Here is a 114,909-nt window from a genome sequence, read left to right on the forward strand (position 1 = left end):
GGGTTGATTCTTTCGTCTCAACCGAGGCGCGCATTCTACGCTAGCCTCACATCCTGTCAAGCGTTTATTTCGAAGTATTTGGCCAGAAACCTGAACAACTTCAAATACTTGACTCGCTTCGATCACTCGTCAGCGGGAGGCGAATTCTACAGCGTTTCAAACCGCTGTCAACTGCCTTTTTCACCGCTTCCGACCTTGAAGATCGAAACCCCTCCGAGCTCTCTGAAACGGCCAACTCATTGATTAACAAAGAGTTTATCGTTTCGGCTGCGCCGGAAGTGGGGCGAATTATAGACACTTGGAGTTCGCCGTCAAGCCCTTGTTTCGGATTATTCGTTTTTTAGCGTAATGCGGGCAAAAGCTTTCTTGCCGGCCTGCACTACATGGGTCGCACCCACTGTAAAGACGAATGCCCGGTCTACCACGACGCCATCGACACGGACACTTCCGGCGTTGAGCAGATCGCGAGCGCCAGCGGCGTTCTTGACCATCCCTGCCTTATTAAGGATGGCGGCAATCGGCATATCTTCCGCGCCTGCTACCTCCATCTCCGGCAGATCCTCAGGCAGCTCGCCTTCCTTCATGCGATTGCCCGCGGCTTTATGCGCGCTCTGAGCCGCTTCCTCGCCATGGAAACGGGCGACGATCTCTTCGGCGAGCTTGATCTTGATGTCACGTGGATTGGCGCCGGCCTCCACGTCAGCCTTGAACGCTTCGATCTCATCCATGCTGCGGAAGCTGAGCAGCTCGAAGTATCGCCACATCAGTGCATCGGGAATGGAGACCAGCTTGCTGTACATGATGCCAGGCGCTTCCTGGATACCCACGTAGTTGCCCAGCGACTTGGACATCTTCTTGACGCCGTCCAGACCTTCCAGCAACGGTAGGGTGACGATGCATTGAGCATCCTGACCATAGGCGCGCTGCAGCTCACGCCCCATCAACAAGTTGAATTTCTGGTCGGTGCCGCCCAGCTCGACGTCGGCGCGCAGGGCAACGGAGTCATAACCCTGGACCAGCGGATAGAGGAACTCGTGGATGGCGATTGGCTGGTTGCTGGTGTAGCGCTTGTCGAAATCATCACGCTCGAGCATGCGCGCCACGGTGTACTGCGACGCCAGACGAATGAAGTCCGCCGGACTGAGGACATCCATCCAGGTCGAATTGAACGCAACTTCAGTTTTGGCCGGGTCGAGGATCTTGAACACCTGAGCCTTGTAGGTCTCGGCATTCTCAAGCACCTGCTCACGAGTCAAGGGCGGACGCGTGGCGCTCTTGCCGCTGGGATCACCGATGGAGCCGGTGAAGTCACCTATAAGGAAGATGACCTGATGACCCAGCTCTTGGAACTGCCGAAGCTTGTTGATCAGCACCGTGTGACCCAGGTGCAGATCCGGAGCGGTGGGATCGAAGCCTGCCTTGATACGCAGCGGCTGACCGCGCTTGAGCTTCTCGACCAGTTCGGATTCGACCAGCACCTCTTCCGTGCCGCGCTTGATCAGCGCCAGCTGCTCTTCAACAGACTTCATATAGGTCCTACAACGCTCGGATTCAAAGGGCTCAACGATACAAGATCACGGGTCAAATACAAGGCGCGAGCGCAGATGTGACTCATTGGCGCCAAGCAAACGTCTGCGAGCTTGCTTTAGAGGGCTTTTGGTTATATTTTATACAGTTATTTCATCTTCATCATGTCATTCATCTCATCTTTCCATCTTCAAAAGTCAAAAAATCACCTATGACCAAGCAACCGCCTAAAGCGCCGCCGCTTTATCCGAAGAGCCACCTCGTGGCTGCCAGCGGCATAGCCGCCCTCCTCAGCCTTGCCTTGCTGGTGTTCCCCTCCAGCGACGTAGAAGCAAAACGCACCACCATGAGCCTGGAAATGCCGGCTCCCGCAGAACAACTCAGGGACGCCGAACAAGACACTCCGGTGGCCCCGATCGCCGAGCAGGCTGCTCCCGCCCCATTCGCCCAGATCGAACCCTCTGCCACGACAGACACCGAGCAGGCCGCGCAACCGGCCGCGCCGTCGGCACCCCAGATAACCGCGACCAAGGAAGCGACCACTGTCAAGGAAGTCGCTGCGGTCAAGAAAGAGCCTTCGCACCGTCAAGTCGTTGTGGCCAAGGGCGACACGCTCTCCACGCTGTTCGAAAAGGTTGGCCTGCCAGCTTCCACCGCCGCCCAGGTAGTAGGCAGCGACAAGAAGGCCAAGCAGTTCACCCAGCTCAAGCGTGGGCAACTGCTGGAGTTCGAGCTGTCGCCGGAAGGCGATCTGCTGGGCCTGCACAGCAAAGTCAGCGAGCTGGATACCATCCGCCTGACCAAGGCCGGCAACGGTTTCGCGTTCGAGCGTGAAACCAGCAAGCCAGTGACGCGCGAAGCCTATGCGCATGGGGTCATCAAGAACTCCCTGTCGCAATCTGCGGCGCGCGCGGGTCTGTCCCACAGCCAGACCATGGACATGGCCAGTATCTTCGGCTACGACGTGGACTTCGCCCAGGATATTCGCCAGGGCGATGAGTTCGATATCGTCTACGAGCAGCGTGTGCTCAACGGCAAGGTGATCGGCACTGGCGGCATCCTGGCTGCCCGCTTTACCAACCGCGGCAAGACCTATACCGCAGTCAGGTACACCAACAAGCAAGGCAACAGCAACTACTACACCGCCGATGGCAACAGCATGCGCAAGGCGTTCATCCGTACACCGGTGGACTTTGCCCGCATCAGCTCGCGCTTCTCGATGGGCCGCAAGCATCCGATCCTGAACAAGATCCGCGCGCACAAGGGTGTCGACTACGCAGCGCCGCGGGGCACGCCGATCAAGGCTGCTGGCGACGGCAAGGTGACACTGGCCGGTCGTCGCGGTGGCTACGGCAATACCGTGATCATCCAGCACGGCAACAGCTACACCACGCTGTACGGGCACATGCAGGGCTTTGCCAAGGGCATCAAGACCGGCGGCAGCGTCAAGCAGGGCCAGGTGATCGGCTACATCGGCACCACCGGTTTGTCCACGGGCCCGCACCTGCACTACGAGTTCCAGGTCAATGGTGTCCACGTAGACCCACTGGGCCAGAAGCTGCCGATGGCCGACCCGATTGCCAAGGCCGAAAAACAGCGTTTCAACCAGCTGAGCCAGCCGTTGATGGCGAAGATTGACGCCGAGCGGACGACGCTGTTGGCGAGCAAGCGCTGAGTCATGACTTACTACCTGGGGGTAATGTCCGGCACCAGCCTGGACGGGCTGGACATTGCCCTGATCGAGCAGGACCGCTCGACCCGGCTGGTCGCGACACACTACGTGCCTATGCCCGAAGCGCTGCGCCAGCAACTGCTGGAACTGTGCGCCAGCGGGCCGGATGAGATTGCCCGGGCCGCGCTGGCGGAAAACCAGTGGGTAGCGTTGGCGGCTGATGGCATATCGGCCTTGCTGACCGCAGAGCAGCTTGCCCCTGCCGACATCCGTGCCATCGGCAGCCACGGACAGACCGTTCGCCACGAACCTGCCCGCGGCTTCACCGTGCAGATTGGCAACCCTGCCCTGCTGGCAGAACTGACCCAGATCACCGTGGTGGGCGATTTTCGCCGCCGCGATGTCGCGGCCGGCGGTCAAGGTGCTCCGCTGGTGCCGGCCTTCCACGAGGCTCTGTTCGGGGCCGAGGGCGAGGCGCGCGCAGTGCTCAACGTGGGTGGTTTCAGCAACCTCAGCCTGATTGGCGGGAATACGCCGGTCAGCGGTTTCGATTGCGGACCTGGCAACGTGCTGATGGATGCCTGGATTCACCTCAAGCGCGGCCTGGACTATGACCAAGGTGGTGGTTGGGCGGCAACCGGTACGCGACAGCCGCACTTGCTCGGCGCGTTGCTGGGTGACCCGTTCTTCGCTGGCAGCGGTCCGAAGAGCACGGGGCGCGAGGTGTTCAATCTGGGCTGGCTGCAGCGACACTTGGAGACGCTGCCAGCGCTCGCAGACGCCGACGTTCAGGCGACGCTTCTCGAGCTGACCGCGCAGAGCATCGTGCAGTCGCTGCGTGTCGCCCAGCCGACCACCCATGCGCTGCTGGTCTGCGGGGGCGGCGCGCACAACCAGACGTTGATGGCGCGCCTACAGGCCTTGTTGCCGGACACTCAGGTAGCCAGCACGGCGAAAGCCGGTGTCGACCCGGACTGGGTCGAGGCGATGGCATTCGCCTGGCTGGCAGATTGCTGCCTGCAAGGCATCGCTGCCAATCGGCCGAGTGTGACGGGTGCACGGGGTCTGCGAGTGCTGGGCGCTATATACCCGGCCTGAAACCTGAAGCCTTAAACGAAAACGCCGTGCAGATGCACGGCGTTTTGCGTTGGCGCCGGATCAGATCGAGAAGGACTGACCGCAACCGCACGTGGTGCTGGCGTTCGGGTTGTTGATGACGAACCGCGAACCTTCCAGCCCTTCCTGATAATCCACCTGCGCGCCGGCCAGGTACTGGAAGCTCATGGGATCGACCACCAGGCTGACGCCTTCGCGCTCGACGATGGTGTCGTCTTCGGCAACGTCTTCATCGAAGGTAAAGCCATACTGGAAGCCCGAGCAGCCGCCGCCGGTGACGAAGACGCGCAGCTTGAGGCGATCATTACCCTCTTCATCGACCAGGTTCTTGACCTTGATGGCGGCCCCTTGGGTGAATTGCAAAGCCATGGGGGTAAAGGATTCGACGCTCATGTAGAAGTTCTCCCGGCGTACGCCGTCATAATGCTCAATGGCGGCATTATCCGCTTCTCCTACGAAAATGGTCAAGAATTAGCCAGTGGCAAACGCAAAGAGGCCCGCAAGCGGGCCTCTGGAAAGCGCTGCGCCGCGTGTCAGGGCAGCATGCCAGCGTGAGACAGACCGAAGCGCTCGTCCAGACCGAACAGGATGTTCATGTTCTGAACTGCTTGGCCCGACGCCCCCTTGACCAGATTATCGATGACCGAAAGCACGACGACCAGATCACCGTCCTGAGGGCGATGCACGGCGATCCGGCAGACATTGGCGCCACGTACGCTGCGGGTTTCGGGGTGGCTGCCGGCCGGCATGACATCGACGAACGGCTCATCGGCATAACGTGCTTCGTACAACGCCTGCAGGTCGACCGATCTGTCGACCACGGTGGCGTACAGCGTGGAGTGAATGCCACGGATCATGGGCGTGAGGTGAGGAACGAAGGTCAGGCCCACTTCGCCGCCCGCCGCGCGACGCAGGCCCTGGGTGATTTCAGGCAGGTGACGGTGCCCCTTGACCGCGTAGGCCTTCATGCTTTCACCCGCTTCGCAGAACAAGGAGCCCACGCTGGCGCCACGACCCGCGCCGCTGACACCCGACTTGCAGTCGGCGATCAGGCGCGTGTTGTCGGCCAGACCGGCTTCGAGCAGCGGCAGGAAGCCCAGCTGGGTGGCGGTGGGATAGCAGCCCGGCACGGCAATCAGACGCGCCTGGCGGATCTGCTCGCGGTTGACCTCGGGCAAGCCGTAGACGGCGTCGGCCAGCAGCTCGGGTGCACCATGAGGGTGGCCGTACCATTTGGCCCATTCATCGGCATCCTGCAGACGGAAGTCGGCGGACAGGTCGATGATCCTGGTTCCCGCCGCAAGCAGCTCACCGGCCAGGGCATGGGCGACGCCATGAGGCGTGGCGAAGAACACCACGTCGCAAGCACCCAACGTCTTGATGTCGGGGACGCTGAACGCCAGGCCGTCGTAGTGGCCTCGCAGGTTGGGGTACAGGTCGGCAACGGGCAGGCCAGCCTCGGATCGGGAGGTGATGACCTCTACCTGCGCCTGCGGATGCTGCGCCAGCAGACGCAGCAGTTCGACCCCGGTGTAACCCGTGCCGCCGACGATACCGACCTTGACCATAAACTGCCCTCTTCACGATGCGACTGGAAAGCCTTCGATGATAGGGGCCCAGCGCCTGTGTAACAACCGTTGAGATGACGCGGGCGTTGGCAGACTCTACTATCGACGCTACCGTGAACCTGGGAATAACTGGAAATGCTTTATCTATGGATCAAGGCCCTGCATATCGTCAGCGTCGTCTGCTGGTTTGCCGGGTTGTTCTACCTGCCGCGCCTGTTCGTCTACCACGCCCAGAGCGAGGACACCGTCAGCCGCGAACGCTTTGCCGTCATGGAGCGCAAGCTGTACCGCGGGATCATGACGCCGGCGATGCTCGCCACATTCATCTTCGGCATCTGGCTGATTGCGCTGTCGCCGGGCTGGATGAGCCAGGGGTGGATGCATGCCAAGCTGACCTTGGTCATCTTGCTGACCGGCTATCACCACGTATGCGGCGCGCAGATGAAGCGTTTCGCGCGGGGCGAAAACAAGCGCAGCCATGTGTTTTTCCGCTGGTTCAATGAAGTCCCGGTGCTGGTGCTGCTGGCCGTGGTGATTCTGGTGGTGGTCAAGCCATTCTGAGCCCATGCACAAGCAACGCGCTCAAAGCCGGTGCGCCCTGTAGACTGTCCATATGAAATCGCGCCGGCTTGCCCGGCGCGGGTATGGAGAATTCGATGACCCGTTATGCCATGATCACAGGCGCGTCGGCAGGCCTGGGCCTGGCCATGGCCGAAGCCTTGGCCAGGCGCGGACGCAGCCTGCTGCTGGTGGCGCGCCACCGTGACCCGCTGGAAATCATTGCCGCTGAATTGACCCAGCGCTTTGGTGTGGAAGTACTGTTTCGTGCCTGCGACCTCGGCGAGCCGTTGCGGCTATCCGGCTTCCTGCTGGAACTGGAAGAAAGCGAACGTCAGATCGACCTGTTGGTGAATTGCGCCGCCGTGCGCTCCCATGGGCATTTTCTCGCCCAGGACTGGAGCCAGGAACAGGACCTGATCGAACTGAACATTCTTGCCCTGACCCGCCTCTGTCATGCCTTGGGCAACGCCATGGCCGTGCAGGGCGGTGGGCAGATCCTCAATGTGGCCTCGCTGGCCGCGTTTCAACCCGGCCCATGGATGAGCAGCTATGCGGCCAGCAAGGCCTATGTCCTGCATTTTTCCGAAGGGCTGCGCGAGGAGCTCAAGCAGACCGGGGTAAAGGTCTCGGTACTGTGTCCGGGGCCGGTACGCGCGAGCCAGCGGCGAATTCCACGGCTGGCGGGCAGCTCGCTGGTGCTGGACGCCGAGCAGGTTGCCTTGCAGACCGTGCGTGCGCTCGACCGCGATCGCGCGGTGATCGTGCCTGGACGGCGCAATGGCTGGCTGGCAAGGGCTTCGCGCCTGGTCCCGCGCTGGCTGATGCGGATCCTGGCCGGATGGGTCAACAAGGCCTATGCCCCGCATTGAAGCAGGCAAGACTGGGCGCTGGACGCAAGCCTCAGTACACTGACCCTTCGACTGCCATGGAGATGCATTGTGGATACTTTGTTTACCAAGATCATCAACCGGGAGATTCCGGCCAGGATCATCTACGAGGACGACCAGGTGCTGGCCTTCCACGATATCGCGCCCCAGGCTCCGGTGCATTTCCTGGTCATCCCGAAAAAAGCCATTCGCACGCTCAATGACTTGACCGAGGACGACAAGGGCCTGGCAGGGCACATTCTGTTCACCGCCCAGCGCCTGGCCAAGGAGCTGGGCTGCGACGAGGGTTTCCGGGTAGTGATGAACTGCAACGAACTGGGCGGTCAGACCGTCTACCACATACACATGCATGTGCTGGGTCAGCGCCAGATGAACTGGCCGCCCGGTTGATCGGCATTCATGCGAGCCGCAGCCCAGCGCTGCGCGCTCGTGCGCCAACATGCAGGCAAGATTTCAACGGAGGTGCCCATGGCTACCCAGCGTCACTACTCGCCGATTGACCGATTGTTGCTGCAGGCCGACACGGCCATGCGCACCCTGCTGCCGTTCAGCGGCCATCCGTCGCGACCGTCGCCGGCCGTCGTCCAGCCGGAGGTGACGATGGACAAGCAACAGAGCCGGCACGTGGCCGGGCTGATGCGCATCAATCACACCGGTGAAGTCTGCGCGCAGGCGCTGTACCAAGGTCAGGCACTGACTGCGAAGCTGCCCCAGGTGCGCAAGGCCATGGAACATGCCGCAGAAGAGGAAGTGGATCACCTGGCCTGGTGCGAGCAGCGCATTCGTCAACTGGGCAGCCACACCAGCGTGCTCAATCCGCTGTTCTACGGGATGTCGTTCGGTATCGGTGCAGCGGCAGGCATCATCAGCGACCGGGTGAGCCTGGGTTTCGTGGCGGCCACCGAGCACCAGGTGGTCAAGCACCTCGACGAGCATCTGCTGCAGCTGCCTGCCGAAGACGTGAAATCGCGGGCGATCCTGGCGCAGATGCGCAGTGACGAGCAGGCCCACGCCGAGTCGGCGCTCGACGCCGGCGGAGCCAGGTTCCCGGCACCGATACGCTTTGGCATGAGCTTGCTGGCCAAGGTCATGACCAAAAGCACCTACCGCATCTGAGTGCGCGTGGGGCATACAGAAAGGGCGCTCGGTGAGCGCCCTTTTTCATTCATCCCAGTTCGACGATCTCGTAGTCATGGGTGATGTCGACGCCGGCGCGACCCAGCATGATGGATGCCGAGCAGTACTTCTCTGCCGAGAGTTCCACCGCACGCTTGACCTGGGCTTCTTTCAAGCCGCGGCCCTTGACCACGAAATGCAGGTGGATCTTGGTGAAGACCTTGGGGTCTTCGGTGGCGCGTTCGGCTTCCAGAAAGGCCTCGCAGCTTTCGATGGGTTGCCGCGATTTCTTGAGGATGCTGACCACGTCATAGTTGCTGCAGCCGCCCAGGCCCAGCAGCAACATTTCCATGGGGCGCACGCCCAGATTGCGCCCGCCGCTTTCGGGGGGGCCGTCCATGACCACGACATGGCCGCTGCCCGACTCGCCCAGAAACATGGCCTCGCCAGCCCATTGAATACGCGCCTTCATCTTTCCGGACTCCCGTGTTCATAAAGCGGACGAGCTTACCACAGCGCACTTGTAACGATTGGTGAGGGAGGATCGGCCAAACCGCATGTCTCGCCGTCTAAATGGCGTGTGACTCTAGAGTGCGTCTGATAAGCTGACGCCAATGTACTGGCGTATCGCCGTGATTCATGCAAGATAGATTGCCCATTCCGGAACCAAGTCATGACCGCTGCCGCGCACAAGATCAAGAACCTCGAGAAGCTGCTCGCACATGGTCAGCGCTATCGGTTCGCCGCCAAGACCACCTTGATCGCCGCGGGTGCGCGTGATGACTCGCTTTCGCTGATTCTCAAAGGCTCGGCGACGGTGGTGATCGAGGCCGAAGAAGGCCGCGAGTTGGTGATCGCCTACCTCAACGCCGGGGATTTCTTTGGCGAACTGGGCTTGTTTCAGACTGCGAGCGGCACGCAGGCACACAACGCGTGGGTACGCGCCAAGACTGAATGCGAAGTGGTGCAGATCAGTTATGCCGCGTTTCGCGAACTGGCCCAGCAGGAGCCGGAGATGCTCTACGCGGTGGGTGGGCAGATGGCGCAACGTCTGCGCGACACGACCCGCAAGGTCGGCGACCTGGCGTTCTTCGATGTCACCGGACGTGTTGCCCGATGCTTGCTCGACCTGTGCAAGCAGCCCGACGCCATGACCCACCCCGATGGCATGCAGATCAAGATCACCCGGCAGGAAATCGGGCGCATCGTGGGTTGTTCACGGGAGATGGTCGGTCGCGTGCTCAAGGACCTGGAAGAGCGCAGCGTGGTCCACGTCAAAGGCAAGACCATGGTGGTGTTCGGCACGCGCTGAACGCCAGGGAGCATCCACGCTCAGGCAGCGTTCAAGCCAACGCCGACAGCATCCGCGTATAGACGGCGTGCAGCTCGTCGATCAGGTCAGGGGCGGGATGACGCTCATGCAGCGCGACATGGCTGGCGGCCTTGACCCGTTGCTGCAGACCACACTGCCGATTGAACAGATTGACCGCTGCTGCCATGGATTCACGCTCGTCATCCATCAGCATCGCCCCGTGCACCAACACCACCGGGCGTGTGCCACTCAAGCCCTGGCGCCAACGCTGCGCCGTGCCGACCCATTTGCGGCCGTCGAGATTGACGTTGAAACGGCCATCGCAAAAAGCCCCTTCTATTTCACCCAACGACGCACTGCCACCCAGCCGTTCGAGGGCATCGAGCAAAGGCTGGCACAGGCGGCGGTAAGCCGTCTCGATACGATGCTGGTCGCCCTCATGCTGCGGAGCCACATACACCAACGCGACGTTGATGGTGGATGGCGACTGCGGCACCGGTTCGCCGCCGGTTTCGCGCAGCAACACCGGCCAGCCGCTGGCAGCCGAGGCGAGGCTGGCCTCCTGGAACCCATCGAGGCGGCTCATGCGTCGCGGCATTACCAGCGTGCGATCCGTGGGGCACCAGAACAGCAACCCCCAGGCTTGCTCGCCTTTGCAGACAGCGCCGAGCAGATCCTGCTCGGCGCGCAAACCCCGTTCGGTAGGCAAATGCTGAAGCATTGGCTGAGACTCATGAAGTGAAGGCGAAGGCGGCCGTTGGATCAGGGGAAGAACAGCCGCTGCAGCTCCAGGCCTGGATCTTCGACGCGCATGAATGCTTCGCCGACCAGGAAGGAATAGACCCCGTTGATTTCCATCAACTGGACATCGGCGCGGTTGAAGATCCCGCTCTCGGTGATCACCAGGCGATCACGCGGGATGCGTGGAAGCAGATCCAGGGTGGTTTCCAGGTTGACGTCGAAGGTGTGCAGGTTGCGGTTGTTGACCCCGACCAGCGGTGTGTCCAGGGTGTTCAGCGCGCGCTCCAGTTCAGCGCCGTCGTGCACTTCGACCAGCACGTCGAGGCCGACGCCCTTGGCCACTGCGGCGAGTTCAGCCATTTGCGCATCCTGCAGTGCCGAGACGATCAGCAGGATACAGTCGGCACCCAGCGCCCGTGCCTCGATCACCTGATAGGGGTCGATCATGAAGTCCTTGCGGATCACCGGCAGCTGGCAGGCTCCGCGTGCCTGTTGCAAGTACAGGTCGGCGCCCTGGAAAAAGTCGATGTCGGTCAGCACCGACAGGCAGGTAGCCCCGCCCTTCTCATAGCTGCGGGCGATGTCGGCGGGAACGAAATGTTCGCGTATGACACCCTTGCTTGGCGAAGCTTTCTTGACCTCGGCAATCACGGCTGGCTGCTTCGAAGCAGCCTGGGTGATCAAAGCCTGGGCAAAACCGCGCGGTGCGTCGGCTGCTGCGGCAAGACGTTCAAGCTCGGCGAGGCTGACTCGCGCGCGCCGTTCGGCCACTTCCTGCGCCTTGCGCGCCAGTATGTTTTCCAGCACGGTGGGCACGCTCATGCTTCGTTCTCCTGCTTGAATACCGCGGTAAAGGCGCCCAGTTCTTCGAGCTTTTCACGGGCCAGCCCGGTGTGCAACGCATCGTGAGCCATGGCCACGCCCTCTTTCAGGCTGCTCGCCACGTCGGCCGCGTACAACGCGGCGCCGGCGTTGAGCACGATCATTTCGGCCGCTTTCTCGCCCTGCTCGGTCTTGCGCCGACCCAAGGCGTCGCGGATCAATTCCAGCGAAGCTGCCGGGCTGTCGACCACCAGGCCATGCAAACTCTGGCTCTTGATGCCGAGGTCTTCGGGCTCGACCCAGTATTCGCTGACTTCGCCATTCCTGAGCTCGGCAACGAAGGTCGGCGCGGCAAGGCTGAATTCGTCCAAGCCATCGCGCGAATGCACCACCAGTACATGCTTGCTGCCCAGCCGCGCGAGCACTTCGGCCAGCGGTCGGCACAAGGCCTGGGTGAACACACCCACCACCTGGTGCTTGACGCCTGCCGGGTTGGTCAGCGGGCCGAGCATGTTGAACAGGGTTCGCAGGCCCAGGTCGCGGCGCGGAATGGCCGCGTGCTTCATGGCACTGTGATGGGCCTGGGCGAACATGAAGCCGATGCCGACGCTGTCGATGCAGCGGGCAACCTGCTGTGCGTCCAGGTTGAGGTAAACGCCGGCGGCTTCGAGCAGGTCGGCACTGCCGCTCTTGCCCGACACCGCGCGATTGCCATGCTTGGCCACCGTGCAGCCGGCTGCCGCGACGACCAATGCCGAGGCGGTGGACACGTTGAAGATGTTGGCGCCGTCGCCACCGGTGCCGACGATGTCGACCACTTTGTCCAGGGTCCGCAGTTCGACCTTACTGGCCAGCTCGCGCATCGCCGTCACGGCGCCGACGATCTCGTCGATGGTCTCGCTTTTCATGCGCATGCCCATCATGAAGGCGCCGATCTGCGCTTCGCTGCACTGGCCGGTCATGATGTCGAGCATCACCGCGCGCATTTCCTCGGTGGTGAGGTCCAGCTGGCTGACGATACGGGTCAGCGCGCTTTTGATATCCATGGGTATTCCTTAGCCCTGGCGGCTGCCGCCGGTCTGCTTGAGAAAGTTGGCGAACAGCTCGTGGCCTTGCTCGGTCAGGATCGATTCGGGATGAAACTGCACGCCCTCGACATTCAGGGTCTTGTGCCGCAGGCCCATGATTTCGTCGACCGTGCCGTCTTCGTTGGTCGTCCAGGCCGTCAGCTCCAGGCACTCGGGCAAGGTCTGGGCCTTCACCACCAACGAGTGATAGCGGGTGACGGTCAGCGGATGGTTGAGGCCTTCGAACACACCAAGGTCGGTGTGGGTGATCGGGCTGGTCTTGCCATGCATGACCTGACGGGCGCGGACTACGTCGCCGCCGAAGGCCTGGCCGATGGACTGGTGGCCCAGACAGACGCCGAGGATGGGCAGCTTGCCGGCAAAATGCCGGATCACGTCAAGGGAGACACCGGCTTCGTTGGGGGTGCAGGGGCCGGGCGACACGACGATGCGCTCAGGCGCCAAGGCTTCGATCTGGGCAATGCTGAGTTCATCGTTGCGGATGACTTTGACGTCGGCGCCCAGTTCGCCCAGGTACTGCACGACGTTGTAGGTAAAGGAGTCGTAATTGTCGATCATGAGCAACATGGTGCTTAACCTCTCGAATCTGCTGACGGACCACCGGCTCGTTGGAACCGGTGGACACTGGCTTGCCGGGTCCGGAATCAGTCTGGCGATTGCTCGGCCAGGGCCACGGCCTTGAACATGGCGCGACGCTTGTTCAGCGTCTCTTCCCATTCCAGCGCAGGCACCGAGTCGGCGACGATGCCGCCGCCGGCCTGCACGTGCAGCTCGCCGTTCTTGATGACCGCGGTACGGATAGCGATCGCGGTGTCCATGTTGCCGTTCCAGGCGAAGTAGCCGACCGCGCCGCCGTAGACACCGCGCTTGACCGGCTCCAGCTCGTCGATGATTTCCATGGCACGGATCTTCGGCGCACCCGACAAGGTGCCTGCGGGGAGAATGGCGCGCAGGGCGTCCATGGCGGTCAGGCCCTGCTTGAGGTGGCCGGTCACGTTGGACACGATGTGCATCACGTTGGAGTAACGCTCGATGACCATCTTCTCTGTCAGCTTCACCGAGCCGACCTCCGATACCCGGCCCACGTCGTTGCGGCCCAGGTCGATCAACATCAAGTGCTCGGCGATCTCCTTGTCGTCGGACAGCAGGTCCACCTCAAGCGCATGGTCGGCTTCTTCGGTAGCACCGCGCGGGCGCGTGCCGGCAATCGGGCGTACGGTGATCAGGTCGTCCTCGACGCGCACCAGCACTTCGGGCGAGCTGCCGACCACATGGAAATCGCCGAAATTGAAGAAGTACATGTAGGGCGTCGGATTGAAGCAACGCAGGGCGCGGTACAGGTCGATCGGCGCGGCCTTGAAGTCGATGGACATGCGCTGCGACGGCACCACCTGCATGACGTCGCCCGCCAGGATGTACTCCTTGATGGTGTCGACGGCGCCTTCGTAGTCGGACTGGGTGAAGCTTGAACGAAACACCGGATCGCTGGCCTGCGGACGGTTGAAATCCAGCCCGCGACGCGGAGCGATGGGCTGGCGCAGTCGGTCCATCAAGGTTTCCAGCTGGCTGCGGGCCTGTTCGTAGGCGTCGGCCTGGGCCGGATCCGCCAAGACGATGGCGTGCATCTTGCCCGCCAGGTTGTCGAACACCACCACCGCGTCGGACACCATCAGCAGGATGTCTGGAACCCCCAGCGGATCGGGATTGGGGCACTGGCCCAGGCGTTTTTCGACGTAGCGCACGCAGTCGTAGCCGAAATAACCGACCAGGCCACCGTTGAAGCGTGGCAGACCGGCAATGGTCGGCACGTTGTAGCGGGCCTTGAAAGCTTCGACGAAGGCCAGTGGGTCTTCGACCTCACACGCTTCGATTTCGACACCGTCGCAGGTCACGCTGGCATGGTAGCCATGCACACGCAGTACGGTGCGGCACGGCAGGCCGATAATCGAGTAACGCCCCCATTTCTCGCCGCCCTGCACCGATTCCAACAGATAGGAATTGGGCTGGTCGGCCAGCTTCAGGTAGATGGACAGGGGCGTGTCGAAGTCGGCCAGGGTTTCGTGGGCCATCGGAATGCGGTTGTAGCCTTCGGCAGCCAGGCGCAGGAAGTCTTCGCGGGTCATGATTCAGCCTCGTGATGGAGGGGTCGAACGGTCTGTGGGCAAACGTTGGAACGGAAAAGTCAGGCGCGCCAACGCCAGCGGGCCAGGGCCTTGATGACTTTCATCCAGAGTTTGCGAGTGACCACCACGATGGAATCTCTATGAGCGGGGGATTTGCCGTTGGCCAACGTTATCCCAGTGGCCGGATCGAAGCAACCGGGCATCAGCGCACGCAGATCGTCGATCACCAGCGCCGGTGATTCCTCGGCGATCGGCCGCCCGTGATTGTAGCCGTAGCTAAGCGCGATACAGGCCACGCCGGCAGCCTTGGCCGCCTGCACGTCGCTGCGTGAATCGCCGACGAACAAGGAATGCTGCGCCTTGACCTTGGCCATTTTCATGACGAAAAACAGGGCAGCTGGATCGGGCTTCTGCTGGGGCAGCGTATCGCCACCAATGATCCACTTGAAATAGCGCCCCAGGCCCATCTGGTCCAGCAAGGGGGCGACGAAGCGCTCCGGCTTGTTGGTGATCAGGGCCATCTTCACGCGTTTCTTGTGCAGCCATTTGAGTGTTTCGTGCACGCCTGGGTAGACCTGGGTCAAGGCATGGCTGGACGCATAGGCCGCCGAGAAAAGCTCGAGGGCGTGCGCGGTTTCCGCCTCGCCCACGTGCTGGTGCTCGAGGCCACCGGCGAGCGCGCGGCGAACCAGCACGCGGGCACCGTTGCCGACCCATTCGCGGACAGCTTCGAGCCCCGCCGGCGCGCGCCCTAGCTGGGCCAGCATGGTGTCGACGGCGGCGGCCAGATCGGGTACGGAATCCACCAGCGTGCCGTCCAGGTCGAACATCACCAGCCGTGGCAGGCCGCCGGGAAACAGCCGCTCCATGGCACTCATGACCGGGCCAGCGTCAATTCCGTGCGCATTTGCTCGATCACATGGCGGTAGTCCGGCGCGTTGAAGATGGCCGAGCCAGCAACGAAAGTATCGGCTCCGGCTGCGGCGATCTCGCGGATGTTGCCGACGTTGACGCCACCGTCGATTTCCAGGCGGATGTCGCGGCCGCTGGCGTCGATCAGGGCGCGGGCTTCGCGCAGCTTGTTCAGGGTGCCGGGAATGAACTTCTGGCCGCCGAAGCCGGGGTTGACGCTCATCAGGAGGATCATGTCGACCTTGTCCATGACGTATTCGAGCAGGTTCAGTGGTGTGGCCGGGTTGAATACCAGACCGGCCTTGCAGCCGCCCTCGCGTATCAATTGCAGCGAGCGGTCGATGTGCTGGGTCGCCTCGGGGTGGAAGGTGATGTAGCTGGCACCTGCCTCGATGAAGTCGCCGATGATGCGGTCGACCGGGCTGACCATCAGATGGACATCGATGGGTGCGCTGACGCCGTATTTGCGCAGCGCCGCACATACCATCGGGCCGATGGTGAGGTTGGGGACATAGTGGTTGTCCATCACATCGAAGTGAACGATATCGGCGCCTGCGGCGAGCACGTTATCGACTTCCTCGCCCAGGCGGGCGAAGTCCGCGGAGAGGATGGACGGGGCAATTGCGAAGGGCTGCATGGCGCACCTATTCAGGCTGGAATCACGGTGGCGCGCATTGTAGCTCAGGTGGCATGGGCGGGCGAATTGCGCTGGAGCAGATGACCGCGGCGGGCGCCGCGGCATGAGCGCTTTGGGCTAAACCGGCGCGGTGCGCAGCTTTTCGCCGCGGCCGCGCAGCCATTCCAGTACCAGCAGCAGCAACACCGAGAAGACGATCAACAGGGTGGCCGCGGCGGCGATGGTCGGGCTGAGGTTCTCGCGGATGCCGCTGAACATCTGCCGGGGCAAGGTGGCCTGCTCCGGCCCGGCCAGGAACAGGGTCACCACCACTTCATCGAACGAGGTGGCAAAGGCGAACAGTGCGCCGGAAATCACCCCCGGTGCAATCAACGGCAGGGTCACCCGACGGAACGTGGTCAATGGCGAAGCGCCAAGGCTGGCCGCCGCCCGCACCAGGTTGTGGTTGAAACCCTGCAACGTCGCCGACACCGTGATGATCACGAACGGTACACCCAGCACCGCGTGCACCACGATCAGCGAGAGAAAGCTGTTGCCCATGCCCAGCGGCGCGAAGAACAGGTAACTGGCCACGCCGATGATCACCACCGGTACCACCATCGGCGAAATGACCAGGGCCATCACCAGGGACTTGCCGGGAAAGTCGCCACGGGTCAGACCGATTGCTGCCAGGGTACCGAAGATCATCGCGACGACCGTGGCGGCCGGAGCGATGATCACGCTGTTGCGCAACGCGCGCATCCACTCTGCCGAACCGAAGAAATCCTGATACCAGTGCAGCGAAAAGCCCTGCAGGGGATACACCAGAAAGCTGCCCGAGTTGAACGACAGCGGAATGATCACCAGTACCGGCAGGATCAGGAACAGCAGAATCAAACCGCACAGGATGCGCAGGGTATAGAACCACAGGCGTTCGATGGGCGACAGGTAAGGGCTCGTCATGACAGGTTCCTCAGCTCAGGCGCAGGCGGCTGGCGCCGACCAGCCAGCTATAGATCAAGTACAACACCACGGTGGCCAGAAGCAGCAGGCCGCCCAGCGCGGTCGCCATTCCCCAGTTGATGCTGGTGTTGGTGTAGAAAGCCACGAAGTAGCTGACCATCTGGTCGTTGGGGCTGCCCAGCAGCGCCGGCGTGATGTAGTAGCCGATTGCCAGGATGAACACCAGCAGGCAGCCTGCGCCAACCCCGGCGTAGGTCTGCGGGAAGTACACCCGCCAGAAGCTGGCGAACGGATGACAACCCAGGGAAATGGCCGCACGCATGTAGGTGGGCGAAATGCCTTTCATCACGCTGTAGATGGGCAGGATCATGAACGGCAGGAGGATGTGCACCATGGAGATGTAGACCCCGGCGCGGTTGAACACCAGCTCCAGCGGTTTATCGATGATGCCCATGGCCATCAGCGCGCTGTTGATCAGGCCGCCCGATTGCAGCAGCACGATCCACGCGGCGACACGCACCAGGATGGACGTCCAGAACGGCAGCAGCACCAGAATCATCAGCAGGTTGCTCTGCCGGGTTGGCAGGTTGGCCAGCAGATAGGCCAGGGGATAGGCCAGCGCCAGGCAGATGGCGGTGATCACCAGCCCCATCCAGAACGTGCGGGCGAAGATGTCCAGGTAGATCGCCTGGTCCGGCGTGGCAGGGGCCACTTCGCCGAGATCGTCGATGCGGTGATCGACCGCCGCCAGCAGGTAGAACGGCGTGATGGCGCTGGTGTTGCGGCGGATCGCCTGCCAGTAGGCCGGGTCACCCCAGCGCTCGTCGAGTGCCTGCAGCGCCTCTTTGTAGGAGGCCGGTTCGGTCTTGAACGGCAGGGCACGAGCGGTTTTCGCCAGCAGGCTGCGGTAGCCGGCCAGCTCCATGTTCAGACGCTTGGACAGATCGCCCAGGCTTTGATTCTTGCGCGATTCGGCGAGGTCCTCGGCCAGTGACCGGTACACCGGTTCGTCGGGCAGGCCCTTGCCGTCCCACGCGGTCACGGCCGCCACGGTGCGCGGCATGCCTTCGACCACTTCGGGGTTGCCGACGCTTTTGTACAAGAGCGCGGCGATGGGCACCAGAAACACCAGCAGCAGGAACAGCACCAGCGGCGCAATCAATGCCTGGGCTTTCCAGCGGTTGAGTCGTTCGGCCCGGGACAGGCGCTGTTTCAAGGTGAGGCTGGCGTCCTGTTTGAGAGGCACTGCGACGGCCATGGTCAACTCCGCGAATCATTCAGGTCTAAAAAGGCGCGCCCGGCAGGCGCGCCCATGACAGCGTTGCCGCGACGCGTGTTACTTGGCAGCCCAGGCATTGAAGCGCTGTTCCAGTTGCTCGCCGTTGTCGGCCCAGAAGCTCACGTCGATCTGCACCTGATTGACGATGTTTTCCGGCGTGGTCGGCATGTCCTTGAGAATGTCCTTGTTCAGCAGTGGCACGGCCTGGGTATTGGCAGGGCCGTAGGCGATGTTTTCCGAGTAGGTTTTCTGCTGCTGCGGCGCGACCGACCAGGCGATGAATTTCTTGGCGGCCTCGACATTCTTCGCACCCTTGGGAATGGCCCAGGCGTCGAAGTCATAGATGCCACCGTTCCAGACCACTTTCAGGTTGCTCTCCTTCTGCACGGCAGCGATGCGCCCGTTGTAGGCCGAGCTCATGACCACATCGCCGGAGGCCAGGTACTGCGGCGGCTGGGCACCGGCTTCCCACCACTGGATGCTGGGCTTGAGTTCATCGAGTTTCTTGAAGGCGCGGTCCTGGCCGGCCTTGGTGGCGAGCACCGAATACACGTCCTTGGGCGCCACGCCGTCAGCCATCAGGGCGAATTCCAGGGTGTACTTGGCACCCTTGCGCAAGCCACGCTTGCCGGGAAATTCCTTGGTGTTCCAAAAGTCGACCCAGCCAGTGGGCGCGGTCTTGAGCTTGTCGGCGTTGTAGGCCAATACCGTGGACCAGACGAAGAAACCAACGCCGCAGGTCTGGACGGCACCCTTGACGAAGTCTTCCGGCTTGCCGAACATTGCCGGGTCGAGTTCTTCGAACATGCCTTCGTCACAGCCGCGGGACAGCTCGGGCGACTCCACTTCCACCAGGTCCCAGGACACGCTCTTGGTATCGACCATGGCCTTGACCTTGGCCATCTCGCCGTTGTACTCACCGGCGATGATCTTGCCGGAGCCGGCTTTTTCCCACGGTTCGTAGAACGCCTTGACCTGCGCGGCCTTGTTGGCCCCGCCGAAAGACACCACGGTCAGGTCGGTAGCGGCCAACGCCTGGCCGGCCCAGAACAGGCCGAGCGTCAGCCCGGTCAATTTCAAGTGCTTGAGCATTTAATCGTCTCTCCAAGTGCAGGTGGGTCAAGCGCGGGGCGATGGTTCGCCTCTGATCGTTTTGGTACGGTTGCAGCGATTTCAGCGGTGAAACCCTCACTGATCCAACAGCGGGTCCAGCGCGCGGGCGTGTTCCAATGGCCAGCCCAAGGGCACCACGTCGCCCACGGCCAATGCCGGGTCGAGCTGGGCGATGGGCTGCTTGACGAAAAAATCGGTCTTGCCGCACACCTCCAGGCGCACACGTACGTGGTCGCCCAGGTAGATGAATTCGGCGACTCGCCCCGAGAAGCGGTTGATGCACTCGCCGCTGTGGCCATTCAGGCGAACCCGTTCGGGACGAATCGACAGGGTCACCGGCGCCCCTATCTGGCCGACATTGATCGCCAGCGCCTCGATTTTTTCACCCCGCGGCAGCTCGACGACGCAGCGCTCGCCCTCGCGGCTGAGCAGACGCCCGTTGATGCGGTTGTTTTCGCCGATGAAGTTGGCGACGAAGGTGTTCTTGGGTTCCTCGTAGAGGGCACGGGGTGGTGCGATCTGCTGGATCTCACCCTGATGGAACACGGCCACGCGGTCGGACATGGTCAGCGCCTCGCCCTGATCGTGGGTGACGTACACCACGGTGACGCCCAGGCGCTGGTGCAGGTGCTTGATCTCCATCTGCATGTGTTCGCGCAGCTGTTTGTCCAGGGCACCCAACGGTTCGTCCATGAGCACCAGCTGCGGCTCGAAGACCAGGGCGCGGGCCAGGGCCACACGCTGTTGCTGCCCACCGGACAGTTGCGCCGGATAGCGGTGGGCAAAGGCGTCGAGCTGGACCATGCCGAGCACCCGCTTGACCCGCTCGCTGATGTCGGTCTTGCTCAGGCCGCGCACGGACAGAGGGAAAGCCAGGTTTTCCGCCACGGTCATGTGCGGAAACAGGGCGTAGTTCTGGAACACCATGCCGATGTCACGCTTGTGCGGCGGCACGTGGTTGATCGAGCGTCCGGACAGCTGGATTTCCCCCGCCGTGGGGGTTTCGAAGCCTGCCAGCATCATCAGGCTGGTGGTCTTGCCAGAGCCGGAGGGGCCGAGCAGCGTGAGAAACTCGCCCTTGCGGATGTCCAGATTGAGGTCCTTGACGATGAGGTTTTCACCGTCATAGCTTTTCTGCACGCCACGGAAGCTGACCAGTATCTCGTCCGTACTTGCGCTTGCCTCGCTCATACCCACACCTTTGTTGAATGACTGCTGTGGGATCAAGCCTAGAGAAGGCCGCAACCCTTGCAAATCGGGGGCTGGGAGAGATTGCCATGGGGTAGTTGGAAGATTCGGGGTAGGGATTGCCCTACAGGCATGTCGCCCCTGGGCATGGGCAAGAAGTGCCAGAGCGACTGCGTGGCAGAACCCCGTGTGCCACTGTCGTTTTCAGACCAGTTTGTGCTCCATCGCGTACTTCACCAGGTCAGCCAGCGACGCCACATTGAGCTTGTGCATCAGGCGCGCCTTGTGGGTGCTGATGGTTTTGCTGCTCAGGGCCAACTGCTGGGCGATGTCATTGACATTGGCGCCGCGAGCCAGGCGTTCGAATACCGAGAACTCGCGCTCCGACAGCAGGGCATGCCGCGGCCGGGCATCGGTGAGCCCGACCTCGAAGACCATGCGGTCGGCCAGGGCCGGGTCGATGTAGCGCCCGCCCGCGGCGACTCGGCGGATAGCGGTCAGCAGGAGCGCTGGGTCGCTGTCCTTGGTGGCATAACCGGCCGCGCCGACTTTCAATGCACGCGCGGCCATCTGCGCCTCGTCGTGCATGGACAACACCAGAATGGCCGGCGGGTGGGGTAGCGCGCGGATCCGCGGAATGGCCTCCAGGCCATTGACGCCCGGCATGGAGATGTCCAGCAGGACTACGTCGCAAGGGGTGATGCGCAAGATCTCGAGCAACTGCTCGCCATTGCCCGCCTCCCCTGCCACCACCAGGTCCTTGGCCAGGGCAATCAATTGCTTGATGCCTTCACGCACGATGGTGTGGTCTTCGGCCACCAGCACTCGGATCAACGGGTCACCCTCCAGCAATCAATTCAACGGTGCGCTCAGTTCAACGGCACGGTGACGGTCAGGGCAGTGCCCTCCCCCAGCTGGCTGCTCAGTTCGAGCCGGCCACCGAGCATCAGTACGCGCTCGCGCATGCCTACCAGGCCGAACGACAGCGAGCTTACTTCGGCAGGTTCGAAGCCGCAGCCATCGTCGGTGATCGACAGACGCAGGTCGTTGCCTTCCTGGCTGAGCTCGATTTGCACAGTATGCGCCTGGGCGTGGCGAATGACATTGGTCAGCGCCTCTTGCAGAAGGCGGAAAAGGCCCACCGCCTTGGCGTCGTCCAGGGGCGGCAACTGTTCCGGAACGCTGACCAGGCAGGGAATCTGGGTGCGCTCCTCGAAGCGGTGCGCCTGCCACTCGATTGCCGAGGCAATACCGGCATCCAGTATCGGCGGGCGCAAGGCGGTGGCCACGTCGCGCACCTGCTGGAACAACTGGGCGATCAAGCGTTTCATGCTGTTGAGGCGTTCCTGGAGCCCGCTATCGAGGTCGGCGTAGGCCAGCTCGCACATCGAGGTTTCCAGTTTCAGTACCGTGAGGATCTGCCCCAGTTCGTCGTGCACTTCTCGGGCAATGCGCGCCTTTTCTTCCTCGCGCACGGTTTCCAGGTGCGCCGACAGCTCGCGCAGTTGCGCCTCGCTGTGTTGCAGGGCAGCCAGCGCCCGACGCCGCTCGGTCACATCGGTGAGGTAGACCACCAGGTACTCGGCTTCGCGAAAGCGCAGGAAGCTCAGCGAGACATCGGTGGGCAGGATGCTGCCGTCGGCGCGCACGCAGTGGGTCTCGAAGGTTTGCGCTGTGTGTTCGCTGGCCCGGGCCAGCCGCCACAGGTTCAGCCAGCGGTCCATGCTCAGGCCCGGCTCGAAGTCGGCCAAGGGCTTGTCCACCACCGCGCCGGTGCCGTAGCCGAGCATGCGCTCGGCAGCGCGGTTGGCGTAGCGCACATGGCTGTCCCAGTTCACCCACAGTATGCCGACCGTGCTTTGTTCGATGGAGAACTGGTTGACCCGCAGGGCTTCCTCGCTCGCCGCGCGCAGGGCAATGTCTTCCCGAGCCGCCAGTAGTTGCCGTTCCAGCGCGTGGACCTGGCGGCGCTGCCAGACCAGCAGTGCGATGACGGCCACGGCGATCAGCATCAGCAGCAGGCACAGGTTCTGCCAGAACCCTCGGGATTCGCTCAGGCGCGGGTACTGTGGCTGCAACCACCGCTCGTGCAGCCGCTCCAGGTCCCTGGCGGGCAGGGACTCCAAGGCCACGGTGACGATGTGCGCCAACTGCGGCCAGTCGCGCCGCGTCGCCACCCGCAGCAACTGTGGATAACCTATGTCGCCGACCACCACCAGTTCGTCGAACTCGGCCTCGCGCGACAGCCGGCCCAACTGCGCCTCGTCCACCACTGCATAGCGTGCCTGCTGGCTGAGCAGCAATTGCAGGGCCTGCCGTTCCAGCGGTACACCTTGCAGATTGAGGTGGCTGTAGGTGTTGCGCAAATAGTCGGCCACTGCGCCCGGCATGCGCACGGCGACGCGGTCGCTGGGGGAAAGCTTCTCGAGATCGATGGCGACTTCGCCATTGCGCTCGCCCACCAGCAACTGCGGCACGCGCAGGTAGGGATCGGAGAACTGCCACAGTTTCAACCCGGCAGGGGTTTGCGCAAGACCGGGCGCCAGGTCCACCTCGCCTGCTCGCAGGCCCTGCTCCAAGGCCGGCTGGTCGGTGTAGTTGCGCCAGATCAGCTCCACCTGCATGGCCTTGGCCAGCCAGTTCATCAGGTCGACGTTGACCCCGGACAACTGGCCCAGGCGACGGTCCAGTTGCGCATAGGGTTGCTGCAGTACCAGCCCGACGCGCAAGGTGCGATGCTCATCCAGCCACTGGTTCTGCGCTGCGTCGAGCGGCAGCTTCACTGCGGGCACGGCCGCGGCGCCATGGACGAGCAACGGCAGGCACAACCCGCCCAGCAGTGAAAGGCGACGCAGCAGTGGGTACATATCGGTATGAACGACCTTTGCGTGGATGGCACTAAGCTATAGGCTTTGAATATCGACCGGTGTCGGGATTATCCGCGAGAAAAGGAGCGCCTGTCAGATTGCATTGATGGCAGCGTGCACTCGGCCCGGTATCGAACAAGCGAGTCATTCATTTGGGCGGGAAGTACCGATGAAAGTTGTTCATTTGAGAGCCGTCTGCCTGGCATTGCTGGTGCCCCTGCACGGTGTTGCTGCGGGCGAAGAAGTCGCGCCAGCCAAGGAGGCGACCGAAGTCCGCCAGCCCCTGGCGGAGCGCAGTGTCGAGGATGCTCAGGCTTTGGAACGTCAGTTGCCGGCCAGCGAGCAGCAACAATTGCAGGCCGGCAGCGACGAGTTCCTGTCGTTGTGGCGTCCGGCCAATAGCGCCGATGCGCAGGGTACGGTGATCATCGTGCCAGGGGCCGGGGAAACCGCGGACTGGCCTCAGGGCGTGGGGCCGTTGCGGCGCAAGTTGCCGGACGCGGCGTTCAACACCCTGAGCCTGAGCCTGCCGGACCTGGTCAGCCAGATGCCTTCGGCCAGGCCAAACGAGAAACCGCCATTGCCGGTGACCACCGACACCCAGGCGACGCCGCCGGACGCTGGCGCCGGGGTGGAAAAAGCCACGGCTCAGGACGCCGACACCGCCAGCACCGAGGTGCAGCTGCAAGACCCGATGCAGGTAGATGCCGAGCGGATCTTTGCCCGCATCGAAGCCGGCATCGCTTTCGCCCAGCAACACAACTCACGCAGGATCGTGCTGTTGGGGCATGGCAGCGGCGCTTACTGGGCGACCCGCTACATGGCCGAACGGCAGCCGGCGCACGTGCAGAAGCTGGTGTTGGTGGATACCCGCACACCGGACACTGCGCCGCAGCAGATCGACGAACTGGCCGCGCTGCTCAAGGTGGCCACCACGGATGTCTTCTACAGCGATCGTCAAGCAGCGGCTGATGCCGCGCAACGGCGTTTGCAGGCCAGCAAGCGGCAGAAAGGTGCGGTGTACTCGCAGGTTTCGCTCAAGTCGCTGCCGGACAAGGCCGCGCAGGCCGAGCAGTTGTTCCGAAGGGTCAAGGGTGCCTTGAATGCGCAGTAAGCAACTGCGCGGGTTGATGCCGGGCCTGCGCATCAGCGCAGGTCCAGGCGCTCGCGGATCAGGCTGTAGGCGTTGTGCAGTTCGCGCGTACGATCGGTCGCCTCGCGAATCTGCGCCGGTGTGGCACCACCGCCCACCAGCTTGTCGGGATGGTGGCGGCTGAGCAGACGCCGATACGCACGCTTGATCTGGTCGGGCTCGGTGGTCGAGGAAACCCCCAACAGCCGCAGCGCTTCCTCGAAGGCCCCGCCTCGCTTGGTCACCGGCCTGTGGCGCGGCTCGTAATCCTGCCCCAGCCCCTGCACCCGTGCCGAGGACCAGCCTAGCCACTTGCCCCAGGTGACCACCAGTTCGCGCTCGGCGGTACCGGCTTGGCCATCGGCCCAGACCATCCGCCAACAGGCACGCAGCATGCCTTCGGCGGAGTTGGGTTGGTGCTTGAGAAGCAGCAGGTGACTGCGCAGCTGATCGCCTCCCGTCTTGCCGCGATTGAACGCAACGATGGCCCGTTTTCGCGCCTGCTCGTTGAGGTTCAATGAGCGCATTTCCCGCCGCGCCTGCTGGATATGCACCGCCAGCACCTGGCCTTCGGCCTTGGCCACCCGGCCCAGCAGGACGAACAGCAACTGCTCGTCACGCAGCACCGATTTGCCCTTGAGCCGATCCATCAACTCACCCCAGGTCTGCAACCTGAGGTGTCGATCCAGCGCCTGACCGAGCACTACGCCCAGCAGCGCCCCTGGAATGCTGGCGAGGGCATAACCTGCCGCCGCGCCGACTACCGTTCCGGGCCACAACATATCAACCTCGCTCGGCCAGCAGGCGGTCGAGTTCGGTCAGGCGTTGCGCAGTGCCGACGTCGATCCACTGGCCCTGATAGTGCTCGCCGGTGACCTGCCCAACGTCCATCGCGCGGCGCAACAGCGGCGCAAGCTTGAAGGCAGGCTCGCCATGGCCGTCGAACAGATCGGGATGGAGCACGGCAATACCGCTGTAGGTCAGGCCAGGCTGGTCGCGCACCTGGCCTTCGACCAGGCTGAAGTCGCCTTCGGGGTGATGAGCCGGATTGTCGACCAGCACCAGATGCGCGTGGCCAGCCAACGGACCGCGCAATCGACTGAAGTCGTAGTCGGTCCAGATGTCGCCGTTGACCACCACGAACGGTGCATCGCCGAGCAATGGCAACGCATGGCGAATGCCACCGCCGGTTTCCAGTGGCTCGGTTTCGCGGGAGTACTCGATGGCCACCCCGTAGCGAGCACCGTCGCCCAGGTAGTCTTCGATCTGCTGGCCCAGCCAGGCGTGATTGATCACGACCTCGGCGAAGCCGGCCCGGGCCAGGGCCAGCAGGTGATACTCGATCAACCGCTTGCCGCCGGCGGCCAGCAACGGCTTGGGCGTGGTCAGGGTCAGCGGGCGCATGCGCTCGCCTTTGCCTGCCGCCAGGATCATGGCTTTCATGAGGACACTCCAAGGCTCTTGAACAATTGACCCAGTTCAGCCAGCTCGGGGCGCCGCGCCAGTACCGTCTCTATATAAGAGAAGAAACGGGGTGCGTCGGCCAGGTAACGGGGTTTGCCATCACGATGGCAGATACGGGCAAAAATGCCGATCACTTTCAGATGACGCTGCACGCCCATCAGATCGCTGGCACGGCAGAACTCGGCGAAGTCCAGTTGCACCGGCACGCCCTGCTCGCCCGCCTGCTCCCAGTAGCGCTGCAGCCACCCCTGCACGCGCGCTTCGGGCCAACTGAGGAAGGCGTCCTTGAACAGGCAGGTGATGTCGTAGGTGACCGGGCCGTAGACCGCGTCCTGAAAGTCCAGCACACCTGGATTGGGCTCGCTGCGCATGAGGTTGCGCGGCATGTAGTCGCGATGCACCAGCACCTTGGGCTGCGCCAGGGCGCTGTCGATCAGCCGCGTACACACCCGTTGCCAGGCTGCCGATTGCTCGGCGTCGAACTGCTTGCCCAAAGCCTTGCCAACGTACCATTGCGGAAACAGCTCGAGCTCGCGCTGCAACAGCGCCACGTCGTAGCTGGGCAGGTCACCGCTGGCCGGTAGTTTCTGCAGTGCCAGCAGCGCGTCGATGGCATCGGCAAACAGCGCGTCGGCGTTGTCCGCATCGATCATGTCCAGGTAGGTCTGATGGCCCAGATCGCTCAACAACAGGAAGCCGCGTTCGAGGTCCTGGGCATGAATCTGCGGCACATTGAGGCCGGCGCTCGCCAGCAGTTCGTCGATTTTCACGAACGGCGCGCAGTTTTCCTGCGGCGGCGGTGCATCCATGACGATAAAACTGCGACCCTCGCCCTGCCAGCGAAAGTATCGGCGAAAACTTGCATCGCTACTGGCCGCGGTCAACGTGGCCGGGGGTACGGCGCCCCATTGGCGAGCCTGGAAGAGCTTCTCCAGCTGCTCGTCGAGCCATGTTTTGAGGTGTTGCAGGCGTACATCTTGATCAGGCATTGCAAGGGTCTCCGACGGCGCTAGCCGTCAAGCGGGTCATGCTTTATTATCCAGCATCTTTTTCAGACCATCGAGAGGCGTGCGGCCCCCCCGCGGGCAAGATGGCACGCAGGAAGCCCGGACTAATAAGATGGCATTGAAATCCCCCGCGTTTCGTAAAAAATTTCCGTTGCTGGTCACTGGCGGTTTGCTGGTGATGCAACCCATGGCCACCCCGTTCGTTTTTGCTGCAGAGCAATTCGACTGCCAAGTCTCCGCTGCTGGTGCCTGGGACTGCAACCCCAAGGCCAACGCCGCGCAGTTGCCGCCGCGCCCCGTGCACGACGGCGCGGCAGTGGCGAGCGGCGGCAGCGGTGCCTCTTCACGCGAAGAGAAAACCGTCGGGCCGGTCGCGGTCACGCAGAGCAAGGGCCGCGGCCTGAGCTCGCGCAGCCCCGACTACAGCCATCTCGACTGGGTGCCGCGCAGCAAGCTGACCGCCGCCCAACTGGCCGAGACCGGGCCGTACTGCTCCGGTGCGTACATCGAGCCGGTGCGTCCGGGCATGAACGACAACACGCCGAAGAGCGAGGCACCGACTTTCATCGGCGCCAAGGCTTCGCGCTACCAGACCGAGGAGCAGATCGCCTCGCTGGCCGGTGACGTCGTGATGCGCCAGGGCAGCATGCAGATCGAGGCCGACGAGGCCAGCCTGCACCAGGCCGAGAACCGCGGCGAGCTCAACGGCAACGTCAAGCTGCGCGACAACGGCGCGCTGGTCGTGGGCGACCACGCCCAGATCCAGCTCGACACCGGTGAAGCGCAGGTCGACAACGCCGAATACGTGCTGCACAAGTCGCGCATCCGCGGCAATGCGCTGTACGCCAAGCGCGCCGAGAACGCCATCATCCGCCTCAAGGACGGTACCTATACCACCTGCGAGCCGGACAGCAACGCCTGGCAACTCAAGGGCAACAACATCACGCTGAACCCGGCCACCGGCTTCGGCACCGCGACCAACGTCACCCTTCGCGTGAAGGATATTCCGGTGCTCTACACGCCGTATATCTACTTCCCGATCGACGACCGTCGCCAGTCCGGCTTCCTGCCACCGTCCTTCGCCAGCGACAGCGACAGCGGCTTCACCCTGGTTGCCCCGTACTACTTCAACCTGGCGCCGAACTACGACGCCACGTTGTACCCGCGCTACATGGCCAAGCGTGGCTTGATGATGGAAGGCGAATTCCGCTACCTGACCAAGACCAGCGAAGGCCAGTTCGGCGGCGCGTACCTGAACGACGAAAACGACGATCGCAGCCAGCAGTCCGACTACGACAAGACGCGCTGGATGGTCAACTGGCAGCACAAGGGCGGCCTGGATTCGCGCCTGACCACTGAAGTCGACTACACCGACATCAGCGATCCGTACTACTTCCAGGACCTGCAGTCGGACCAGATCGGCGTCGAGCGCACCGACTGGATCAACCAGCAGGGTGCCCTGACCTATCGCGGTGACAACTACACTGCGCGCTTGAACGCACAGGCGTACAAGCTGGCGACCGTGGCCGACATCACCCCGTACAACCGCATGCCGCAGATCACCTTCAATGGTGCGCTGCCTTACCATCCGGGCGGTCTGGACTTCACCTACAACAGTGAGATCGTGCGTTTCGAGCGTGATCTGCGCACTGGCACCTTCATCAACGAAGACGGTTTCGGCGAGCGCCGCATCGACAACAACGTTCAAGGCCTGGCGCGTGCCAACGGCAACCGCCTGAACCTGGAACCGGGCGTGTCGCTGCCGCTGAACTGGAACTGGGGCTTCGTGCGTCCGTCGCTCAAGTACATGTACACCCAGTACGATCTGGACCTGGACAGCCAGGGCAAGAACAGCCTGCTGGCCGACGAGCGTTTCAGCAGCTCGCAGAACCGTGGCGTACCGATCGCCAGCATCGACAGCGGCCTGTATTTCGACCGCGACACCCAGATGTTCGGCACCAACTTCCGCCAGACTCTGGAACCGCGCCTGTTCTACCTCTACGTTCCCGAGGAAGACCAGACCGACATTCCGGTGTTCGACACGTCGGAAACCACTTTCAGCTACGGCTCGCTGTTCCGTGAAAACCGCTTCACCGGTTCCGACCGCGTGGGCGACGAGAACAAGCTGTCGCTGGGCGTGACCAGCCGCTGGATCGAGGAGAACGGTTTCGAGCGTCAGCGCGTGGCCGTCGGCCAGGCCGTGTACTTCAAGGACCGTGAAGTGCAACTGCCGGGCGTCGATTTCAAGACGCGCGACGATGCCCAGGCCAACGTTTCGCCGTACGCCCTGGAATACGAATATCGCTTCAACCGCGACTGGCGCTTCAGCTCGGACTTCAACTGGGATCCGGACAGCCGCAGCACCCGTTCGGGCAGCGCGATGTTCCACTACCAGCCTGAAGACAACCCGAACAAGGTGGTCAACCTGGGCTATCGCTACCGCGACGACACCGTGCACTACGATTCGGCGACTGGTCGCTGGACCTTCGGTGGCGACTACGGTCAGCCGGGCGATCCGAACTACGTGAAGGACTACTACAAGATCCAGCAGCATGACTTCTCGGTCATGTGGCCGATCGTGCCGCAGTGGAGCGTCATCAGCCGCTGGCAGTTCGACTACAACCGCAATCGCACGCTGGAAGCCTTTGGTGGTTTCGAATACGACAACTGCTGCTGGAAGATGCGTCTGATCAACCGCTATTGGGTTGACTACGACGAATACAGCCAGGCCGCCCCGCAGAACGAAAAAGGCGACCACGGCATCTTCCTGCAAATCGTGCTGAAGGGCCTCGGTGGCGTGGTAGGCAATAAGGTCGAGGGTTTCCTCGACAAGGGCATTCAAGGTTATCGTGAACGTGAAGACCAAGCTATGTGATCTGCTGCGCCCAGTCGTGCTGGGCGCCATGCTGCTGGGCACCACGGCGCACGCCGCGGTGCAACAGCTGGACCGCGTCGTGGCCATCGTCGACAACGACGTGGTCATGCAAAGCCAGCTCGACCAGCGCGTCAAGGAAGTGCAGCAAACCATCGCCAAGCGTGGCGGTGGCGTACCTGCGGCGAGCGTCCTGCAACAGCAGGTACTGGAACGCCTGATCGTCGAGAATCTGCAGCTGCAGATCGGCGAGCGTTCCGGCATTCGCATCACCGACGAAGAACTCAACGGCGCCATCGCCACCATCGCCCAGCGCAACAACATGTCGACCGAGCAGTTCCGTGCCGCACTGGCGCATGACGGCCTGTCGTATGACGATGCGCGCGAGCAGGTGAAGCGCGAGATGATCATCAGCCGCGTACGTCAGCGTCGCGTGGCCGAGCGAATCCAGGTATCCGAGCAGGAAGTGAAGAACTTCCTCGCCTCGGACCTGGGCAAGATGCAGCTGTCCGAAGAACTGCACCTGGCCAACATCCAGATCCAGGTCCCGGAAAGCGCCAGCTCGGCGGCTATCCAGGCAGCGGCGAGCAAGGCCGAGGACATCTATCGCCAGCTCAAGCAGGGCGCCGACTTCAACAAGTTGGCAATTGCCAGCTCGTCGAGCGAGAACGCCCTGGAAGGCGGCGACATGGGCTGGCGCAAGCCCGCTCAGCTGCCGGCACCGTTCGACCGCATGCTCAGCAGCATGCCGGTCGGCGATGTCACCCAGCCGGTGCGCACGCCCGTGGGTTTCATCATCCTCAAGGTGCTGGACAAGCGCGGTGGCGCCACCCAGACCGTGGACGAAGTGCACGTACGCCACATCCTGTTGAAGCCGAGCGAGATTCGCAGCCCGGCCCAGACCGAAGAACTGGCACGCAAGCTGTACGAGCGCATCGAAAACGGCGAGGACTTCGCCACCCTGGCGAAGAATTTCTCGGAAGATCCGGGTTCGGCGCTCAACGGCGGCGACCTGAACTGGGTCAACCCTCAGTCGCTGGTGCCCGAGTTCCGCGAAACCATGGCGTCGACGCCGGTGGAAACGGTTTCGCGTCCGTTCCAGACCCAGTTCGGCTGGCACGTGCTGCAGGTGCTGGGGCGCCGTGCGACCGACAACACCGAACAGGCCCGCGACCAGCAGGCAATGACCGTGTTGCGCAATCGCAAGTATGACGAAGAGCTGCAGACCTGGATGCGCCAGATCCGTGACGAAGCCTACGTCGAAATCAAGCTGCCTGGCGCCGACCAGGCTGCGCAGTGACCCCCAAGCGTTTCGCGTTGACGCCCGGCGAGCCGGCGGGCATAGGTCCAGACCTGTGCCTGCTGCTGGCCGCGCAACCCCAGCCTCACCCCCTGATCGCCATCACCAGCCGTGACCTGCTCGCCGAGCGGGCCGCGCAGCTGGGGCTGGCCGTCAGTCTGCTGGAAGTCGATGCCGACGCCCTCCCCGACCAGCCTGCGCCAGCAGGCAGCCTGTACGTTTGGGACACCCCCCTGGGCGCGCCCGTGCTCACCGGCCGGCTGAATACCGCCAACGCCGCGTTCGTGCTGCAGACCTTGACGCGTGCGGCGCAGGGCTGCCTCGACGGACTGTTCGCGGGCATGATCACCGCGCCGGTACACAAGGGCGTCATCAACGACGGTGGCATCGCGTTCTCCGGACACACTGAATTCCTCGCCGACCTCACCGCTACCGAACAGGTGGTGATGATGCTCGCAACCGGCGATCTGCGCGTGGCACTGGTGACCACTCACCTGCCCCTGCGCGAGGTCGCCGATGCGATCACCGCCGAGCGGCTGGAGCGGGTCACGCGCATTCTGCACGCCGACCTGCAGGGCAAGTTCGGCCTCGCCCGGCCGCGCATCCTGGTCTGCGGTCTGAACCCGCATGCCGGCGAGAGCGGCCACTTGGGCCGCGAGGAAATCGACATCATCGAGCCTACCCTGGAGCGTCTGCGCGCCGAAGGCATGGACCTGCGCGGGCCGCTGCCCGCCGATACGCTTTTCACTCCCAAATACCTGCAGCATTGCGATGCGGTGCTGGCGATGTATCACGACCAGGGCCTGCCCGTACTCAAGTACAAAGGCTTTGGCGCCGCGGTCAACGTGACCCTGGGGTTGCCGATCATCCGCACCTCCGTGGACCACGGCACCGCCCTGGACCTGGCCGGAACCGGCCAGGTCGATACCGGCAGCCTGCGCGTCGCCCTCGACACCGCCTATCGAATGGCCGAGACAATTTAATGACCGAGCAATACCAACACCGGGCGCGCAAGCGCTTTGGCCAGAACTTTCTCCACGATGCCGGCGTGATCGACCGTATCCTGCGCTCCATCCACGCCAAGCCCGGTGAGCACCTGCTGGAAATCGGCCCGGGCCAGGGTGCCCTGACCGAAGGCCTGCTGGGCAGCGGCGCGCAACTGGACGTGGTGGAACTGGACAAGGACCTGGTGCCGATCCTCAATCAGCAGTTCGCCGGCAAAGGCAATTTCCGCCTGCACCAGGGCGACGCATTGAAGTTCGACTTCACCAGCCTGGGCGCCGAGCCTGGCACCCTGCGCGTGGTCGGTAACCTGCCGTACAACATCTCCACGCCGCTGATCTTCCATCTGCTGCACAACGCCCACCTGATTCGCGACATGCATTTCATGCTGCAGAAGGAAGTGGTCGAACGCATGGCTGCAGGCCCTGGCGGCGGCGACTGGGGACGGCTGTCGATCATGGTCCAGTACCACTGCCGCGTCGAGCACCTGTTCAATGTCGGGCCGGGCGCGTTCAATCCGCCACCCAAGGTCGATTCGGCCATAGTGCGGTTGGTACCCCACACCACCTTGCCCCACCCGGCGAAGGATCACCGCCTGCTCGAGCGCGTGGTGCGCGAAGCCTTCAACCAGCGGCGCAAGACCCTGCGCAATACGCTCAAGGCGCTGCTGCCCGTCGAGGCGATCGAAGCGGCCGGCGTCGACGGCAGCCTGCGGCCCGAACAGCTCGACCTGGCGGCTTTCGTGCGCCTGGCTGATCAACTCGCCGAACGAAGCGACCCGCTCTGACCTCTAACGTGGACCAAGCGATTGGTCCACAGGCCACCGCGTTGCCCCGGACCGACTCTGAACCGGCCAACGCCGGCTACATTAGCTCTCGTTTTCAAGGCCCTTTGCATGTCCGATCCCCGTTATCAGATCGACGTCAGCGTCGTGACCCGTTTCCTGGCAGAACAATCGCAGCCTGAACAGCAGCGTTTTGCCTTTGCCTATACCGTCACCGTGCGCAACAACGGCCAGATTCCCGCTCGCCTGCTGTCTCGCCACTGGGTGATCACCGATGGCGATGGCAAGGTCGAGGAAGTCCGGGGTGCCGGCGTCATTGGCCAGCAACCGCTGATCGCCGCCGGTGAAAGCCACACCTATTCCAGCGGCACGGTAATGGCCACCACGGTGGGCAACATGCAGGGCAGCTATCAGATGCAGGCCGAAGACGGCAAGCAGTTCGAAGCCGTGATCGCTCCGTTTCGCCTCGCCGTACCAGGCGCCTTGCACTGATGGCTGTGTACGCAGTCGGTGACTTGCAAGGCTGCCTGCAGCCACTCAAGTGCCTGCTGCAACGGGTCGCTTTCGACCCCACGAAGGACACGCTGTGGCTGGTGGGCGATCTGGTCAACCGCGGGCCGAGTTCGCTGGAAACCTTGCGCTACCTGTATGGCATGCGTGAGGCGCTGGTGTGTGTGCTGGGCAATCACGACCTGCACCTGTTGGCGGTGGCCAACGACGCCGAACGGCTCAAGCGCGGTGATACCTTGCGCGAAATTCTCGACGCACCCGACGGCCCGCAATTGCTCGACTGGCTCCGCCGACAGAAGCTGCTGTACCACGACGAACAGCGCAATGCCGTGCTGGTGCATGCCGGGATTCCGCCACAATGGTCGCTGCGCAAGGCCCTGCGTCTGGCCGCCGAGGTCGAGACCGCACTGCGTGACGACCATCTGTTCCAACCGTTTCTGGACGGCATGTACGGCAACGAGCCGAACAAGTGGGACAAGGCGCTGCAGGGCGTGGCTCGCTTGCGGGTGATCACCAATTACTTCACCCGCATGCGTTTCTGCACCGCCGACGGCAAGCTCGACCTCAAGGGCAAGGAAGGCGCCGACACTGCGTTGCCTGGCTACGCGCCCTGGTTCGCGCACAAGGAACGCAAGACGCGTGACCTGAAGATCATCTTCGGGCATTGGGCGGCGCTGGAAGGGCGTTGCGAGGAGCCGGGCGTGTTCGCGCTCGATACCGGATGCGTGTGGGGCGGTGCGATGACGCTGCTGAACGTCGACAGCGGCGAGCGCCTGTCCTGCAAATGCACCGACGAGGGCGATGTGCACGTGCCTGCAACGACCCCTGCGGCGGATTTCCCTCCCCCGAGTGACAAACGCTAGAATGGGCGCCCAGCCCAGGAGCCTGCCCATGACCGAATTCAAACGCATCCCTCCGCAAGACGTCCAGAGCCTGCGCGAACAGGGCGCCGTGGTGGTGGACATCCGCGACCCGCAAACCTTCGCGGCCGGCCATATCACCGACTCCACCCACCTGGATAACCACTCGCTGCACGGTTTCATTACGGCGGCCGACCTGGACAAGCCGCTGGTCGTGGTCTGCTACCACGGGAATTCCAGCCAGAGCGCCGCCGCCTACCTGGTAAGCCAGGGCTTTTCGGATGTGTACAGCATGGACGGCGGCTTCGAGCTGTGGCGCAGTACCTTTCCGGGCGAAACCAGCCAGGCCGAGTGATCCACCGCAAGCCCCGTGCGACGAATTTTTTTTCGTCGCCGACGCCGCGCCCCACGGGCCTTCGCAGCATTGACGCAAAGCCCTGTCGCCAGTTAATTGCGCATCCGCCCTTGAAGTCCTCGATAACCAACTATCCTTAAGCTCAGGCCATCCAATACAGGGGAGAGCCGGTACACCGGCGCGCGGGTCAATCGGTCAAGACTACAAGGGTGTTCTGGGGGGTATACGGCCACCACGGGGTTTGGGTGACCGCCAGCATCAACTGAGTGATCCGACGTCGGCTCCACGTATCGAGCGAGGTGACGTCATGAGTATCTTTAGCCACTTCCAACAACGCTTCGAATCCACACGCCAGGAAGAGCTCTCGTTACAGGAGTACCTCGATCTGTGCAAAAAGGACCGTAGAACCTACGCCTCTGCCGCCGAGCGGATCCTGATGGCGATAGGCGAGCCCGAATTGCTCGACACGTCGGCCAATTCCCGGCTGTCGCGCATCTTCTCCAACAAGGTGATTCGTCGCTACCCAGCGTTCGAAGACTTCCACGGCATGGAGGAATGCATCGACCAGATCGTGTCGTACTTCCGCCATGCGGCGCAGGGCCTGGAAGAAAAGAAACAGATCCTGTACCTGCTGGGCCCGGTAGGCGGCGGCAAGTCGTCGCTGGCCGAGAAGCTCAAGCAGCTGATCGAGAAGGTGCCGTTCTACGCGATCAAGGGTTCACCGGTGTTCGAGTCGCCCCTGGGCCTGTTCAATGCCACCGAGGACGGCGCGATTCTCGAAGAAGACTTCGGCATTCCGCAACGCTACCTGAGCACCATCATGTCGCCCTGGGCCACCAAGCGCCTGGCCGAATTCGGCGGCGACATCAGCCAGTTCCGCGTGGTCAAGCTCTACCCTTCCATTCTCAACCAGATCGCCGTGGCCAAGACCGAGCCGGGCGACGAGAACAACCAGGACATTTCCGCGCTGGTGGGCAAGGTCGACATCCGCAAGCTGGAGGAATACCCGCAGAACGATGCCGATGCCTACAGCTACTCGGGTGCCCTGTGCCGCGCCAACCAGGGCTTGATGGAATTCGTCGAGATGTTCAAGGCACCGATCAAGGTGCTCCATCCGCTGCTGACCGCCACCCAGGAGGGTAACTACAACAGTACCGAAGGCCTGGGCGCGATTCCCTATTCCGGCATTCTGCTGGCGCACTCCAACGAATCGGAGTGGCACAGCTTCCGCAACAACAAGAACAACGAGGCGTTCATCGACAGGATCTACATCGTCAAGGTGCCGTACTGCCTGCGTGTCAGCGACGAGATCAAGATCTACGACAAGCTGCTGTTCAACAGCTCGCTGTCCAAGGCCCATTGCGCGCCCGACACCCTGAAGATGCTGGCCCAGTTCACCGTGCTGTCGCGGCTCAAGGAGCCGGACAACTCCAACATCTATTCGAAGATGCGCGTGTACGACGGCGAGAACCTCAAGGACACCGACCCCAAGGCCAAGTCGATTCAGGAGTACCGCGACACCGCGGGCGTGGATGAAGGCATGAATGGCCTGTCGACGCGGTTCGCCTTCAAGATCCTCTCCAAGGTGTTCAACTTCGACCCCCACGAGATCGCCGCCAACCCGGTGCACTTGCTCTATGTGCTGGAGCAGCAGATCGAACAGGAGCAATTTCCGGCCGAAGTGCGCGAGCGTTACCTGCGCTTCCTCAAGGAATACCTCGCACCGCGCTACATCGAGTTCATCGGCAAGGAGATCCAGACCGCTTACCTGGAGTCATACAGCGAGTACGGGCAGAACATCTTCGACCGCTACGTGCTGTACGCCGATTTCTGGATTCAGGACCAGGAGTACCGCGACCCGGAAACCGGCGAGATTCTCAACCGCGTAGCGCTCAACGAGGAACTGGAGAAGATCGAGAAGCCGGCCGGCATCAGCAATCCGAAGGATTTCCGCAACGAGATCGTCAACTTCGTGCTACGCGCCCGGGCCAACAACAACGGCAAGAATCCGACCTGGCTGAGCTACGAAAAGCTGCGCGTGGTGATCGAGAAGAAAATGTTCTCCAACACCGAAGACCTGTTGCCAGTCATCAGTTTCAACGCCAAGGCCAGCAAGGAGGACCAGCAGAAGCACAACGACTTCGTCACTCGCATGGTCGAGCGCGGCTATACCGACAAGCAGGTCCGTCTGCTGTCCGAGTGGTATCTGCGGGTCAGGAAGTCGCAGTGATCGCGCGGTAGGTTTCAGGCCGCGACGGGCCCAGGCAGGCACCAATGCCCGGGCCTTTCGCCGCTCTCGACTTGTGGCTTGCAGCCCGGCTGCCCGGAGGCCTAATGAGCTATGTGATCGACCGACGCCTCAATGGCAAGAACAAGAGTACGGTGAACCGCCAGCGTTTCCTGCGGCGTTACCGTGACCACATCAAGAAGGCCGTGGAAGATGCCGTCGGCCGTCGCTCAATCACCGACATGGAGCATGGCGAGCAGATCAGCATTCCCGGCCGCGACATCGACGAGCCGGTGTTGCATCACGGCCGCGGCGGCAAGCAGACCGTGGTGCACCCCGGCAACAAGGAGTTCACCGCAGGCGAACACATCGCCCGTCCGCAGGGCGGCGGCGGTGGCAAGGGGCCCGGCAAGGCGGGCAACTCCGGCGAGGGCATGGACGAGTTCGTGTTCCAGATCACCCAGGAGGAATTTCTCGAATTCATGTTCGAGGACCTGGAGCTGCCCAACCTGGTGAAGCGCAACCTCAGTGGTACCGACACCTACAAGACGGTACGCGCCGGTATCAGCAACGAGGGCAACCCTTCGCGGATCAACATCATCCGCACTCTGCGCTCGGCACACGCGCGGCGCATAGCGCTTTCAGGCAGCAGCCGCGCCAAGCTCAAGGCAGCCAAGCTTGAACTCGAGCGCTTGAAGATCGAGGAACCGGACAATTTCGGTGACATTCAGGCGTTGATCGGGGAAATCGAAAAGCTCAGCGCCCGCATCCATCGCGTGCCTTTTCTGGACACCTTCGACCTCAAGTACAACCTGCTGGTCAAGCACCCCAACCCCAGCTCCAAGGCGGTGATGTTCTGCCTGATGGACGTGTCCGGCTCCATGACCCAGGCCACCAAGGACATTGCCAAGCGCTTCTTCATTCTGCTGTATCTGTTTCTCAAGCGTAACTACGACAAGATCGAGGTGGTGTTCATTCGCCACCACACCAGCGCCCGCGAAGTCGACGAGGAGGAGTTCTTCTACTCGCGCGAGACCGGCGGCACCATCGTTTCCAGCGCCCTGAAACTGATGCAGGAGATCATGGCCGCACGCTACCCCACCAACGAATGGAACATCTATGCCGCCCAGGCCTCGGACGGCGACAACTGGAACGACGACTCACCGATTTGCCGGGAAATCCTCACCCAGCAAATCATGCCGTTCGTGCAGTACTACACCTATGTGGAAATCACGCCGCGCGAACATCAGGCCCTGTGGTACGAATACGAGCGCATCAGCGAGTCGTTCGCCGATACGTTCGCCCAGCAGCAGCTGGTATCGGCCGGTGATATCTATCCGGTCTTCCGTGAACTCTTCCAGCGCAGGTTAGCGACATGACCGCCAGAGAGCAGAAGCGCCAACCCATCTCCACGGGCTCGGAATGGACGTTCGAGCTTATCCAGACCTACGACCGGGAAATCAGCCGCATCGCCGAGCGCTATGCGCTGGACACCTACCCCAACCAGATCGAGGTGATCACCGCCGAGCAGATGATGGATGCATACGCCTCGGTGGGCATGCCCCTGGGTTATCACCATTGGTCCTACGGCAAGCATTTTCTCAGCACCGAGAAGTCCTACACCCGCGGCCAGATGGGCCTGGCCTACGAGATCGTGATCAACTCCGATCCGTGCATCGCCTACTTGATGGAGGAGAACACCATCTGCATGCAGGCGCTGGTGGTGGCCCATGCCTGCTATGGGCACAACAGTTTCTTCAAGGGCAACTACCTGTTCCGCACCTGGACCGACGCCAGTTCGATCATTGATTACCTGGTGTTCGCCAAGTCCTACATCATGAAGTGCGAGGAACGCCATGGCATCGACGCCGTGGAGGACCTGCTCGATTCCTGCCATGCCCTGATGAACTACGGCGTCGACCGCTACAAGCGCCCCTATCCGATTTCCGCGGAAGAAGAACGTCGTCGCCAGGCCGATCGCGAGGAGCACCTGCAGCGGCAGATCAACGATCTTTGGCGCACCATTCCCAAGGGCGCCGACAAGAACCGCGAGGAAGACAACGCCCGGTTCCCGGCCGAGCCGCAAGAGAACATCCTGTATTTCATCGAGAAACATGCGCCGCTGCTCGAGCCCTGGCAGCGCGAGATCGTACGAATCGTGCGCAAGATCGCGCAGTACTTCTATCCGCAGCGCCAGACCCAGGTGATGAACGAGGGCTGGGCAACGTTCTGGCACTACACCTTGATGAACGACCTCTACGACGAAGGCCTGGTGACCGATGGCTTCATGATGGAGTTTCTGCAGTCGCACACCAGTGTGGTGTTCCAGCCCGGTTTCGACAGCCCCTACTACAACGGCATCAACCCCTATGCGCTGGGCTTCGCCATGTACCGCGACATACGCCGCATGTGCGAGCACCCGGACGAAGAAGATCGCCACTGGTTTCCCGACATCGCCGGCAGTGACTGGCTGTCGACCATCAAGTTCGCCATGAGCAGCTTCAAGGACGAGAGCTTCATCCTGCAGTACCTGTCGCCCAAGGTCATCCGCGACCTGAAGCTGTTCAGCATCATGGACGACGATCAGCGGGACGAGTTGCTGGTGCCGGCCATCCACGACGAAAACGGCTATCGCACCATTCGCGAAACCCTGGCGGCGCAATACAACCTGGGCAACCGCGAGCCCAACGTGCAGATCTGGAGCATCGATCGACGCGGTGACCGCTCGCTGACCCTGCGTCATCAGCAACATGACCGCAAGCCGCTGGGCGACTCCACCGACGAGGTGCTCAAGCACCTGCACCGCCTGTGGGGGTTCGATATCCATCTGGATACGCTGCAGGGCGATCATCTGGTCAAGACCCATCACGTGCCGCCGCGCAGCGAGCACGCGGACGGCAGCCATGGGCGCATGGACCTCAACGTCGTCCACCTCTGAGACAGGTGCGTGCACAAAACCGCCGATGGCTTGGTGTTATCCTTCCGGGCCATCGGAGGTGTTGCAATGAAGATCTATGAAGTGGGTGGAGCGGTGCGCGACCGCTTGCTGGGTATACCGGTTGTGGACATTGATCGAGTAGTGGTCGGTGCCGACGCCGAACGCATGCTTGCTGACGGCTATCGCCCCGTGGGCAGCGATTTTCCGGTGTTCCTGCACCCGCAGACCGGCGAGGAGTATGCCCTGGCACGTACCGAGCGCAAGAGCGGACGCGGCTATGGCGGCTTCGTCTTCCACGCCAGCCCGGACGTGACCCTCGAGCAGGACCTGTCGCGGCGCGACCTGACCATCAACGCCATGGCCGAGGACGCCGACGGCCATATCATCGACCCGTACGGCGGCCAGCAGGACTTGAGCGACCGCCTGCTCAGGCACGTGTCCCCAGCGTTCATCGAAGACCCCTTGCGCGTGCTGCGGGTCGCACGTTTCGCCGCGCGCTATGCCGGGCTGGGCTTTCGCGTGGCCGAACCGACCTTGCAGCTGATGCGTGAGTTGAGCGAGTCAGGCGAGCTGGAGGCATTGACCGCTGAACGCAGCTGGAAGGAGATTTCCCGAGCATTGATGGAAGCTCATCCCCAGGTGTTCATTCAGGTGCTGCGCGATTGCGGGGCGCTGGAGCACCTGTTGCCTGAGGTCGACGCGTTGTTTGGCGTGCCACAGCCGCCGGCTCATCATCCGGAGATCGACACCGGGGTGCATACCCTGAGCGTGCTGGAGCAGGCCGCGCGCCATGGCCAGCCGCTGAGCGTGCGCTGGGCATGCCTGCTGCACGACCTGGGCAAGGGCACTACGCGCCCCAGTGAGTGGCCGCGGCATATCGCCCACGAGCAGCGCGGCGTGAAGTTGATCAAGGCGGTCAACGAACGCTTCAAGGTGCCCAGGGATTGTCAGGAGCTGGCGGTGTTGGTGGGTGAATATCACACCCATGCTCATCGCGCTCTGGAGCTCAAGCCGTCGACCTTGCTGGAACTGTTGCAGAACTTCGATGTGTACCGGCGCCCCCAGCGCTTCGAGGATTTCATCATTGCCTGTGAGATGGACGCGCGTGGCAGGTTGGGGTTCGAGGCACGGGAATATCCCCAGGCGGATTATCTAAGGGGCGCGGCTGCAGCGGCGCGGGGGGTGGCGGTTCAGCCGCTGGTTGCCGAGGGGTTCAAGGGCCAGGCGTTGGGCGAGGCGTTGAAGCGGGCGCGGTTGGAGGCACTCAAGGCATATAAGGCGGGGGTTTGAGGGCGGCTTTACGGGCCTCTTCGCGGGCAGAGACCCGCTCCCACAGGGGGGCAGGCTCTGCCTGTGGGAGCGGGCTGTACTTGCGAAGAAGACGCAGATGATTCAAAGCGTGGCGGGAGTCAACTGTTGGCCGCGCCATTCGAATGGGACGGGGGCCAACACCTGGTCTATTGTCGACTCGCGCCAAAGCTGGTCAAGGCTCACTCCTGCGCTTGGATGCACCAACTCTGGCGCGATCAGCGCCAATGGCCACAGTACGAATGCATTTTTCAGAATTTCGGCACGGGGTAATACCAGTCCGTCGAAGTTGCCGGCCAGGTCGCCGTACAGCAACACATCGATATCCAATGGCAGGCCTTTGCGGTCCGGGGCGTAGCGGCCATTGTCGGCTTCGATGAACTTCAGCCGACGATCCAGTGCGGTCAACGGCAGATCGGTCAGCGCCGTCACCACGAGGTTGAAGAACGGGCCACTCTTGATCCCCACCGGCTGGCTTTCGAATACCGGCGAACAGCGCATGTCCACGAGCAAGGACGCCAACGCATCGAGCCCCGCACACAGATGGCGTTCACGGTCGGTGTTGCTGCCCAGGCCCAGGTAGATTCGATTCAGCGACATCCGCGCTCGATCTCCACGCCGACACCTTGCGCCGCCGCGACGGCGCCCGGCTTGGTGACCTTGAGCCGCAGCCAGGAAATGCCGAATTCGCTCATCAACAGCTGGGCCAGACGTTCGGCGAACGTCTCGACCAGTTCGAAGCGGGCCTGTGCGGCAAATGCCTGGACGCGCTGCGACACCGTCGCATAGTCGAGGGCCAGGGTAAGGTCGTCGCCGGCCGCAGCCGGGCGGTTGTCCCAGGCGAACACCAGGTCCAGACGCAGACACTGACGAATGTCGCGCTCCCAATCGTAGGCGCCGATCACCGTGTCGACTTCCAGACCTTCGATAAACACTCTGTCCAAGCACTTCACTCCGCAGCACGACAAGGGCGCCAGGCGCCGTTAGAATCAAGGGTTTCCATACCCGGAAATAGTAAGCATGTTCTGGTTGCTGGCGCTTGGCGCCTACCTGCTCGGCTCGCTGTCCTTCGCTATCGTGCTCAGCCGCGCGACGGGCACCCCCGACCCGCGAATGAGCGGTTCGGGCAACGCCGGGGCAACCAACATGCTGCGCCTGGCCGGTAAAAAGCTCGCCATCCTCACTCTGCTGGGCGACTTGTGCAAGGGTTTGCTGCCGGTGCTGGCTGCCGCCTGGGCCGAGATGACACTCGGGCAGCAAGCCTGGATCGGGCTCTGCGCGGTGATCGGCCACCTGTTCCCGCTGTATTTCCGCTTCAAGGGCGGCAAGGGCGTGGCCACCTCGGCCGGCCTGTTGCTGGGGCTGTACCCACCCGCTGCGCTGCTGGCCCTGCTGGCCTGGGCGCTGACCTTTCGGCTCACCCGCACCAGTTCGCTGGCGGCCCTGATCGCCACGCCCCTGACCCTGCCGTTGCTGGCCTGGCAGCGCCCGGAAGCGCTGCTGCCCTTGTGTGTGCTGACGGTGCTGGTCATCTGGCGTCACCGCGGCAACCTGCGCGATCTGTTCGCCGGCCGCGAGCGTCACTTCTGAGCGGGCTGGCCAGAACGTTCACAGCGGTGGCAACTGCTCCATTGGCCAACGGGCCTGGACACTGATCGCCAGGGTTTCCTGCTGCCCGGCCAACAGCCGCTGACAACCAGCATAGGCGATCATTGCGCCGTTATCCGTACAGAACTGCGGACGCGCGTAGTAGACATTGCCACCCAGTTCACCCAGCATTTTTTCCAGGCCCTGGCGCAGCGACTGGTTGGCACTCACCCCGCCGGCGATCACCAGACGCTTGAGACCGGTCTGCTTCAAGGCGCGGCGGCATTTGTAGGTCAGGGTATCGACCACCGCCTGCTCGAAGGCCAGGGAGATGTCGCAGCGGGTCTGCTCGCCGTCGTCCCCGGCGCTGCGGCATTGCTGCCAGGTGTTGAGGGCGAAGGTCTTCAAGCCGCTGAAGCTGAAATCCAGGCCGGGGCGGTCGCACATCGGCCGGGGGAAGGTGAAGCGTCCCGCCACACCCTGCTTGGCCAGGCGGGCAATCTCCGGACCGCCCGGGTAATTGAGGCCGATCAGCTTGGCGGTCTTGTCGAAGGCCTCCCCGGCGGCATCGTCCAGGGTCTCGCCCAGCAACGCATACTGGCCGATACCGTCGACCTGCACCAATTGGGTATGGCCGCCGGACACCAGGAGGGCAACGAACGGGAACTGCGGCGGCTGCTCTTCGAGCATGGGCGCCAACAGATGGCCTTCCATGTGATGCACGCCCAACGCCGGTATGTCCCAGGCGAACGCCAGCGCCTGGGCGCAGGAGGCACCTACCAGCAGCGCCCCCACCAGGCCGGGACCGGCCGTGTAGGCGATGGCGTCGATCTCGGTTGCCGCGCAGTCGGCCTCGGCCAGCACCTGACGGATCAACGGCAGCATGCGTTTGACGTGATCGCGCGAGGCAAGCTCGGGCACGACCCCGCCATAGGCGCGATGCAGGTCGATCTGGCTGAACAGCGCGTCGGCCAGCAGGCCGCGTTCGCTGTCGTATAATGCGACACCGGTTTCGTCGCAGGACGTTTCCAATCCCAGTACTAGCATGGCCCAGGCCTTGTGGAGCTCTATTCGAAGGCGCGCATGATAGTCGTCGAACAAGGCACCGACCAGCGGTTTTCGATCAGAGGCTTTGCATTCCTCTCAGGTAAGGGTTAACATCCGCAACCCTTAAAAACCGACGTACTTATGCGCGATTTTGCCATGAGATGTCGACCCCGGTAATGAATGAAGGTAGCTCTGGATGCCAGCCGTCAAAGTTAAAGAGAACGAACCCTTCGACGTAGCTCTGCGTCGTTTCAAGCGCTCCTGCGAAAAAGCCGGTGTACTGGCTGAAGTTCGTAGCCGCGAATTTTACGAGAAGCCGACTTCGGAGCGTAAGCGCAAGGCAGCAGCCGCTGTCAAACGTCACGCCAAGAAAGTCCAGCGCGAACAGCGCCGCGCCGTTCGTCTGTACTAATACACAGACGTTCGTTGCAAGCTTCTGCCTTGCCCGGCTCACAGCCGGGCTGCCGGCAGTTGCAGCAGTACCCCGCCTCAACCGTCAGAACTGGCTTCATCGCCAGATCGTGCGCGTCATTCTGACGAGCCTTGCAAGGCTGCAGACGAGCACACTTATTCCTTTGGCAACGCCCCGCTTCGACAGCTGCCTCCGGGCGCCGTTGAACGCATAGACGTTTCCGATACAGAAATCTGCGCTGCAACACCTGCCAGACCGATTTCCAATGGGTACACTTCCGCTCCTGGGCTGCTGATAAAGAGAACGCCATGGCCGGGCTGATTCCCCAAGGCTTCATCGACGACCTGCTCAACCGCACCGATATCGTCGATGTCGTGCAGTCTCGCCTGCAAATGAAGAAAGCCGGCAAGAACTACACGGCCTGCTGCCCGTTCCACAAGGAAAAGACCCCTTCCTTCAGTGTCAGCCCCGACAAGCAGTTCTATTACTGCTTCGGCTGCGGCGCAGGCGGCAATGCCCTTGGCTTCATCATGGACCACGACAACCTGGACTTCCCCCAGGCCGTCGAGGAACTGGCCAAGGCCGCCGGCATGGAAGTGCCGCGCGAAGACAGCGGGCGCAACAGCAAGCCTCGCCAGCCCACCGACTCACCGCTGTACCCATTGCTTGAAGCTGCCGCGGAGTTCTACCGCCTGGCGCTCAAGGGGCATGCGCAACGTCGCGCGGCAGTCGACTATCTCAAGGGTCGTGGCCTGTCCGGCGAGATCGCCCGCGACTTCGGCCTGGGCTTCGCACCGCCCGGCTGGGACAACCTGTTCAAACACCTGAGCAGCGACAGCCTGCAACAGAAAGCCATGATCGACGCTGGCCTGCTGGTGGAGAACGCTGACTCGGGCAAGCGCTACGACCGCTTTCGCGACCGCGTGATGTTCCCCATCCGCGACAGCCGCGGACGGGTCATCGCCTTTGGTGGCCGCGTGCTTGGTGACGACAAGCCCAAGTACCTGAACTCGCCGGAAACCCCGGTGTTCCACAAGGGCCAGGAGCTGTACGGCCTGTACGAGGCACGCAAGCACAACCGCAATCTCGACGAGATCATCGTCGTGGAAGGCTACATGGACGTCATTGCCCTGGCCCAGCAAGGCCTGCGCAATGCCGTCGCGACCTTGGGTACGGCCACCAGCGAGGAGCATCTCAAGCGCCTGTTCCGCGTGGTGCCCAGCGTGCTGTTCTGCTTCGACGGCGACCAGGCCGGCCGCAACGCCGCCTGGCGCGCACTGGAGGCCGCACTGCCGAGCCTGCAGGATGGGCGCAAGGCGCGCTTCCTGTTTCTGCCCGAAGGCGAAGACCCGGATACCCTGGTGCGCTCTGAAGGCACCGACGCCTTCCGCGCCCGCATCAACCAGCACGCACAGCCGCTGGCCGACTATTTTTTCCAGCAGTTGACCGAAGAAGCCGATCCGCGCTCGCTAGAGGGCAAGGCGCACATGGCGACTTTGGCCGCGCCGCTGATCGACAAGGTACCGGGCGCCAATCTGCGCACGTTGATGCGCAACCGCCTGAGCCAGATCACCGGCCTGAGTGGCGAGGCCGTCAGCCAACTGGTGCAAAGCGCCCCTGCCGCGCCGATGCCCAGCCATGATCCGTTGGCCGATTACGATTCGATGCCCGGTTATTCGCCCGACTTCAGTGACTTTCACGCGCCGCCGGCCTTCGAACCACAGCAACAATGGACATCGGCCAAGCCGAGCGGGAAGAAATGGGAAGGCAAGCCCTGGAAGGGCAAAGGCAGGCGCGATTTCGAACCGCGCCCGCAGCCGCGCACGCCGGTGACCGTCGAGCCGCCCACTTTGAGCGCGCTGCGAACCTTGCTGCACTACCCGCAACTGGCGGAAAAGGTCGAGGACGTCAGCCATTTTGCCGATGAAGAACAGGTACACGCGCAGTTGCTGGTAGCACTGCTCGAAGCCTTGCAGAAGAATCCTAAGCTACGCTCTCTGCAATTGATCGCGCGCTGGCACGGCACTGAACAGGGCAAGCTGCTGCGAGCACTGGCTGAGAAAGAATGGCTGATCGATGCCGATAACCTTGAACAACAGTTTTTCGACACTATAACTAGCTTGTCCGCTCGCCAACGCGAGCGTTGTCTCGAGCATTTGCTCAGAAAATCAAGACAGAGTGAACTGAGCGCAGAGGAAAAGAATCAACTGCGCGAGCTACTCAGCCGCAATGTTCACGCACAAACCCCGACCTCAACTGGCGCGTGAGGTCCTAGCTCGGGTATAATCCTCGGCTTGTTTTTTGCCCGCCAAGACCTTCAGTGGATAGGGTGTTATGTCCGGAAAAGCGCAACAGCAGTCTCGTATCAAAGAGTTGATCACCCGTGGTCGTGAGCAGGGTTACCTGACTTACGCGGAGGTCAACGATCACCTGCCCGAGGATATTTCAGATCCGGAGCAGGTGGAAGACATCATCCGCATGATCAACGACATGGGGATCAACGTATTCGAGAGTGCTCCGGATGCGGATGCCCTTTTGTTGGCCGAAGCCGATACCGACGAAGCGGCGGCCGAAGAGGCCGCTGCCGCGTTGGCAGCGGTCGAGACCGACATCGGTCGCACGACCGACCCAGTGCGCATGTACATGCGCGAAATGGGTACGGTCGAGCTGCTCACGCGTGAAGGCGAAATCGAAATCGCCAAACGTATCGAAGAGGGCATCCGTGAAGTGATGGGCGCAATCGCGCACTTCCCCGGCACGGTCGAGCACATACTCAGCGAATACGATCGCGTGACCACCGAAGGCGGTCGCCTGTCCGACGTGCTCAGCGGCTACATCGACCCGGACGAAGGCATTGCGCCGCCGGCCGAGGTGCCGCCGCCGGTCGAGAAATCGGCTGACAAGGCCGATGGCAAGGATGACGACGAAGAGGAAGCCGACAGCGACGACGAAGACGAAGTCGAAAGCGGTCCGGATCCCGTCATCGCCCAGCAGCGCTTCGGCGCCGTGTCCGACCAGCTCGCCGTCACCTTGAAGGCGCTGAAGAAGCATGGCCGTCACAGCAAGCAAGGCATTGCCGAGATGTTGCTGCTGGCCGAGCTGTTCATGCCGATCAAGCTGGTACCCAAGCAGTTCGAAGGCCTGGTGGAGCGTGTTCGTGGTGCCCTGGAGCGTCTGCGTCAGCAGGAACGCGCCATCATGCAGCTGTGCGTCCGTGATGCACGCATGCCGCGTGCCGACTTCCTGCGCCAGTTCCCCGGCAACGAAGTCGACCAGACCTGGAGTGATGCCCTGGCCAACGGCAAGGCGAAGTACGCCGAAGCCATCGGTCGGTTGCAGGCCGACATCCAGCGCTGCCAGCAGAAGCTGAGCGCGCTGGAAGCGGAAACCGGTCTGACCATCGCCGAGATCAAGGACATCAACCGTCGCATGTCGATCGGCGAAGCCAAGGCGCGTCGGGCGAAGAAAGAGATGGTCGAGGCCAACCTGCGCCTGGTGATCTCGATTGCCAAGAAGTACACCAACCGTGGCCTGCAATTCCTCGACCTGATCCAGGAAGGCAACATCGGCTTGATGAAGGCGGTGGACAAGTTCGAATACCGTCGCGGGTACAAGTTCTCGACGTACGCCACCTGGTGGATTCGTCAGGCCATCACCCGCTCGATCGCCGACCAGGCACGCACCATCCGTATTCCGGTGCACATGATCGAGACCATCAACAAGCTGAACCGCATCTCGCGGCAGATGCTGCAGGAGATGGGTCGCGAGCCTACGCCTGAAGAGCTGGGCGAGCGCATGGAGATGCCCGAGGACAAGATCCGCAAGGTCTTGAAGATCGCCAAGGAGCCTATCTCCATGGAGACGCCGATTGGTGACGACGAAGACTCCCATCTGGGTGACTTCATCGAAGACTCCACCATGCAGTCGCCGATCGACGTGGCCACCGTGGAAAGCCTCAAGGAAGCCACGCGCGAAGTGCTGGGCGGCCTTACCGCACGGGAAGCCAAGGTGCTGCGCATGCGTTTCGGTATCGACATGAACACCGACCATACCCTCGAGGAAGTCGGCAAGCAGTTCGATGTCACCCGCGAGCGTATCCGCCAGATCGAAGCCAAGGCGCTGCGCAAGCTGCGTCACCCGACCCGAAGCGAGCATCTGCGCTCGTTCCTCGACGAATAAGCTTCTGCGACGAGCACCACCAGAACCCCCGGCCCTGTCGGGGGTTTTGCATCATGGACCGATGGCCTTCAAGTTTGTTATCACCCCCTCTTCCCGCTGGCCGCCGCGCCCGACTACACTGGCCCTTTCTGCGCTGGTCCACCGAGGCTGCCATGCATCGACTGCCGGCTCTTGTGCTGCTGACTTCGCTCGCCGGGCCAGCCATCGCCGACACCCCTCCTCCCGCTGGCTACCCGCCTGGGCAACTTGAACGTCCGTCGTTATACACCGACGGCGCAAACGCTCGCCCTGTGTTCGCAGCGCTGGCGAACGACCGCGCGCCGTCGATGGACGAGGAAACTGTGGCCGATGCCACGCCCGCGCGCGACTGGTACAACACCCTGATCTACGGTCTGCCAGGGCTGGTCATGCTGGTGATTGCCCTGGGCGTGGTGATTCGCATCAACCGTCGCCTGACGTCGGAGATCAGCCAGCGCATTGCCCTGGAGCATGAGCTGCGCAGCAGCGAATACCATTATCGCGGCCTGGTCGAGAGCCTTTCGGCCATTGCCTGGGAAGCCGATACCACCGACTACACCTACAGTTACGTCTCGCCCCATGCCGAGGCCCTGCTGGGCTACCCTCTGCAGAGCTGGCTGGAGCCGGGCTTCTGGCAGCGCATCCTGCACCCGGAGGATGCTCGCCGAGCGCGCGCCTACTGCTCGGAACAGACCGCCGCAGGGGTAGGACACGCCCTTGAATACCGGGTGATCACCGCCGACGGACGCAGCCTGTGGGTGCGTGACATCGTCAGCCTGATCAAGCATGACCTGCGCCCGGTGATGCGCGGCCTGATGATCGACATCAGCGAAACCAAGAAAATCGAGGAGGCCCAGCGCCTGTCCGAGCAGAAATTCGCTTCGGTGTTCCGCCAGTGCCCCGACATTCTGGTCATCGCGCGGCTCAGCGACGGCTGCCTGCTGGAGGTCAACGAGGCCTTCGAAGAGCAGATCGGTCTGAAGGCGCCGCAGGTGGTCGGACGCCGCGCCGCCGAGCTGGACATCTGGGGCGTGGACGGCGTGGCACCGCGCTTGCTCAAGCGCCTGCAAGGCGGCAGCGTACGCAATCTGGAGATGACCTTCCGCCGCGACAACGGGCAGCGCTTCACCGGGCTGCTCTCGGCCGAGCCCTTCGAGCTGCAAACCACCGCCGCCCTGGTCGTGGTGGTGCGCGACATCAGCGAACTCAAGCAGACCCAGCAGCGCCTGCAGATTTCCGAAGAGAAATTCGCCAAGGCGTTCCACGCCTCGCCCGACGGCATGTTGTTGACCCGGCAGAGCGACGGGCTGCTGATCGAGGTCAATGAAGGCTTCAGCATCATGACCGGGCACAAGAGCAAGACCTCGCTGGATCGCTCGACCCTGGAGCTGGGCATCTGGGCCGACCCCAACGAGCGCAAGCGGCTGTTGGAGAAACTGCAGCGGCAAGGCTTCGTCCGCGACTTCGCCTGCCGCATTCGGCGCATCGATGGCCAGGTGCGACTCTGTGAGGTCTCGGTGCGCCCGCTGCCGATCGGTGGCGACGCGTGCATGCTGACGATTGCCCGCGACATCACCGAGCGCCACCAGATGCAGCACAAGCTGGCGCTGGCGGCGACCGTGTTCGAGAGCACCGCCGAGGGCGTGCTGATCACCGACACCCAGCAGCGCATCAGCATGGTCAACCGCGCGTTCACCGAGATCACCGGCTTCAGCGAACAGGAGGTGCTGGGCCAGACCCCTCGCCTGCTCGCCTCGGGCCAGCACGACAGCGCGTTCTACATCGCCATGTGGCATCGCCTGGCGGCCGAGGGGCATTGGCAAGGCGAGATCTGCAACCGGCGCAAGAACGGCGAGCTGTACCCCAGCTGGCTGACCATCAGCTCGGTGCGCAACGGCGACGAAGCGATCACGCATTTCGTGGCAGTGTTCGCCGACATTTCCAGCCTCAAACACGCCCAGGCGCGACTGGACTATCAGGCCCATCACGACCCCCTGACCGGCCTGCCCAACCGCACCCTGTTCGAAAGCCGCCTGGCCGCCGCCCTGGCCAGCCAGACCGAAGCCGGGGGCCAGGGCGCGGTGCTGTTTCTGGACCTCGACCGCTTCAAACACATCAACGACAGCCTCGGCCACCCGGTCGGCGACCTGCTGCTCAAGGGCATCGCTCAGCGCCTCAAGGAGCAAGTACGCGACATCGACACCGTGGCCCGCCTGGGTGGCGACGAGTTCATCATTCTGCTGCCGGGCCTGGCCCACGCCAGCGATGCGGAGCACATCGCCGCCAAGGTCCTGGCCTGCTTCGCCGCCCCCTTCCAGGCCGGCGACCACGAGTTCTTCACCAGCGCCAGCATCGGCACCAGCTTGTATCCGCAGGACGGCAGCGACGTCGCCACGCTGGTCAAGAACGCCGATGCCGCCATGTACCGCTCCAAGGCCAAGGGCCGCAACCGGGTGGAGAGCTACACGCGCGAGCTCACCACCCAGGCCACCACGCGCATCGCGCTGGAGCACGAGCTGCGCCGCGCCATCGAGCGCGACGAACTGAGCCTGAGCTACCAACCCAAGTTCAGCATCGACACCCACAGCCTGGTGGGCGCCGAAGCGCTGATCCGCTGGAAACACCCCAACTTCGGTGACGTGCCGCCCGAGCAATTCATTTCGCTGGCCGAAGAGAACGGGATGATCCTGCAGCTCGGCGATTGGGTGCTGGAACAGGCCTGCCGGCAGATGTGCGAGTGGAAACGGCTGTACCACGAGTTCGGCCCGCTGTCGGTCAACCTCGCCGGCGCCCAGTTGCGCCAACCCAACCTGCTCAAGCGCATCGAAGGACTGCTGGCCGACAGCGGCCTGCGCCCGCAGTCGCTGCAGCTGGAGATCACCGAAAACTTCATCATGAGCCAGGCCGAGGAAGCCCTGGTGGTGCTGCATCAACTCAAGCGCCTGGGCGTGCAACTGGCCATCGACGACTTCGGCACCGGCTACTCGTCGCTGAGCTACCTCAAGCGCCTGCCGCTGGACATCCTCAAGATCGACCAGTCCTTCGTCCGCGGCCTGCCCGACGACCCCCACGATGCCGCCATCGTACGAGCGATCATCGCCCTGGGCCGCAGCATGCAACTGACCGTCATCGCCGAAGGCGTTGAAACCCCGGCGCAACAGGCGTTCCTCGCCCGCGAAGGCTGCGAGCAGATCCAGGGCTACCTGGTCAGCCTGCCCCTGCCCCCCGAGCGCTTCGCCGCGACCTTTCTTCGTATGCGCCTTTCGGATTTTTCGGATAGCACTCCCTTCAATCCATCGCTATAATCGGCGGCCTTCTGGGGCCTATAGCTCAGTTGGTTAGAGCAGGGGACTCATAATCCCTTGGTCCACGGTTCGAGTCCGTGTGGGCCCACCATTAAAATCAAGGGGTTGTGTTCGCAAACCTTTTCTCAAAAACCCAGCTGTCAATCACCGGTCAATCACCTCGACCTTGAGCAGCAGCTGTGCCGCACGTCCTTGCATCCCGATTTCTTTCAAAATGCCGGCTGGCTCCCGATTGGCTCCTGATGAGTCTTCTTTGCTTTTCCAAGAAGGAGCACGTTGGGCAACTGGCCATATGCATATCATTACGGTAACTTTCGTAAAGCTGGGCGCAATTTCATTCATGGACAGTGGCATAAGGCTTTCGCGAAGGATCGACGATGACCACAAGCAGTAACTTTGCCTTTCTCAAAGAACACGACCCAGTATTGTTTCAGCTCGCCAATACGGCCGAGCACGTGTTCTCCAGCGACCCCAACACCACGCTGATAAAGCTCCGGCAACTGGGAGAAGCGTTGGCACAGGATCTGGCCAGTCGCGCCGGCATCGAATTCGACTCCAACACTACGCAGGCTGACTTGCTATACAAGTTTGGCCGCGAAATCCAGCTAGATCGCAACATCGTCAGTCTGTTCCACACTCTGCGCATCGAAGGCAACAAGGCCACCCATGGCTTCCACACACTCCACCGCGATGCTCTGGATGGCCTCAAGGTGGCACGTGAGTTGTGCGTGTGGTTTCATAAGGCGCTAGGCAAAGCAGGCAGCACCTTCAAACCAGGTCCCTTCGCTACACCGGCAGACCCCAGTGTTCCGCTCCGCGACTTGCAAAGCCAGATCGAACTACTCAAAGCCCAACTCAATGAATCAAATCAACAACTGGAATCGAACCAGCAACTCGCCGAGCTGAAAAAACGCGAGGCTGAGGAGTATGCCGTTCTTGCCGAGCAGATGGATGCGGAGTCCCGTGGCCACAAGCAACTCGCCGAGGCACACGAAGCCGAACTAACCAACTTGCGCGATGAGTTTGAGCAGCGCGTCAAAGCCCTACAGCAGGAGCTTGCAGCCAAACCTCAGACCACGCAGTTGGTCAAGCACAAGACTCAGCAGGCCAGCAGCAGCTTTGACCTCAACGAGGACCTAACCCGTATCCTGATCGATCAGCAACTGATTGAAGCCGGATGGGAGGCAGATTCGCTGGATCTCAAGTACAGCAAAGGTGCACGTCCAGAGAAGGGCAAGAATAAGGCCATTGCCGAATGGCCTACCAGTAAGCCGGGAGAGGATGCCGATTATGTGCTGTTCGCCGGGCTCACACCCGTGGCCGTGGTCGAAGCAAAGCGCAAACGCATCAATATTGCCAACCGCATACCCCAGGCAGAGCGCTACTCCCGCCAATTTGTCCTCGCGGACGGACATCAAAAAGGTTGGCAGCTTTCGGGCCTGAGTCAGCCATGGCTCGATGGTCAAGGCGGTAGCTTCCACATTCCCTTTGCCTTCGCTTGCAACGGCCGGCCCTATATCAAACAACTGGCAGAACAGTCAGGCATCTGGTTTCGTGACCTGCGCAGTCCGGCATACCTGCGCCGACCACTGCAGGACTTCCATACTCCGGCAGGACTGCTCGACTTGCTCAAGCGCAGCCGCGAAGAAGCCGAGGCGCAGCTGCAACAGGAAGGTTTCGCCTATCTTAAGCTACGTAACTATCAGGAAAATGCCATCCGTGCAGTAGAGCAGGCGCTAACTAACAACCAGCGCGACTGCCTGCTCGCTATGGCTACGGGCACAGGTAAGACACGCACCATCATCGGTCTGATGTACCGCTTCCTTAAAGCCGAACGCTTCAAACGCATTCTGTTTTTGGTCGACCGGAGCGCTCTTGGCCAGCAGGCTATCGATGCCTTCAACGAAGCACCACTGGAGCAGAACCATACCTTGGCGCAGATCTACGACGTCAAGGAACTCGGCGACATGGCCGCTGAAGCGGAAACCCGCATTCAAGTAGCCACGGTACAGGCCATGGTGCGGCGCATCTTCCAGTCCGAAACTCCTCCACCCATTGATGAGTTCGACTGCATCATCGTCGACGAAGCCCACCGCGGTTACACCCTCGACCAAGAAATGACCGAAGGAGAACTGGCTGTGCGCGATCACGGCCAGTACCTCTCGCAGTACCGCCGCGTGCTCGATTACTTCGACGCCTGCAAGGTCGGCCTCACCGCCACCCCGGCCAAACACACTAGCGAAATCTTCGGCAAACCGGTATTCACCTACAGCTACCGCGAAGCCGTGGCTGAGGACTGGCTGATAGACCACGAACCGCCAATCCGCTATGAAACATTGCTAAGCCAGAACGGCATTCATTTCGCCAAGGGCGATAGTGTCAGCGTGATCAACTCCCAGACCGGGGAAGTCGATGTAGCCGAGCTAGAAGACGAACTCGACTTCAACATCGAATCCTTCAACCGACGGGTCATCACCCCTGGTTTCGATAAGGTGATCTGTGAGCAACTGGCTCAGGAGCTGGACCCGCAGGGCGAAGAGAAGACCATGGTCTTCTGCGTCAACCAGGCACACGCCGAACGAGTCAAAAACCTGTTGGACGACGCCTTCAAGGACCTGCACGGTGATCAATACAACCAAGCTAGCGTGGAGATCATCACCGGCCAGAGCGATAAGGTCGAACAACTTATCCGCCGCTACAAGAACGAGCGCACCCCCAACATAGCCATCACCGTTGACCTCCTTACCACTGGCATCGACGTGCCGGCGATTTGCAATCTAGTGTTCATGCGTCGCGTGCGCTCGCGCATCCTCTACGAGCAGATGAAAGGCCGCGCGACCCGCCGCTGTGACGACATCGGCAAGACCGTATTCCGCATCTACGACCCCGTCGACCTCTACGCCAGCCTGGAAGAAGTCGACACCATGAAGCCACTGGTGAAGAATCCTAACGTAACGCTGGAGCAGTTGGTCAGCGAGCTGACTCAGGGCGGCAGTTTCGACGCCCCCGGCAACGTGGAAGGCAGCAGTCACGCCCATGACGTGCTCGACCAACTGAGCCAACGCGTGATGCGCATCCTGCGCAAGGCCAGCCACAAGGCCGAAACCAAGCCGACGCTGCAGAAGAAGCTCAATGAATTGGAGGACGCCTGGGGCGTGGCGCCGGCGCAATTGCACAGGCACCTGCAGGACCTCGGCCCGCAGCAGGCCGCCAACTTCATGCGCCAACACAACCACCTGCTTGGCCAACTGGCCGAAGTCAGCGCCCTGCTGGGTTCGGAAAACTATCCGGTGATCGCCACCCACAACGACGAGCTGATGTTGCGCGAGCAGAACTACGGCAGTAACCAGAAACCGCAGGATTACCTGGAGAGCTTCCACCAGTTCATCCACAACCAGCTCAATCAGTCCGTCGCGCTCGGCGTTGTAGTCAATCGCCCCAAAGACCTCACTCGTGATCAGCTTCGCGAAGTCCGCCTACTGCTTGACCAGAACGGCTACAGCGAGGCGAACCTGAGTAGCGCCTGGCGTAACCAGACCAACCAGGAAATCGCCGCCAGCATCGTTGGCTACATTCGCCAGGCCGCCATCGGCGAAGCACTCCTACCCTTCGAGCAGCGCGTAAACAATGCCATGCAGAAAATCTACGGGTTGCATTCCTGGACGCCAGTGCAGCGCAAATGGCTGGACCGCCTGGCCAAGCAACTGACTCACGAAGTGATACTCGACCATGAGGTGCTCAACCGAAACTTTGCCCAGGATGGCGGCACCAAGCGGCTGGACAAGCTACTCGCTGGCCACCTCAACGACGTCATAGAAGCACTGAACGACAACCTTTGGCCGCAGACGGGTTGAGCATCCTCGACGACCGCGGCAGTTACTACCACACATCCAGCGCACGTATTTGTACGAACGGATTTATCCTCGATCACCGGCCACATCACGTCGCCCCCATCGCGAGTGAATTCGTTCCTACACCAGATTATTCAATTTCTACGAGAACCCCATGACCAACAGCGATATCGTCCAGAAACTCTGGAACCTTTGCGACGTCCTCCGCGACGATGGCATCAATTACAACGACTACGTCACCGAGCTGGTGCTGCTGCTGTTCATCAAGATGGAATACGAGCAGGTGCAGAACAACGCCGACTTCGCCCACAAGTTGCCCGTTGGTGGCCGCTGGCCTGACCTCGAAGGGAAGTCCGGACTCACTCTGCTCAACCACTACCGACAGATGCTGTTGGATTTGGGTAAGAACAGCGACCCGCTAATCGCCGCCATTTACGCCGACGCCCAGACCCGCCTGAAGGAACCGCGCCACCTTGAGCAACTTATCAAGAGCCTCGATGGCATCGACTGGTTCAGCGCCCGGGAAGATGGCCTCGGTGATCTCTACGAAGGCCTGCTGGAAAAGAACGCCAGCGAAACCAAATCCGGCGCCGGCCAATACTTCACGCCACGCCCCCTGATCGACAGCATCATCCGCTGCATCCGACCGCAGCCCGGCGAAACCATCCAAGACCCGGCCGCCGGTACCGCCGGCTTCTTGATTGCCGCCGACGCCTACATCAAGAGCCACACCGACGAGCTCTACACGCTGGATGAAAAGGCCCGCCGCTTCCAACGCAGCCGCGCCTTTGTCGGCATCGAACTGGTGCCCGGTACCCGCCGTCTGGCGCTGATGAACACCCTACTACACGGCATGGAAGGCGACGACGAGGGCGTCGTCCACCTGGGCAACGCCTTAGGCCAGGTGGGAGCGGGCCTGCCCAGAGTCGATGTGATTCTTTCCAACCCACCGTTTGGCACCGCCAAGGGAGGCGGCGGCCCGACCCGCGACGACCTCACCTACCACACCAGCAACAAGCAGCTGGCCTTCCTCCAGCATATCTATCGGGGCCTCAAACCTGGCGGTCGTGCGGCCGTGGTACTGCCCGACAACGTGCTGTTCGAAGCAGGCGTCGGCACCGACGTGCGCCGCGACCTGTTGAACAAGTGCAACCTGCACACCATCCTTCGCCTGCCCACCGGCATCTTCTACGCCCAGGGTGTGAAGACCAACGTGCTGTTCTTCCAGAAAGGCAGTCCGGACAACCCGCAACAGGATGAAGGCTGCACCAAGCGCGTATGGGTCTACGACCTGCGCAGTAATATGCCCAACTTCGGCAAGCGCACCCCGTTCGGCGCCGCCCATCTCAAGCCATTCGAGGATGCCTACGGGAATGATCCGAATGGGAATAGTCCGCGCGCCGAGAACGTTGAAGGCCTCAGCGAACTCAGCCGCTTCCGAGTATTCACCCGTGATCAGATTCGCGAGCGCGGCGACTCACTGGATATTAGCTGGCTCAAGGACGCCCACAGTCTCGACGCCAACGACCTGCCCGCGCCGGAAATTCTGGCCGGCGAGGCCATGGCCGAACTGACCGAAGCCCTGCATGAGCTAGAAGAGCTGATGAAGGCGCTGGGCGCCAACGATGAAGTGGCGGCGCAAAAGCAACTGATGGCGGAGGTGATGGGTCTGGCGGTGGCTCAGGAGGTTTGCGATGAGTGAGTTGCCAACAAGTTGGGCCTCAGTCCCACTGGAGCTAATTGGCTCATGGGGCAGCGGCGGTACCCCTCCCAAAGGAAATCAGGCGTACTACGATGGCGGAATACCGTGGGCCGTTATAGGTGATCTGCGCGACGGTCCGTTGACATCAACACGTAACTCCCTAAGCGAGTTAGGAGTGGCGAATAGTTCAGCCAAAATTGTCCCAGTGGGGACAATTTTGATTGCCATGTACGGTTCAATCGGGAAGTTAGCTATAACAAAGATTGAGTGCTGCACGAATCAAGCCATCGCTTTTTGTTATGAACATGAAAATATCGCAGACAAAAAATATCTATTTTACGCATTGAAACTAGCAAGACCTGAACTTATTGAATTAGGACAAGGAGCAAGTCAGCAAAACATTAGTCAGACCATTCTTAAGGCTTTTAGAATTCCGTTAGCTCCACGCGCCCAACAAACCTGCATCGCACATAAACTCGATGAGCTACTAGCCCAGGTCGACCCCCTCAAAGCCCGCATCGATGCCATCCCTGCCTTGCTTAAACGCTTTCGCCAATCAGTCCTTGCTGCTGCGGTTTCTGGGCGGTTGACAGAAGACCGGCGTGAGAAAAACACTACATGCCCGGATATCGCCTTAAACCCCAAGGCGAAAGCCCTTGGCATGAAAGAGCTGGCTGGAGCTGAGGAACTCTTGGGAGAACCATTGCCTTCCTTTTGGAGTAAATACGCCTTGGAACAGCTTGTTGAGCCAGAAAGAGGGATTCCTTACGGAATCGTTCAGACGGGTAACGCTGTCAGTAAAGGGGTTCCTACTGTTAGGTGTGGTGATGTAAAGAATCTATTTATTGACACTTCAGGCCTAAAGGTCGTTTCCCCAGATATCGAGCAAGGCTACAAAAGAACTCGACTCAAAGGTGGCGAGGTATTACTGGCGATTCGTGGCTCCGTGGGGAATGTTGGCGTAGCTCCTGAGTCTTTGCGTGACTGCAATATTAGTCGTGAAGTAGCAATGATTCCGACGCTTCCATCAGTTTTGCCATTCTATCTTGCAAGTCTTCTTCAGAGCCCACTTGGGCAGCGTTTACTGGTCGGCAAAGTCCGTGGTGTGGCGCAAAAAGGTATAAATCTGGCCGATGTGAAGAGGCTGCCAGTCGCCTTGCCACCATACGAGGAACAAATCGAAATCCTCCGGCGTGTCGAACAACTCTTAGCCTACGCCGACCAACTCGAAGCCAAAGTCGCCTCAGCCAAGAGCCGTATCGACAGTCTGACCCACAGCATCCTGGTCAAGGCCTTCCGTGGTGAACTGGTACCCCAAGACCCCAACGACGAACCGGCCAGCGTGCTGCTGGCACGCATCCAAGCTCAACGTTCTACCGTGCCTAAGGCAAAGCAAGGAAGAAAAAGCACATGAGGCGGGTATTCATCGCCAATTTCGGTCGTGAAAACTACGAGTGGCCCAACTGCCTTCGTCGCTCTACCGTTGCCACTATGAACGCCGAAAAGACCCATAGCTTCTGGGCTGCAGGCGACCGTGAAGGCTTTATCGAGACCACACTGAAACATGAAAAAACCGCCCGAGGCATGGTTCCTACACTCGGGGTGGCATCACGCTGGTTCAACTTGATGACCATCATTGCGCAAACATCCGGCGATATCTGGATTCACCGCGAGAAGAATGATCTGTGGTGGACAGAGTCGCTACCTGACGCCCCAGCCTTTGAGCTTGACGAAGACCCCAGCGCTAAGCCTCCCAAGACTGTCTACGTGTGCCATAAGCCCTGCAAACCCTGGGCAAAAGTCAGCTTGAGCGGTAGTCGGTTGGAATGGAGTGCATTGCATCCGAAGGCGTGGGACTTCCTTTCAACCGAAGCTACCCTTCAACAGCTATCCCCCGATTATGCAGAGTACGCATTGGCGCTTGTCCATGGGAACGACCTGACCCCATGGCATGAGCGCCGAGAGTGGCGAGAAAAAACGGCCGTGCGTAAAGCTGGACTTGTGAGCTCGTTTAGCAACCTCAAAGTTGCTTCATACCGGATGGCACGCATCGCATGGGAAACAACACAACAGTCCAACGGCCAAGAAGTAGTCCGCTGGGCCAAGAACAAAGATTTCGGCTTCCCAGACGAAGAGGAACTACAACTCTACATTGAAGAGCTGTACCACATGCAGGAAGGCCTGTGCGCGCTCACGGGCATACCGATGCAGCTGGATCGGGCGCAGGACGATGACGAACAGATGTGCTCGCTCGACCGAATCGACAGCGATGGCCACTATGCCCCCGGCAACCTGCAGATCGTCTGCCGCTTTGCCAACCGCTGGAAAAGCCATAACAACAACGCTGACTTCATGCGCTTGATCAACCTGATCAGAAGTACCACCAACCTTTAGGCGTTATCCCGCAAAGATTGCTATAGACACTCCAATCATTCTGCAACCCATTCTTGGCGCCCTGAAATGGCTGCTGCTGGCCATTCTGCCCGTATGCCTGCTCAAATTGTCCTGCGCCAAGGGCCATATTGGCGAACTGCTAGTACGCCTATTCGCCCATTGGCAGCTGGACAACCACACCTACCGCCGTCTGCACTATCTCGCCCTGACCTCGGCAACTTGGTAGTGAGTTGTCCCACCAGCAACTTCGGTAAGATGCCTTACTGTCAGGAGAGGTTAGACCTCAGCGAGCACCCTTGCGATCGCCGAGGGATGGCCTAGAGCGGCACTTGAGCAGATGAATCAATCCGACAAGCTATTACGCCATTCGTCCTGCTCTCGCAGCTCTTCGGCCAGTTCTCGCAGTAGCGGCCTCATCCCGCCTGTCCAGGCATTGCGCGATGCAACGGCCTTACCCTCAGCGCTTCGCGGTCCGGTGCTTCGCTCCCATGGTCGCCATTGCCGGATCAGCTCCGCCTGCCGTGCCCGTCGCTCGGGTGTCCAGCCGTTCGCCATGCTCAACCTCCAATAGTTCGTTCTGCGCTTTTTTGGTTTTCCGCGTGCGCGCGGGCTTCTCTTGAATGCCGTTGTTGACCTGAACCTGATGGCCGATGTTCGCCTGCTTCACGAAAGCGACCTGCTTGGGGGTTTTAAGCTCGCCCAAGGTCTGCAAGGTAGCCCTGGCCTGGTTTTGGGCCTTGAGTGCGAGACGCATGTAGGACTCCAGTCCACCCATGTTCTTAGATGACAGTGCCCGGCTCGCAAGATGCACGAATAAAGCATCCAGAGAGTGCGCTTGCGACACCAACATGTCTTCTGCTCGTCTCATGTCGCCGCGGTTAATTGCAGTCGTCTGCCGACCCAGTTCGAGGACAGCCTCGGGGAACGGCGTCTTGCCGAGCAGGTTACTGCTGACAAGCAATGCGGCGCTCAGGCACTCCGGAGTCAGGTGATTGCGGGCATTAGCCTTTTCGTCATTCTCCTCAATGGCAAACTCCACTGCCGGGGCATCGTTCACTCGCTCGTCTCCATTTGGGTGTTGTTATAACTCTGGCGCAGATCAACGCCAGCCGCACAGTAACGGCCGGTTTCCGCATGGCAGGCGCGGCAGGCCATCAGGTGGTTGGTGTATGCCGCAGCGGCCACTCGCCATGCCTGTGACGCTGTAGCGGCGGTGTGGACGGTGTGCTGCGGCTTAACTTTCTCCACGGTGTGGACCTCGGCCGATTGCTCGACCTGCTGCGGCCGGTTGATCCACGTCGGGCTAGCGCGAATGATGTCGGCCACCAGCACGACATCCGCACCGGCCAGTTCGACAAGGTCGTGCGACTCCAAATGCCCCTCCTCCAGCAGTACAGCAGGACGGGGGCCAAGCAGGCGCGCGACACCGGCCAGCCAGGCGCTCGACAGCATCGGGTCATTGGCGGCGCTCAGTATGGCAATGATCTCGACTTTGTGAGCGACCAGTTCGGCCAGTAGTTTGGCGGACGGTTCGAAGTCAGCGCGCAGTCGCAGGCCGCCCTCTTGACTGACTACCATCTCGACGCCTGCCGCGCTCGCACGGCGGATCAGCTCGACGGCACTCACAGCTCCCGCTCCCATAGCTGTTCGCTACGCGTATCTGCGAACGCAGGGGGCTGCGGATTCTGCGGATTCTGCGGAAGGCCTTGAAATTTCTGGGTTTCAGCTTGCGAAAGCTTTGCGGAAGTTTGCGGAAGCGCTGTGGATGCCGGATGTTTTTCGCGGGGGAACTGTGCAATTTCCGCAACTTTCCGCAAATCATCCGCAACAACAAAGCCACGCGATGGCTGGGTTGCCGCAGAATCCGCAATTTCCGCAAGGGGGTTGATCTTGAATTGCTTACCGTCGCTGCTCAGCAGGTGGTGATACTTCAACAAAACAGCCAGCACCGGGTCACGCTTCTTGGCCGAACGAACCGCAGCCGGCCCCGACTTGCCCAAATCATTGGCATGAAACTCTTGCCACTTTGCCGCGCGCTTGGGATCGCGTAACCAGCTCATCAGTTCGGCGGCGAGTTTCAGCTCGGGATCAACTGTGCCTGCGCCGGTGTAGCGCAGCCATTCATCGAGGGAATAGCGCGCCAGCATGCAAGCGCGGCGCATGCAGTCGGCATCGATCCGCTCGACATCCTCAAAAAAGCCGAGCACGGCAGACAGACGCAACGCCTGCTCGGCGCCCCGGGCGGCGAACGGCTTCAGGCCAGCAAACTTCCCGAGCGCCCCACGTTCGCATTCAATCTCGTTGCGAAAGTCCACCCATACCTGTTTAGCGGCTGCATTAAGCACCAGAACGGGCGGTGCGACCTCGCCGGTTTCCGGGTCGATGTACTCCGGGCTGGCGGCAATCTCTTTGCAGCGCGACCAGTACGCCTGAAGACGCAGGTCTGCGTAGGCGCTGCGTTCTAATGACTTGACGGTGATGAAGCAGGTGCCAGCCAGACTAACCGGCGCAGCGAGTAGGAAGCGTGGAAGGAAGCCCTGCCCGACCAACAACGGATCGCTCAGCGCCGCCGCCACGGCCACCGGTTGAGCCATCAAGTGAATGCTCAGGCGGCGGTTGTAAGCGACGCCGGAACCTTCCAGGTTGCCACGCGAGCGGGTGCGTTCGAACTTCCCCGAGCTGAAGGCGGTAGTCAGGCCGCCGAGTGTCGCGACGTTGGTGTCAGCCTTGAACGCGTGACCGCCGAGCATTTGCCCGCCTTCGTCCGTGTCCCAGCTTGCAGCCGACTTGCCCCGAATGAAGCCACCAACGATCGGCTCAAAAGTCGCATCACTGTATTGGGTCTTCGGGTCGGGCGGCAATGGGTGAGCAGCCAGAAATTCTTCACGCGCCTTGCCCTTTAGGTCGGCAGCCATGGCCTCAATCTCATCGAAGGCTTGGCGGTGGCGGAAGCGCGCCTCTTTCTCCGCTTCGTCAATCGTCCTGAAGGCCAGTTCGCGCGCGCTCGACTTGCCTTCCCCTGAGTCGAACAGCGACAGCATGAACAGCGAGCAGAGCGCGCCTTCAGGGTTACCTCTGGGGTGCCAAGCGTTGACACGCGTCTGCGCCAGATGGGTGTTTGCGCCGACAACGCACTGCCCGGCGATGGCGGCAGGCACCATCGCATGCTCGACAATCGCCTCGACTGCGCCGCGCATTTTGCCGGGCAGGGCGTCCAAGGGGTAGGGAGTCGGCGGCGTGATATCCGGTAGCAGCGGCTTAGGTGCCGGCCCTGCTGGGGTTTGAATTTCGGTCATCAGGGACGCATTCATACCCAACCCTCCCGCCAGACGGCCAAATCGTTAAAGTCGGACAGATGCAGCGGCGCATCCTTCGGCCACGCCGGCAGGACGTAGCCGCAGTTGAGCATCGCAGCCGCATGGATGGCCGCCAGCTTACCCGCGTTGGGCTTGTCCTCAGCTTCCTTGGCACGGTCATCATCGCCGCCGACGATCAGCATGGCATTGGGATAGCGGTGCTTCAGCTCCAAGCCTGCCGGCAGCAGGTTGCCGACGCTCATTGCAGCGGCGACCGACTTGCCGATCTGCTCGTAAAGCGTCGCAGCCGTGGCGATGCCCTCGACGATGAACAGCTCGACGCCGTCCTCTATACGCCCGAACGAGCAATAGCAGCCTTTGATCCGACCTCCGCGGAGGAACCACTTGCTGCCATCGGCCGCGATGCGCTGAAGGTTCACCACTTCGCCGCGCCAGCAGATGGGAACAAGTAACTCGCTGCCGAGCTGACGCAGATGGTGGGGTTTAATGCGCTTGTGGACCAGGTACGGATGGTTAGGATCAGCCTGGCCCGCGAGCGCCCAGTCGCGACGTGCACGAGCGGCGGCCTGCTCCCACTTGGCCCGCGTTTTTTCATCGTCTTGCTGCTGGCGCTGTTCACGCTGGCGAGTGATACGCTGGCGCTCGACTTCCACGGTGACCAAGTTACGCTTGTGGTCACCACCGAACGGCAGCCCCAATTGCCCGGCAAGGATGCGGGCAGCATCGATCTGCGAGCAGCCGTGCAGGTAGGCCAGCAGCGACACAAGGTCGCCGCCTTTGTCGGCGCTGGCGAAGTCGTTCCATTTGCCGGTGTGCAAATTAATGCTGAACGACCCGGGCTTACGGTCACCGCGTACCGGGTTGGTCGGCCAGTATTCTTTACCCTTGCTAATGCCATCCGGCAGCCAGTCGGCCAGCAGATTGTTGGCAGTGAGCAGAGCCGCACCGGCGATGCGCTGAATTTCAACATGGATAGGCGCCAGTGCAAGCTTGCCAGCACTGACTTTCTTGCGGCCGAACGTTGCCGACCCGCGTGGATTCGTGGGTTGTTGGATGCGCATGAGTTACGCCTCCTGCGGGGTCAGAAAGCCCCCGAACACTATGGATTCGGACGGAATGCTGCTGGCATAGCCATCAAGCAGCAAGAAGGCCTCGTCGAAGATGAAGTGATCATCCTCCTCGATACGGCAGTCGGGGCTGGTCATCATCGCCCCCAGGAGCAGCCAATACAGGGCGAACTGCGCCGTTGTAATCAGAAGGCTGGAGAGGGAACCACAAAAGAGCAGGCAATTGAGCGAGAGGTTAAAATGTCCTTGCGACAGGCTGTTCCGCTGGTATTGGGGGGCGGCCTTTTTCATGCTTGCTCCTCGCCGGTATGGTTGACCGTGCGGCTAGCCAGGAAAATGGCGAGGTCGCTTACGCGGTAGCGCACCAGACGACCTACCTTGAGGAATGGCAGGTTGTAGCGACCAGTCGAGCGCCAGACAGCCAGGGTGTTTTCCTTAACTGTAAGCACCTCAGCGGCTTGCATGTCGTCTACATGTACTGGCGGTTTTTTGGGGTCGTAGCCAAGCTGGGCGGCGATCTCAGCCTTGATGGCCTCAATGTTCACGCCATGTGTGGTGGTCATATGGATAGCTCCGCATTAGTTGGTAATGACGGAGCAAGGATCGCTAGCTGTACTGGGTAAGACCGAGGCACCCAACCCACTACCCAAATGGCCGCCCTACTTTTTCAGTTTGGGTTTACCGGGAGCAAGCCCTCTCAATATGGGTGAATTAGGAAATTTTCGGCGGATAGTCTCCTCCGAGACATCCAGATTGAGGGCCTTCTTCACTAGTTCGGCGAGCTGTCGATCCGAAGCGGGGCGATCCCTTGAGCGTTGTATCTCAATGGCCGTGTCGATCCATAGCTGATGCGCAGCTTTCAAGTCCTCGCTCCCATCCCTTGGGCGGCTGGCAAATTCCTGATTTCGTTGTTGAATCGCTTTGCCCAAACTCAGCAGATATTCGTCTTGGGCGCAGTTTGAGCTGTTATCAATCCTATTTCCCTGCTGCATTTTTATGGCGATAACTTGCTCAAATGCCTCATTGCTGAGAGGAACGTCGAGCCCTTCTTCATTCGTAAAAACTAAGAAATTTTCAAGGTCGCGAACGGAGAAAGGGAATTTGAGGGCTGGCTCAGCGAGGTTGCCAGTCGGATGAGGACAAAGGCTTGCAGCCTCTTCTGGTGTCAGATCAACTTCATTTTCATGAGCGGTATTGACGTAAATGCCATCAAGGCCGATCCGGAATACGCAGCCGAAGTTTTTTATATCTAGCTCGCCGCCATTGGCAGGCAGAGCCATGCGCATGAAGTCGGCTCGACCTAGCTTAATGTCGTTGTCGATGCCCTCGAAATTAATGATCGTATCTTCATCAGGATTTTTCACGGTGCCTCCTCAGGCGACCTACTTGAGCAGGCGACCAGTCAGGCGGGACAGGAAACCCCACTTCTTCCTCCGCCAGGCTTGGCTGGCCGTCACTCGGTTAACCATTGGTGGTGCCACCCATCGCTGCAGTGATCTTCTCCAAAGCCTCACGTACCGGATCGGTAGCCAAGTGTGCATAGCGGGCAGTCGTACTGGTGGTGGTATGCCCCAATAACTTGCCGACCATAGGAAGGCTCACCCCTTGGCCGACCAGCCAGCTTGCCGTCGTATGACGAAGGTCGTGTATGTGAAGATCTGGGATCTCATCCAGTTCCAGCTCAGCAGCAAAGGCCTTGAGCATTGCATGCCACGTTTTGCGAATTTCACCCATATGGCCCGCTTTAGTCGGTGCGGGAAAAACCCAATCCCGGCTCACACCGACACGCTGACGCAGAATCTCCAGAGCCGGTGGCGGCACCGGTATCGTATGGATCAGCTTGTTTTTGTGATGGCTGCTGGGAATCGTCCAGATAGCAGTATCCAGGTCCAACTGGTCCCAGCGCATCGCCTTGACGTTTCCCGAGCGCGCCCCCGTGAACAGACACAGCCTGACCATCTCTGCTACGTCCTGATTGCCCACGGAGTCGATGGCCTTGAACAAGGCTGGCATTTGCGAGGGTTTGATCCACTCTTCTCGCCGAGCTTCGTGGTTATCCTTGAGCGTTGACCAAGGATTGCGGACGTCTAGCCCGTGATGTTTGATGGCATGGTTCCACATGGCACGGGCAAGCCGTTTCACATGGTTCGCCTCTACCGGCCCGCTCACAACTGTCACATCGCGGAAAACCTTCCCAGCCAAGGTGGAGGTGATCTCACTTACTCGACGCTTGGCGCGATCTTTTAGATGGCAGTCATACAGCCGCTGATCCTTTCTCCAACTGCGCTTGATCGGCTTGTCAGGGGTCGGCCCGACTGCGCGCTCGTCTCTCCAGACACCCCATAAGTCACCAACGGTCAGTTCTTCCTTTCTGGCAGTGGCAGCGGCACGAACGCTCTCGCCGGCATTCAGGCTCTTGAGCTTCAGTCGAGCTCCAACGCGGGCCTGTTCGACGGTCATGTCAGGAAACACCCCCAAGCGTATGAACTCGTTATTGCCCTTGCGTCCCATGCCCGCGACGCGACGAATGACATAGAAGGTCTTGGAGCCCGCCGGAGTAACGCAAATGGAAAGCCCTAGAGTTTTGGAGTCTCGATACCAAGCGCGTTTATCGGTCGGTTTGATACCGTCCAAGGCTGTTTTGGTAAAACTGAAGGCGGTTTCTGTCGTGTTCACTGCTTGCTTTCCCGAGCTGGTCTGTCAATCACCGGTCAATCACCAAAGGTCGAAAACCGTTAAACTTCGTAAAGCGAGAATATGACTGAAACCCAATAAATACAAGGCTCTATAGATTTTGGTAAAACCGGGTAAAACGTAAGAAAAGAGACTCATAATCCCTTGGTCGCAGGTTCGAGTCCTGCTGGGCCCACCAAGATTTGAGAGCCGCGCTTTGCGCGGCTTTTTTGTTTTTGAAAGGGTTCATCACGGACTCCGCCCGGTGGTCCAGAGGCACGCATTTTCGGGACCCATCAACTCCCTCAATCACCCCATCAAAACAGCCGATTGGCCATTTCCCGCCCCGCTCCGTAACGTACCTGCCCGGTGCGACAGATGCGCGCACCGCCTGAGCTTATCCGCATGCTCAGTCAACGATCACGCACGAGCCCCTAATGTCTTTGAATACCCCGCAGCAAATAGCCGAAATTGCCGTCGAAAGCGGTGTCAAGAAGGCCCACCTGAACACCTCATCGCTGATGATCCTAGGATTTCTGGCAGGCGCGTTCATCGCTTTCGGATTTCTTCTCGACATTCATGTCAGCGCCATGATCCCCAAGGATTGGGCTTCACTGGGCAACCTGCTGGGCGCCGTGGTGTTTCCCATCGGGCTGATTCTGGTGGTGCTGGCCGGCGGGGAGTTGCTGACCGGCAACATGATGAGCTTGCCCATGGCGCTGTTCGCTGGACGTATTGGTCTGGGTCAACTGGTGCGCAACTGGCTGTTGGTGACCGTGGCCAACCTGATCGGCGCGCTGTTTGTCGCCTATTTCTTTGGGCATCTGGTGGGTTTGACTGAAGGTGCGTTCATGGCCAAGACCGTGGCCATCGCCAATGCCAAGGTGTCGGCCAGTTTCGAGCAAGCATTCATTTCCGGCATTGGCTGCAATTGGTTGGTGTGTCTGGCGGTGTGGCTCAGCTACGCGAGCAAGGATGTGGTCGGCAAGGTAGTTGGCATGTGGTTTCCGGTGATGGCCTTCGTGGCGATCGGCTTCCAGCACGTGGTCGCCAATATGTTCGTCATACCGGCGGCGATCTTTGCCGGGGCCTTGAGCTGGGCGCAGTTCGGCGATAATTTTGTTCCGGTATTCTTGGGTAACGCCGTGGGAGGCGCGGTCTTCGTCGGGCTGGCCTATCATGTGGCGTACTTCAAGACGGCAACCGGCTCCGAAGCGTCGGCCACGGCCAGTGGTGCGCGAACGCAGAAATAATCCAGCTATGCTGGCGTCAGTACTGTCATCAAGGTTGAGAAATGGACTTCACACCTGTCATCGCCCAGCTCTGGGGCATGCTGAGCTGGGCGCTTTCGCTCCTGCTCCTCATCACGTTGTTCAAGTCGCCGTGGGTCAAGGGTTATATCGGTGAGTTACTGGTGCGTGTATTTGCACACTGGCAACTGGACCAACACACCTATCGCCGCCTGCACAACGTCACCCTGAATACGCCTGACGGCACCACGCAGATCGATCACGTGTTTCTCTCGGTCCATGGCATTTTCGTGCTGGAAACGAAGAACATGAGCGCCTGGATTTTCGGCACCGAACACCAGGCGCAGTGGACGCAGAAATTCCCCAGGCGCAGCTTCAAATTCCAGAACCCTCTTCGGCAGAACTACAAACACCTGAAAGCGCTGGAAGCCACTTTAGGTGTCAGCCCTGCGCACCTGCATTCGGTCATCACGTTCGTTGGGGGCAGTACGTTCAAGAACGAGATGCCGGCCAATGTGACGCGGGGCATCGGCTTCATCCGCTATATCAAGTCGTTTCGGCAGGTGGTGTTCAGCGAGGCGGAAGTCGACGACATGTTGCAAGCACTGAAGGCCGGTCGTCTGGCACCGAGTATTGCGACTCATCGCGAACACGTGCAACAACTCAAGCGTCGCAGTGATCCAAGCGCTGAACGTTGTTGCCCGAAGTGTGGCAATGCGCTGGTCATCCGCACGCGGAAAACGGGAGCCAATGCCGGGCAGCAATTTTGGGGGTGTTCAGCTTTTCCCAAGTGTCGGATTGTTCAGAGCTTGTAGTGAGCTGATCCACCTTGAGCAGCCACAACCTGCGGCATGCTCAGTATCCTTCAAATACCTCATGTATTTCGTCCAGCGTGGGCAGCACGGCAGGTATGACCTTCATCTCGCAATTCAGCGCAGCGAGCACGCGTGCGTAGGCTGCCATGCCAACTGAAAGATCACCCTTCTCGATGGCAATGACCTTCTGCCGCGTGACACGAGCCAACTCGGCGAGCCTGGATTGTGTCATCCCACGATTGAGACGCCGTTGCCTGATCTGGTTGCCCAGGCGAGTCGTGATGAGCTCGTAGTCCATGTTCTGTATACGCAACAAAGTGATAGAAATGTAACGTATACCTAACCTTCACGAAAATAAAGCTGTGCTTTGCGCAAAGTGCAGCGCTTCAAGTTTTTCAGAAACCCTCACTTGGCCTGCAAACGAAACCCCAGCAAATTTTCCTGCAATGTGAACTGCTCGCCAATATTGCCGCAGAAGCTGGTGCGCGGCAGGAAGGCGCCGGCGCCGTTCAGGTAAGGCGGGATGTTGGTGCTCTGTTCGCAGCCTTGGAGGATCCGGCCGCGCAGCGCGCCGTTGGCCTGGGCGGAGCGCAGGGCGCCCAGCGGGGTGGTGTCGGCGGCGACCAGGGCGCCGGGCGGCACCAGGGTTTCGTAGGCGCGGGCGAACTGGTGCGCGGAGCGGTCTTGCAGGTAGGGCACCAGGTAGTAGCGGATGTCGTTGCGAAACGGCAGGGCTTCGGTGTGGGTCGGCAGCTTGACCCAGCCGTTGGCGTACAGCCCCCACATCGACAGCATGGCCACCGGCCCCGCTAAGACCGACAGGTAGACGACGGCAGTGCCGATTCGGCTGCCAGGCAGGTATCTGGCCAGGTGGACCACGCCGAGGATGCTGGCCAGGGCAATGCCCGGCAGGAACAGGGTGAAGCGGTCGAATACGCCGTAGGACACGGCGAACAGGAAGTTGAGCAGCAGCGCTGCCCAGAGCACCTGCAGCGCGCGGGTTTTCGGCCACAGGATGAGGCCAAGAATCTGCGGGCCGATCAGCGACAACGCCAGCAGCACCACGGCGTTTTTCTCGTGCCACATGTCGTCGAAACGCCAGAGCGTGTCGTTGCGGCCGCCGGCGATGATCGCCAGTTGGCCGGGGCCTGCCAGATAACGGCGGGAGATGTCGAACAGGCTCATGCCAGTGCTCAGGTCGTTGATCACGGCAGGCCAGGCCGGTGCAAAACCCAGGGCGATGCCGGGCAGCACCAGCAGCAGGCGCAGCCTGTGGTGCACGGCCAGTTGCACATACAACGGCAGCAGCACCACCAGTGTTAGCGGATGAATCGCCAAGGCCAGGCCGCTGAGCGCGCCGATGGCCAGCAGGCGGCCGGTGGCACCGAGTCGCGCCGGTGCAGCGAAGCACAGCCAGTAGGCGCCGATGATCAGCACGGCATGCAGCACGTAGGGTTCGGCCTTGGTGGAAGCCCAGAACACGGCGTGGGCCAGCACGGTGGCGGTTGCCGCCAGCAGCGCCAGGTGACGTGGGGTGCCGACACTGACCGCCAGGCCGTGGACGACCACGGCCAGTGGCAGCAACAGGATGGCGTTAAGCAGGCTGAGCAGGTGCATGCCCAGCAGCGCATGAACGACACGAGCGATGAGCGCGTAGAGCGGATGGCTGACCGGCCCCAGAGAGGAGCTGAAGAACGGGCCCTGCGCGGCATCCGCCAGCATCAGGCCGTTGTCCATCCACTGCACCGGACCGCTGGCGGCCAGGAAGCTGGCGATCACGGCGCACGCCAGCATCAAGCCGGCCACGACGGTCGGCATGTGCGTGCCACGGGTTGAACTCATGTTCCTTGTTCTCCTGTTCCTTGCTCTGTGGGGGCCGCGAGCAGCAGGTCGTTCGGTAAGGGTATGAATGAAAATAGGATTGATGCGTGAACTATCGCGAGGCGAACTATAGAGGGATTAATAGTTTTGCCACTTCAATTTAATCAATCCACCGCACTCGGCCTGCCGTTCGCCTGACGCCAGAAACAACAAGTTTGCGTGCACTTTCGACAAGTCGCGTCAAACTTTCCGTTCAACTGCAGAGTGCGGAACAAAAGGCTCTGAATGATCTGAAAAAGCGTCCTTGGCAACATTGCTTTGAGCACGGCGCCGATCAATGGCCTAATCGACGCCTGCCCACTCGCTGATGGAGCCTGTTTTGTCCGACCGCCACTCGTTTTCCCTGGATGCCATAGACCGCCAACTGATCGCCGCCCTGCAGATCAATGCCCGCGAAAGCGTGGCGATGCTCGCTCGCGGCCTGGGCATCGCACGTACCACGGTCACCGCTCGGCTGGCGCGGCTGGAAAGCTGCGGGGTGATCAGCGGCTACGGGGTACGGCTGGGCCAGCACGCACTGGATGGCGGCTTGCAGGCCTACGTCGGCATCACCGTGCAGCCGCGCTCCGGCAAGGAGGTGGTACGGCGCCTGAGTGGCATGGCGCAGGTGCAGCAACTGTGCGCCGTCAGTGGCGAGTTCGATTACGTGGCCTGGCTGCGCACCGATTCGCCGGAACAGCTGGATGAGTTGCTGGACCAGATCGGCAGCGTCGACGGAGTGGAGAAAACCACGACCTCGATCATCCTCAGCAACAAGGTAGACCGCCGGGGTTGAGCGAAAGCAGGCACAATGCAGCGTAGACACATCCATTCGACCGATTAAACGTCATATCGACGACACTTTGCGTCTTATTTACCGCAGCGCCCTTGCCTAGAATGAACGTGCCTTTTCTTCGTTCAGCCTCAGCCAAGGTCCCTCCATGAGCCCAACATCACGTCACCCCGCCGACGGCAAGAAGCCCGTCACCGTTTTCGGCCCGGACTTTCCCTTCGCTTTCGACGACTGGATCGAGCATCCGGCCGGGCTGGGCGTGATTCCCGAGCATCATCATGGGGCCGAGGTGGCCATCGTCGGCGCCGGTATCGCCGGGCTGGTGGCGGCCTACGAGCTGATGAAGCTGGGCCTGCGGCCGGTGGTCTATGAAGCCTCGAAAATGGGCGGGCGCCTGCGCTCGCAGAAGTTCGAGGGCACCGAGGAGATCGTTGCCGAGCTGGGCGGGATGCGCTTTCCGGTTTCGTCCACGGCGTTCTACCACTACGTCGACAAGCTCGGCCTGAAAACCAAGCCCTTTCCCAACCCGCTGACGCCGGCTTCGGGCAGCACCGTGATCGATCTGGAAGGCGAGACCTACTACGCCCAGACCCTGGCCGACCTGCCGGCGCTGTTTCAGGAAGTGGCTGACGCCTGGGCCGATGCGCTGGAGGAAGGCGCACGCTTCGGTGATATCCAGCAGGCGATACGCGATCGTGACGTGCCGCGCCTCAAGGAACTGTGGAACACCCTGGTGCCGTTGTGGGACGACCGCACCTTCTATGATTTCGTGGCCACGTCCAAGGCCTTTGCGCAGTTGTCATTCCACCATCGCGAGGTGTTTGGCCAGGTCGGTTTCGGCACCGGCGGCTGGGATTCGGACTTCCCCAATTCGATGCTGGAAATCTTCCGTGTGGTGATGACCAACTGCGACGATCACCAGCATCTGGTGATCGGCGGCGTGGAGCAGGTGCCGCTGGGCTTGTGGAAGCATGCGCCCGAACGCTGCGCCCACTGGCCGGCCGGCACCAGCCTGGCGTCACTGCACCGGGGCGCGCCGCGCGGCGGGGTGAAGAAGATCGCCCGCGCCGCCGATGGCCGCTTTGCGGTGACCGATCACTGGGACGACACCCGCCACTACGCCGCCGTGCTGACCACCTGCCAGAGCTGGCTGCTGACCACCCAGATCGAATGCGAGGAGACGCTGTTCTCGCAGAAGATGTGGATGGCGCTGGACCGTACCCGCTACATGCAGTCTTCGAAGACCTTCGTCATGGTCGACCGGCCCTTCTGGAAAGACAAGGACCCGGAGACCGGCCGCGACCTGATGAGCATGACCCTCACCGACCGGCTGACCCGCGGCACCTACCTGTTCGACCATGGCGACGACAAGCCAGGGGTGATCTGCCTGTCGTATGCGTGGATGAGCGATGCCTTGAAGATGCTGCCCCACCCCGTGGAGAAGCGCGTCAAGCTGGCGCTGGATGCCTTGAAGAAGATCTATCCGAAGGTGGATATCGCCGCGCGCATCATCGGCGATCCGATCACCGTGTCGTGGGAAGCGGACCCTTACTTCCTTGGCGCGTTCAAGGGCGCGCTGCCGGGTCACTATCGTTACAACCAGCGCATGTATGCGCACTTTATGCAAAGCGCGCTGCCAGATGCACAACGCGGTATCTTCATCGCCGGTGACGACGTTTCGTGGACGCCTGCCTGGGTCGAAGGCGCGGTTCAGACGTCACTGAATGCGGTGTGGGGCATCATGACCCACTTCGATGGCTACACTCACCCGGAGAACCCTGGGCCGGGGGATGTTTTCGACGAACTGGGGCCCATTGCCCTGTCGGATTGACCGTGCCCTTGATTGCCACACTTGATCAGCAGACTTGATCACAAAAGGAGCCCGCATGCGCATAGCCTTGTACCAATGCCAGTCCCAACCGCTCGACGTCGAGGGCAACCTCGAGCGCCTGAAGGCACGCGCCCGCGAGGCCGCACAGTGGGAAGTCGAACTGCTGGTACTGCCGGAGATGTTCCTGAGCGGCTACAACATCGGCGCGGAGGCGGCGCGCACCCTGGCGCAGGCCAGTGACGGCGCCAACGCCGAGCAGGTCGCGCAGATCGCCCGGCAATTCGGCCTGGCCATTTTGTACGGCTACCCCGAACTGGATGAACAGGGCAACGTATACAACGCGGTGCAGTTGATTGACCGCACCGGTGCGCGCCTGGGCAACTACCGCAAGACACACCTGTTCGGCGACGCCGATCGCGCCATGTTCAGCGCAGGCACACAGGCGCCCGCGCTGCTCGAGTTCAATGGCTGGAAGCTGGGCCTGTTGATCTGCTACGACCTGGAGTTTCCGGAAAACGCTCGCCGGCTGGCGGCCGCGGGGGCCGAACTGATTCTGGTGCCCACGGCCAACATGGTGCCCTACGGTTTCATTGCCGAGGTGACCGTGCGCAGCCGGGCTTTCGAGAACCAGTGCTACGTGGCGTATGCCAACTACTGCGGCAAAGAGGAGGAATTCGAGTACTGCGGTTTGAGCAGCATTGCCGGGGCAGATGGGCAGCAGATTGCCAAGGCCAGCCGTGACGAAGCGTTGATCGTGGGTACCTTGGACAAAGCCTCGCTGGCATCGGCGCGCACTGCCTTCACCTATTTGAACGACAGGCGGCCGGAGCTTTACTGAAGCAGCCTTGGGAGTGGTCATTGGTCGCGAGAGGCATCCTGAAGCGTATCTGATACACCGCGGGGGTTTTTTCGCGGCCGCTGACCGCTCCTACGGAGTTCCAGGTGTTTGTGCGGCAGAAATGGCGCTTGGCCAGTGATGTCAATAAACCATCATAGGGATGCTCCTACCCCCATGATGGTTTTTTTTTGACGACATTAAATAGTCGGCGTCTGTAGGGATTTCGAGGTTCCGCCGCGCTTGCGGAACGGCTGAGCCCAGGCGCTGTGCGGGTTTGCGAGCCGTGCAGCGGATTGACGGGAGGAAAACGTCGGAAACCCACAATTAAGCAGCAATATGCCAGCGCCAGAAATAAATTATGATGTAAATCATATAGTTAAGTCGTTTTGATGAACGCATTCTAGCCAGCGCACTATTTTTGACGAAAGCGATTGACAGTCCCCCTGCCAAAGCCGATATATCACCCATCTGCCGCCAACACAGCAGTTGCAGTGGTGCCAAAGAGCGCTGCGCACATTCGACCCACTACCCCGTATTGCCTTGCAGGCGCTGACTTTGATGACCGGTCCGCGCTATGTGTTCTGGCGTGTGCGCACAGCCTGTTCATTGCAGTACGCAGTCGTGGTGTGCACACGAAGTTGCAAGTAGCAAGTTGAAGGGATCGTCGAGTACGAACCGGGCGGTAGCTTTGCCCAAACATATAGAACGTTAGTTATGGCGTTCAATCAATCGCGTGTCCAAGGAGGGTTCTTCCTCATGCCACATTTGTTCAACCTGGATGAAAGCACGTCGCGCCGCCTGGCGGCCGATATGAACGAACAGGGCTATGCCGTACTGGAAAACGCTTTGGCGCCCTACGTGCTGGAAGAACTTCGTGCCTATGTGGATGACCAGGCTGCGCGCCATAACAACCAATATTTCGCGTATCATGGCAATGCGCCACTCGTGGGCAGCCGATTGGCTGCCACGGCGGTATCGAGCGAATTCCGCCAGCACCTGGCGCGCCTTCACGAGCAGGGCCAGGGCCATGCGGCCCCCAGCGACCAGGTGTTCCCGGTGCTGCGGTGCGTGCAGGGCCACAGTGGCTTGAAAGAATCCAACGCGTTTCACTTCGACGCCACCCTGCTGACCATGCTGGTGCCGATTTTCATTCCCGACCAGGGCAAGGACCGCGGCGATCTGGTGCTGTTTCCCAACCTGCGCCGCGTGCGTGGCAGCGTGCTGTTCAACGCCGTCGAGAAGGTCGTGTATCAGAACCCGCTGTGCCGCCGCCTGATGGGCTGGTGCATCGAACGCGGCTGGCTCAAGCCGCTGTTGCTGCGCATGAAGCCTGGCAATGTGTATTTCTTCTGGGGCTATCGCTCGCTGCATGCCAACCAGCCATGCGATCCGGCGCACCGTCGCGCCACCGCGCTGTTCCACTACGGTGACCCGCATGCCGGCAGTCTGACCACGCGGATGATCCTGCGGCTCAACCAGCACCGCGCTCGCCGCGCAGTCGCTCGCAGCAAAAGTCAGGCGTCCTGAGCGGACAACACCGTGTTGGACACTTCGGGGAATGGCGAGCAGCCAGGGAGCAGCAAATGATCAACGTAACCAAGTCCTATCTGGGCGACATCGACAAGTTCAAGGCCTATGTGGACCGTATCTACGAGTCCCACTGGCTGACCAACCACGGTCCGCTGTGCTGCGAGCTGGAGGAGCGCCTCAAGGATTACCTGGGCGTGCGCCACCTGATCCTGACCAACAACGGCACCCTGGCACTGCAAGTCGCCTACCGCGCCCTGGGCCTGTCCGGCAGCGCCGTGACCACGCCGTTCAGCTTCGTGGCTACCAGCAGCTCGCTGCACTGGGAAGGCATTCGCCCGGTGTTCGCCGACATCGACCCGCACACCTGGAACATCGACCCCGAGCAGATTCCAGCCAGCCTGCAGCCCGACACCAGCGCCATCGTTGCCACCCACGTGTTCGGCAACCCTTGCGCGGTGGAACGCATCGAAGCGATTGCCCGCCAGTACCGCCTCAAGGTGGTGTACGACGGCGCGCACGCTTTCGCCGTGAAACAGGCCGGCCAGTCGGTCTTCAACTGGGGCGATGCCAGCACCTTGAGCTTTCATGCGACCAAGCTGTTCCACACCATCGAGGGTGGCGCGATCGTCACCAACGACGACGATGTGGCTGCCCGTGTGCGCAAGCTGTGCAACTTCGGCATCACCGACGTCGACAAGATCGAAGGCCTGGGCACCAACGCCAAGCTCAACGAGTTCTGCGCCGCCATGGGCCTGAGCGTGCTCGACGACATCGACAACATCCTCGTGCGCCGCGCCGAGATGGGTCATTACTACACCCAGCGCCTGGGTGGCTACCTGGACCTGCAACGTCAGGCCGACGACAGCCAGATCAACTACAGCTACTTCCCGGTGGCGTTGCAGAACGAAGCCCAGGTGCTGGCCATGCGCACTGCGCTGCAGGCCGACGGCATCAACCCACGACGTTATTTTTACCCCTCGCTCGATACCCTGGACTATCTGCAACCGCAAGCGGTCCAGTACCAGTCGCGCAGCTTGAGCGACCGTGTGCTGTGCCTGCCCATCTACCCTGGGCTGGCGCGCGCCACTCAGGATCAGGTCATCGATACCCTGCTGCGCGGCCACGAGCTGCATTACCCACAACCCGTTGCATGGGCCGCCGCCGTATGAACCGCCGTAACCAAAGCCTGAAAGCGTGCAACCAGGGCAATCGTCGATGAAGAAGCTTTCGGTCATCCACAACACCGCCCTCAGCTACCTGGGCCAGGCCTATGCGCTGGTGATCGGCATCTTGATCATGCCGTTCTACCTCAGCCATCTGGGCGCCGAGGCGTACGGCCTGATCGGTTTCTACGCGGTGATGCAGGCCTGGCTGCTGCTGCTCGACGCCGGCGTCTCGCCGTCGCTGGTGCGCCAGATCGCGCATCACCAGGGCAGCAGCGACAGCGCCGCAGCCAAGCGCATCGGCGGCTGGTTGATGCGCTCCTTCGAGCTGGTGTTCCTGCCCATGGCCGTGGTGTGTGCGCTGGCCGTCTACCTGGCCAGCGACTGGATGGCCACGCACTGGCTGCAGGCCCAGGCCCTGGACCCGCGCACCATCGTCAACTGCGTGATCCTGATGGGCGTGATGGTGGGCCTGCGCCTGTTCGCCACCCTGTACAAGAGCGGCCTGCAAGGCCTGGAAATGCACGCCTGGTTGAACAACGCCAACGTGGTGATCGCCACCCTGCGCTACTTCGGCGGCCTGGTGCTGGTGACCTGGGTGTCGCAGGACGCGCAGGTGTTCTTCGAATTCCAACTGTTCGTGGCGCTGGTGGAGACGTTGATCTTCGCCGCCAAGGCCTACCGCCATCTGCCCGCACCGACCCCCTTGAGCGGGTTCAACTGGGCGCTGGTGAAACCGATCCTGCCGTTCGCTGCCAGTGTCTCGCTGACCGCGGTGGTGTGGATCGTTCTGACCCAGCTGGACAAGGTGCTGCTGTCCAAGGTACTGCCGCTGGCCGAATACGGGTATTTCTCGCTGGTCGCGTTGCTGACCACCGGCATCATGATGATGATCAACCCGCTGGTGCAGACCCTGCTGCCACGCATGACGGTACAGGTCGCCGAAGGCCGTGAAAGCGACATGCATGCCCTGTACCTGGGTGCCAGCCGCTTCGTCAGCACCTTTCTGTTTCCCCTGGCGGCGATCATCGCGTTCTATGCCGAACCCTTGCTGTTCGCCTGGAGCGGTGACACGCAGGCTGCCCAGTGGGGCGCACCGATCCTGTTCTGGTACGCCCTTGGCAGCGCCATCCTGGCGGTCAGCGCGTTCCAGTACCACTTGCAATACGCCTACGGCGAAATGCGCCTGCACATCTGGTACAGCGTGATTTCGGCCGCGATCAGTGTGCCGGCGATGATCATCGCGGTGTACGGCTTTGGCGCCCTGGGCGCGGCCGTGACCTGGTTCCTGCTGCGCCTGGTGTCGTTCGCACTGTGGCCGCAAGTGGTGCATCGGCGCCTGGCGCCAGGCCTGCACCGGCCCTGGCTGCACGACATTCTGCGCATCAGCCTGAGCACCGTGCTCGGCGTGCTGCTGACCCATCCGCTGTTCACGGCCATCGCCGGCGGGTCCAACAACCGCCTGGTGATCTTCGCCGCCCTGGCCGTGTGCGGCGTGTTGACGCTGACCCTGGTGGCGGCGACCTACAAACCACTGGCCCAGCGGGTTTTCCTGAAGTTGAGCAGAGCGAGCGTCGAACGATGAACCGGACCGAACAACAGATCATGCACACCTGGCCCGAGGGCCAGGAACCGCTGCTGTCGATCACGTGCCCGGCCTACAACCAGGTCGAGTACATCGAGCAGACCTTGAACAGTTTCCTGGCGCAACGCACCACGTTCGCCTTCGAGATTCTGATCAACGACGACGCTTCAACCGATGGCACCACGCAGGTGATCAGCCGCTACGCCGAACAGTACCCGAACATCATCAAGCCGGTGTTCCACGAGCACAACCAGTACCAACTGGGCCGCTGGTGCTTCCCGGCCCTGTTCAACCGGGCGCAGGGCAAGTACATCGCCTACTGCGAGGGCGACGACTACTGGATCGATCCGCTCAAGCTGCAGAAGCAGGTGAATTTCCTCGAAGCCAACCGCGACTACGTGCTGACCTACCACGACGCCATGGCCTTCGACAGCGAGGGTGACAAGGGGATCCAGCTGACCGGCAAGTACCAGGCCGATGCCACCGCCATGGACCTGCTCAAGACCCGGCCGATCTCGACGCTCACCACCTGCTTTCGCAACGTGCTGCACGAGCTGCCCCGTGAGCTGGAACAGGCACCGGTGCTGGACCTGTGCTGGTGGTCGATGCTCGGTGCCCACGGCAAGGGCAAGTACCTGGCCGACATCGCACCGGCGCGCTACCGCCTGCACCCTGGTGGGATCTTTTCCCAGCGCCCGAACCAGAGCAAATTGCAGATGACCCTGCACACCTATGCGTGCCTGGCCAACTACTACTTCCGCCAGGGCGACCGGGTGCTCTACGAGCACTTTCTGGTCCAGGTGTCGGGCATGTGCATCGCCGCTATCAGACCGGTGCAGAAGCTCAAGGCCGTACTGCACGTGTCGGGCAACGTTAGCCGCAACCTGCTGCGACGCCTGACGCCCGCTGCGGCGAGGGGCTGAAGACGACATGATCAACAAGGTTCTGGTGATCTGCATCGGCAACATCTGCCGCAGCCCCATGGCAGTGGCCCTGTTGCGCAAGCACGCGCCGCACCTGCAGGTCGAGTCGGCCGGATTGGCCGCGTGCGTGGGCAACGACATGGACAGTCTTACCGCGCAGGTATTGGCCGATAACCAGGTGCCACGGCCGGCGCACGCTGCCACCCAGCTCACCGACGAGCTGGTGCGCTGGGCCGATCTGATCCTGGTCATGGACCAGCGCCAGTTGCGCAGCATCACCAGCAAGGCCCCGCACACGCGAGGCAAGACGTTCCTGATCGGCAAGTGGCGCGACGACTTCGAAATCGACGATCCCTATCGCCGCCCCATTGCCGCCTTTCAACGGACCTACACCGAATTGACTCGGTGTATCGAAGGCTGGTTGCCCTACCTGAGATCTGAGGATCGACAAAGATGACCGCGATGAACCGTACAAACCTGGAGTATTACAAGGACACCCAGATCGATCTCGCGACGATTCTACGGACCTTGTTCGATCACAAGAAACTGATTGTCGTGGTGGTGGCCCTGTTCACCCTGCTCGGCGGTTTCTACGCCGTGATTGCCACGCCGGTGTACCAGGCCAATGCCATGATCCAGATCGAGCCGAAGAAGGTCGGTCTGGATGCCACCCCGCAGCTCAATACCAAGCCGGCCTCGGTATCGGAAGCGGTGACCGAGATCGAACTGATCAAGTCGCGCACCGTGCTCGGCCAGGTGGTCAGCGACCTCAAGCTGGACGTGGTGGCCACGCCGCGCTACTTCCCGGCGATCGGCCGCTACATGGCCCGCGAATTCACTCCCACCGGCAGCCAGAAACTGGCCGCCCCGCTGTTCGGTCTGGATGCGTTCGCCTGGGGCGGCGAGAAGATCGACGTGTTCAACCTGGACGTGCCGGCCAACCTGCTGGGCGAGCGCATGACGTTGGTCGCCGGGCCCAATGCGACGTATCGACTGGTGGACGCCGCTGGTGCGCCGCTGCTCAGCGGTCGTGTCGGCGAGATCAGCCAGGGCAACGGCATCACCCTGCAATTGGCTGAACTGACCGCCCGCCCCGGCACTGAATTCCGCCTGGTGAAGAATCGCCTGCTCAACACTTCGCTGGACTACCAGCAGCGTCTGCGCGTGGCCGAATCGGGCAAGGACTCGGGCATCGTCTACCTGAGCATCAACGACACCGACCCGGTACAGGCCAACCGCGTGCTGGATGAAGTGAGCCGCCTGTACGTACGCCAGAACGTGGAACGCAGTTCGGCCGAAGCCGCCCAGCGCCTGGACTTCCTGCGCTCGCAATTGCCGGTGGTACGCAAGGAACTGGAGAAATCCGAAGAAGCCCTGCACGCCTTCCAGATGCGCACCAAGTCGGTGGACATCACTCTGGAGACCAAGGCACTGCTCGACCAGATGGTGGCCTACGATGCGCAACTGTCCGAGCTGCGCCTCAAGCGCACCGACCTTGATCGCCTGTACACCCGTCAGCACCCTGCATCAGCCGCACTTAGCCAGCAGATCAGCCAGATCGAGTCGCAGAAGACCTCCCTGCAGGCACAGATCAAAGGCCTGCCCGAGACCCAGCAGGAACTGCTGCGCCTGACCCGTGACATGCAGGTGACCACCCAGACCTACACCCTGGTGCTGAACAAGAGCCAGGAACAGGACATCATCCGCGCCGGCAACATCGGCAACGTCCGGATCATCGACAAGGCCGACAGCAACATCGAAGAACCGGTCAAGCCCATGCGCGCCGTCATCGTGCTGGTGGCGATGCTGCTGGGTGCCCTGGTCGCCGTGGCGATCATCTTCATCCGCCAGGCGTTCTACCGCGGCGTGGAAAACCCGGAAGTGATCGAGAACCTGGGCATGCCGGTGTACGCCTCGCTGCCGCTGTCGCGTCAGCAGGAACGCCTGCAGAAAAAACGCGACAAGGGCGTGACCAATCGCGAATCGCGCCTGCTCAGCGTGGCCGCACCCAGCGAGCTGGCCATCGAGTCGCTGCGCAGCCTGCGCACCAGCCTGCACTTCGCGATGATGGAAGCGCGCAACAACGTGCTGATGATCACCAGCCCCATGCCGGGCGTGGGCAAGTCGTTCGTCAGCGCCAACCTGGCGGTGATCATTGCCCAGGCCGGCAAGCGCGTATTGCTGATCGACGGCGACATGCGCAAGGGCTACCTGCACCGATCGTTCGGCCTGCAGCCCAAGCACGGCCTGTCCGATGCCCTGGCTGCACGCCTGGGCAACACCGAGGTGATCAACGCCACCGAGGTGGACAACCTGCACCTGATCGCCTGCGGTTTCGCTGCACCCAACCCTTCGGAGCTGTTGATGCATGACAACTTCAGCAAGCTGCTGCGCGAGCTGTCGCCGCATTACGACCTGGTGATCATCGACACCCCGCCAGTGATCGCCGTGACCGATGCCAGCCTGATCGGCCGCCAGGCCGGGACCACCCTGCTGGTGGCCCGCTTTGGCCAAAGCTCGGTCAAGGAAATCGAGGTCAGCAAACGGCGCCTCGCGCAGAACGGCGTGCTGGTCAAGGGCGCGATATTCAACGGCGTGATCCGCAAGGCGTCCACCGCCGAGTACGACTGCGCCGCCTACGGCTACGACTATTCGCCGAGCAAGAAGTAATCGCCTAGCAAGGCAGGAGTCTCCCGATGTCCAGAACCGTAGCAATGATGCAGCCTTACTGGTTTCCCTATTTCGGCTATTTCCAGCTGATCGCCGGCGCCGATGCCTTTGTGCTCGGCGACAGCCTGCAGTACGTACACCCCGGTTGGGTCAACCGCAACAGGCTGCTCAGCTCGGGCGCTGCAACGCTGTTCACCCTGCCGTTGAAAAAGGACCGTTCGGACCTGGCGATCAATCAGCGCGAGCTCAGTGACAACGCTCCGCAGGTGCTGGACAAGCTGCTCAAGAGCATCGCCATGAGTTACTCCCGCGCGCCTTACCGCGACGAGGTGCTGGCGCTGCTCAAGCCGCTGCTGACCTACCCGGAACGCAACCTGGCGCTGTACCTGGAGTACTCGCTGCGCAAGGTCTGCGAGTACCTGCAGATCGACACGCCGATCCACGTCATGTCCACCCTGCCGGTGGACCAGCGTCAGGTGCAGGACAAGCAGGACCGTGTGGTCAAGCTGGCGCGGCACTTCGATGCGCAGCGCTACCTCAACCCCATCGGCGGCACGGCCCTGTACGACGAGGAATATTTCGCTCGTCACGACCTGGAGCTGCGTTTCCACCGCATGGACGAGCTTTGCTACACGCAGTTCAAGGACCCGTTCGTGGCCAACCTGTCGATCATCGACGTGCTGATGTTCAACCCGGTATCACGGATCCGCCAGTGGCTGCCCTGCTACAGCACGCTCAAGCCGAGCGCTGCGCAGGACACCTTCAAGGTGGTCACCAGTCCCTCCGCCCACGCCATCGAGATGCGCTCATGAACGACTTCGACAGCAACGCCAACTGGTACCTGATCCAGACCAAGCCGCGGCAGGAAGCCCGTGCCGAAGAACATCTGCTGCGTCAGCAATACGACTGCTTTCGCCCGTTGCGCGCCGCCCCTGTGCTGACCCGCAGCCGCCGCGTGGCCGATGAGGACTTGTTCCCCGGCTACCTGTTCATTCGCCTGGACTGCAACGACAACTGGTACCCGATCCGCTCGACCCGTGGCGTGTGCCGCATCGTTGCCTTCGGCGGCATGCCGTGCCCGGTGCCGGACAGCCTGATCGCCAGCATCCGCCAGCGCGCGCAGAGCAGTTCGGCGAACGCGGTGCGCTTCACCGAAGGCGAAGCGGTACGTGTGCGCAACGGCGACAGTGACGTACAGGCCATTTTCCTCTGCGAGGACGGCGATGAACGCGCCGTGATCCTGCTCAACATGCTGCAGCGCGAACAGCGCATCAGCCTGCCCCGCAGCAGCCTGCAGCGGCTTACCGCGCACGCCTGCTGAGCGGCGCACAGACATACGATGCTTTAGGAGAGCTGTTCGATGAATGCCAAGACCACGCTGGTGACACTGACGTACGGCGATCGCTTGTGTTACCTGGAAGCGCTGATCGAGCGTTCGCTGGCCTCTGCACACATCGAACGGGTGGTGGTGGTGAGCAACGCGTCGCGCGCCGACCTGAACTCGCTGCGTACGCAGTGGCCAACCCAGATCACCGTGATCGAGTTGCCCAGCAACACCGGCTCGGCCAATGGCTACAAGGTCGGTATCGAAGCGGCGCTGCAACTGGGCGCCGAATACCTCTGGCTGATGGACGACGACAATGCACCCACCCTGGGCGCGGTCGAGACCCTGCACCAGCGGCTGCACGAGTGCGAGCGCATCGTCGGCGTGGACAAGGCCGCCGTGATCGGTTTCCGTCCCAATCATCAGGCCGACATCGCCTCCGGCGTGCCGCATCGCTACGCGATCCAGCTGCGCTCCAGCTGCTTCGGTTTTCATGTCGCGCAGTTGCCCTACAAGCTCTGGCGCCGCACGCCCTGGGGCAAGCCTGCCGGGCGCAAGGCAACCAGCAAGCCGCTGGTGCAATTGCCATTCACCACCTACGGCGGCCTGCTCGCGCACCGCAGCGTGTTCCAGAAGATCGGCCTGCCGCTCGAAGACCTGCTGCTGTATGCCGACGACACCGAGTACACCTGGCGCATCACTGCCAGTGGTGGGCAGATCTTTCTGGTGACCGAAGCGCTGCTCGACGACCTGGAAGAATCGTGGAACGCCAAGGCGCGTACCAACAACATCTTCGAGAGTTTCCTGCTCGGCAACTCGGACCTGCGCGCCTACTACACCGCGCGCAACCAGGCCTGGTTCGACAAGCACGTGTGGGCCGGCTCGACCCTGCTGTACCGGCTCAATCGGTCCGTGTTTCTGCTGTTGCTGCGCTATTTCGCAAAAAGGAGCGGTTCGGACCGACGCCTGGGCTTGCTTCAGCAAGCCATGCGTGACGGGGAATCGGGTCGTCTGGGCATTCACGAATCCTACCCACTATGAAGATACTGTTCCTGAGCAGCCTGTACTCGCCGCACATCGGCGGCGGTGCTGAAATCGTCCTGCAGCGCACGGTCGAGGGCATGCACCAGCGTGGCCACGAAGTGTGCGTGCTGAGCACTGGTCCCGACGCGGGCCTCAAGCATGAATACGTGAAAGGCGTGAAGGTGTATCGCGCCGGGCTGCTCAACACCTACTGGCACTTCAGCGAACAGCGCCCTGGCGCGCTGGCACGCCTGGGCTGGCATCTGCGCGACAAGTACAACATGGGCATGCGCACCTACCTGCGCGACGTGCTGGCAGCCGAGAAGGTCGACCTGGTGGTGTGCCACAACCTCAGTGGCTGGTCGGTGTCGGCATGGGACGAGATCTCCAAGTCCGGACTGCCGCTGGTGCAGGTGCTGCACGACATGTACCTGATGTGCCCGAGCAGCAACATGTTCAAGAAGAACGCCGCCTGCAAGACGCCCTGCACCCTGTGCAAGCATTTCCGTCAGGGCCATGCCGAACGTTCGGCCCAGGTCGACGCGGTGGTTGGGGTCAGCCAGCACCTGCTGGGCAAGCTCACCGATGCACGCTTCTTCCGCAATGCTTCGCAACAGGTGATCTACAACGCCAGCCCGAAAATCGACCACGCGCCGTCGCGTTTCGCCCGCCTGGATCAGGCCGAGCCGCTGCGTTTCGGCTACCTGGGCACGCTGTCCGAACCCAAGGGCCTGCGCTGGCTGATCGACCAGTTCAAGCGGTTGCCCTTCAATGCCACCTTGCAGATCGCCGGGCGCGGGCAACTGGACTACGAGCAACTGCTCAAGCAGGAAGCCGGCGGCGAGAACATCCACTTCGTCGGCTACCAGTCGCCGGAAACCTTCTATCGGCAGATCGACGTGGCCATCGTGCCGTCGATCTGGAACGAGCCGTTCGGCCTGGTGGCGGTAGAAGCCTGCGCCCACTCGGTGCCGGTGATCGCCAGTGCCCGCGGCGGTTTGCCGGAGATCATCCAGGACGGCGTCAACGGCCTGCTGTGCAACCCCGACGAGCCGCAAACCCTGGGCCTGGCGATGCTGCAGCTGTACCGCGACCCCGAACTGCGCGAACGCCTGGCCGCCCAGGCGCGTGACAGCGTCGAGCATCTGCTCGACCAGGAACGGATGCTCGACAGTTACCAACAGCTGTTCCTCGATGTTCTGCAAAGAAGAAATGTCCATCATGAAATCAGCCCTGTCACTCAGTCACTTTGAGGCGCCGGCAGCGCGACTTGCGGTGAACAAGTCGACGCTGGTGGTCTGGACCGCGATCGGCCTGCTGCTGGCCGAAACGTTTTCCGGCGCCTTGCGCTATTACTTCGACCAGGCCGGCATCTCGGCCCTGCTGTACTTGCCCAAAGTGCTGTGTGTGGTGCTGTTCGCGCTGGAACTGACCAGCTTCAAGGCGCACCGCCTGTTCTGGGTACTGCTGCTGGGGCTGGTGCTCTCGGCCGGCCTTGGCCTGCTGCACGGCGCAGCGCTGGCGAACCCGCTGTTCAGCATCTTCGTGTACATCCCGCTGCTGTTCGGCCTGGTCTGCGGCGAGCATCTGGAGCAGCGCCGCGTGCTGCTGGGCTGGGCGGTCGGCCTGTGCCTGGCAGCGACCATCACCGGTGTGTACGTGGACAGCATGTTCTCGGTGCCGTGGAAGGGCTACAGCTACAACCTGGGCGACCAAGAGCTGACCGGCAACATGACCTGGGCGGCGGACGGCGTCGACCGGCCTGCCGGCTTCGCCCGAATGTCGACCACTGCGGCAACGCTGACCGCGATCTTCACCCTGTACCTGAGCGCTTTCATGCGCTCCAAGGTGTTGATGCTGGGCCTGCTCGCGCTGGCCTTCGCGACCATTCTGGTGACCACCAACAAGTCGACCGCCGCGGCGTTCCTGGTGACCCTGCTGGTGATGCCGCTGTACAACCAGCGCCTGCTCTGCCGCGTGTTGTTCGCGGTGCTGGTCGGTGTCGGCGCCGCGCTGCCGCTGATCGGCCTGTGGACACCGCTGGATCCGAGCCTGGCCGCCAGTGGCGCCGAAGGCAGCCTGGTATCGCTGTACGACCGCATGATCAACACCTGGCCGCGCCTGGCCGATGAAGTGCTGCGCCGCGACTGGAACTGGACCGGCGGCGGCTTCGGCATGGTCGGCAGTGCGGTGAACATGTTCCCGGTGGACAACGTCAAGTACCCGGCCGTCGCCGACAGCCTGTTCATGTACCTGTGGGCCTGTTTCGGCCTCATGGGCCCGGTGCTGTATGCGCTGCTGCTGCCGCTGCTGATGACGCTGCGCAGCAAGAACAGCTGGATGGGCCGCGGGCTGCTGAGCATTTCCCTGTGCGTGGTGGTAGTGGGCTGGACGACCGATGTCCTCGAAGTGCCGGTCTGCGGACTTTTCCTGGGCATGGCCGTTGCCCATGCCCTGCGCCGCAAGGCCATGCCCAGCCATTGGCTGATTACCGAACGACGTCGCAGCAACCGTGATGATTACCCAGATGGCCTCCAACTGACATGAACCTTTCTATGCCCAGATTGCTGCAACGTTTGGTTTTGTTACTGCTGGGGTTGTTCACCCACGGGCATGCCAAGGCCGCCGACAATTTCATCGTGGGTGTGGGTACCCATCTGCTCCACTCGACCGGGCCGGTGGCACGGCCGACCTTGCTCATGAAGGAAGCCGGCATCGTATCGGCACGCGATGACCTGTTCTGGTCCACGGTGGAGCTGGAGCCCAAGCGCTTGAATTTCCCACTGGGCTGGCAGCGTTATCTGCAGGCCCTGCGTGACCGGCAGATCGGCAACATGCTGATCCTGGGCTACGGCAATCAGTGGTACGAACGCGATGCCAAGCCACGCAGCCCGTTCGTGCGCGATGCCTTCGCCAACTACGTGAACTTCGTCAGCCGACGCTTGCGTGGCCAGGTGGACTTCTACGAGATCTGGAACGAATGGGACCTGGAAGACCCGACCAGCGACGCCTTCAGCCGTGACTATGCCGCGCTGATCAAGGAGACCAGCGAACTGTTGCGCAGCAACGATCCGAACGTGCGCCTGATAGCCGGTGCAGTCACTACCCAGGGCTTGCAGGAAGGTTTCGCCGACCGCCTGGTCCAGGCCGGGGTCATGGATGATCTGGATGGCTTGTCGCTGCATCCGTACGTGCACTGCCGCAAGGACCATGGCGGCAACACGCCGGAAAGCTGGATCAAATGGCTCAGCGACATCTCCACTCGGCTCGACGCCCTGGCCCAACGCCCGGTGCCGTTGTACCTCACGGAAATGAGCTGGCCCAGCGCCGACGAACCGTGCGGGGTCAGTGAAACCACCCAGGCGGCGTACCTGGCGCGCGGGTTCTTTCTGGCCCGCATCCATCCCGCCATCCAGGGCATGTGGTGGTACGACCTGTACAACGACGGGCGCGACCCCAAGGAGCGCGAGCACAATTTCGGCCTGCTGGACAACGATCTCAACCCCAAGCCGGCGTACACCACGCTCAAGGCCATTGCGCCGTACCTGTCGCAATACAGCTACGACCCCAGGCACAGCGTGATCAGCGAATCCCTGTACCAATTGCGCTTCGCCAAGGGCGACGAGCAGGTGCTGGTGATCTGGGCCGTGGGCCAGTCGCGGCAGGTCAGGATCGAGTCGAGTGCGTTGCTCAAGGGCGGTGCGCGCCTGGTCGACACCCGCCAGGCCGGCGTGGGCATGCGCGAGAGCGAGAACCCGTGGGATTGCGGCGAGCACTACTGCACCACCGTGGTAACCGCCTCCGAGTTTCCCAAGATCATCAGCCTGGGCAAGGCCAACTGGTTGTTCACGCAGTAGAAAACGCGATGCCCGCCGCAGTGGGCTTCAACCGCAGCGCATCGTGCGCCGCCATCGACCGCGCCTGTTGGACGCGGCACTACCTCTAGTAAGCGCGTGAGCCAAGGATGTTTCGATGATTGTCATCAATGCACGTTTTCTGACCCAGGAGCTACGCGGGGTGCAACGGTTCGCCGAGCAGACCTGCCTGGCGCTCAAGCGTCAACGTGACGACCTGGTGTTCGTCACCTCGCCGGGCGTGCGCATGCATGAAACCGCTCGGCTGCTGGATGCTCAGGTCGTGGGCACTCGTACCGGTCACCTGTGGGAACAACTCGACCTGCCGCGCTACCTGCGCAGCCAGGGCAATCCATTGCTGCTGTCGCTGTGCGCCACGGCGCCGCTGTTCTATGGCAACCAGATCGCCACGCACCACGACATCACCTACGTGCGCCATCCACAGAGCTACACCTGGCAGTTCCGCACGGCCTATCGCCTGATGACGCCCCTGCTGCTCAAGCGCTTGAAGACATTGATCACGGTCAGCCAGTTTTCCAAGCGCGAGATCGGCGAGTTCTACAACTTCCCGGCGCAGAAGATTCTCGTGGTGCCGAATGCCGTGGGTGAAGAATTTCAGCCCGGCGAACCGCTGCAAGCCGGTGGCTCGCGCTATCTGTTGGCGGTGTCCTCGCCCAGCGCGCACAAGAATTTCAGCCGCATGATCCAGGCGTTCCTGCAGCTCAAGGGTTTCGATCAGGTGCAGTTGCGTATCGTCGGTGGCGGCGGTGCAGTGTTCTCCGACCCGGACCTGGAAGCCCTGGCCAAGCGCGATTCCCGGGTACGCTTTCTCGGGCGCTTGAGCGACGCCGAGTTGATCGAGCAATACCAGGGCGCGGCGGCCTTCGTGTTTCCGTCGCTGTATGAAGGCTTCGGCATTCCGCCACTCGAAGCGCAGGCCTGTGGCTGCCCGGTGCTGGCGGCCAATGCCGCCTCGATCCCCGAGGTGCTGCAGTCCAGTGCCTTGTACTTCGACCCGCTGGATGTCGAGCACATCAGCCGGGCCATGGCCCTGGCCTTGAACAGCCTGACCATCCGCCAGCATTTGCGCACCCTGGGCCTGCAGAACGTGGCGCGGTTCAGCTGGGATGCGTCGGCACGGCTGATCAGCGATCGCATCGACAATGTCCTGGCACGGCGTCCACGTGGCGCCACCCTGAACCAGCCGTCCAGCGGCAAGGAGCACTCATGACTCGCCTGGGGTATCTGGATGCCTTGCGCGGCATCGCCGCCCTGCTGGTGGTGGTCTGTCACCTGTGGCAACCACTGCTGGGCCCCGGTGCGCTGCCGTACTTCTGGCTGGACATCGGCAAGCTGGGCGTCATCTGGTTCTTCCTGCTCAGCGGCGTGGTGATTCCGTTCAGCCTGCAACCGGGGCCCGGCGGCGCACGGCGCTTCATCGTCTCGCGAGTGCTGCGCCTGTACCCGGCCTACTGGCTGTCGCTGGCGCTGTACATCAGCATGCTGGCGCTGACCGGCGAAACCCTGCCGAGCTGGCAGCAGGTGGTCGCCAACCTGACCATGCTGCAGGCCGCCATGGGCGTCGAAGACGTGATGGGGCTGTACTGGACGCTGTTCATCGAGTGGCTGTTCTACGCCCTCTGCCTGGGTCTGATGCTGATCGGCCGACTGCGCAGCACCGGCTTTCGCGCCGCCTGCTCGCTGGCCCTGCTGGCCGCCGCAGTGGGCATGGGCCTGATGCGCATGCTGCTCGAGCGCAAGCTGCCGGTGGCGTTGCCGCTGGGGCTGTCGCTGATGCTGTTCGGCTCGATCTGGCGCGACTGCCTGCTCGGCCAGGCCGATGCCCAGGTGCGCCGCTGCGTGAAGGGCCTGCTGCTGGCCTATGCCGTGGCCCTGCCACCGACTTTCTTCGCCGCCTACGGCTTCGATGCCGGCAATGGCGAGTACTGGTTCCGCTACTGCTTCACCTATCTGTTGGCCATCAGCAGCTTCATGTTGCTGACCCAGCGCATCCGCCTGCATCAACCCTTGTTGCTGTGGCTGGGCACCATCAGTTATTCGCTGTACCTGCTGCATCCGAGCATGGAGCTGTTGTGCCGTTACCTGCTGGGCGTTCCCGGTCGTTCGTTGTCGGTGACCTTGCTTGCCACCGCGCTGTCGCTGTTGGCTGCGCACGTGAGCTATCGCCTCGTCGAATTGCCTTTTATCCAGTTGAGCAAACGACTCAACGCCCGTGCTCGTCCGAGCGCGCCCCTCATTCCCGAACTGCAGGTGCCCTATGAAAATAGCAATCGTCCATGATTGGCTCGTCACCTATGCCGGTGCCGAAAAGGTGCTGGCTTCGATGCTCAAGATCTGGCCCGACGCGGACCTGTTCTCGGTCATCGACTTTCTCAGTGACGAAGACCGCAAGCACCTGGGGGGCAAGCGCGCCACCACGACCTTCATCCAGCGCCTGCCCAAGGCTCGCACGCGCTACCAGAAATACCTGCCGCTGATGCCCATGGCGATCGAGCAACTGGACCTGTCCGGCTACGACCTAATCCTGTCGAGCAGCCACGCGGTGGCCAAGGGTGTGCTCACCGGGCCCAACCAGTTGCACATCAGCTACGTGCATTCGCCCATTCGCTACGCCTGGGACCTGCAGCACCAGTACCTGCGCGAGGCCAATCTGCTGGCTGGCCTTAAGAGTAAAGTGGCGCGGATGATCCTGCACTACATGCGCATGTGGGACCAACGCACCGCCGCCGGTGTCGACGAGTTCATCAGCAACTCGCAGTTCATTGGTCGACGCATCGACAAGGCCTATCGCCGCCCATCGACGGTGATCTACCCACCGGTGGACACCACGGGCTTCAACCTGCAGACCGAAAAGCAGGACTTCTACCTGACCGCCCAGCGCATGGTGCCGTACAAGAAGGTGCCGATGATGGTGGAGGCGTTCAGCGCCATGCCCGACAAGCGCCTGATCGTCATCGGCGACGGCCCGGAAATGGAAAAATGCCGCGCCGTGTGCGGCCCCAACGTCACGCTGATGGGCTACCAGTCGTTCGAGGTATTGCGCGAGCACATGCAGAACGCCCGAGGCTTCGTCTTTGCCGCCGAAGAGGATTTCGGCATCAGCCCGGTCGAGGCCCAGGCCTGCGGTACGCCGGTGATTGCCTTCGGCCGTGGCGGCACCCTCGAAACCGTACGCGGGCTCAACGACGACAACCCCACCGGTGTGTTCTATTACCAGCAGACGGTGGTTGCCTTGACGGCCGCCATCGAAACGTTCGAAAGCCAGGCGTCGCGCTTCAATGCGCGCACCTGCCGCGAGAATGCCCTGCAGTTCGCGGAAAAGCGTTTCGAACGGGAAATGCGCCAGTTCGTCGAGAAACGCTGGAACGAAGCGCGTCTGGGTGACGCCTTCGACTGCAACCCGGTATTGGGCCTGGCCGACACCGGCCTGCTGCTCGCGGCGGCCCAGAAGCTCTAGGCCGCGCAGGAACATGTTGTAACGCAACACCGCTGTTCTGAACCTCCCAAATACCGTGCGAGAAGTCTGATTCTCCAAGGAAGATTGCAATGAAACGAACTGTATTCGTAGTCGCGTTGTTCGCCGTGCTGCTGCAAGGATGTGTGTTTTCCCCAGGGCAACACATGACGCCCGAGGATGCCGCCGACGACATCGGCACAACCGGACCGGTCACGGTCCTGCCGATCAACGCGCAGACGCTCGCGCAGCATCAGAGCCTGTACCGGCCCGAACCGGTACCGGCAGCGCTGTATGGCTACACGCCGGGCGACTACCGCATCGGCGCCGGCGACGGTCTGCAGATCACGGTCTGGGACCACGTCGAGCTGAATTCGCCGACAAACCAGGAGCCACGCGCGCAGGGCACGCAGATCGTGCGCAACGACGGTACCGTGTACTACCCGTTCATCAACTCCATCCAGGCCGAGGGCAAGACGGTCAGCGAACTGCGCAATGACCTGCAGCGCGCGCTGTCGCGCTTCCTCACCGACACCCAGGTGGACGTCAACGTGCAGAACTACGCCAGCCAGCGCGTGGTGTTTTCCGGTTCGTTCAAGAACGCCGGCCCGCAGGTTCTGAACAACGTGCCGCTGTCGCTGATCGAAGCGGTCAGCCGCGCCGGTGGCGACGATGGCAGCGGCAACCTGGCCGGGCTGATCCTCAAGCGCGATGGCCACGAATACCTGCTGGACATCGACACCCTGAACCGCAAGGACTCCAAGCTCAACGGCATCTACCTGAAGAACGGCGACCAGCTGCACCTGGGCAACAACCGGGCGAACAAGGTCTACGTGCTCGGCGAAGTCAATTCGCCCCAGGTGATGACCTACGGCACCAGCACCTTCACCCTGCTCGAAGCGCTGGGCAATGCCGGTGGCCTGTCCCAGGAAACCGCCAATGCCGAGGCCATCTACGTGATCCGTGGCGCCCAGGACCGCTCCAAGCAACCGGCCACGGTGTTCTACCTCAACGCCAAGAAGCCGACCGCCTTCCTGCTCGCCCGCCAGTTCGACCTGCAGGCCTCGGACGTGGTCTTCGTCGGTCCTTCGGACATCACCCGCTGGAACCGCTTCATCAGCCAGTTGCTGCCGTCGGCCACCGTGGTTGCCACCGGTAATGCACTGGGCCAGTGATCTGACCACCGAAGCGCCACTGAACGCTTTGGCAAGCGCTTGACTCCAAGTCTTGCCCAGGCGCTCAGTGTCAGCGTTTCGCGCCGATGGGTTTTCGCATCATCTGCCCACTTCAGGAATTCCCATGACTGACCCACGCAACGTTGCCCACGACAAGAAAGTCCAGCAGGAAAAGAAGAACAACGGCGAAGAGATCGCACCCAACTCCGAACACGCGCCACAGCCAGGCATGAAGCCGGCGCTCAAGCACGATGACGAGCCGCAGGACGAGCAGGACGACAAGGCCTGAGCCAGGCGCTGACCTGATCTGAAGCCTGCCTCTGGCGGCGCTGACCCACGTCGGTGACCGCCAGATCGCCCGCCAGGATGCGAATTTCTTCGCAATCCGCGCAAAAGCCTGTTTTGTCTGGGCAATCCCCATGCGAACGGCTCCCCCGCCTACCCGCAAATCCGCTACGATGTTTCCCTACAGCCTTACCGCTCAAAGGGAATTGACATGCCTCATCCTTCACTGCCGGCCGCAGAACACGTAGTGCTCGACAACGGCCTGCACGTGCGCCTGCATCATGAGCCGCGTCTCAAGCGTGCCGCCGCCTTCATGCGCGTCGCTGCAGGCAGCCATGACGTACCCGCCGCCTGGCCGGGCCTGGCACATTTCCTTGAACACCTGTTCTTTCTCGGCACCGAACGCCACAGTGGCGACCACGGCCTGATGGCCTTCGTGCAGAACCACGGCGGGCAGATCAACGCCAGCACGCGCGAGCGCTGCACCGACTATTTCTTCGAGGTGCCGGTGAGCGCCTTCGCCGGCGCCCTGGAGCGCCTGTGCGACATGCTCGGCCATCCGCGCATGACCCAGGCAGAGCAATTGCGCGAGCGCGAAGTGCTGCATGCCGAGTTCGTCGCCTGGTCGCGCGACCCCGAGGCACGCCACCAGCAATGGCTGACCAGTGCGCTGGACGCCGAGCATCCGTTGCGCGCGTTCCACGCCGGCAACCGCTACAGCCTGCCGGTGCCGCGCGACTCGTTCCAGCAGGACCTGCGCAGCTTCTACCGGCGCTTCTACCAGACCGGGCAGATGACCTTGTGCCTGGTGGGCCCGCAACCGCTGGAACAACTGCGCGCCATGGCGGAAAAAGTGGCCGGTGCGCTGCGCCCCGGCGATACCGCCGAACAGATCGCCCCGCCGCCGCTGGTGGGCACGCCGGGAGAGGCGGTCGAGCGTGCGGATACCAGCCGTTTCAACCTGCTGTTCGCCTGCGAAAACCTGCCCCGCGGCGCGACCCAGGCACTGGAGTTCCTCGGCACCTGGCTGGGTGCCAGTCAGCACGGCGGGTTGCTCGCCGAGCTGCGCCGCCGGCAACTGGTGCAAAGCCTGGAACTGAGCACCTTCTACAGCTTCGCCGATCAGGCATTGATCAATATCGAATTCAAGCTCACCCCGGCGGGCGAAACGGCCACGGCGCTGATCAGCCAGCTGTGCTTCGACTGGCTGGAGTTCTTCCAGGCCCACGACGACTGGCAGGGCCTGCGTGAAGAATTCCGCCTGCTCAACGAGCGCCGTCTGCAGGTGGCCAGCGCCCTGGAGCTGGCCCGCCATCACAGTGACGAAACCCCGTGCGAGTTGAGCCGACAAGCCGTGCAGGCGCTGCGCGAGGTGCTCGAAAAACTGCGTCCGGAACACCTCCTGCATCCGATGGAAGCCGGTTCGGAGCGCGACCTCGCCGGTCGCTGGCGGCTGCCGCCACGCAACCGCTTCCTGCGCCCCAGCCGGCGCCCGGATCACCCCGTGGCCGACCCACAAGGCCTGGCGTACTGGCACGGCGCTTCGGCGCACAGCCACGAAGCGGCGCTGCACCTGCGCTGGCGGGTCAACGCCTCGCGCCACCAGGGATTGTTCCGCACCTTGCAGGACAGCTTGCGCAAGCTCACCGAAGAAGCCCGCCAGGCCGGTGTGCAAATGGTCTTCAGCAGCCTGGGTGACGACTGGCAACTCAAGCTCAGCGGTGTGCAGGCGCCGATTCCGGCGCTGCTCGAACAGGCCCTGGAACTGCTCGCCATCCCCGCCCCGGAGGTCTGGCATCAAGCCGGGCAGGAACCGACCAGCGCAACCCTGACCCCCATCAAGGAACTGCTCAAGCGGCTACCCGACCACAGCCTGGGTTTTTTCCACAGCCGTACCTCCGATGAAGACCTGCGCCCCCTGGCACTGCAGAAACTGTGGGGTGCGGCGCGCTGGGATGGCCTGGCGGTCGGCATGGACGACGGCGAACGCAGCGCGCTGAACAATGCGTTGCGCAAGATGCCCGGCACTCCCAGCCCGCATCTTGCGCAACCGCATCCGGCCCATTCGGGGCGCAGCTGGAGCCACGTGCCGTGCCAATCGAGCGAACATGCGTTGCTGCTGTTCTGCCCGGTACCCAGCCAGAGCATTGCCGACGAAGCGGCCTGGCGCCTGCTCGCGCAGCTATGCCAGACGCCGTTCTACCAGCGCCTGCGGGGCGAGCTGCAACTGGGCTACGCCGTGTTCAGCGGCCTGCGCCAGGTGGCGGGGCGCACGGGCCTGGTGTTTGGCGTACAGTCGCCTCATGCACCGCTGGCCGATATTCTCGGCCATGTGCAGGCCTTCATCGAAACCCTGCCGACGCTGGTCGAGGCCTGCAAGCCTGCGGCGTTGGAAACCCTGCGCGAAGAATTGGCCAGTCGTCACGAGCGCTCGCAAATGGACCTGCTGCCCCTGGCCGATCTGCTCTGGCAGGCTTGCCAGGCCGGCCATGGCGCCGACTATCTGGCTGCCCTGCAGCGGGCGGTGCGCGAGCTGCGCCCGAGCGATCTGCAACAGGCGGCGCAGCAACTGGCCAGCGGCACCGGTGGCTGGCTGTGCCTGGCCACAGGCCCTGCGGTGGAGCCTGCGTGGCTGCCGGCGCAGCGATCGTTACCGGGCAGGTAACGGACTTTATCGAATAATTAACCGTAGGCGCCTATCTTATTTAGTAACATAGTGGCCCAAGGAGCATTGAACGTCCTACGGTCGGGGCGGACTAATGCTACAAGCCCATCAACCTAGAAGGAGATCTCTTATGTGGACCAAACCTGCTTACACTGATCTGCGCATCGGCTTCGAAGTCACCATGTACTTCGCAAGCCGCTAAGCTTCAGTTGCAACGCAACGCCTCGGCCAGTCACTGACCGGGGCGTTTTCATTTCCAGGCTTGATGCTGCGAGTTCTCCATGTATATCCAGATTCTTGGCTCCGCCGCCGGCGGCGGCTTTCCCCAGTGGAACTGCAATTGCGCCAATTGCAGTGGCTTTCGCGACGGCAGCCTGCGCGCCCATGCGCGCACGCAGTCGTCCATTGCTCTGTCCGACGACGGGGTCAACTGGGTGCTGTGCAATGCCTCGCCGGACATTCGCGCGCAACTGCAGAATTTTGCGCCGATGCAGCCAGGCCGGGCCCTGCGCGACACCGGTATCCAGGCCATCGTGCTGCTCGACAGCCAGATCGACCACACCACCGGGCTGCTCAGCTTGCGCGAAGGTTGTCCGCATCAGGTCTGGTGTACCGATATGGTGCATCAGGACCTGAGCACCGGCTTTCCGCTGTTCACCATGCTCAGCCACTGGAATGGCGGGCTGGACTGGCAGCGCATCGCGCTTGAAGGCAGCTTCGTGATTCCGGCGTGCCCGCACCTGCGTTTCACTCCGCTGCCGCTGCGCAGTGCCGCCCCGCCCTACTCGCCCCACCGCTTCGACCCCCATCCAGGCGACAACCTGGGCTTGATCGTGGAAGACACGCGCACCGGCGGCACGCTGTTCTATGCGCCGGGCCTGGGCCAGGTCGACGATGCGCTGCTCGAACGCATGGCGAGCGCGGATTGTCTGTTGGTAGACGGCACCCTGTGGGACGACGATGAAATGCAGCGACGCGGCGTTGGCACCCGGACCGGACGCGAGATGGGCCACCTGGCGCAGAACGGCCCCGGCGGCATGCTGGAAGTGCTGGAAGGCCTGCCGCGCCAGCGCAAGGTGCTGATCCACATCAACAACACCAACCCGATCCTGGACGAAGATTCGCCACAACGCGCCGAACTGGCCAAGCGCGGTGTCGAAGTGGCGTTCGATGGGATGAGCATCGAGTTGTAGTGGCGCCCCAGTCCCCAGGAGAACCGCAATGTCCGACACCCCCATGACCCCCGCCGAATTCGAGCAGGCCTTGCGTGCCAAAGGTGCGTATTACCACATCCACCACCCCTATCACGTGGCCATGTACGAAGGCCGTGCCAGCCGCGAGCAGATCCAGGGCTGGGTGGCCAACCGTTTCTACTATCAGGTCAACATCCCGCTCAAGGATGCCGCCATCCTGGCCAACTGCCCGGATCGCGAAATCCGTCGCGAGTGGATCCAGCGCCTGCTCGACCACGACGGTGCCCCCGGCGAAGACGGCGGCATCGAAGCCTGGCTGCGCCTGGGCCAGGCCGTGGGCCTGGATCCCGACCAGTTGCGCTCCCAGGAGCTGGTATTGCCCGGCGTACGTTTCGCCGTGGACGCCTACGTCAACTTCGCCCGCCGGGCCAACTGGCAGGAAGCGGCCAGCAGTTCGCTGACCGAGCTGTTCGCGCCGCAGATCCATCAGTCGCGCCTCGACAGCTGGCCAGCCCACTACCCGTGGATCGACCCGGCCGGCTACGAATACTTCCGCACCCGCCTGGGCCAGGCCCGGCGCGATGTGGAACACGGGCTGCACATCACCCTGCAGCACTACACCACGGTTGCGGGCCAGCAGCGTATGCTGGAAATCCTGCAGTTCAAGCTGGACATCCTGTGGAGCATGCTCGACGCCATGAGCATGGCCTACGAGCTGAACCGTCCGCCCTATCACAGCGTTACCGACCAGCGTGTCTGGCACAAGGGGATCGCCCTATGAGCTTCGATCGTCTACAAACCCCGCGCTGGCGCCAGGGCTACCGGTTCCAGTACGAGCCGGCGCAGAAAGGCCACGTGCTGCTGTACCCCGAGGGCATGATCAAGCTCAACGAAAGTGCCAGTGCCATTGGCGGCCTGATCGACGGCCAGCGCAGCGTGGCCGCGATCATCGCCGAGCTCGACGCGCAGTTCCCCGGTGTGCCCGAATTGGCCATCGATATCGAGCAATTCATGGAGGTCGCCCGTGCACAGCACTGGATCGAACTTGCCCAGCCTGCCACCCACGCCTGAAGTCGGACTGCCGCTGTGGCTGCTGGCGGAACTGACCTATCGCTGCCCGCTGCAATGCCCGTACTGCTCCAACCCCCTGGACTTCGCCGCCCAGGGCAAGGAACTGAGCACCGCGCAGTGGTTCAAGGTGATGGCCGAAGCCCGCGAAATGGGCGCCGCGCAGATCGGTTTTTCCGGCGGCGAGCCGCTGGTGCGCCAAGACCTTGCGCAACTGATCGGCGAGGCCCGGCGCCTGGGTTTCTACACCAACCTGATCACCTCTGGCATCGGCCTGACCGAACAGAAGATCGCCGACTTCAAGATCGCCGGCCTGGATCATATCCAGATCAGCTTTCAGGCCAGCGACGAGCAGGTCAACAACCTGCTGGCCGGCTCGAAGAAGGCCTTCGCGCAAAAGCTGGAAATGGCCCGGGCGGTGAAGGCCCACGGCTATCCGATGGTGCTGAACTTCGTCACCCATCGGCACAACATCGACAAGATCGACCGCATCATCGAGCTGTGCGTGGCCCTGGAGGCTGACTTCGTCGAACTCGCCACGTGCCAGTTCTACGGCTGGGCCGAACTCAACCGCGCCGGCCTGTTGCCCACCCGTGAACAACTGGTGCGTGCCGAGCGCATCACCAATGAGTATCGCGCCAAGCTGGAAGCAGCCGGCAGCGCCTGCAAGCTGATTTTCGTCACGCCCGACTACTATGAAGAACGCCCCAAGGGCTGCATGAACGGCTGGGGCAGCATTTTCCTCACCGTAACGCCCGACGGCACCGCGCTGCCGTGCCACGGTGCGCGTCAGCTGCCGGTGGAGTTTCCCAACGTGCGCGATCACAGCCTGCAACACATCTGGTATGACTCGTTCGGTTTCAACCGCTTTCGCGGCTATGCCTGGATGCCCGAGCCATGCCGCTCGTGCGACGAGAAAGAGAAGGACTTCGGTGGCTGTCGCTGCCAGGCTTTCATGCTGACCGGCGATGCTGCCAATGCCGATCCGGTGTGCAGCAAGTCGCCCCACCATGGCGTGATCCTGCAGGCTCGTGAAGAAGCGGAACACGCTACCCAGACGATCGAACAATTGGCCTTTCGCAATGACCGAAACTCACGCCTCATCGCCAAAGCATGACCGCTTCAGCGCCTCCCAGGCTGTCGCTGCCGGGACCGACTTTGCCGAACTTCGGGTCGGCCCCGCTGGCGTGTTCTGGAACGAGTTCCGTCCCCAGGATGGCGCCTGCCGCCTGTGGACCGAGCAGGAAGGTGTGGCGGTTTGCCTGACGCCCGACGGTTACAGCGCGCGCAGCCGGGTCTACGAATACGGCGGGGGTTCGTTCTGCCTGGCGAACGACGAACTGGTGTTCGTCAACGAGGCCGACCAGCAGCTGTATCGGCAGCCGGCCACCGGTGGCCTGCCGCAACCTTTGAGCTTTGGCCAGATGCGCTACGGTGGGCTGGAGCATGCAGCGGGCCAGGTGCTGGCGGTCGAGGAAGACGGCGACATTCATCGCCTGGTGGCCATCGACCTGGCCAGCGAGCGCCACCGCGTGCTGGCCGAAGGCGCCGACTTCTACGCCTCACCGGTGTTGAGCCCGGACGGCACCCGTCTGGCCTGGATCGAGTGGGACCGTCCGCATCAGCCCTGGACCCAGACGCGGCTGATGTGCAGCGAACTGGCGGCCGTGGCCGAATGCGTGGCCAGCGGTTTCAGCCTGCAGCAGCCGCGCTTCGACGAACAGGGTCGGTTGTATTGCCTGTCCGATGCGAACGGCTTCTGGCAGCCGTGGGCAGAGGTCGACGGCAAGTGGGCGCCTCTGCCCGCGGCGCCGGCCGATCATGCCGCAGCGCCTTGGCAACTGGGTGCCTGCACCTGGCTCCCGGCTGGCGATCAGGGCTATCTGGCGAGCTGGTTCGACGACGGTTTTGGCCGCCTGGGCCTGTGCGATGCGCAGGGCCATTGCCTGGACTACAGTGGCGAGTTCACGCGGTTTCGCGCGTTGGCCATGGATGCCGACCACCTCTACGCCATCGCCGGTTCATCCTTGCAGCCTTCGGCCGTGATTGCCGTCGGCCGGCATGATCACAGCCTGCGCATACTGGCGGGCGGTTATTCGCCGCTGCCGGCCGAGCAGGTCAGCCAGCCGCTGCCGCTGAGCTACCCGAGCGGCGGTGAACAGGCTCATGGCTTCTTCTATGCCGCGCAGAGTGACGAGCGCCATCCGCCACTGGTGGTGTTCATCCACGGCGGTCCGACCTCGGCGTGCTACCCGGTCTTCGACCCGCGTATCCAATACTGGACCCAGCGCGGTTTCGCCGTGGCTGACCTCAACTACCGCGGCAGCAGCAACTACGGTCGCACCTATCGCGATGCCCTGCATCTGCGCTGGGGCGTAACCGACGTGCAGGACGCCTGCGCCGTGGTCGACTACCTGGCCAAGCTGGGCCGCATCGATGCGCAACGCGCGTTCGTGCGCGGCGGCAGCGCGGGCGGCTATACGGTGTTGTGCGCACTGGCGTTCGCCAATGTGTTCCGGGCCGGCGCCAGCTTGTACGGCGTGAGCGATCCTGCGGCCTTGGGGCGCGTCACCCACAAGTTCGAAAACGACTACCTGGACTGGCTGATAGGCGACCCGGACAGCGACCGACAGCGCTACGAAGAGCGCACGCCACTGCTGCACGCCCACCGAATCAGCGCGCCGGTGATTTTCTTTCAGGGGGAGTTGGACGTAGTGGTGGTGCCGCAGCAGACCCGTGACATGGTCACCGCATTGCAGGCAGGAGGTGTGCCGGTGGAAGCGCACTATTATGGCGAGGAGCGGCACGGCTTCCGCAATGCCGCCAACCTGGCTCATGCCCTGGAGCATGAATGGCGCTTCTACCTGAAAGTCATGCAGGAGGACGACCGCGGGCTGTCCGATCTGCTTTGAATCTGCCCCGGTGCGGTCGTCAGCGAGACGAGCGCACCGGCAGCGGCATTATCTTCTGCTGGCGATGATGTACACCGCGTGGATGATGCCGGGAATGTAGCCCAGCAGGGTCAGCAGGATGTTCAGCCAGAAAGCGCCGGCAAATCCGACTTGCATGAATACGCCGACTGGCGGCAGAAGAATGGCGAAAATGATACGAATGATGTCCATAGTGCAGCTCCTTGAGGTCGATGCATAACAGACCTCGGGCAATCCCCGGCGTTCCACACGTGCCTGCATCACCGAGGCTCTAGAGCTGGGCGTCGAGGCCATCGAGCAACCGCTTCAATGCACCCTGATTGGCTCGCATCACGTCCAGCCCGGCCTGCCCGCTGCGCACCGCTTCGCGAGGCAGCTCCAGCCACTGCCGCAGCGCCGTTGCCAAGCCTTGCGCGTCGTCGACTTCGACCAACGCCCCGGCCTCGCGCAGCATCGCGCCTATTTCGAGAAAGTTGAACATGTGCGGCCCGCTCAACACTGGCTTGGCCAGTGCTGCCGGTTCCAGCGGGTTGTGCCCACCGTTTTCCACCAGGCTGCCGCCAACGAAGGCAACGTCTGCCAGTGCATAGAGGAACAGCAGCTCGCCCATGGTATCGCCCAGCAACACCTGGGTGGTCGCCGTGACCGGTTGCTCGAGCGAACGCTGCACCGTGCTGAAACCCTGCGCCTGGCACAGCCCGTGGACCGAAGCAAAACGCTCCTGATGCCGTGGAACCAGAATCAGCAAGGCATCGGCATGGCTGGCCAGCAGTTGCCGATGGGCGGCCAATATCACCGCATCCTCACCTTCGTGGGTGCTGGCAGCGATCCACACCGGACGGTCTTGTGCCTGCCACTGCTCGCGCAACCGGGCTGCGCGGAGGGGCACAGCCGGGTCGACGCTGAGGTCGAACTTGATCGAGCCCGTCACCTGCACGCATTCCGGGCGTGCGCCCAAGTTTAGAAAGCGTTGCGCTTCGGTTGCGGTCTGCACCGCCAGCAAGCTCATCTCGGCCAGCATCGGCGCGGTCAGGCTTTTGAAGCGGGCGTAGCCTTTGGCCGAACGCGCGGAAAGCCGACCATTGGCCAACGCCACCGGGATGCCGCGGCGGGCGCACTGGTGAATATGATTGGGCCACAGTTCGGTTTCCATGATCACTGCCAGGCGCGGCCGTACGTGGTCGAGAAAGCGGCCGGACGCCCAGGGCAGATCGTACGGCAGGTAGCAGTGCTGGATGCGGGGCTCGCCGGCGAACAGTGCCTGGATGCGCTCCGACCCGGTCGGGGTCATGCAGGTGACGGTGATCGGCAGCTCGGGGTGGCGCAGCAGCAACTGGCGGATCATCGGCGCTGCGGCAATGCTCTCGCCCACCGACACCGCGTGCACCCAGATGCCGCCCGGCTGCATCGCCGGCAGCCGGTAGGCGGAACGCTCGCCGAGGCGCTGCCCGTAGGCCGGCGCCTTGCGCGCTCGCAACCATAGACGCACGGCCAGCAACGGCAGTCCCAGGTGAAACAGCAAGGTGTAGAGAGTTCTGTTCATGGCGGCGAAGTTTACTCAGGTCGCCGTGCTTGACCAAGCACCGGCAGACACCGCACGAACCGATTGACCGCTGACGGTTCGAAAGGGACCAGCCCCCAGTGGCCGCGCATCGCCTAGAATGCCTGCATCGAAAAGGAGCTCCACCATGAACGCCTATGTTTTTCTTGCCATCGCCATCTGCGCCGAAGTGATCGCCACCGTGTCCATGAAGGCGGTCAAGGGCCTGAGCACGCCGCTGCCGCTGATACTGGTGGTGGTCGGCTATGGCATCGCCTTCTGGATGCTGACGCTGGTAGTGCGCACCGTGCCGGTGGGCATCGCCTACGCCATCTGGGCCGGCATGGGCATCGTGCTGGTCAGCGTCGCTGCGCTGTTCATCTACGGGCAGAAGCTCGACCTGCCGGCCATGCTCGGCATGGCGCTGATCGTGCTGGGCGTGGTGGTGATCCAGCTGTTCTCGAAAACCACCGGGCACTGAGGCTGTATACTCCCCCGCCTGTCCAAGCCTGCGAGGTCTGCAATGCCGTCTGAACTGTCCACTGATATCGTCATCGTCGGCGCCGGTGTCGCCGGGCTCTGGCTCAACGCGCGGCTGCGCGCCCTGGGCTATTCGACGGTGCTGGTGGAGAACGCGCGCCTGGGCGGCGGGCAGACGTTCAAGGCCCAGGGGATCATTCACGGCGGCGCCAAATACGCCCTGCACGGCGCGCTTACCGGGGCGTCCGAAGCGATTGCCGACATGCCGCGGCGCTGGCGCGAAGCGCTGGCCGGTGATGGCGAACTCGACCTTTCCGGTGTGCGGCTGCTGTCCGAGGCGCACTACCTGTGGTCACCGGGCACCCTGGCGGGCAACCTCACCAGCTTTTTCGCCAGCAAGGCCGTGCGCGGTCGGGTCGATCAGGTCAAGGGCGAGCAGTTGCCGCCGGCGTTGCAGGACCGCGCCTTCAAGGGCAAGGTCTACCGCCTGGCCGAACTGGTGGTCGACGTGCCCAGCCTGGTCGCGCGGCTGGCCGAGCTGGCCGGTGATGGGCTGCTGGCCGGCGAGCGCATCGAGCCTTTGTATGACCAGGGCCGCCTGACTGGGCTGATCGTCGATGGCCGGGTGATTCGTGCCCAGCGCGTGGTGCTCAGTGCCGGCGAAGGCACCCAAGCGCTGTTGACCGCGCTGGGCGTCGAACAACCCACCATGCAGCGTCGGCCGCTGCACATGGTGCTGGCCAAGGGCGCCAATCTGAAACCGTTGTATGCCCACTGCCTGGGCGGTGGGCCGAAGCCGCGCATCACCGTCACCACCCATCCGGGGGCCGATGGTCAGTGGGTGTGGTACCTGGGTGGCGAGATCGCCGAGGCCGACGGGGTGGCCCGCGAACCGGCGCAGCAGATCGCCGCGGCGCAGAAGGAAATCGCCCAGCTGTTGCCGTGGGTCGATCAAAGCCAGATGCGCTGGGCCACGTTGCGGGTCAATCGCGCTGAGCCTGCGCAGTCAGGGCTGGTTCGCCCGGACAATGCCTTCCTGGCCGATCAACCCGGTTTGCTGGTGGGCTGGCCGACCAAGCTGGCGCTGGCGCCCGACTTCGCCGACCGGGTCATTGGCGCTTTGCAGCGCGACGGCATTTCACCGCACACGCATGCGCCTCTGCCCGAACTGCCCAAGCCGGCCCTGGCCACACCTGTCTGGGATGAACTGCTGCCATGAGTCTGCCGACCTTGCACGATCTGCACCGCCCGCTGGGCGACACCGGTTTGCGGGTCTCCCCCCTGGGCCTGGGCACGGTGAAGCTGGGCCGCGACAAAGGGGTGAAATACCCCAGCGGCTTCACCATTCCCGACGACAGTGCGGCGCGCATGTTGCTCGACCAGGCGCGCCAGCTGGGCATCAACCTGATCGACACCGCGCCCGCCTATGGCATCAGCGAAGAGCGCCTGGGCCCATTGCTGCGTGGCCAGCGTCAGGAGTGGGTCATCGTCAGCAAGGTCGGTGAAGAGTTCGAGGCCGGCCAGTCACGCTTCGATTTCAGTGCCGAGCACACGCGGTTCTCGGTGGAGCGCAGCCTGAAACGCCTGGAAACAGACTTCATCGACCTGGTGCTGGTGCATTCGGACGGCAACGACCTGGAGATTCTCGAGGGCTGTGAGGTGTACCAGACGTTGGCGGCGCTGAAAGCCGAGGGCAAGATTCGCGGCTTCGGCTTTTCCGGCAAGACCGTTCAGGGCGGGCTGAAAGCCTTGGAAACCGGGGACTGCGCCATGGTCACCTACAACCTGAGCGAGCAGTCCGAGCGCCCGGTGCTCGACTACGCCGCTGACCACGGCAAGGCCATCCTGGTGAAAAAGGCCTTGGCCAGCGGCCATGCCTGCCTGGCACCGGGGGTCGATCCGGTGCGCGCCAGCTTCGAGTTGCTGTTCGCCCACCCCGGGGTCGCCAGTGCTATTGTCGGAACGATAAATCCACTGCACCTGTCCCACAACGTAGCGACAGCCGCTGCCGTGCTACTCAGGAATTGACGCCGCCGACGCGGCCGACCCCGACGCAAGAAGGAGCCGTAATGCCGCGTACCCTGACACGAAAGAACCCTGGCAATTTCAAGACCCTGCCCCTTGTCGTCGACGCCACGCCCGAAGCCCTGAGTTATGAAGCCGTGGGCATGCCCCTGAATTTCGCTCAAACCCTGGAACGGCGCAAACCGGTCGAAGTGAGTGACAGCGAACGTTTTCGCGTGGAACTGGCCAACCTCGGCGTGTCGGTACGCCTGACCTTGAACTGGCGTGGCCGCGACTATTGGGTGCTGGTACGCCAACGCCGCGAAGACCGCGGCGATGTGGTGCTCAAGCTGATCTCCGGCTATGTGCCGGCCCATGAAGTGAACCTGCCGTTGCACACGGCCATTCAGGAAATTGCCGAGGAGTGTCTGCTGGAGACTTCGGAAGGCTGGCTGGGCGGGCGTTTCAACGATACCTGGCTGCCGACGCCGTATGACCAGGTCCTGCGCTATCACGAGCCCCTGCCCTTTCGCTTGAGCACCCGTTCCGGCGCGGCGCGCCCGGTGCGTTGTGGCAGCCTTAACCTGATCGAGCGGCCGCGAGCGTACGTGCATGTGCCGACGGCCTCGTTGCAGTTGGTCTACGACCTGCGTCTGGAGGTACCGCCCCAGGCCAAGGGGCTGAGTCTGTTCCATGTGGAGGAACGCCTGGAAAAAGGTGAGCTGATCACCCGTTTGAGTCGGAGCAAGCCTGACCTGTACCTGATCCCGCTGAAGGACGGTCAGCCGGTCGCCGAGCTGTACACCTTGAAAAAGGACAAGCTGCACGCCGCAGGCACACGCGGCGTCTACCTGGCCGAGAGTTTCGCTGCGCAAGAAGGTTGGCTGGTGCGCGAGGAACGCGTGCGCTGGCGCGACTGGGTAGCCGAAAAAGGCCTGGCCATCCCGAAGAAGCCGCGTACCAGCCTGCAGAAATTCAAGGTCAAGGCGCGGGTATTGGTGCGCAAGGTGCGCAGCGGCTTGCACAAATAACCTCTGCCATTCACCTCTGTGGGCGCGGTCATCGGCCGCGAAAGCCGCGCTGCGGTCCTCCCGACACACCGCGCTGCCCATTCGCGGCCGATGACCGCTCCAACAGGAGGGTTGCGTTCAAACTGTGGGAGCGGTCCGTGGCCGCGAAAGCCACGCTGCGGTTCTCCCGACACACCGCGCTGCCCATTCGCGGCCGATGACCGCTCCCACAGGAGGATTGCGTTCAAACTGTGGGAGCGGTCCGTGGCCGCGAAAGCCGCGCTGCGGTCCTCCCGACACACCGCGCTGCCCATTCGCGGCCGATGACCGCTCCCTCAGGAGGGTTGCGTTCAAACTGTGGGAGCGGTCCGTGGCCGCGAAAGCTGCGCTGCGGTCCTCCCGACACACCGCGCTGCCCATTCGCGGCCGATGAGCGCTCCCACAGGAGGGTTGCGTTCAAACTGCGGGAGCGGTCCGTGGCCGCGAAAGCCGCGCTGCGGTTCTCCCGACACACCGCGCTGCCCATTCGCGGCCGATGACCGCTCCCACAGGAGGGTTGCGTTCAAACTGTGGGAGCGGTCCGTGGCCGCGAAAGCCGCGCTGCGGTTCTCCCGACACACCGCGCTGCCCATTCGCGGCCGATGACCGCTCCCACAGGAGGGTTGCGTTCAAACTGTGGGAGCGGTCCGTGGCCGCGAAAGCCACGCCACGGACCATTGGTTACACACGGATAATCAGCGGCTGCGGATTTTCTCGACGATGGCAGTGGTCGAGCTGTTTTCCACCAGCCCCAGTACCTTTACCGTGCCGCCATAGGCGGCCACGATATCGGCGCCCACCACTTGCTCCACCGAATAATCCCCCCCCTTCACCAGCACGTCCGGGCGTACATGGGTCAGCAGGTTTTCCGGCGTACCTTCGGCGAAGCTGATCACCCAGTCCACCGCCCCCAGCCCGGCCAACACCGCCATGCGCCGGTCGACACTGTTGATGGGTCGCCCAGGCCCTTTCAGACGGCTCACCGAAGCGTCATCGTTGACCGCCACGATCAGCCGGTCACCCTGAGCTCGAGCCTGCTCCAGATACGTTACGTGGCCCGCATGAAGGATATCAAAGCAGCCATTGGTGAACACGATGCGCTCGTTGTGCGCCCGCGCATCGTCGATCGCCAGCAGCAACTGCTCCAGGCTCAACACGCCGCGTTCCGAACCTTCCTCGCGCTGGATGGCGCGGCGCAACTCGGGTGCGCTGATCGCCGCCGTACCCAGCTTGCCGACCACGATGCCCGCCGCCAGATTGGCCAGGGCCACCGCATGGGGCAACTCTTCGCCCGCGGCGATGGCCGCTGCCAGGGTGGAGATTACGGTATCGCCGGCACCAGTCACGTCGAACACTTCACGGGCCCGCGCGGGCAAGTGCAGGGCCGGATGATCAGGGCGCAACAGGGTCATGCCGTGCTCGCCACGGGTCACCAGCAGTGCGCCCAGATCCAGCTCGCTCATCAGCGCGGCGCCTTTGGCCACCAGGTCTGCCTCATCGGCGCAACCGCCAACGATGGCTTCGAATTCGCTGAGGTTGGGCGTGATCAGGCTGGCGCCTCGATAGATCGAGAAATCCTTGCCCTTGGGGTCGGCCAGCACAGGAATATTGCGCGCCCGCGCCGCCTGAATCAGCGCTTGGTGGTTCTTCAGCGCGCCCTTGCCGTAGTCCGACAGTACCAGCACCTTGACCCCGTCGAGCAACGCTTCGACCTCGTTGCCCAGCGCTACCGGGTCAGTGGCAAACGCTTCTTCGAAGTCGATGCGCAACAGTTGTTGATGGCGGCTCATGACCCGCAGCTTGACGATGGTCGGCTGGTGGGCAATGCGCTGGAACACCGCCGTGACGCCAGCAGCCTGCAAGCTGTTACCCAGGCTGTCGGCGGCCTCGTCGGTACCGGTCACGCCCACCAGGGAAGCCGGCGCACCCAGCGCGGCAATGTTCAACGCAACGTTGGCAGCACCACCAGGCCGGTCCTCGATCTGTTCGACCTTGACCACCGGCACCGGTGCTTCCGGAGAGATACGCGAAGTACCGCCATGCCAGTAACGGTCGAGCATGACATCGCCGACCACCAATACAGGGGCCGACTCGAATCGCGGCATGGATAACTTCATGGGCAACCCACATACAAAATGAACAGGGCGGCGATATTAACACGCAAGCACCCGATAGGCCCCCCACCCCACCTTGGGAGCAATGATCCCCTGTAGGAGCGGCCAGTGGCCGCGAAGGGCACGCCGCGGTTCACCCGATACACCGCGCCGCCCATTCGCGGCCGATGACCGCTCCCACAGGGGGCCGGAATTATGGGGCACTCAGGTGATGTCGGTTTTCGCAGGTTCGTCCAGGCCCATCGCGTGCAGCCTGGCGTAATAGCCGTTCTGCGCCAGCAACTGCGCGTGGGTGCCGCGCTCGACGATGCGGCCCTGGTCCATCACCAGAATCTGGTCGGCCTTCTCGATGGTCGACAGTCGGTGGGCGATCACCAAGGTGGTCCGCCCTTTCATCACATGGTCCAATGCCGCCTGGATATGCCGCTCCGACTCGGTATCGAGCGCCGACGTCGCCTCATCCAGAATCAGCACGGGGGCATTCTTGAGCAACGCCCGGGCGATCGCCAGGCGCTGGCGCTGGCCACCGGACAACAGCACGCCGTTCTCGCCCACCTGTGTGTCGAAACCTTCGGGCAGCCGGTCGATGAACTCCTTGGCATAGGCATCGGCCGCCGCCGCCACCACGTCTTCGCGCGGCGCGCCGGCGAGGTCACCGTAGGCAATGTTATTGGCCACACTGTCGTTGAACAGTGTCACGCTCTGAGTCACCAGCGCGATGTGCCGACGCAGGTTGCGCAATTGATAGTCGGCAATCTCCACGCCATCGAGCAACACTTCGCCCTCATTGTGGTGATAGAAGCGCGGAATCAACCCGGCCAGGGTCGACTTGCCGCTGCCCGAGCGCCCTACCAAAGCGATCATCTGCCCAGGCTTGGCGGTGAAGTTGATGTCGCTGAGCACCTGGCGATCGGTGCCGGGGTAGGTGAAGTTCAGGTTGCGCACTTCCAGCGAACCGCCAACGCGCTCGCGCTCCACCGTGCCAGTGTCCAGCTCGGGGGCGACGTCCAGCTGCTCGAAGATGCTTTCGGCGCCGGCCACGCCCTTCTGCACCGTGGAGCTGACTTCCGACAGCTGGCGGATCGGCTTGGGCAGCAAACCGGCTGCGGTGATGTAGGCCACCAGATCGCCGGCCGTGGCATCGCCACGCATGTACAGCACCAGGAACATCAGCACGGCCATGGCGGTGTAGATCACCAGCTGCAACATCGGCGTGTAGATCGCGCCGGTCTTGGTCATGCGCAGTTGCTTGTCGGTGTTGCCCTGGCTGGCCTTGGCGAAACGGGTCTGCTCGTAGCCTTCACCGCCGAAGCTGCGCACCACCCGATAGCCCTGGATGGTCTCGGATGCCACGTGGGTCACGTCGCCCATGGCGACCTGAATCTTCTTGCTCTGCTTGCGAAATTTCTTGCTGGTGCTACCGACCATGACCGCGATCAGCGGCAGAATGGCGAGCATCACCAGGGTCAGTTGCCAGTTCATCCAGATCAGATAGATGAACAGGAACACCACCGTCAGGCCTTCGCGGATCACCACCTTGATGGCATCGGTCGCAGCGCCGGTCACCATGGTCACGTTGAAGGTGATGCGTGAGATCAGGTGGCCGGAGTTGTGCGTGTCGAAGTAGCGGTTGGGCAGCACCAGCAACTTGTTGAACAGCTCCACCCGCAGATCGTGAACCAGGCCCAGCGATACCTTGGCCAGGAAGTAGTTGCCCAGGTAGGAGCCCAGGCCCTGCCAGGCGGCAATCAGCACGATCAGGATCGGCACCGCCTGCAGCAGCTGCAGGTCGCGCAGGTAGGGCACGTTGGGGAACAGCACCGCTTCGGGATTGCTCAGGCCGTCGACGAAATACTTGAGGATGCCGGCCAGCATGGGCTGGGTCGAGGCGAAGATCACGAAACCTATGATACTGATCAGGAACATGCCCACGTAGGGGCGAACGTAGCCGAGCAGTCGCAAATAGATTTTCAGGCTTGAATCCTGTTCCGCTGGGCGCGGTGAATCACTCATCGTCTAACTCACTGTTGGCGTAGAACGGGAATTTTATCACAGGGGGCGGATGGGGGATTGCAGTGCCTCAGCAAGACCCAGTCGCGCCCTTCGCGGGCAGAGCCCGCTCCCACAGGTACACCGTGCCCGCCTGTAGGAGCGGTCCGTGGCCGCGAAGGGCGCACCGCAGTTCGGCCTGGCGGTAGAACATGCCGGCGCTTTTGGGCATCATGCCACCCGCCCTCTTCAATCAAGGCCTCATCACGATGCAATGCACCCGCCTTCCTCTGGCCGCTTTTGACACGCTGATCACCGGCGCCAAGGTGTTGGAGGCCGACAGCCATGGCGCGAAAGTGTACCTGCTCGCAGACGGCAAGATCTTGAAACTCTTCCGCCGCAAACGTCTGTTTTCCTCGGCCCTGCTGCGCCCGTATTCGGCACGTTTCATCGCCAACGCCCAACGCCTGCAGCAACTGGGCGTGCCGACCTTGAAGGTGCTGCAGCATTACCGCTTGGACAAGCCCGGCATGACGGCGGTGTTGTACGAACCGCTGCCAGGCAGGAATCTGCGCCAGTTGATGGACACCGCCGACTTCACCTGGCAACAGAGCCTGGAGCCGCTGATCGCCATGATTCGCCAGTTGCATCGCTCAGGGGTGTATTTCCGCTCGCTGCACCTGGGCAATGTCATCGTCACCCCCGAAGGGGAGCTGGGCCTGATCGACATGGCCGACATGAGCTTCACCCGCGGGCCTTTGTCGAAGCGCTTGATCAAGCGCAACCTGGAGCATTTCTCCCGGTATCTGGAGCGCGAGAAACTGACCGCCTGCTTCCCCTTGGCCGAGCTCAACAAAGCCCTGCTCAAGTAGCACCATGGCCTGCCCCCGTGTAGGAGCGGCCAGTGGCCGCGAAGGGCGCACCGCGGTTCGGCCTGACACACCGCAGCGCCTGGTTCGCGGCCGATGACCGCTCCTACAGTTACACCGCAATCCCCTGTAGGAGCGGCCAGTGGCCGCGAAGGGCGCACCGCGGTTCATCTGATACACCGCAGCGCCTGGTTCGCGGCCGATGACCGCTCCTACAGGTACACCGCAATCCCCTGTAGGAGCGGTCCGTGGCCGCGAAGGGCGCACCGCGGTTCGGCCTGACACACCGCAGCGCCTGTTTCGCGGGCAGAGCCCGCTCCCACAGGATTCGCGCGCACCCCTTTGTGGGAGTGGGCTCTGCCCGCGAAGGGCGCGGCGCGGTTACAAGGGCAGAGCCAACCGCAGGCGCTGCCACACCGTCAATGGTGGATGCGGGCGCAGCGGCGGTTGCATCGCTTGCACGATACGCGCGCCAATCCGGTCGAAACCGTATTCCCCCAGCACCAGCGCCTGCCCCGCCGCCGCGATGCGCTCGGCCAGTGCCGGCTCGCGGCGCAGCTGCGCCAGCTTGGCCTGCAAGCTCGCCACGCTGTCGTACAGCACCACCGTGTGCATGTCCACGAACCCCAGCGCGCGATTTTCCGCCTCGCCCTGATCGTAAGTGAACAGCACACACCCACACGCCATGGCTTCGAAGTTCTTGATCATGTACTCGCCCATGCCCACATCGGCACTGACGAAAAAGCGGATGCGGTTCAGCGTATCGCCATATTCCTGGCCGCTGTTGGTCCGCGTCACCAGCAACGGCTCCACCTGGCCGATCGCATCGAGCATCTGCTTGCGGCCACTGTAGGCCACGCTCTTGGTACTGCCCACGAAGGCCAGCTCGATATCGCGCTCGCGGGTCTGCGGGGTCAGCAGCGCCTGGTCATAGCCCTTGGGCACGAAATGCGCATCGAAGCCCTCGGCGCGCAACCGTTCGCTGACCATGAACCCCGAACTGATCACTCTCACCCACGGCAACTGCTGGTAGTGCGCACTGAACTTGCCGGTGTACTTGCAGGGAATGTAATTCTGGTAGGCGTCATGCTCCAGGATGACGAGATTGGGCACCGAACGAATGAACGCCACCTGGCGAATCTCCTGCTTGAACCGCAGGAAGAACAAAATGCGGTCGTACCGGGCAACGTCCACTTCGCGCTTGAAATACCCTTTCAGATCGCGCTGCTGCGCACCGTCCAGCCAGCGCAGATCGCACTCGCAATGCGCGGCAATGCCTTCATAGAGACGATCGAGAATGGCGCGCTGCTCTTTCTGCACCAGGAACAGAACTTTCATCATTGTGCTAACGGCACCTTATAAGTCTTTGCGCCAGAACAGTTCATGGCGGCGCACCGCCTTGCGGAAAAATTCGTTTTCGCCCGTCGCCGGCCAACGTCGGCCAGCCAGCAACCATTGCAGCCAACGCCGCATACGACGCTTGAACGGCGCCGGCGGTTGCAGATCGTGCATCATGCCCAAGGCCATGGCCTTGTCCATCTGCAGCGCGGCACTGACCGGCAGGCTGCACGGCAGCAGCCGTTCACGGGCATCGAAAAACGGCGGCAAGGCTACACCCTCCCCCGCACTGCCCATGGGCCAACGGTCGTTGTCATGCAAATGATTGGCATAGCCCAGCAAATAGCGTGGCTGATGCGCCAGCCCTTGCAGCGCCTGCAGCACGGCTGCCTGGGCGCAGATGTGGTCCGGGTGCGGGTCGATGCTCGCATGGGGCATCACCAACACATCCGGCCGCGCCCGTTGCAGCAGTTCGCGCAGGTCGGCCAGCAGATTGTTCCAGGTCGGCGCGCCATCGGCATCGGCCGGCAAGGCGAAGGGGTTGAGCTGGCGGAACGGGCGGATGTCAGTCATGTCCGCCTCGCGCGAGCCACACGGCTGCTCGGGCGCCGCCTGCATGGAGGGCAACTGCAGGCAGAAATACCCCAGCTGGACGCACTGCTCGGCCGGCACCCCGGCCCAGCGCGGCACGGCCAGGCTGTCCCAGGCCCGCAGACGCCCCTTCAAGCGCGCGGCGTCGGCCGGCGCCAGGCCCAGCGCCTGATAATGCTCGGCTTCGATCTCGCCTGCCGTCAGGGTCACGATCCAACTGCTCGCCGCGCGGCTGTACAAACCATACGCCGCCAACTCGGCATCGTCGGCATGGGGTGCAATGACCATGACCGTATGCTGGGTGAAATCCGGATGTTGAAAGCGCCACACGCGCGGCTCGCCGACGATGCGGCAGAACCGCCCACGCAAGCGCAAACGCCCCTGATTGAGTTCATCGGCAAAGCCGCTCAGGTTCAGGTAGCGCAGGCCATCGACACCGCGCTCGAACGTCTGCCGGTCGCTCAGCTCACCCCCGAGCACCTGCACATACGGATCGAACAGACGTCCCAGCCAGGACGCCTTCACATCCAGCGCCAGGATCAAGGTATCCGCCGCCTCGACGCGCTCTGCAACCTGCAGCACCTCGCCGTTCAGGCTGACCTTCGCCAGCTCCGCTTCGCTGTCGAAGCTGTAGGCGTAATCATCGCCCGGCGAATAGAACAAATGGTCGGCAAACCATGCCTCATGGGCCACCCAGGCCAGCAACAACAGGGGCAGCGGCAACCACCAGGCGACCAACACACCGGCCAGCAGCATCACCACCAGCCCGGCCAGCAACACGCGACGCTTGTTGCGCCGGTGCCGCGCGAGCAACGCCTGCTTGCGGCTCATGCCTGGAACACCGGGACGGGGTTGCACCAGCGGTCCTTGTATTCGCGGTCGGCACGGCCGAACGAGAAGCGCAGTGGTTTGTTCACCGCGCGGGCCTGCTCCCAGGCGCTCTGGGTATTGAGAAAACTGAGCACACTGCCGGGGCTGAACGCGCGGTTCTCCGGATCCACCCCGCCATTGATGTACTCCACGCTGACCCAGTCCGGGGCCTCGACGCGGTACACCAGTTGAATGGCAACGGGCGCATCGCCCAGCAGCAGCACCGAGCCGATCATCAGCTCGCGCAGCAGCTCGATGACCTCGGCCATGCGCTCGGCGCCGGTCGCGGCAAAGCCCCAGCGCCGCTGGAACAGATCGCAGTAGATCGCCGCCAGCTCGGCGCTGGTGAATTCACTAACAGGCTTGGCCACACCACCGGCTTCTTCCAGCAGACGCAGTTCGCGGCGCTGGTTGTAGCGAAATTTCTTCGACAGGTCTTCGGGCGTACGGGCCATGGCCAGGCTCTCGGCCTGCGCCTTCAAGCCGCTGAAACGCCCCTGGTTCAGCTCCGACAGATAACGCCCATGGTGGCGCAGCGGCGCCTGGGCATCGACGGCTGCCGGCAGGATCAACTCGGCGTTGCCCAGATCGTACAGGTCCTTCTTTCCGGCCTGCTTGAGCACGTCCTTGGACAACGCCAGGTAACGCCCCCAGGTAGGTATCGCCGCCACCAGCTCGCCCGCCTGTTCCCATCCCAGATAGCGCACCGGAATGCCGGCCAGCGCAGCCAACCTCTCGACCACCAGCGGGTGCGTCGCCACACTGCCGCCGAACTGCGTCCAGGCCTGGGCATAGGCGGCGGCATCTAGCGTTTGCCAGCCTCGTTCGCGCACGCTCTGCAATCGGTTGAGCATCATGTGGCCGCCGTCAGTGCAGTGACCATCGGCAGTTGCCAGAAGGCCTTGCGCACCGCGCGGTCGCAGAAACGCGCCTCGAGACGTTCGGCCATGTGCGCTTCGCACTGTGCGCGCTGGTAGCGATCCATCCCGGCCATGTGCTCCAGGCCCTGTGCCAGGCGCTCGGCGTCGCCCAG

Annotated in this window: 102 protein-coding genes, 1 tRNA gene and 1 pseudogene (1 of these 104 only partly in view); 63 read left to right on the plus strand and 41 right to left on the minus strand. The window is 62.3% G+C overall.

What is annotated here, in order from left to right:
* Positions 1–329: 329 nt before the first annotated feature.
* Positions 330–1,529 carry a tyrosine--tRNA ligase gene (gene tyrS / locus IFT98_RS17935; RefSeq protein WP_192050849.1) on the minus strand — a complete coding sequence of 400 codons (1,200 nt, stop codon included), beginning with the start codon at positions 1,527–1,529 and terminating at the stop codon, positions 330–332.
* Positions 1,530–1,738: 209 nt separating this feature from the next.
* On the opposite strand from tyrS, the gene IFT98_RS17940 reads away from it, so the two are divergent.
* Positions 1,739–3,202 carry a peptidoglycan DD-metalloendopeptidase family protein gene (locus IFT98_RS17940; protein WP_192050850.1) on the plus strand — a complete coding sequence of 488 codons (1,464 nt, stop codon included), beginning with the start codon at positions 1,739–1,741 and terminating at the stop codon, positions 3,200–3,202.
* 3 nt (positions 3,203–3,205) lie between these two features.
* Positions 3,206–4,297, plus strand: coding sequence for an anhydro-N-acetylmuramic acid kinase (locus IFT98_RS17945; RefSeq protein ID WP_192050852.1), 1,092 nt, complete (start codon positions 3,206–3,208; stop codon positions 4,295–4,297).
* A gap of 60 nt (positions 4,298–4,357) precedes the next feature.
* On the opposite strand, the gene erpA is transcribed toward IFT98_RS17945, so the two are convergent.
* Together erpA and argC are read right to left on the minus strand one after the other, a co-directional pair.
* Complete coding sequence (gene erpA / locus IFT98_RS17950; protein ID WP_122477191.1) at positions 4,358–4,708, minus strand: iron-sulfur cluster insertion protein ErpA; 351 nt, start codon at positions 4,706–4,708, stop codon at positions 4,358–4,360.
* 140 nt (positions 4,709–4,848) lie between these two features.
* Entirely contained in the window at positions 4,849–5,883 is a 1,035-nt protein-coding gene (gene argC / locus IFT98_RS17955) for an N-acetyl-gamma-glutamyl-phosphate reductase (protein WP_192050853.1), read from the minus strand.
* Positions 5,884–6,018: 135 nt separating this feature from the next.
* On the opposite strand from argC, the gene hemJ reads away from it, so the two are divergent.
* From hemJ to coq7, 4 genes are all read left to right on the plus strand, one after another.
* Positions 6,019–6,444: a protoporphyrinogen oxidase HemJ gene (hemJ, locus tag IFT98_RS17960; RefSeq protein WP_192050855.1), complete on the plus strand. Its 426-nt coding sequence runs from the start codon at positions 6,019–6,021 to the stop codon at positions 6,442–6,444.
* A 95-nt stretch (positions 6,445–6,539) separates the two neighbouring features.
* Complete coding sequence (locus IFT98_RS17965; RefSeq protein ID WP_192050857.1) at positions 6,540–7,313, plus strand: SDR family NAD(P)-dependent oxidoreductase; 774 nt, start codon at positions 6,540–6,542, stop codon at positions 7,311–7,313.
* 69 nt (positions 7,314–7,382) lie between these two features.
* Positions 7,383–7,721 carry an HIT domain-containing protein gene (locus IFT98_RS17970; protein ID WP_192050858.1) on the plus strand — a complete coding sequence of 113 codons (339 nt, stop codon included), beginning with the start codon at positions 7,383–7,385 and terminating at the stop codon, positions 7,719–7,721.
* Between the two features lie 78 nt (positions 7,722–7,799).
* Entirely contained in the window at positions 7,800–8,447 is a 648-nt protein-coding gene (gene coq7 / locus IFT98_RS17975) for a 2-polyprenyl-3-methyl-6-methoxy-1,4-benzoquinone monooxygenase (protein ID WP_122714957.1), read from the plus strand.
* Positions 8,448–8,496: 49 nt separating this feature from the next.
* Here coq7 and IFT98_RS17980 read toward each other — a convergent pair whose 3' ends face one another.
* Positions 8,497–8,919 carry an OsmC family protein gene (locus IFT98_RS17980; RefSeq protein WP_043192495.1) on the minus strand — a complete coding sequence of 141 codons (423 nt, stop codon included), beginning with the start codon at positions 8,917–8,919 and terminating at the stop codon, positions 8,497–8,499.
* A 201-nt stretch (positions 8,920–9,120) separates the two neighbouring features.
* Between IFT98_RS17980 and crp the strand changes: the two genes are divergently transcribed.
* The gene (gene crp / locus IFT98_RS17985; RefSeq protein WP_122795532.1) at positions 9,121–9,759 is read left to right on the plus strand and encodes a cAMP-activated global transcriptional regulator CRP; all 639 of its coding nucleotides are present in this window, start codon (positions 9,121–9,123) and stop codon (positions 9,757–9,759) included.
* Positions 9,760–9,790: 31 nt separating this feature from the next.
* Here crp and IFT98_RS17990 read toward each other — a convergent pair whose 3' ends face one another.
* From IFT98_RS17990 to IFT98_RS18050, 13 genes are all read right to left on the minus strand, one after another.
* Positions 9,791–10,480, minus strand: coding sequence for a lipoate--protein ligase family protein (locus tag IFT98_RS17990; RefSeq protein ID WP_192050860.1), 690 nt, complete (start codon positions 10,478–10,480; stop codon positions 9,791–9,793).
* A 41-nt stretch (positions 10,481–10,521) separates the two neighbouring features.
* Positions 10,522–11,322: an indole-3-glycerol phosphate synthase TrpC gene (gene trpC / locus IFT98_RS17995; RefSeq protein WP_192050862.1), complete on the minus strand. Its 801-nt coding sequence runs from the start codon at positions 11,320–11,322 to the stop codon at positions 10,522–10,524.
* Positions 11,319–12,368, minus strand: coding sequence for an anthranilate phosphoribosyltransferase (gene trpD / locus IFT98_RS18000; RefSeq protein ID WP_192050863.1), 1,050 nt, complete (start codon positions 12,366–12,368; stop codon positions 11,319–11,321). Before trpD ends, trpC begins: the two co-directional genes overlap by 4 nt.
* A gap of 9 nt (positions 12,369–12,377) precedes the next feature.
* On the minus strand, positions 12,378–12,977 hold the full coding sequence (locus tag IFT98_RS18005) for an aminodeoxychorismate/anthranilate synthase component II (RefSeq protein WP_122795536.1): 600 nt from the start codon (positions 12,975–12,977) through the stop codon (positions 12,378–12,380).
* Positions 12,978–13,054: 77 nt separating this feature from the next.
* Positions 13,055–14,533 carry an anthranilate synthase component I gene (gene trpE, locus IFT98_RS18010; RefSeq protein ID WP_192050865.1) on the minus strand — a complete coding sequence of 493 codons (1,479 nt, stop codon included), beginning with the start codon at positions 14,531–14,533 and terminating at the stop codon, positions 13,055–13,057.
* A 59-nt stretch (positions 14,534–14,592) separates the two neighbouring features.
* Positions 14,593–15,411 carry a phosphoglycolate phosphatase gene (locus IFT98_RS18015; protein WP_192050867.1) on the minus strand — a complete coding sequence of 273 codons (819 nt, stop codon included), beginning with the start codon at positions 15,409–15,411 and terminating at the stop codon, positions 14,593–14,595.
* A complete protein-coding gene (rpe, locus tag IFT98_RS18020; protein ID WP_192050868.1) occupies positions 15,408–16,082 on the minus strand; it encodes a ribulose-phosphate 3-epimerase in 675 nt (224 codons plus the stop codon). Before rpe ends, IFT98_RS18015 begins: the two co-directional genes overlap by 4 nt.
* A 117-nt stretch (positions 16,083–16,199) precedes the next feature.
* Positions 16,200–17,024, minus strand: a complete 825-nt coding sequence (locus tag IFT98_RS18025) for an ABC transporter permease (protein WP_192050870.1) — start codon at positions 17,022–17,024, stop codon at positions 16,200–16,202.
* A gap of 10 nt (positions 17,025–17,034) precedes the next feature.
* A complete protein-coding gene (locus tag IFT98_RS18030) occupies positions 17,035–18,282 on the minus strand; it encodes an ABC transporter permease (protein WP_122714948.1) in 1,248 nt (415 codons plus the stop codon).
* 78 nt (positions 18,283–18,360) lie between these two features.
* A complete protein-coding gene (locus tag IFT98_RS18035) occupies positions 18,361–19,395 on the minus strand; it encodes an ABC transporter substrate-binding protein (RefSeq protein WP_192050872.1) in 1,035 nt (344 codons plus the stop codon).
* A gap of 96 nt (positions 19,396–19,491) precedes the next feature.
* Positions 19,492–20,607 (minus strand): ABC transporter ATP-binding protein, encoded by a 1,116-nt coding sequence (locus IFT98_RS18040; RefSeq protein ID WP_192050874.1) that lies wholly within the window; start codon positions 20,605–20,607, stop codon positions 19,492–19,494.
* A 201-nt stretch (positions 20,608–20,808) separates the two neighbouring features.
* On the minus strand, positions 20,809–21,438 hold the full coding sequence (locus IFT98_RS18045) for a response regulator (protein WP_122477164.1): 630 nt from the start codon (positions 21,436–21,438) through the stop codon (positions 20,809–20,811).
* A gap of 35 nt (positions 21,439–21,473) precedes the next feature.
* The gene (locus IFT98_RS18050) at positions 21,474–23,471 is read right to left on the minus strand and encodes a sensor histidine kinase (RefSeq protein ID WP_192050876.1); all 1,998 of its coding nucleotides are present in this window, start codon (positions 23,469–23,471) and stop codon (positions 21,474–21,476) included.
* A gap of 169 nt (positions 23,472–23,640) precedes the next feature.
* Between IFT98_RS18050 and IFT98_RS18055 the strand changes: the two genes are divergently transcribed.
* The gene (locus IFT98_RS18055) at positions 23,641–24,585 is read left to right on the plus strand and encodes an alpha/beta hydrolase family protein (protein WP_192050877.1); all 945 of its coding nucleotides are present in this window, start codon (positions 23,641–23,643) and stop codon (positions 24,583–24,585) included.
* 32 nt (positions 24,586–24,617) lie between these two features.
* Here the strand turns inward: IFT98_RS18055 and IFT98_RS18060 are convergent, their stop codons facing one another.
* The 3 genes from IFT98_RS18060 to IFT98_RS18070 are packed head-to-tail and all read right to left on the minus strand — an operon-like array spanning position 24,618 to position 27,056.
* Positions 24,618–25,385 carry a DnaJ domain-containing protein gene (locus IFT98_RS18060; protein ID WP_192050879.1) on the minus strand — a complete coding sequence of 256 codons (768 nt, stop codon included), beginning with the start codon at positions 25,383–25,385 and terminating at the stop codon, positions 24,618–24,620.
* A 1-nt stretch (position 25,386) separates the two neighbouring features.
* On the minus strand, positions 25,387–26,046 hold the full coding sequence (gene murU, locus IFT98_RS18065) for an N-acetylmuramate alpha-1-phosphate uridylyltransferase MurU (RefSeq protein ID WP_192050881.1): 660 nt from the start codon (positions 26,044–26,046) through the stop codon (positions 25,387–25,389).
* Positions 26,043–27,056 (minus strand): aminoglycoside phosphotransferase family protein, encoded by a 1,014-nt coding sequence (locus IFT98_RS18070; RefSeq protein ID WP_192050882.1) that lies wholly within the window; start codon positions 27,054–27,056, stop codon positions 26,043–26,045. The genes murU and IFT98_RS18070 overlap by 4 nt, the downstream gene beginning before the upstream one ends.
* Before the next feature lie 130 nt (positions 27,057–27,186).
* Between IFT98_RS18070 and IFT98_RS18075 the strand changes: the two genes are divergently transcribed.
* The 11 genes from IFT98_RS18075 (at position 27,187) to IFT98_RS18125 (ending at position 41,212) form a co-directional block, all read left to right on the plus strand.
* Positions 27,187–29,949 carry an LPS-assembly protein LptD gene (locus tag IFT98_RS18075; protein ID WP_192050884.1) on the plus strand — a complete coding sequence of 921 codons (2,763 nt, stop codon included), beginning with the start codon at positions 27,187–27,189 and terminating at the stop codon, positions 29,947–29,949.
* The gene (gene surA / locus IFT98_RS18080; RefSeq protein ID WP_277305014.1) at positions 29,924–31,246 is read left to right on the plus strand and encodes a peptidylprolyl isomerase SurA; all 1,323 of its coding nucleotides are present in this window, start codon (positions 29,924–29,926) and stop codon (positions 31,244–31,246) included. The genes IFT98_RS18075 and surA overlap by 26 nt, the downstream gene beginning before the upstream one ends.
* The gene (gene pdxA, locus IFT98_RS18085; RefSeq protein ID WP_192050886.1) at positions 31,243–32,229 is read left to right on the plus strand and encodes a 4-hydroxythreonine-4-phosphate dehydrogenase PdxA; all 987 of its coding nucleotides are present in this window, start codon (positions 31,243–31,245) and stop codon (positions 32,227–32,229) included. The genes surA and pdxA overlap by 4 nt, the downstream gene beginning before the upstream one ends.
* Positions 32,229–33,035, plus strand: a complete 807-nt coding sequence (gene rsmA, locus IFT98_RS18090) for a 16S rRNA (adenine(1518)-N(6)/adenine(1519)-N(6))-dimethyltransferase RsmA (RefSeq protein WP_122714937.1) — start codon at positions 32,229–32,231, stop codon at positions 33,033–33,035. Before pdxA ends, rsmA begins: the two co-directional genes overlap by 1 nt.
* 108 nt (positions 33,036–33,143) lie before the next feature.
* Positions 33,144–33,524: a Co2+/Mg2+ efflux protein ApaG gene (gene apaG, locus IFT98_RS18095; protein ID WP_192050888.1), complete on the plus strand. Its 381-nt coding sequence runs from the start codon at positions 33,144–33,146 to the stop codon at positions 33,522–33,524.
* Complete coding sequence (locus IFT98_RS18100) at positions 33,524–34,405, plus strand: symmetrical bis(5'-nucleosyl)-tetraphosphatase (protein WP_192050889.1); 882 nt, start codon at positions 33,524–33,526, stop codon at positions 34,403–34,405. Before apaG ends, IFT98_RS18100 begins: the two co-directional genes overlap by 1 nt.
* Positions 34,406–34,433: 28 nt before the next feature.
* Positions 34,434–34,757 (plus strand): thiosulfate sulfurtransferase GlpE, encoded by a 324-nt coding sequence (gene glpE / locus IFT98_RS18105; protein ID WP_122477145.1) that lies wholly within the window; start codon positions 34,434–34,436, stop codon positions 34,755–34,757.
* A gap of 307 nt (positions 34,758–35,064) precedes the next feature.
* Positions 35,065–36,987, plus strand: a complete 1,923-nt coding sequence (locus IFT98_RS18110; protein ID WP_122714934.1) for a PrkA family serine protein kinase — start codon at positions 35,065–35,067, stop codon at positions 36,985–36,987.
* 104 nt (positions 36,988–37,091) lie between these two features.
* Positions 37,092–38,363 (plus strand): YeaH/YhbH family protein, encoded by a 1,272-nt coding sequence (locus IFT98_RS18115; protein ID WP_122714933.1) that lies wholly within the window; start codon positions 37,092–37,094, stop codon positions 38,361–38,363.
* The gene (locus IFT98_RS18120) at positions 38,360–39,922 is read left to right on the plus strand and encodes a SpoVR family protein (RefSeq protein ID WP_192050891.1); all 1,563 of its coding nucleotides are present in this window, start codon (positions 38,360–38,362) and stop codon (positions 39,920–39,922) included. The genes IFT98_RS18115 and IFT98_RS18120 overlap by 4 nt, the downstream gene beginning before the upstream one ends.
* A gap of 66 nt (positions 39,923–39,988) precedes the next feature.
* The gene (locus IFT98_RS18125; protein ID WP_192050892.1) at positions 39,989–41,212 is read left to right on the plus strand and encodes a multifunctional CCA addition/repair protein; all 1,224 of its coding nucleotides are present in this window, start codon (positions 39,989–39,991) and stop codon (positions 41,210–41,212) included.
* Between the two features lie 102 nt (positions 41,213–41,314).
* On the opposite strand, the gene folK is transcribed toward IFT98_RS18125, so the two are convergent.
* Positions 41,315–41,830 carry a 2-amino-4-hydroxy-6-hydroxymethyldihydropteridine diphosphokinase gene (gene folK / locus IFT98_RS18130; protein ID WP_192050894.1) on the minus strand — a complete coding sequence of 172 codons (516 nt, stop codon included), beginning with the start codon at positions 41,828–41,830 and terminating at the stop codon, positions 41,315–41,317.
* Positions 41,821–42,174: a dihydroneopterin aldolase gene (folB, locus tag IFT98_RS18135; RefSeq protein WP_122714929.1), complete on the minus strand. Its 354-nt coding sequence runs from the start codon at positions 42,172–42,174 to the stop codon at positions 41,821–41,823. The genes folK and folB overlap by 10 nt, the downstream gene beginning before the upstream one ends.
* 76 nt (positions 42,175–42,250) lie before the next feature.
* Here folB and plsY point away from each other — a divergent pair, with 76 nt between their 5' ends.
* Positions 42,251–42,820 carry a glycerol-3-phosphate 1-O-acyltransferase PlsY gene (gene plsY / locus IFT98_RS18140; RefSeq protein ID WP_192050896.1) on the plus strand — a complete coding sequence of 190 codons (570 nt, stop codon included), beginning with the start codon at positions 42,251–42,253 and terminating at the stop codon, positions 42,818–42,820.
* An 18-nt stretch (positions 42,821–42,838) separates the two neighbouring features.
* On the opposite strand, the gene tsaD is transcribed toward plsY, so the two are convergent.
* Positions 42,839–43,864 carry a tRNA (adenosine(37)-N6)-threonylcarbamoyltransferase complex transferase subunit TsaD gene (gene tsaD, locus IFT98_RS18145; protein ID WP_122795556.1) on the minus strand — a complete coding sequence of 342 codons (1,026 nt, stop codon included), beginning with the start codon at positions 43,862–43,864 and terminating at the stop codon, positions 42,839–42,841.
* Positions 43,865–44,060: 196 nt separating this feature from the next.
* On the opposite strand from tsaD, the gene rpsU reads away from it, so the two are divergent.
* From rpsU to IFT98_RS18190, 9 genes and pseudogenes are all read left to right on the plus strand, one after another.
* On the plus strand, positions 44,061–44,276 hold the full coding sequence (gene rpsU, locus IFT98_RS18150) for a 30S ribosomal protein S21 (protein WP_002551877.1): 216 nt from the start codon (positions 44,061–44,063) through the stop codon (positions 44,274–44,276).
* Between the two features lie 308 nt (positions 44,277–44,584).
* Positions 44,585–46,543: a DNA primase gene (gene dnaG / locus IFT98_RS18155; RefSeq protein WP_122795557.1), complete on the plus strand. Its 1,959-nt coding sequence runs from the start codon at positions 44,585–44,587 to the stop codon at positions 46,541–46,543.
* Between the two features lie 67 nt (positions 46,544–46,610).
* The gene (gene rpoD, locus IFT98_RS18160) at positions 46,611–48,455 is read left to right on the plus strand and encodes an RNA polymerase sigma factor RpoD (RefSeq protein ID WP_185795335.1); all 1,845 of its coding nucleotides are present in this window, start codon (positions 46,611–46,613) and stop codon (positions 48,453–48,455) included.
* Between the two features lie 374 nt (positions 48,456–48,829).
* Positions 48,830–51,778, plus strand: a pseudogene (locus tag IFT98_RS18165) (sensor domain-containing protein); the annotation flags it as partial.
* Between the two features lie 14 nt (positions 51,779–51,792).
* A tRNA-Ile gene (locus tag IFT98_RS18170) sits at positions 51,793–51,869 on the plus strand.
* A gap of 286 nt (positions 51,870–52,155) precedes the next feature.
* Positions 52,156–55,632 carry a type I restriction-modification system endonuclease gene (gene hsdR, locus IFT98_RS18175; RefSeq protein WP_192050898.1) on the plus strand — a complete coding sequence of 1,159 codons (3,477 nt, stop codon included), beginning with the start codon at positions 52,156–52,158 and terminating at the stop codon, positions 55,630–55,632.
* A 151-nt stretch (positions 55,633–55,783) separates the two neighbouring features.
* A complete protein-coding gene (locus IFT98_RS18180; RefSeq protein WP_192050899.1) occupies positions 55,784–57,331 on the plus strand; it encodes a class I SAM-dependent DNA methyltransferase in 1,548 nt (515 codons plus the stop codon).
* A complete protein-coding gene (locus IFT98_RS18185) occupies positions 57,324–58,745 on the plus strand; it encodes a restriction endonuclease subunit S (protein ID WP_192050901.1) in 1,422 nt (473 codons plus the stop codon). The genes IFT98_RS18180 and IFT98_RS18185 overlap by 8 nt, the downstream gene beginning before the upstream one ends.
* The gene (locus tag IFT98_RS18190; RefSeq protein WP_192050903.1) at positions 58,742–59,725 is read left to right on the plus strand and encodes a hypothetical protein; all 984 of its coding nucleotides are present in this window, start codon (positions 58,742–58,744) and stop codon (positions 59,723–59,725) included. Before IFT98_RS18185 ends, IFT98_RS18190 begins: the two co-directional genes overlap by 4 nt.
* Positions 59,726–60,182: 457 nt before the next feature.
* Here IFT98_RS18190 and IFT98_RS21020 read toward each other — a convergent pair whose 3' ends face one another.
* From IFT98_RS21020 to IFT98_RS21120, 8 genes are all read right to left on the minus strand, one after another.
* Positions 60,183–60,782, minus strand: coding sequence for a hypothetical protein (locus IFT98_RS21020; RefSeq protein WP_244651021.1), 600 nt, complete (start codon positions 60,780–60,782; stop codon positions 60,183–60,185).
* Positions 60,779–61,351, minus strand: a complete 573-nt coding sequence (locus tag IFT98_RS20940) for a hypothetical protein (RefSeq protein ID WP_197976763.1) — start codon at positions 61,349–61,351, stop codon at positions 60,779–60,781. The genes IFT98_RS21020 and IFT98_RS20940 overlap by 4 nt, the downstream gene beginning before the upstream one ends.
* Positions 61,348–63,036: a DUF3987 domain-containing protein gene (locus tag IFT98_RS18205; RefSeq protein ID WP_192050905.1), complete on the minus strand. Its 1,689-nt coding sequence runs from the start codon at positions 63,034–63,036 to the stop codon at positions 61,348–61,350. The genes IFT98_RS20940 and IFT98_RS18205 overlap by 4 nt, the downstream gene beginning before the upstream one ends.
* Positions 63,033–64,103 (minus strand): DNA primase, encoded by a 1,071-nt coding sequence (locus tag IFT98_RS18210; protein WP_192050907.1) that lies wholly within the window; start codon positions 64,101–64,103, stop codon positions 63,033–63,035. The genes IFT98_RS18205 and IFT98_RS18210 overlap by 4 nt, the downstream gene beginning before the upstream one ends.
* Before the next feature lie 3 nt (positions 64,104–64,106).
* Positions 64,107–64,400, minus strand: coding sequence for a hypothetical protein (locus IFT98_RS18215; RefSeq protein WP_192050908.1), 294 nt, complete (start codon positions 64,398–64,400; stop codon positions 64,107–64,109).
* Entirely contained in the window at positions 64,397–64,672 is a 276-nt protein-coding gene (locus tag IFT98_RS18220) for a helix-turn-helix domain-containing protein (RefSeq protein WP_192050910.1), read from the minus strand. The genes IFT98_RS18215 and IFT98_RS18220 overlap by 4 nt, the downstream gene beginning before the upstream one ends.
* A gap of 96 nt (positions 64,673–64,768) precedes the next feature.
* Positions 64,769–65,473 carry a hypothetical protein gene (locus tag IFT98_RS18225; RefSeq protein ID WP_192050911.1) on the minus strand — a complete coding sequence of 235 codons (705 nt, stop codon included), beginning with the start codon at positions 65,471–65,473 and terminating at the stop codon, positions 64,769–64,771.
* A gap of 97 nt (positions 65,474–65,570) precedes the next feature.
* Positions 65,571–66,785: a tyrosine-type recombinase/integrase gene (locus IFT98_RS21120; RefSeq protein WP_192050913.1), complete on the minus strand. Its 1,215-nt coding sequence runs from the start codon at positions 66,783–66,785 to the stop codon at positions 65,571–65,573.
* 434 nt (positions 66,786–67,219) lie between these two features.
* Here IFT98_RS21120 and IFT98_RS18235 point away from each other — a divergent pair, with 434 nt between their 5' ends.
* Both IFT98_RS18235 and IFT98_RS18240 read left to right on the plus strand, forming a co-directional pair.
* A complete protein-coding gene (locus tag IFT98_RS18235) occupies positions 67,220–68,035 on the plus strand; it encodes a formate/nitrite transporter family protein (protein ID WP_192050914.1) in 816 nt (271 codons plus the stop codon).
* A 41-nt stretch (positions 68,036–68,076) separates the two neighbouring features.
* Positions 68,077–68,847, plus strand: a complete 771-nt coding sequence (locus IFT98_RS18240) for a nuclease-related domain-containing protein (protein ID WP_192050916.1) — start codon at positions 68,077–68,079, stop codon at positions 68,845–68,847.
* A gap of 40 nt (positions 68,848–68,887) precedes the next feature.
* On the opposite strand, the gene IFT98_RS18245 is transcribed toward IFT98_RS18240, so the two are convergent.
* Both IFT98_RS18245 and IFT98_RS18250 read right to left on the minus strand, forming a co-directional pair.
* On the minus strand, positions 68,888–69,145 hold the full coding sequence (locus IFT98_RS18245; RefSeq protein WP_192050918.1) for a helix-turn-helix transcriptional regulator: 258 nt from the start codon (positions 69,143–69,145) through the stop codon (positions 68,888–68,890).
* Between the two features lie 107 nt (positions 69,146–69,252).
* Positions 69,253–70,689, minus strand: a complete 1,437-nt coding sequence (locus tag IFT98_RS18250) for a DUF2723 domain-containing protein (protein ID WP_192050919.1) — start codon at positions 70,687–70,689, stop codon at positions 69,253–69,255.
* Positions 70,690–71,035: 346 nt separating this feature from the next.
* Here IFT98_RS18250 and IFT98_RS18255 point away from each other — a divergent pair, with 346 nt between their 5' ends.
* From IFT98_RS18255 to IFT98_RS18385, 27 genes are all read left to right on the plus strand, one after another.
* Positions 71,036–71,503 carry an Lrp/AsnC family transcriptional regulator gene (locus tag IFT98_RS18255; RefSeq protein ID WP_122795568.1) on the plus strand — a complete coding sequence of 156 codons (468 nt, stop codon included), beginning with the start codon at positions 71,036–71,038 and terminating at the stop codon, positions 71,501–71,503.
* A gap of 145 nt (positions 71,504–71,648) precedes the next feature.
* Entirely contained in the window at positions 71,649–73,331 is a 1,683-nt protein-coding gene (locus tag IFT98_RS18260; protein ID WP_122800782.1) for a flavin monoamine oxidase family protein, read from the plus strand.
* Positions 73,332–73,386: 55 nt separating this feature from the next.
* On the plus strand, positions 73,387–74,169 hold the full coding sequence (locus IFT98_RS18265; RefSeq protein WP_192050921.1) for a carbon-nitrogen hydrolase family protein: 783 nt from the start codon (positions 73,387–73,389) through the stop codon (positions 74,167–74,169).
* A 756-nt stretch (positions 74,170–74,925) separates the two neighbouring features.
* Positions 74,926–75,696 (plus strand): hypothetical protein, encoded by a 771-nt coding sequence (locus IFT98_RS18270; RefSeq protein WP_122477118.1) that lies wholly within the window; start codon positions 74,926–74,928, stop codon positions 75,694–75,696.
* 56 nt (positions 75,697–75,752) lie between these two features.
* Positions 75,753–76,868 (plus strand): DegT/DnrJ/EryC1/StrS family aminotransferase, encoded by a 1,116-nt coding sequence (locus tag IFT98_RS18275; RefSeq protein ID WP_192050923.1) that lies wholly within the window; start codon positions 75,753–75,755, stop codon positions 76,866–76,868.
* Positions 76,869–76,914: 46 nt separating this feature from the next.
* The gene (locus IFT98_RS18280) at positions 76,915–78,447 is read left to right on the plus strand and encodes a lipopolysaccharide biosynthesis protein (protein WP_192050925.1); all 1,533 of its coding nucleotides are present in this window, start codon (positions 76,915–76,917) and stop codon (positions 78,445–78,447) included.
* A complete protein-coding gene (locus IFT98_RS18285; RefSeq protein WP_192050926.1) occupies positions 78,444–79,370 on the plus strand; it encodes a glycosyltransferase family 2 protein in 927 nt (308 codons plus the stop codon). Before IFT98_RS18280 ends, IFT98_RS18285 begins: the two co-directional genes overlap by 4 nt.
* A 7-nt stretch (positions 79,371–79,377) precedes the next feature.
* A complete protein-coding gene (locus tag IFT98_RS18290) occupies positions 79,378–79,827 on the plus strand; it encodes a low molecular weight protein-tyrosine-phosphatase (RefSeq protein ID WP_122477112.1) in 450 nt (149 codons plus the stop codon).
* Positions 79,824–82,040: a polysaccharide biosynthesis tyrosine autokinase gene (locus IFT98_RS18295; RefSeq protein WP_192050928.1), complete on the plus strand. Its 2,217-nt coding sequence runs from the start codon at positions 79,824–79,826 to the stop codon at positions 82,038–82,040. The genes IFT98_RS18290 and IFT98_RS18295 overlap by 4 nt, the downstream gene beginning before the upstream one ends.
* Before the next feature lie 26 nt (positions 82,041–82,066).
* Positions 82,067–82,852, plus strand: a complete 786-nt coding sequence (locus IFT98_RS18300) for a WbqC family protein (RefSeq protein ID WP_122795575.1) — start codon at positions 82,067–82,069, stop codon at positions 82,850–82,852.
* Positions 82,849–83,361 carry a transcription/translation regulatory transformer protein RfaH gene (gene rfaH / locus IFT98_RS18305; RefSeq protein ID WP_192050930.1) on the plus strand — a complete coding sequence of 171 codons (513 nt, stop codon included), beginning with the start codon at positions 82,849–82,851 and terminating at the stop codon, positions 83,359–83,361. Before IFT98_RS18300 ends, rfaH begins: the two co-directional genes overlap by 4 nt.
* 39 nt (positions 83,362–83,400) lie before the next feature.
* Positions 83,401–84,405 carry a glycosyltransferase gene (locus IFT98_RS18310; RefSeq protein ID WP_122714911.1) on the plus strand — a complete coding sequence of 335 codons (1,005 nt, stop codon included), beginning with the start codon at positions 83,401–83,403 and terminating at the stop codon, positions 84,403–84,405.
* Entirely contained in the window at positions 84,402–85,640 is a 1,239-nt protein-coding gene (locus IFT98_RS18315; protein ID WP_122795576.1) for a glycosyltransferase family 4 protein, read from the plus strand. Before IFT98_RS18310 ends, IFT98_RS18315 begins: the two co-directional genes overlap by 4 nt.
* Positions 85,609–86,934: a hypothetical protein gene (locus IFT98_RS18320; protein WP_192050932.1), complete on the plus strand. Its 1,326-nt coding sequence runs from the start codon at positions 85,609–85,611 to the stop codon at positions 86,932–86,934. The genes IFT98_RS18315 and IFT98_RS18320 overlap by 32 nt, the downstream gene beginning before the upstream one ends.
* Positions 86,935–86,942: 8 nt before the next feature.
* Positions 86,943–88,244, plus strand: coding sequence for a hypothetical protein (locus IFT98_RS18325; protein ID WP_192050934.1), 1,302 nt, complete (start codon positions 86,943–86,945; stop codon positions 88,242–88,244).
* Positions 88,245–88,359: 115 nt separating this feature from the next.
* Positions 88,360–89,472: a glycosyltransferase family 4 protein gene (locus IFT98_RS18330; RefSeq protein ID WP_192050936.1), complete on the plus strand. Its 1,113-nt coding sequence runs from the start codon at positions 88,360–88,362 to the stop codon at positions 89,470–89,472.
* Positions 89,469–90,542 carry an acyltransferase family protein gene (locus IFT98_RS18335; RefSeq protein ID WP_192050938.1) on the plus strand — a complete coding sequence of 358 codons (1,074 nt, stop codon included), beginning with the start codon at positions 89,469–89,471 and terminating at the stop codon, positions 90,540–90,542. The genes IFT98_RS18330 and IFT98_RS18335 overlap by 4 nt, the downstream gene beginning before the upstream one ends.
* Complete coding sequence (locus IFT98_RS18340) at positions 90,520–91,719, plus strand: glycosyltransferase family 4 protein (protein ID WP_192050940.1); 1,200 nt, start codon at positions 90,520–90,522, stop codon at positions 91,717–91,719. Before IFT98_RS18335 ends, IFT98_RS18340 begins: the two co-directional genes overlap by 23 nt.
* 89 nt (positions 91,720–91,808) lie before the next feature.
* Positions 91,809–92,891 carry a polysaccharide biosynthesis/export family protein gene (locus tag IFT98_RS18345; RefSeq protein WP_192050942.1) on the plus strand — a complete coding sequence of 361 codons (1,083 nt, stop codon included), beginning with the start codon at positions 91,809–91,811 and terminating at the stop codon, positions 92,889–92,891.
* 124 nt (positions 92,892–93,015) lie between these two features.
* Entirely contained in the window at positions 93,016–93,180 is a 165-nt protein-coding gene (locus IFT98_RS18350; protein ID WP_192050943.1) for a hypothetical protein, read from the plus strand.
* Between the two features lie 207 nt (positions 93,181–93,387).
* Positions 93,388–95,841, plus strand: a complete 2,454-nt coding sequence (gene pqqF / locus IFT98_RS18355) for a pyrroloquinoline quinone biosynthesis protein PqqF (RefSeq protein WP_192050945.1) — start codon at positions 93,388–93,390, stop codon at positions 95,839–95,841.
* 130 nt (positions 95,842–95,971) lie between these two features.
* Positions 95,972–96,043 (plus strand): pyrroloquinoline quinone precursor peptide PqqA, encoded by a 72-nt coding sequence (pqqA, locus tag IFT98_RS18360; RefSeq protein ID WP_008365141.1) that lies wholly within the window; start codon positions 95,972–95,974, stop codon positions 96,041–96,043.
* Between the two features lie 79 nt (positions 96,044–96,122).
* Positions 96,123–97,034, plus strand: a complete 912-nt coding sequence (pqqB, locus tag IFT98_RS18365; RefSeq protein ID WP_192050946.1) for a pyrroloquinoline quinone biosynthesis protein PqqB — start codon at positions 96,123–96,125, stop codon at positions 97,032–97,034.
* A gap of 28 nt (positions 97,035–97,062) precedes the next feature.
* Positions 97,063–97,815 (plus strand): pyrroloquinoline-quinone synthase PqqC, encoded by a 753-nt coding sequence (gene pqqC, locus IFT98_RS18370; RefSeq protein ID WP_122477088.1) that lies wholly within the window; start codon positions 97,063–97,065, stop codon positions 97,813–97,815.
* Positions 97,812–98,105 (plus strand): pyrroloquinoline quinone biosynthesis peptide chaperone PqqD, encoded by a 294-nt coding sequence (gene pqqD, locus IFT98_RS18375; protein ID WP_122477086.1) that lies wholly within the window; start codon positions 97,812–97,814, stop codon positions 98,103–98,105. Before pqqC ends, pqqD begins: the two co-directional genes overlap by 4 nt.
* Entirely contained in the window at positions 98,059–99,219 is a 1,161-nt protein-coding gene (gene pqqE / locus IFT98_RS18380; protein ID WP_192050948.1) for a pyrroloquinoline quinone biosynthesis protein PqqE, read from the plus strand. The genes pqqD and pqqE overlap by 47 nt, the downstream gene beginning before the upstream one ends.
* Positions 99,185–101,014, plus strand: coding sequence for a S9 family peptidase (locus tag IFT98_RS18385; protein ID WP_192050950.1), 1,830 nt, complete (start codon positions 99,185–99,187; stop codon positions 101,012–101,014). The genes pqqE and IFT98_RS18385 overlap by 35 nt, the downstream gene beginning before the upstream one ends.
* 48 nt (positions 101,015–101,062) lie before the next feature.
* Here IFT98_RS18385 and IFT98_RS18390 read toward each other — a convergent pair whose 3' ends face one another.
* A complete protein-coding gene (locus IFT98_RS18390; RefSeq protein WP_122477081.1) occupies positions 101,063–101,224 on the minus strand; it encodes a YqaE/Pmp3 family membrane protein in 162 nt (53 codons plus the stop codon).
* A gap of 79 nt (positions 101,225–101,303) precedes the next feature.
* On the minus strand, positions 101,304–102,575 hold the full coding sequence (gene waaA / locus IFT98_RS18395) for a lipid IV(A) 3-deoxy-D-manno-octulosonic acid transferase (protein WP_192050952.1): 1,272 nt from the start codon (positions 102,573–102,575) through the stop codon (positions 101,304–101,306).
* A gap of 145 nt (positions 102,576–102,720) precedes the next feature.
* Between waaA and IFT98_RS18400 the strand changes: the two genes are divergently transcribed.
* The 4 genes from IFT98_RS18400 to IFT98_RS18415 are packed head-to-tail and all read left to right on the plus strand — an operon-like array spanning position 102,721 to position 106,087.
* Entirely contained in the window at positions 102,721–103,053 is a 333-nt protein-coding gene (locus IFT98_RS18400) for a DMT family transporter (RefSeq protein WP_122477078.1), read from the plus strand.
* A 42-nt stretch (positions 103,054–103,095) separates the two neighbouring features.
* Positions 103,096–104,271: an NAD(P)/FAD-dependent oxidoreductase gene (locus IFT98_RS18405; RefSeq protein ID WP_192050954.1), complete on the plus strand. Its 1,176-nt coding sequence runs from the start codon at positions 103,096–103,098 to the stop codon at positions 104,269–104,271.
* On the plus strand, positions 104,268–105,080 hold the full coding sequence (locus IFT98_RS18410) for an aldo/keto reductase (RefSeq protein WP_192050956.1): 813 nt from the start codon (positions 104,268–104,270) through the stop codon (positions 105,078–105,080). Before IFT98_RS18405 ends, IFT98_RS18410 begins: the two co-directional genes overlap by 4 nt.
* Positions 105,081–105,121: 41 nt before the next feature.
* Positions 105,122–106,087 carry a metal ABC transporter ATPase gene (locus IFT98_RS18415; protein WP_122795589.1) on the plus strand — a complete coding sequence of 322 codons (966 nt, stop codon included), beginning with the start codon at positions 105,122–105,124 and terminating at the stop codon, positions 106,085–106,087.
* Between the two features lie 713 nt (positions 106,088–106,800).
* On the opposite strand, the gene hldE is transcribed toward IFT98_RS18415, so the two are convergent.
* Positions 106,801–108,222, minus strand: coding sequence for a bifunctional D-glycero-beta-D-manno-heptose-7-phosphate kinase/D-glycero-beta-D-manno-heptose 1-phosphate adenylyltransferase HldE (gene hldE, locus IFT98_RS18420; RefSeq protein WP_122800793.1), 1,422 nt, complete (start codon positions 108,220–108,222; stop codon positions 106,801–106,803).
* A gap of 201 nt (positions 108,223–108,423) precedes the next feature.
* Positions 108,424–110,232 (minus strand): lipid A export permease/ATP-binding protein MsbA, encoded by a 1,809-nt coding sequence (gene msbA, locus IFT98_RS18425; protein WP_192050957.1) that lies wholly within the window; start codon positions 110,230–110,232, stop codon positions 108,424–108,426.
* Between the two features lie 245 nt (positions 110,233–110,477).
* On the opposite strand from msbA, the gene IFT98_RS18430 reads away from it, so the two are divergent.
* Entirely contained in the window at positions 110,478–111,080 is a 603-nt protein-coding gene (locus IFT98_RS18430) for a lipopolysaccharide kinase InaA family protein (protein WP_192050959.1), read from the plus strand.
* A gap of 378 nt (positions 111,081–111,458) precedes the next feature.
* Here the strand turns inward: IFT98_RS18430 and IFT98_RS18435 are convergent, their stop codons facing one another.
* The 4 genes in view from IFT98_RS18435 to IFT98_RS18450 are tightly spaced (at most 18 nt apart) and all read right to left on the minus strand, a layout consistent with a single transcriptional unit that may run on beyond the window.
* Positions 111,459–112,415 (minus strand): glycosyltransferase family protein, encoded by a 957-nt coding sequence (locus IFT98_RS18435; RefSeq protein ID WP_192051044.1) that lies wholly within the window; start codon positions 112,413–112,415, stop codon positions 111,459–111,461.
* Between the two features lie 18 nt (positions 112,416–112,433).
* On the minus strand, positions 112,434–113,837 hold the full coding sequence (locus IFT98_RS18440) for a PIG-L family deacetylase (protein ID WP_192050960.1): 1,404 nt from the start codon (positions 113,835–113,837) through the stop codon (positions 112,434–112,436).
* Entirely contained in the window at positions 113,834–114,730 is an 897-nt protein-coding gene (locus tag IFT98_RS18445; RefSeq protein ID WP_192051045.1) for an antimicrobial resistance protein Mig-14, read from the minus strand. Before IFT98_RS18445 ends, IFT98_RS18440 begins: the two co-directional genes overlap by 4 nt.
* Positions 114,730–114,909, minus strand: the final stretch of a protein-coding gene (locus IFT98_RS18450) for a glycosyltransferase (RefSeq protein ID WP_192050962.1). It continues 951 nt past the right edge of the window; only the last 180 of its 1,131 coding nucleotides appear in the window; its start codon lies beyond the right edge, outside the window; the stop codon is at positions 114,730–114,732. The genes IFT98_RS18445 and IFT98_RS18450 overlap by 1 nt, the downstream gene beginning before the upstream one ends.

Origin of the sequence: Pseudomonas sp. CFBP 8770 (assembly GCF_014841705.1) — a bacterium.
In the GTDB taxonomy this organism is placed as follows: Bacteria; Pseudomonadota; Gammaproteobacteria; order Pseudomonadales; family Pseudomonadaceae; genus Aquipseudomonas.

What these genes read in the sequence shown, in the direction of transcription:
- coq7 (WP_122714957.1), top strand. Translation starts at nt 7,800, where the DNA reads ATGGCTACCCAGCGTCACTACTCGCCGATTGACCGATTGTTGCTGCAG.
- IFT98_RS18440 (WP_192050960.1), bottom strand. Translation starts at nt 113,837, where the DNA reads ATGAGCCGCAAGCAGGCGTTGCTCGCGCGGCACCGGCGCAACAAGCGT.
- IFT98_RS18320 (WP_192050932.1), top strand. Translation starts at nt 85,609, where the DNA reads ATGAAATCAGCCCTGTCACTCAGTCACTTTGAGGCGCCGGCAGCGCGA.
- IFT98_RS17980 (WP_043192495.1), bottom strand. Translation starts at nt 8,919, where the DNA reads ATGAAGGCGCGTATTCAATGGGCTGGCGAGGCCATGTTTCTGGGCGAG.
- trpE (WP_192050865.1), bottom strand. Translation starts at nt 14,533, where the DNA reads ATGACCCGCGAAGACTTCCTGCGCCTGGCTGCCGAAGGCTACAACCGC.
- IFT98_RS18430 (WP_192050959.1), top strand. Translation starts at nt 110,478, where the DNA reads ATGCAATGCACCCGCCTTCCTCTGGCCGCTTTTGACACGCTGATCACC.
- IFT98_RS18235 (WP_192050914.1), top strand. Translation starts at nt 67,220, where the DNA reads ATGTCTTTGAATACCCCGCAGCAAATAGCCGAAATTGCCGTCGAAAGC.
- IFT98_RS17940 (WP_192050850.1), top strand. Translation starts at nt 1,739, where the DNA reads ATGACCAAGCAACCGCCTAAAGCGCCGCCGCTTTATCCGAAGAGCCAC.
- msbA (WP_192050957.1), bottom strand. Translation starts at nt 110,232, where the DNA reads ATGAGTGATTCACCGCGCCCAGCGGAACAGGATTCAAGCCTGAAAATC.
- IFT98_RS18400 (WP_122477078.1), top strand. Translation starts at nt 102,721, where the DNA reads ATGAACGCCTATGTTTTTCTTGCCATCGCCATCTGCGCCGAAGTGATC.
- IFT98_RS18120 (WP_192050891.1), top strand. Translation starts at nt 38,360, where the DNA reads ATGACCGCCAGAGAGCAGAAGCGCCAACCCATCTCCACGGGCTCGGAA.
- waaA (WP_192050952.1), bottom strand. Translation starts at nt 102,575, where the DNA reads ATGAACAGAACTCTCTACACCTTGCTGTTTCACCTGGGACTGCCGTTG.
- IFT98_RS18340 (WP_192050940.1), top strand. Translation starts at nt 90,520, where the DNA reads ATGAAAATAGCAATCGTCCATGATTGGCTCGTCACCTATGCCGGTGCC.
- IFT98_RS18275 (WP_192050923.1), top strand. Translation starts at nt 75,753, where the DNA reads ATGATCAACGTAACCAAGTCCTATCTGGGCGACATCGACAAGTTCAAG.
- IFT98_RS18295 (WP_192050928.1), top strand. Translation starts at nt 79,824, where the DNA reads ATGACCGCGATGAACCGTACAAACCTGGAGTATTACAAGGACACCCAG.
- rpe (WP_192050868.1), bottom strand. Translation starts at nt 16,082, where the DNA reads ATGCAGCCCTTCGCAATTGCCCCGTCCATCCTCTCCGCGGACTTCGCC.
- IFT98_RS18025 (WP_192050870.1), bottom strand. Translation starts at nt 17,024, where the DNA reads ATGACGAGCCCTTACCTGTCGCCCATCGAACGCCTGTGGTTCTATACC.
- IFT98_RS18210 (WP_192050907.1), bottom strand. Translation starts at nt 64,103, where the DNA reads ATGCGCATCCAACAACCCACGAATCCACGCGGGTCGGCAACGTTCGGC.
- folK (WP_192050894.1), bottom strand. Translation starts at nt 41,830, where the DNA reads ATGTCGCTGAATCGAATCTACCTGGGCCTGGGCAGCAACACCGACCGT.
- IFT98_RS18315 (WP_122795576.1), top strand. Translation starts at nt 84,402, where the DNA reads ATGAAGATACTGTTCCTGAGCAGCCTGTACTCGCCGCACATCGGCGGC.
- crp (WP_122795532.1), top strand. Translation starts at nt 9,121, where the DNA reads ATGACCGCTGCCGCGCACAAGATCAAGAACCTCGAGAAGCTGCTCGCA.
- pqqC (WP_122477088.1), top strand. Translation starts at nt 97,063, where the DNA reads ATGTCCGACACCCCCATGACCCCCGCCGAATTCGAGCAGGCCTTGCGT.
- IFT98_RS18190 (WP_192050903.1), top strand. Translation starts at nt 58,742, where the DNA reads ATGAGGCGGGTATTCATCGCCAATTTCGGTCGTGAAAACTACGAGTGG.
- IFT98_RS18415 (WP_122795589.1), top strand. Translation starts at nt 105,122, where the DNA reads ATGCCGCGTACCCTGACACGAAAGAACCCTGGCAATTTCAAGACCCTG.
- IFT98_RS18255 (WP_122795568.1), top strand. Translation starts at nt 71,036, where the DNA reads ATGGAGCCTGTTTTGTCCGACCGCCACTCGTTTTCCCTGGATGCCATA.
- IFT98_RS18075 (WP_192050884.1), top strand. Translation starts at nt 27,187, where the DNA reads ATGGCATTGAAATCCCCCGCGTTTCGTAAAAAATTTCCGTTGCTGGTC.
- hldE (WP_122800793.1), bottom strand. Translation starts at nt 108,222, where the DNA reads ATGAAGTTATCCATGCCGCGATTCGAGTCGGCCCCTGTATTGGTGGTC.
- IFT98_RS18245 (WP_192050918.1), bottom strand. Translation starts at nt 69,145, where the DNA reads ATGGACTACGAGCTCATCACGACTCGCCTGGGCAACCAGATCAGGCAA.
- IFT98_RS18350 (WP_192050943.1), top strand. Translation starts at nt 93,016, where the DNA reads ATGACTGACCCACGCAACGTTGCCCACGACAAGAAAGTCCAGCAGGAA.
- IFT98_RS18335 (WP_192050938.1), top strand. Translation starts at nt 89,469, where the DNA reads ATGACTCGCCTGGGGTATCTGGATGCCTTGCGCGGCATCGCCGCCCTG.
- rpsU (WP_002551877.1), top strand. Translation starts at nt 44,061, where the DNA reads ATGCCAGCCGTCAAAGTTAAAGAGAACGAACCCTTCGACGTAGCTCTG.
- IFT98_RS18005 (WP_122795536.1), bottom strand. Translation starts at nt 12,977, where the DNA reads ATGTTGCTCATGATCGACAATTACGACTCCTTTACCTACAACGTCGTG.
- IFT98_RS18385 (WP_192050950.1), top strand. Translation starts at nt 99,185, where the DNA reads ATGACCGAAACTCACGCCTCATCGCCAAAGCATGACCGCTTCAGCGCC.
- IFT98_RS18070 (WP_192050882.1), bottom strand. Translation starts at nt 27,056, where the DNA reads ATGCCTGATCAAGATGTACGCCTGCAACACCTCAAAACATGGCTCGAC.
- pqqF (WP_192050945.1), top strand. Translation starts at nt 93,388, where the DNA reads ATGCCTCATCCTTCACTGCCGGCCGCAGAACACGTAGTGCTCGACAAC.
- trpC (WP_192050862.1), bottom strand. Translation starts at nt 11,322, where the DNA reads ATGAGCGTGCCCACCGTGCTGGAAAACATACTGGCGCGCAAGGCGCAG.
- plsY (WP_192050896.1), top strand. Translation starts at nt 42,251, where the DNA reads ATGTTCTGGTTGCTGGCGCTTGGCGCCTACCTGCTCGGCTCGCTGTCC.
- rsmA (WP_122714937.1), top strand. Translation starts at nt 32,229, where the DNA reads ATGACCGAGCAATACCAACACCGGGCGCGCAAGCGCTTTGGCCAGAAC.
- IFT98_RS18390 (WP_122477081.1), bottom strand. Translation starts at nt 101,224, where the DNA reads ATGGACATCATTCGTATCATTTTCGCCATTCTTCTGCCGCCAGTCGGC.
- IFT98_RS18035 (WP_192050872.1), bottom strand. Translation starts at nt 19,395, where the DNA reads ATGCTCAAGCACTTGAAATTGACCGGGCTGACGCTCGGCCTGTTCTGG.
- IFT98_RS18250 (WP_192050919.1), bottom strand. Translation starts at nt 70,689, where the DNA reads ATGAGTTCAACCCGTGGCACGCACATGCCGACCGTCGTGGCCGGCTTG.
- IFT98_RS18030 (WP_122714948.1), bottom strand. Translation starts at nt 18,282, where the DNA reads ATGGCCGTCGCAGTGCCTCTCAAACAGGACGCCAGCCTCACCTTGAAA.
- IFT98_RS18180 (WP_192050899.1), top strand. Translation starts at nt 55,784, where the DNA reads ATGACCAACAGCGATATCGTCCAGAAACTCTGGAACCTTTGCGACGTC.
- tsaD (WP_122795556.1), bottom strand. Translation starts at nt 43,864, where the DNA reads ATGCTAGTACTGGGATTGGAAACGTCCTGCGACGAAACCGGTGTCGCA.
- IFT98_RS18435 (WP_192051044.1), bottom strand. Translation starts at nt 112,415, where the DNA reads ATGAAAGTTCTGTTCCTGGTGCAGAAAGAGCAGCGCGCCATTCTCGAT.
- hsdR (WP_192050898.1), top strand. Translation starts at nt 52,156, where the DNA reads ATGACCACAAGCAGTAACTTTGCCTTTCTCAAAGAACACGACCCAGTA.
- IFT98_RS18110 (WP_122714934.1), top strand. Translation starts at nt 35,065, where the DNA reads ATGAGTATCTTTAGCCACTTCCAACAACGCTTCGAATCCACACGCCAG.
- IFT98_RS18100 (WP_192050889.1), top strand. Translation starts at nt 33,524, where the DNA reads ATGGCTGTGTACGCAGTCGGTGACTTGCAAGGCTGCCTGCAGCCACTC.
- IFT98_RS18215 (WP_192050908.1), bottom strand. Translation starts at nt 64,400, where the DNA reads ATGAAAAAGGCCGCCCCCCAATACCAGCGGAACAGCCTGTCGCAAGGA.
- IFT98_RS18330 (WP_192050936.1), top strand. Translation starts at nt 88,360, where the DNA reads ATGATTGTCATCAATGCACGTTTTCTGACCCAGGAGCTACGCGGGGTG.
- rfaH (WP_192050930.1), top strand. Translation starts at nt 82,849, where the DNA reads ATGAACGACTTCGACAGCAACGCCAACTGGTACCTGATCCAGACCAAG.
- IFT98_RS18050 (WP_192050876.1), bottom strand. Translation starts at nt 23,471, where the DNA reads ATGTACCCACTGCTGCGTCGCCTTTCACTGCTGGGCGGGTTGTGCCTG.
- apaG (WP_192050888.1), top strand. Translation starts at nt 33,144, where the DNA reads ATGTCCGATCCCCGTTATCAGATCGACGTCAGCGTCGTGACCCGTTTC.
- argC (WP_192050853.1), bottom strand. Translation starts at nt 5,883, where the DNA reads ATGGTCAAGGTCGGTATCGTCGGCGGCACGGGTTACACCGGGGTCGAA.
- glpE (WP_122477145.1), top strand. Translation starts at nt 34,434, where the DNA reads ATGACCGAATTCAAACGCATCCCTCCGCAAGACGTCCAGAGCCTGCGC.
- dnaG (WP_122795557.1), top strand. Translation starts at nt 44,585, where the DNA reads ATGGCCGGGCTGATTCCCCAAGGCTTCATCGACGACCTGCTCAACCGC.
- IFT98_RS18280 (WP_192050925.1), top strand. Translation starts at nt 76,915, where the DNA reads ATGAAGAAGCTTTCGGTCATCCACAACACCGCCCTCAGCTACCTGGGC.
- IFT98_RS18410 (WP_192050956.1), top strand. Translation starts at nt 104,268, where the DNA reads ATGAGTCTGCCGACCTTGCACGATCTGCACCGCCCGCTGGGCGACACC.
- IFT98_RS17965 (WP_192050857.1), top strand. Translation starts at nt 6,540, where the DNA reads ATGACCCGTTATGCCATGATCACAGGCGCGTCGGCAGGCCTGGGCCTG.
- IFT98_RS18185 (WP_192050901.1), top strand. Translation starts at nt 57,324, where the DNA reads ATGAGTGAGTTGCCAACAAGTTGGGCCTCAGTCCCACTGGAGCTAATT.
- erpA (WP_122477191.1), bottom strand. Translation starts at nt 4,708, where the DNA reads ATGAGCGTCGAATCCTTTACCCCCATGGCTTTGCAATTCACCCAAGGG.
- IFT98_RS18205 (WP_192050905.1), bottom strand. Translation starts at nt 63,036, where the DNA reads ATGAATGCGTCCCTGATGACCGAAATTCAAACCCCAGCAGGGCCGGCA.
- rpoD (WP_185795335.1), top strand. Translation starts at nt 46,611, where the DNA reads ATGTCCGGAAAAGCGCAACAGCAGTCTCGTATCAAAGAGTTGATCACC.
- IFT98_RS18265 (WP_192050921.1), top strand. Translation starts at nt 73,387, where the DNA reads ATGCGCATAGCCTTGTACCAATGCCAGTCCCAACCGCTCGACGTCGAG.
- IFT98_RS18310 (WP_122714911.1), top strand. Translation starts at nt 83,401, where the DNA reads ATGAATGCCAAGACCACGCTGGTGACACTGACGTACGGCGATCGCTTG.
- IFT98_RS18240 (WP_192050916.1), top strand. Translation starts at nt 68,077, where the DNA reads ATGGACTTCACACCTGTCATCGCCCAGCTCTGGGGCATGCTGAGCTGG.
- IFT98_RS18270 (WP_122477118.1), top strand. Translation starts at nt 74,926, where the DNA reads ATGCCACATTTGTTCAACCTGGATGAAAGCACGTCGCGCCGCCTGGCG.
- IFT98_RS18060 (WP_192050879.1), bottom strand. Translation starts at nt 25,385, where the DNA reads ATGTTGTGGCCCGGAACGGTAGTCGGCGCGGCGGCAGGTTATGCCCTC.
- IFT98_RS18055 (WP_192050877.1), top strand. Translation starts at nt 23,641, where the DNA reads ATGAAAGTTGTTCATTTGAGAGCCGTCTGCCTGGCATTGCTGGTGCCC.
- IFT98_RS18285 (WP_192050926.1), top strand. Translation starts at nt 78,444, where the DNA reads ATGAACCGGACCGAACAACAGATCATGCACACCTGGCCCGAGGGCCAG.
- IFT98_RS18345 (WP_192050942.1), top strand. Translation starts at nt 91,809, where the DNA reads ATGAAACGAACTGTATTCGTAGTCGCGTTGTTCGCCGTGCTGCTGCAA.
- IFT98_RS18015 (WP_192050867.1), bottom strand. Translation starts at nt 15,411, where the DNA reads ATGAGTGCCATGGAGCGGCTGTTTCCCGGCGGCCTGCCACGGCTGGTG.
- IFT98_RS18260 (WP_122800782.1), top strand. Translation starts at nt 71,649, where the DNA reads ATGAGCCCAACATCACGTCACCCCGCCGACGGCAAGAAGCCCGTCACC.
- IFT98_RS18115 (WP_122714933.1), top strand. Translation starts at nt 37,092, where the DNA reads ATGAGCTATGTGATCGACCGACGCCTCAATGGCAAGAACAAGAGTACG.
- pqqB (WP_192050946.1), top strand. Translation starts at nt 96,123, where the DNA reads ATGTATATCCAGATTCTTGGCTCCGCCGCCGGCGGCGGCTTTCCCCAG.
- murU (WP_192050881.1), bottom strand. Translation starts at nt 26,046, where the DNA reads ATGAAAGCCATGATCCTGGCGGCAGGCAAAGGCGAGCGCATGCGCCCG.
- IFT98_RS18040 (WP_192050874.1), bottom strand. Translation starts at nt 20,607, where the DNA reads ATGAGCGAGGCAAGCGCAAGTACGGACGAGATACTGGTCAGCTTCCGT.
- IFT98_RS18325 (WP_192050934.1), top strand. Translation starts at nt 86,943, where the DNA reads ATGCCCAGATTGCTGCAACGTTTGGTTTTGTTACTGCTGGGGTTGTTC.
- hemJ (WP_192050855.1), top strand. Translation starts at nt 6,019, where the DNA reads ATGCTTTATCTATGGATCAAGGCCCTGCATATCGTCAGCGTCGTCTGC.
- trpD (WP_192050863.1), bottom strand. Translation starts at nt 12,368, where the DNA reads ATGGATATCAAAAGCGCGCTGACCCGTATCGTCAGCCAGCTGGACCTC.
- IFT98_RS18405 (WP_192050954.1), top strand. Translation starts at nt 103,096, where the DNA reads ATGCCGTCTGAACTGTCCACTGATATCGTCATCGTCGGCGCCGGTGTC.
- IFT98_RS18125 (WP_192050892.1), top strand. Translation starts at nt 39,989, where the DNA reads ATGAAGATCTATGAAGTGGGTGGAGCGGTGCGCGACCGCTTGCTGGGT.
- IFT98_RS17945 (WP_192050852.1), top strand. Translation starts at nt 3,206, where the DNA reads ATGACTTACTACCTGGGGGTAATGTCCGGCACCAGCCTGGACGGGCTG.
- tyrS (WP_192050849.1), bottom strand. Translation starts at nt 1,529, where the DNA reads ATGAAGTCTGTTGAAGAGCAGCTGGCGCTGATCAAGCGCGGCACGGAA.
- IFT98_RS18300 (WP_122795575.1), top strand. Translation starts at nt 82,067, where the DNA reads ATGTCCAGAACCGTAGCAATGATGCAGCCTTACTGGTTTCCCTATTTC.
- IFT98_RS18290 (WP_122477112.1), top strand. Translation starts at nt 79,378, where the DNA reads ATGATCAACAAGGTTCTGGTGATCTGCATCGGCAACATCTGCCGCAGC.
- pqqD (WP_122477086.1), top strand. Translation starts at nt 97,812, where the DNA reads ATGAGCTTCGATCGTCTACAAACCCCGCGCTGGCGCCAGGGCTACCGG.
- IFT98_RS17990 (WP_192050860.1), bottom strand. Translation starts at nt 10,480, where the DNA reads ATGCTTCAGCATTTGCCTACCGAACGGGGTTTGCGCGCCGAGCAGGAT.
- IFT98_RS18445 (WP_192051045.1), bottom strand. Translation starts at nt 114,730, where the DNA reads ATGCTCAACCGATTGCAGAGCGTGCGCGAACGAGGCTGGCAAACGCTA.
- IFT98_RS18220 (WP_192050910.1), bottom strand. Translation starts at nt 64,672, where the DNA reads ATGACCACCACACATGGCGTGAACATTGAGGCCATCAAGGCTGAGATC.